General features: G+C 44.7%; 106 protein-coding genes, 1 pseudogene, 1 riboswitch and 1 other annotated feature. Of the genes and pseudogenes, 67 read left to right on the top strand and 40 right to left on the bottom strand.

The annotated features are described in order from the left end of the window. Positions 1–75 precede the first annotated feature (75 nt). The 6 genes from AB4585_RS01090 (at position 76) to AB4585_RS01065 (ending at position 6017) form a co-directional block, all read left to right on the top strand. The gene (locus tag AB4585_RS01090) at positions 76–1467 is read left to right on the top strand and encodes a COG3014 family protein (protein ID WP_017065296.1); all 1392 of its coding nucleotides are present in this window, start codon (positions 76–78) and stop codon (positions 1465–1467) included. After that, on the top strand, positions 1467–1850 hold the full coding sequence (locus tag AB4585_RS01085; protein ID WP_017060222.1) for a YcfL family protein: 384 nt from the start codon (positions 1467–1469) through the stop codon (positions 1848–1850). Before AB4585_RS01090 ends, AB4585_RS01085 begins: the two co-directional genes overlap by 1 nt. Before the next feature lie 86 nt (positions 1851–1936). Further along, positions 1937–2527: a penicillin-binding protein activator LpoB gene (gene lpoB, locus AB4585_RS01080; RefSeq protein ID WP_017060223.1), complete on the top strand. Its 591-nt coding sequence runs from the start codon at positions 1937–1939 to the stop codon at positions 2525–2527. A 185-nt stretch (positions 2528–2712) separates the two neighbouring features. Then, complete coding sequence (locus tag AB4585_RS01075) at positions 2713–3567, top strand: phosphotransferase (protein WP_017060224.1); 855 nt, start codon at positions 2713–2715, stop codon at positions 3565–3567. A gap of 108 nt (positions 3568–3675) precedes the next feature. After that, positions 3676–4215 carry an alpha/beta hydrolase YcfP gene (gene ycfP / locus AB4585_RS01070; protein ID WP_009847155.1) on the top strand — a complete coding sequence of 180 codons (540 nt, stop codon included), beginning with the start codon at positions 3676–3678 and terminating at the stop codon, positions 4213–4215. Between the two features lie 512 nt (positions 4216–4727). Beyond that, positions 4728–6017, top strand: a complete 1290-nt coding sequence (locus AB4585_RS01065) for an NAD(P)/FAD-dependent oxidoreductase (protein WP_009847154.1) — start codon at positions 4728–4730, stop codon at positions 6015–6017. 111 nt (positions 6018–6128) lie between these two features. Here the strand turns inward: AB4585_RS01065 and AB4585_RS01060 are convergent, their stop codons facing one another. The 4 genes from AB4585_RS01060 to AB4585_RS01045 form a co-directional block, all read right to left on the bottom strand. Next, the gene (locus tag AB4585_RS01060; protein WP_017060225.1) at positions 6129–6674 is read right to left on the bottom strand and encodes a GNAT family N-acetyltransferase; all 546 of its coding nucleotides are present in this window, start codon (positions 6672–6674) and stop codon (positions 6129–6131) included. 137 nt (positions 6675–6811) lie between these two features. Then, complete coding sequence (locus AB4585_RS01055) at positions 6812–7579, bottom strand: peptidoglycan binding protein CsiV (protein ID WP_017065298.1); 768 nt, start codon at positions 7577–7579, stop codon at positions 6812–6814. A 63-nt stretch (positions 7580–7642) separates the two neighbouring features. After that, entirely contained in the window at positions 7643–11104 is a 3462-nt protein-coding gene (gene mfd, locus AB4585_RS01050; RefSeq protein ID WP_372154900.1) for a transcription-repair coupling factor, read from the bottom strand. A gap of 6 nt (positions 11105–11110) precedes the next feature. Continuing rightward, complete coding sequence (locus tag AB4585_RS01045; protein ID WP_004736257.1) at positions 11111–11680, bottom strand: hypothetical protein; 570 nt, start codon at positions 11678–11680, stop codon at positions 11111–11113. 227 nt (positions 11681–11907) lie between these two features. Between AB4585_RS01045 and lolC the strand changes: the two genes are divergently transcribed. Genes lolC through lolE form a run of 3 tightly spaced genes read left to right on the top strand, consistent with a single transcriptional unit; the run spans position 11908 to position 15046 of the window. Next, positions 11908–13116, top strand: a complete 1209-nt coding sequence (gene lolC / locus AB4585_RS01040; RefSeq protein WP_102429154.1) for a lipoprotein-releasing ABC transporter permease subunit LolC — start codon at positions 11908–11910, stop codon at positions 13114–13116. Further along, positions 13109–13801: a lipoprotein-releasing ABC transporter ATP-binding protein LolD gene (gene lolD, locus AB4585_RS01035; RefSeq protein WP_017060230.1), complete on the top strand. Its 693-nt coding sequence runs from the start codon at positions 13109–13111 to the stop codon at positions 13799–13801. Before lolC ends, lolD begins: the two co-directional genes overlap by 8 nt. After that, positions 13802–15046, top strand: a complete 1245-nt coding sequence (gene lolE / locus AB4585_RS01030; protein ID WP_372154901.1) for a lipoprotein-releasing ABC transporter permease subunit LolE — start codon at positions 13802–13804, stop codon at positions 15044–15046. It abuts the gene before it with no gap. 205 nt (positions 15047–15251) lie between these two features. Here lolE and AB4585_RS01025 read toward each other — a convergent pair whose 3' ends face one another. Next, positions 15252–15764 (bottom strand): DUF2062 domain-containing protein, encoded by a 513-nt coding sequence (locus AB4585_RS01025; protein WP_017060232.1) that lies wholly within the window; start codon positions 15762–15764, stop codon positions 15252–15254. Between the two features lie 17 nt (positions 15765–15781). Between AB4585_RS01025 and AB4585_RS01020 the strand changes: the two genes are divergently transcribed. From AB4585_RS01020 to pyrF, 11 genes are all read left to right on the top strand, one after another. Continuing rightward, positions 15782–18112 carry a DNA internalization-related competence protein ComEC/Rec2 gene (locus AB4585_RS01020; RefSeq protein ID WP_017060233.1) on the top strand — a complete coding sequence of 777 codons (2331 nt, stop codon included), beginning with the start codon at positions 15782–15784 and terminating at the stop codon, positions 18110–18112. A gap of 31 nt (positions 18113–18143) precedes the next feature. Then, entirely contained in the window at positions 18144–19892 is a 1749-nt protein-coding gene (gene msbA / locus AB4585_RS01015) for a lipid A ABC transporter ATP-binding protein/permease MsbA (RefSeq protein WP_017060234.1), read from the top strand. A gap of 13 nt (positions 19893–19905) precedes the next feature. Further along, positions 19906–20913 carry a tetraacyldisaccharide 4'-kinase gene (lpxK, locus tag AB4585_RS01010; RefSeq protein ID WP_372154905.1) on the top strand — a complete coding sequence of 336 codons (1008 nt, stop codon included), beginning with the start codon at positions 19906–19908 and terminating at the stop codon, positions 20911–20913. Continuing rightward, a complete protein-coding gene (locus tag AB4585_RS01005) occupies positions 20894–21073 on the top strand; it encodes a Trm112 family protein (protein ID WP_004736429.1) in 180 nt (59 codons plus the stop codon). Before lpxK ends, AB4585_RS01005 begins: the two co-directional genes overlap by 20 nt. Further along, a complete protein-coding gene (gene kdsB, locus AB4585_RS01000; RefSeq protein WP_017060236.1) occupies positions 21073–21819 on the top strand; it encodes a 3-deoxy-manno-octulosonate cytidylyltransferase in 747 nt (248 codons plus the stop codon). Before AB4585_RS01005 ends, kdsB begins: the two co-directional genes overlap by 1 nt. Positions 21820–22096: 277 nt before the next feature. Then, entirely contained in the window at positions 22097–22777 is a 681-nt protein-coding gene (cmk, locus tag AB4585_RS00995; protein WP_372122071.1) for a (d)CMP kinase, read from the top strand. 106 nt (positions 22778–22883) lie between these two features. Further along, positions 22884–24554 carry a 30S ribosomal protein S1 gene (gene rpsA, locus AB4585_RS00990; RefSeq protein WP_010439921.1) on the top strand — a complete coding sequence of 557 codons (1671 nt, stop codon included), beginning with the start codon at positions 22884–22886 and terminating at the stop codon, positions 24552–24554. A gap of 121 nt (positions 24555–24675) precedes the next feature. After that, entirely contained in the window at positions 24676–24960 is a 285-nt protein-coding gene (ihfB, locus tag AB4585_RS00985; protein WP_017060238.1) for an integration host factor subunit beta, read from the top strand. 129 nt (positions 24961–25089) lie between these two features. Next, the gene (locus AB4585_RS00980) at positions 25090–25362 is read left to right on the top strand and encodes a LapA family protein (protein ID WP_017060239.1); all 273 of its coding nucleotides are present in this window, start codon (positions 25090–25092) and stop codon (positions 25360–25362) included. 12 nt (positions 25363–25374) lie between these two features. Next, positions 25375–26550, top strand: a complete 1176-nt coding sequence (lapB, locus tag AB4585_RS00975) for a lipopolysaccharide assembly protein LapB (protein WP_017060240.1) — start codon at positions 25375–25377, stop codon at positions 26548–26550. A gap of 124 nt (positions 26551–26674) precedes the next feature. Beyond that, positions 26675–27370 (top strand): orotidine-5'-phosphate decarboxylase, encoded by a 696-nt coding sequence (gene pyrF, locus AB4585_RS00970; RefSeq protein WP_372169242.1) that lies wholly within the window; start codon positions 26675–26677, stop codon positions 27368–27370. Positions 27371–27474: 104 nt separating this feature from the next. Here pyrF and miaE read toward each other — a convergent pair whose 3' ends face one another. Then, positions 27475–28230 (bottom strand): tRNA isopentenyl-2-thiomethyl-A-37 hydroxylase MiaE, encoded by a 756-nt coding sequence (miaE, locus tag AB4585_RS00965; protein ID WP_017060242.1) that lies wholly within the window; start codon positions 28228–28230, stop codon positions 27475–27477. 143 nt (positions 28231–28373) lie between these two features. Beyond that, a complete protein-coding gene (locus AB4585_RS00960) occupies positions 28374–29138 on the bottom strand; it encodes a hypothetical protein (RefSeq protein WP_017060243.1) in 765 nt (254 codons plus the stop codon). A gap of 322 nt (positions 29139–29460) precedes the next feature. On the opposite strand from AB4585_RS00960, the gene cysB reads away from it, so the two are divergent. Then, the gene (cysB, locus tag AB4585_RS00955) at positions 29461–30435 is read left to right on the top strand and encodes an HTH-type transcriptional regulator CysB (protein ID WP_017060244.1); all 975 of its coding nucleotides are present in this window, start codon (positions 29461–29463) and stop codon (positions 30433–30435) included. 140 nt (positions 30436–30575) lie between these two features. Next, positions 30576–31778 (top strand): methyltransferase, encoded by a 1203-nt coding sequence (locus tag AB4585_RS00950; protein ID WP_065583860.1) that lies wholly within the window; start codon positions 30576–30578, stop codon positions 31776–31778. Between the two features lie 155 nt (positions 31779–31933). On the opposite strand, the gene ald is transcribed toward AB4585_RS00950, so the two are convergent. Further along, positions 31934–33058, bottom strand: coding sequence for an alanine dehydrogenase (ald, locus tag AB4585_RS00945; RefSeq protein ID WP_017060246.1), 1125 nt, complete (start codon positions 33056–33058; stop codon positions 31934–31936). A 156-nt stretch (positions 33059–33214) separates the two neighbouring features. On the opposite strand from ald, the gene lrp reads away from it, so the two are divergent. The 6 genes from lrp to AB4585_RS00915 all read left to right on the top strand — a co-directional run bounded on the left by lrp (position 33215) and on the right by AB4585_RS00915 (position 41073). After that, positions 33215–33709, top strand: coding sequence for a leucine-responsive transcriptional regulator Lrp (gene lrp / locus AB4585_RS00940; protein ID WP_004734558.1), 495 nt, complete (start codon positions 33215–33217; stop codon positions 33707–33709). Between the two features lie 163 nt (positions 33710–33872). Then, positions 33873–37043 (top strand): DNA translocase FtsK 4TM domain-containing protein, encoded by a 3171-nt coding sequence (locus tag AB4585_RS00935; RefSeq protein WP_372169241.1) that lies wholly within the window; start codon positions 33873–33875, stop codon positions 37041–37043. Between the two features lie 75 nt (positions 37044–37118). Beyond that, positions 37119–37715, top strand: a complete 597-nt coding sequence (lolA, locus tag AB4585_RS00930; RefSeq protein ID WP_017060248.1) for an outer membrane lipoprotein chaperone LolA — start codon at positions 37119–37121, stop codon at positions 37713–37715. 64 nt (positions 37716–37779) lie between these two features. Then, positions 37780–39135 (top strand): replication-associated recombination protein A, encoded by a 1356-nt coding sequence (locus tag AB4585_RS00925; protein WP_276605534.1) that lies wholly within the window; start codon positions 37780–37782, stop codon positions 39133–39135. A 142-nt stretch (positions 39136–39277) separates the two neighbouring features. After that, positions 39278–40585: a serine--tRNA ligase gene (gene serS, locus AB4585_RS00920; RefSeq protein WP_017060250.1), complete on the top strand. Its 1308-nt coding sequence runs from the start codon at positions 39278–39280 to the stop codon at positions 40583–40585. Between the two features lie 221 nt (positions 40586–40806). Continuing rightward, positions 40807–41073, top strand: coding sequence for a DksA/TraR family C4-type zinc finger protein (locus AB4585_RS00915; protein WP_372154904.1), 267 nt, complete (start codon positions 40807–40809; stop codon positions 41071–41073). Between the two features lie 124 nt (positions 41074–41197). Here AB4585_RS00915 and bioA read toward each other — a convergent pair whose 3' ends face one another. Next, positions 41198–42475: an adenosylmethionine--8-amino-7-oxononanoate transaminase gene (bioA, locus tag AB4585_RS00910; RefSeq protein WP_372103089.1), complete on the bottom strand. Its 1278-nt coding sequence runs from the start codon at positions 42473–42475 to the stop codon at positions 41198–41200. A 159-nt stretch (positions 42476–42634) separates the two neighbouring features. Between bioA and bioB the strand changes: the two genes are divergently transcribed. The 4 genes from bioB to bioD are packed head-to-tail and all read left to right on the top strand — an operon-like array spanning position 42635 to position 46369. Further along, entirely contained in the window at positions 42635–43687 is a 1053-nt protein-coding gene (bioB, locus tag AB4585_RS00905; protein ID WP_016792500.1) for a biotin synthase BioB, read from the top strand. Beyond that, positions 43674–44885, top strand: coding sequence for an 8-amino-7-oxononanoate synthase (gene bioF / locus AB4585_RS00900; RefSeq protein ID WP_017060253.1), 1212 nt, complete (start codon positions 43674–43676; stop codon positions 44883–44885). Before bioB ends, bioF begins: the two co-directional genes overlap by 14 nt. Then, the gene (gene bioC / locus AB4585_RS00895; protein ID WP_017060254.1) at positions 44886–45689 is read left to right on the top strand and encodes a malonyl-ACP O-methyltransferase BioC; all 804 of its coding nucleotides are present in this window, start codon (positions 44886–44888) and stop codon (positions 45687–45689) included. Then, positions 45686–46369 carry a dethiobiotin synthase gene (gene bioD, locus AB4585_RS00890; RefSeq protein WP_017060255.1) on the top strand — a complete coding sequence of 228 codons (684 nt, stop codon included), beginning with the start codon at positions 45686–45688 and terminating at the stop codon, positions 46367–46369. Before bioC ends, bioD begins: the two co-directional genes overlap by 4 nt. Before the next feature lie 114 nt (positions 46370–46483). Here the strand turns inward: bioD and AB4585_RS00885 are convergent, their stop codons facing one another. Then, positions 46484–46651 carry a hypothetical protein gene (locus AB4585_RS00885; RefSeq protein WP_017060256.1) on the bottom strand — a complete coding sequence of 56 codons (168 nt, stop codon included), beginning with the start codon at positions 46649–46651 and terminating at the stop codon, positions 46484–46486. 276 nt (positions 46652–46927) lie between these two features. Between AB4585_RS00885 and htpX the strand changes: the two genes are divergently transcribed. Continuing rightward, positions 46928–47791 carry a protease HtpX gene (gene htpX / locus AB4585_RS00880; protein WP_060982833.1) on the top strand — a complete coding sequence of 288 codons (864 nt, stop codon included), beginning with the start codon at positions 46928–46930 and terminating at the stop codon, positions 47789–47791. Between the two features lie 293 nt (positions 47792–48084). Here the strand turns inward: htpX and purB are convergent, their stop codons facing one another. The 3 genes from purB to mnmA form a co-directional block, all read right to left on the bottom strand. Then, on the bottom strand, positions 48085–49455 hold the full coding sequence (purB, locus tag AB4585_RS00875) for an adenylosuccinate lyase (protein ID WP_017065316.1): 1371 nt from the start codon (positions 49453–49455) through the stop codon (positions 48085–48087). Between the two features lie 143 nt (positions 49456–49598). Further along, positions 49599–50216 (bottom strand): high frequency lysogenization protein HflD, encoded by a 618-nt coding sequence (hflD, locus tag AB4585_RS00870; RefSeq protein WP_146491851.1) that lies wholly within the window; start codon positions 50214–50216, stop codon positions 49599–49601. A gap of 43 nt (positions 50217–50259) precedes the next feature. Then, positions 50260–51396 (bottom strand): tRNA 2-thiouridine(34) synthase MnmA, encoded by a 1137-nt coding sequence (mnmA, locus tag AB4585_RS00865; RefSeq protein WP_048609389.1) that lies wholly within the window; start codon positions 51394–51396, stop codon positions 50260–50262. A 204-nt stretch (positions 51397–51600) separates the two neighbouring features. Here mnmA and AB4585_RS00860 point away from each other — a divergent pair, with 204 nt between their 5' ends. After that, positions 51601–51870 carry a hypothetical protein gene (locus AB4585_RS00860; RefSeq protein WP_010439986.1) on the top strand — a complete coding sequence of 90 codons (270 nt, stop codon included), beginning with the start codon at positions 51601–51603 and terminating at the stop codon, positions 51868–51870. A gap of 102 nt (positions 51871–51972) precedes the next feature. Continuing rightward, on the top strand, positions 51973–53277 hold the full coding sequence (locus tag AB4585_RS00855; protein ID WP_017060261.1) for an inosine/guanosine kinase: 1305 nt from the start codon (positions 51973–51975) through the stop codon (positions 53275–53277). A gap of 194 nt (positions 53278–53471) precedes the next feature. Here AB4585_RS00855 and AB4585_RS00850 read toward each other — a convergent pair whose 3' ends face one another. Then, a complete protein-coding gene (locus AB4585_RS00850) occupies positions 53472–53882 on the bottom strand; it encodes an H-NS family nucleoid-associated regulatory protein (protein WP_017060262.1) in 411 nt (136 codons plus the stop codon). A 364-nt stretch (positions 53883–54246) separates the two neighbouring features. Continuing rightward, a riboswitch (Lysine riboswitch) is annotated at positions 54247–54424 on the top strand. 112 nt (positions 54425–54536) lie between these two features. On the opposite strand from AB4585_RS00850, the gene AB4585_RS00845 reads away from it, so the two are divergent. From AB4585_RS00845 to hisIE, 9 genes are all read left to right on the top strand, one after another. Next, positions 54537–56129 carry a Na+/H+ antiporter NhaC family protein gene (locus AB4585_RS00845; RefSeq protein ID WP_372155282.1) on the top strand — a complete coding sequence of 531 codons (1593 nt, stop codon included), beginning with the start codon at positions 54537–54539 and terminating at the stop codon, positions 56127–56129. Between the two features lie 190 nt (positions 56130–56319). Beyond that, positions 56320–56455 (top strand) — a sequence feature (His leader region). A gap of 53 nt (positions 56456–56508) precedes the next feature. Beyond that, positions 56509–57405: an ATP phosphoribosyltransferase gene (hisG, locus tag AB4585_RS00840; RefSeq protein ID WP_017060264.1), complete on the top strand. Its 897-nt coding sequence runs from the start codon at positions 56509–56511 to the stop codon at positions 57403–57405. Further along, on the top strand, positions 57405–58706 hold the full coding sequence (gene hisD, locus AB4585_RS00835) for a histidinol dehydrogenase (RefSeq protein ID WP_017065318.1): 1302 nt from the start codon (positions 57405–57407) through the stop codon (positions 58704–58706). The genes hisG and hisD overlap by 1 nt, the downstream gene beginning before the upstream one ends. Before the next feature lie 9 nt (positions 58707–58715). Continuing rightward, the gene (gene hisC / locus AB4585_RS00830; RefSeq protein ID WP_017060266.1) at positions 58716–59756 is read left to right on the top strand and encodes a histidinol-phosphate transaminase; all 1041 of its coding nucleotides are present in this window, start codon (positions 58716–58718) and stop codon (positions 59754–59756) included. A 129-nt stretch (positions 59757–59885) separates the two neighbouring features. Further along, positions 59886–60974, top strand: a complete 1089-nt coding sequence (gene hisB / locus AB4585_RS00825) for a bifunctional histidinol-phosphatase/imidazoleglycerol-phosphate dehydratase HisB (RefSeq protein WP_017067390.1) — start codon at positions 59886–59888, stop codon at positions 60972–60974. Between the two features lie 9 nt (positions 60975–60983). Beyond that, on the top strand, positions 60984–61598 hold the full coding sequence (gene hisH, locus AB4585_RS00820; RefSeq protein WP_017060268.1) for an imidazole glycerol phosphate synthase subunit HisH: 615 nt from the start codon (positions 60984–60986) through the stop codon (positions 61596–61598). Positions 61599–61641: 43 nt separating this feature from the next. Continuing rightward, positions 61642–62379, top strand: coding sequence for a 1-(5-phosphoribosyl)-5-[(5-phosphoribosylamino)methylideneamino]imidazole-4-carboxamide isomerase (hisA, locus tag AB4585_RS00815; protein ID WP_372169240.1), 738 nt, complete (start codon positions 61642–61644; stop codon positions 62377–62379). Next, positions 62361–63134: an imidazole glycerol phosphate synthase subunit HisF gene (gene hisF, locus AB4585_RS00810; RefSeq protein ID WP_017060270.1), complete on the top strand. Its 774-nt coding sequence runs from the start codon at positions 62361–62363 to the stop codon at positions 63132–63134. Before hisA ends, hisF begins: the two co-directional genes overlap by 19 nt. Further along, complete coding sequence (gene hisIE / locus AB4585_RS00805; RefSeq protein WP_017060271.1) at positions 63131–63781, top strand: bifunctional phosphoribosyl-AMP cyclohydrolase/phosphoribosyl-ATP diphosphatase HisIE; 651 nt, start codon at positions 63131–63133, stop codon at positions 63779–63781. Before hisF ends, hisIE begins: the two co-directional genes overlap by 4 nt. Before the next feature lie 217 nt (positions 63782–63998). On the opposite strand, the gene AB4585_RS00800 is transcribed toward hisIE, so the two are convergent. The 4 genes from AB4585_RS00800 to AB4585_RS00785 all read right to left on the bottom strand — a co-directional run bounded on the left by AB4585_RS00800 (position 63999) and on the right by AB4585_RS00785 (position 67295). Beyond that, positions 63999–64511 (bottom strand): YchJ family protein, encoded by a 513-nt coding sequence (locus AB4585_RS00800; protein ID WP_017060272.1) that lies wholly within the window; start codon positions 64509–64511, stop codon positions 63999–64001. 136 nt (positions 64512–64647) lie between these two features. After that, a complete protein-coding gene (locus AB4585_RS00795; RefSeq protein ID WP_029235542.1) occupies positions 64648–65865 on the bottom strand; it encodes an EAL and HDOD domain-containing protein in 1218 nt (405 codons plus the stop codon). Positions 65866–65988: 123 nt separating this feature from the next. Next, positions 65989–66723 carry a UDP-2,3-diacylglucosamine diphosphatase gene (gene lpxH, locus AB4585_RS00790; RefSeq protein ID WP_017060274.1) on the bottom strand — a complete coding sequence of 245 codons (735 nt, stop codon included), beginning with the start codon at positions 66721–66723 and terminating at the stop codon, positions 65989–65991. Positions 66724–66800: 77 nt separating this feature from the next. Beyond that, positions 66801–67295: a peptidylprolyl isomerase gene (locus AB4585_RS00785; RefSeq protein ID WP_017060275.1), complete on the bottom strand. Its 495-nt coding sequence runs from the start codon at positions 67293–67295 to the stop codon at positions 66801–66803. A gap of 365 nt (positions 67296–67660) precedes the next feature. Here AB4585_RS00785 and cysS point away from each other — a divergent pair, with 365 nt between their 5' ends. Next, positions 67661–69046: a cysteine--tRNA ligase gene (cysS, locus tag AB4585_RS00780; protein WP_017060276.1), complete on the top strand. Its 1386-nt coding sequence runs from the start codon at positions 67661–67663 to the stop codon at positions 69044–69046. A 98-nt stretch (positions 69047–69144) separates the two neighbouring features. After that, positions 69145–69723 (top strand): thymidine kinase, encoded by a 579-nt coding sequence (locus AB4585_RS00775; RefSeq protein ID WP_017060277.1) that lies wholly within the window; start codon positions 69145–69147, stop codon positions 69721–69723. Positions 69724–69872: 149 nt separating this feature from the next. On the opposite strand, the gene AB4585_RS00770 is transcribed toward AB4585_RS00775, so the two are convergent. From AB4585_RS00770 to AB4585_RS00760, 3 genes are all read right to left on the bottom strand, one after another. Beyond that, positions 69873–70538 carry a YdcF family protein gene (locus tag AB4585_RS00770; RefSeq protein ID WP_372169239.1) on the bottom strand — a complete coding sequence of 222 codons (666 nt, stop codon included), beginning with the start codon at positions 70536–70538 and terminating at the stop codon, positions 69873–69875. Beyond that, complete coding sequence (locus AB4585_RS00765; RefSeq protein WP_017060279.1) at positions 70531–71385, bottom strand: NAD(P)H-binding protein; 855 nt, start codon at positions 71383–71385, stop codon at positions 70531–70533. The genes AB4585_RS00770 and AB4585_RS00765 overlap by 8 nt, the downstream gene beginning before the upstream one ends. A 114-nt stretch (positions 71386–71499) precedes the next feature. Continuing rightward, positions 71500–71730, bottom strand: a complete 231-nt coding sequence (locus AB4585_RS00760) for a TIGR02647 family protein (protein ID WP_017060280.1) — start codon at positions 71728–71730, stop codon at positions 71500–71502. A gap of 257 nt (positions 71731–71987) precedes the next feature. On the opposite strand from AB4585_RS00760, the gene AB4585_RS00755 reads away from it, so the two are divergent. Next, positions 71988–73295 (top strand): ATPase, encoded by a 1308-nt coding sequence (locus AB4585_RS00755; protein ID WP_372155271.1) that lies wholly within the window; start codon positions 71988–71990, stop codon positions 73293–73295. Between the two features lie 363 nt (positions 73296–73658). Beyond that, complete coding sequence (focA, locus tag AB4585_RS00750; protein WP_050621867.1) at positions 73659–74501, top strand: formate transporter FocA; 843 nt, start codon at positions 73659–73661, stop codon at positions 74499–74501. A 318-nt stretch (positions 74502–74819) separates the two neighbouring features. Here the strand turns inward: focA and AB4585_RS00745 are convergent, their stop codons facing one another. After that, entirely contained in the window at positions 74820–75614 is a 795-nt protein-coding gene (locus tag AB4585_RS00745; RefSeq protein WP_017067668.1) for an ABC transporter permease, read from the bottom strand. Positions 75615–76051: 437 nt separating this feature from the next. Between AB4585_RS00745 and torE the strand changes: the two genes are divergently transcribed. From torE to torA, 3 genes are read left to right on the top strand one after another with little or no spacing between them, the layout of a single operon-like run. Then, positions 76052–76234 carry a trimethylamine N-oxide reductase system protein TorE gene (gene torE / locus AB4585_RS00740; protein ID WP_010440051.1) on the top strand — a complete coding sequence of 61 codons (183 nt, stop codon included), beginning with the start codon at positions 76052–76054 and terminating at the stop codon, positions 76232–76234. 50 nt (positions 76235–76284) lie between these two features. Next, the gene (gene torC / locus AB4585_RS00735; protein WP_372155269.1) at positions 76285–77466 is read left to right on the top strand and encodes a pentaheme c-type cytochrome TorC; all 1182 of its coding nucleotides are present in this window, start codon (positions 76285–76287) and stop codon (positions 77464–77466) included. Positions 77467–77490: 24 nt separating this feature from the next. Then, positions 77491–79953: a trimethylamine-N-oxide reductase TorA gene (gene torA / locus AB4585_RS00730; protein ID WP_017067667.1), complete on the top strand. Its 2463-nt coding sequence runs from the start codon at positions 77491–77493 to the stop codon at positions 79951–79953. A gap of 294 nt (positions 79954–80247) precedes the next feature. On the opposite strand, the gene AB4585_RS00725 is transcribed toward torA, so the two are convergent. Beyond that, entirely contained in the window at positions 80248–81462 is a 1215-nt protein-coding gene (locus AB4585_RS00725) for a putative manganese transporter (RefSeq protein ID WP_102332940.1), read from the bottom strand. A 201-nt stretch (positions 81463–81663) separates the two neighbouring features. On the opposite strand from AB4585_RS00725, the gene AB4585_RS00720 reads away from it, so the two are divergent. Both AB4585_RS00720 and AB4585_RS00715 read left to right on the top strand, forming a co-directional pair. After that, entirely contained in the window at positions 81664–82569 is a 906-nt protein-coding gene (locus AB4585_RS00720; RefSeq protein WP_017065328.1) for a manganese-dependent inorganic pyrophosphatase, read from the top strand. Positions 82570–82718: 149 nt separating this feature from the next. Then, positions 82719–83108 carry a DUF2750 domain-containing protein gene (locus AB4585_RS00715; RefSeq protein WP_004734596.1) on the top strand — a complete coding sequence of 130 codons (390 nt, stop codon included), beginning with the start codon at positions 82719–82721 and terminating at the stop codon, positions 83106–83108. A gap of 98 nt (positions 83109–83206) precedes the next feature. Here AB4585_RS00715 and AB4585_RS00710 read toward each other — a convergent pair whose 3' ends face one another. The 7 genes from AB4585_RS00710 to pspF form a co-directional block, all read right to left on the bottom strand. After that, entirely contained in the window at positions 83207–83986 is a 780-nt protein-coding gene (locus AB4585_RS00710; protein ID WP_372169238.1) for a DUF2927 domain-containing protein, read from the bottom strand. A gap of 36 nt (positions 83987–84022) precedes the next feature. Then, positions 84023–84805: an ATP-binding cassette domain-containing protein gene (locus AB4585_RS00705; RefSeq protein WP_017060304.1), complete on the bottom strand. Its 783-nt coding sequence runs from the start codon at positions 84803–84805 to the stop codon at positions 84023–84025. Continuing rightward, a complete protein-coding gene (locus AB4585_RS00700; protein WP_017060305.1) occupies positions 84802–85803 on the bottom strand; it encodes an oligopeptide/dipeptide ABC transporter ATP-binding protein in 1002 nt (333 codons plus the stop codon). The genes AB4585_RS00705 and AB4585_RS00700 overlap by 4 nt, the downstream gene beginning before the upstream one ends. Further along, a complete protein-coding gene (sapC, locus tag AB4585_RS00695) occupies positions 85803–86690 on the bottom strand; it encodes a putrescine export ABC transporter permease SapC (RefSeq protein ID WP_017065331.1) in 888 nt (295 codons plus the stop codon). Before sapC ends, AB4585_RS00700 begins: the two co-directional genes overlap by 1 nt. Next, complete coding sequence (locus AB4585_RS00690; protein WP_017060307.1) at positions 86677–87639, bottom strand: ABC transporter permease subunit; 963 nt, start codon at positions 87637–87639, stop codon at positions 86677–86679. Before AB4585_RS00690 ends, sapC begins: the two co-directional genes overlap by 14 nt. Further along, a complete protein-coding gene (sapA, locus tag AB4585_RS00685; protein WP_017065332.1) occupies positions 87639–89261 on the bottom strand; it encodes an ABC transporter substrate-binding protein SapA in 1623 nt (540 codons plus the stop codon). Before sapA ends, AB4585_RS00690 begins: the two co-directional genes overlap by 1 nt. A 102-nt stretch (positions 89262–89363) precedes the next feature. Then, positions 89364–90386, bottom strand: coding sequence for a phage shock protein operon transcriptional activator (pspF, locus tag AB4585_RS00680; RefSeq protein ID WP_017060309.1), 1023 nt, complete (start codon positions 90384–90386; stop codon positions 89364–89366). Between the two features lie 272 nt (positions 90387–90658). On the opposite strand from pspF, the gene pspA reads away from it, so the two are divergent. The 7 genes from pspA (at position 90659) to AB4585_RS00645 (ending at position 97983) form a co-directional block, all read left to right on the top strand. Continuing rightward, positions 90659–91330: a phage shock protein PspA gene (gene pspA, locus AB4585_RS00675; RefSeq protein ID WP_010440091.1), complete on the top strand. Its 672-nt coding sequence runs from the start codon at positions 90659–90661 to the stop codon at positions 91328–91330. A 14-nt stretch (positions 91331–91344) separates the two neighbouring features. Then, positions 91345–91578 (top strand): envelope stress response membrane protein PspB, encoded by a 234-nt coding sequence (gene pspB / locus AB4585_RS00670; RefSeq protein WP_004734605.1) that lies wholly within the window; start codon positions 91345–91347, stop codon positions 91576–91578. After that, a complete protein-coding gene (gene pspC / locus AB4585_RS00665) occupies positions 91571–91957 on the top strand; it encodes an envelope stress response membrane protein PspC (protein ID WP_017065334.1) in 387 nt (128 codons plus the stop codon). The genes pspB and pspC overlap by 8 nt, the downstream gene beginning before the upstream one ends. A gap of 158 nt (positions 91958–92115) precedes the next feature. After that, a complete protein-coding gene (locus AB4585_RS00660) occupies positions 92116–93150 on the top strand; it encodes an efflux RND transporter periplasmic adaptor subunit (RefSeq protein ID WP_029236444.1) in 1035 nt (344 codons plus the stop codon). A gap of 1 nt (position 93151) precedes the next feature. Then, entirely contained in the window at positions 93152–94237 is a 1086-nt protein-coding gene (locus tag AB4585_RS00655) for an efflux RND transporter periplasmic adaptor subunit (RefSeq protein ID WP_372169237.1), read from the top strand. Beyond that, positions 94230–97340 (top strand): efflux RND transporter permease subunit, encoded by a 3111-nt coding sequence (locus tag AB4585_RS00650; RefSeq protein WP_372169236.1) that lies wholly within the window; start codon positions 94230–94232, stop codon positions 97338–97340. Before AB4585_RS00655 ends, AB4585_RS00650 begins: the two co-directional genes overlap by 8 nt. A gap of 76 nt (positions 97341–97416) precedes the next feature. Further along, positions 97417–97983: a DNA-3-methyladenine glycosylase I gene (locus tag AB4585_RS00645; protein ID WP_102320255.1), complete on the top strand. Its 567-nt coding sequence runs from the start codon at positions 97417–97419 to the stop codon at positions 97981–97983. A 244-nt stretch (positions 97984–98227) separates the two neighbouring features. On the opposite strand, the gene AB4585_RS00640 is transcribed toward AB4585_RS00645, so the two are convergent. Together AB4585_RS00640 and cls are read right to left on the bottom strand one after the other, a co-directional pair. Next, positions 98228–99412, bottom strand: a complete 1185-nt coding sequence (locus tag AB4585_RS00640; RefSeq protein ID WP_017065338.1) for a cystathionine beta-lyase — start codon at positions 99410–99412, stop codon at positions 98228–98230. 182 nt (positions 99413–99594) lie between these two features. Next, entirely contained in the window at positions 99595–101049 is a 1455-nt protein-coding gene (gene cls / locus AB4585_RS00635; RefSeq protein WP_017065339.1) for a cardiolipin synthase, read from the bottom strand. A 366-nt stretch (positions 101050–101415) separates the two neighbouring features. Between cls and AB4585_RS00630 the strand changes: the two genes are divergently transcribed. The 4 genes from AB4585_RS00630 to AB4585_RS00615 all read left to right on the top strand — a co-directional run bounded on the left by AB4585_RS00630 (position 101416) and on the right by AB4585_RS00615 (position 106470). Next, positions 101416–102849, top strand: coding sequence for a sodium-dependent transporter (locus AB4585_RS00630; protein WP_050543975.1), 1434 nt, complete (start codon positions 101416–101418; stop codon positions 102847–102849). Positions 102850–103015: 166 nt separating this feature from the next. After that, complete coding sequence (locus AB4585_RS00625; RefSeq protein ID WP_137002277.1) at positions 103016–104632, top strand: methyl-accepting chemotaxis protein; 1617 nt, start codon at positions 103016–103018, stop codon at positions 104630–104632. A gap of 177 nt (positions 104633–104809) precedes the next feature. After that, positions 104810–105508: a TIGR01621 family pseudouridine synthase gene (locus AB4585_RS00620; protein WP_372169235.1), complete on the top strand. Its 699-nt coding sequence runs from the start codon at positions 104810–104812 to the stop codon at positions 105506–105508. Positions 105509–105516: 8 nt separating this feature from the next. Next, positions 105517–106470: a class I SAM-dependent methyltransferase gene (locus tag AB4585_RS00615; protein ID WP_065583884.1), complete on the top strand. Its 954-nt coding sequence runs from the start codon at positions 105517–105519 to the stop codon at positions 106468–106470. 93 nt (positions 106471–106563) lie between these two features. On the opposite strand, the gene AB4585_RS00610 is transcribed toward AB4585_RS00615, so the two are convergent. The 5 genes from AB4585_RS00610 to AB4585_RS00590 form a co-directional block, all read right to left on the bottom strand. Beyond that, on the bottom strand, positions 106564–107181 hold the full coding sequence (locus AB4585_RS00610) for a CDP-alcohol phosphatidyltransferase family protein (RefSeq protein WP_372169234.1): 618 nt from the start codon (positions 107179–107181) through the stop codon (positions 106564–106566). After that, complete coding sequence (locus tag AB4585_RS00605) at positions 107171–107821, bottom strand: ATP-binding cassette domain-containing protein (RefSeq protein ID WP_102504024.1); 651 nt, start codon at positions 107819–107821, stop codon at positions 107171–107173. Before AB4585_RS00605 ends, AB4585_RS00610 begins: the two co-directional genes overlap by 11 nt. Further along, entirely contained in the window at positions 107787–109487 is a 1701-nt protein-coding gene (locus tag AB4585_RS00600) for an ABC transporter permease (protein ID WP_372123645.1), read from the bottom strand. Before AB4585_RS00600 ends, AB4585_RS00605 begins: the two co-directional genes overlap by 35 nt. A gap of 5 nt (positions 109488–109492) precedes the next feature. Next, complete coding sequence (locus AB4585_RS00595) at positions 109493–110659, bottom strand: ABC transporter substrate-binding protein (RefSeq protein WP_017068055.1); 1167 nt, start codon at positions 110657–110659, stop codon at positions 109493–109495. A 428-nt stretch (positions 110660–111087) separates the two neighbouring features. Then, positions 111088–111534, bottom strand: coding sequence for an META domain-containing protein (locus tag AB4585_RS00590; RefSeq protein WP_004734625.1), 447 nt, complete (start codon positions 111532–111534; stop codon positions 111088–111090). Positions 111535–111722: 188 nt separating this feature from the next. Here AB4585_RS00590 and AB4585_RS00585 point away from each other — a divergent pair, with 188 nt between their 5' ends. Next, positions 111723–111986 (top strand): DUF1289 domain-containing protein, encoded by a 264-nt coding sequence (locus tag AB4585_RS00585; protein WP_017060324.1) that lies wholly within the window; start codon positions 111723–111725, stop codon positions 111984–111986. 109 nt (positions 111987–112095) lie between these two features. After that, positions 112096–112263 carry a hypothetical protein gene (locus AB4585_RS00580; protein ID WP_017060325.1) on the top strand — a complete coding sequence of 56 codons (168 nt, stop codon included), beginning with the start codon at positions 112096–112098 and terminating at the stop codon, positions 112261–112263. A 57-nt stretch (positions 112264–112320) separates the two neighbouring features. Here AB4585_RS00580 and AB4585_RS00575 read toward each other — a convergent pair whose 3' ends face one another. From AB4585_RS00575 to AB4585_RS00565, 3 genes are all read right to left on the bottom strand, one after another. After that, positions 112321–112623 (bottom strand): thiamine-binding protein, encoded by a 303-nt coding sequence (locus AB4585_RS00575; RefSeq protein WP_017065764.1) that lies wholly within the window; start codon positions 112621–112623, stop codon positions 112321–112323. 127 nt (positions 112624–112750) lie between these two features. Beyond that, on the bottom strand, positions 112751–112972 hold the full coding sequence (locus AB4585_RS00570) for a hypothetical protein (protein ID WP_017057116.1): 222 nt from the start codon (positions 112970–112972) through the stop codon (positions 112751–112753). Positions 112973–113225: 253 nt separating this feature from the next. Further along, the gene (locus AB4585_RS00565) at positions 113226–114464 is read right to left on the bottom strand and encodes a DEAD/DEAH box helicase (RefSeq protein ID WP_017060327.1); all 1239 of its coding nucleotides are present in this window, start codon (positions 114462–114464) and stop codon (positions 113226–113228) included. 209 nt (positions 114465–114673) lie between these two features. Between AB4585_RS00565 and AB4585_RS00560 the strand changes: the two are divergent. Then, positions 114674–115180 (top strand): annotated as a pseudogene (locus AB4585_RS00560) (LysE family transporter); the annotation flags it as partial. Between the last annotated feature and the right edge of the window lie 163 nt (positions 115181–115343).

Raw genomic sequence — 115343 nt, 5'->3', positions numbered from 1 at the left:
GTTTTGATAATGAGACCATTAAAGGTCAGCAGACCCTAATAAAGTAGGCATTTTAAACATGCACGGAGACGATAAGTGAAGCAACAGTTTAGATTCGCTTCCATTGCCCTGTTATCGGCGTTGACCGTAGGTTGTGCGAGTATGTCTGCAGGAAGCCTGTTCAGTCATTACAGCGCACAAAACAAAGCGATCTACCAAGCCGTTAAATCTGGAGATTATTCAGAGGCTCAGCAAGAGCTACCAGATTACGCGGCAGGCGACATCCTTGATAACTTTGAAAGAGGCAGAATTAATCTGCTGGATCAAAAATACCCTGAGAGTAAGGCTTCGTTTGAAGTGGCTGATCAGGCGGTTACTGAGCAGCAACGCAAAGCCGTGATCTCAATCTCAGACAGTGCAACCAGTGTGGGTGCGTTGGCTGTGAATGACAATATTACCGAGTATGTGCCAGCCGATTACGAGTTGGGCTTTCTTCATCTGTATCTCGGTTTAAATTACCTCAAGAAAAACGATTTAGAAGGTGCGGTGATTGAAATGCGTCGCGCCAACCAAGTTCAAGAACAAGCGAAGAAGCAACGCGAGGCTGAGTTAGACAAAGCAGCCAGCGATGCGAAGAAGCAAGGCTTGTCTGCCAATGTGGGTAGCATCCTTGCCAATTACCCTGATGCGGGTAAGAAACTGCAGTCAGTACAGAATGCGTATCTGATGTTCTTGTCTGGTCTGCTTTATGAAGCGTCAAATGATTTAAACAGCGCCTACGTTGACTATCGTCGTGCTTTGGCTGTGATGCCAGATAACCAAGAAATCATCGATAGAACCATGGCAACAGCCGCTCGTTTAGGGATGCGACAAGATTTAGCAACATTAGAAAAACGCTATAAGCAATCTTCTAAACTTAGTGCAGGTGAAGGGCGAGTGATTGTTCTTCAAGAGCAGAGCGCTGTGCAAGCTATGGACAGTTGGCGACTGGATTTGCCTGTTTATGACAGTCGCGATCAGGGGGCAATATACTCTCTTGCGCTGCCATATTACCCAAGTCAAAACGTAGAGCGTTTTTCTGCCTTGCGAATCAGCGGACAGCCGCTACAAGAACATTTGATCACTGATGTAAACGCGATGGCGCAGAACGATCTATCGGAACGTATGACAAGCATTGTTATTCGCCAAGCGCTACGTGTAGTCGCGAAAGATCGCATTCGAAAAGAAGCAACCAAAGGCGATGATGTCGGTAATATTCTGTTCAACGTGTGGAACACACTGACAGAGCAACCAGACACTCGCAGTTGGCAATCATTACCTGCAGAGATTAAGAGCAGTACGTTTGTAGCAAATAGCGGTCAATATACGTTGGAAGCGGGCGCTAAAACGTACGACTTTGATATTCGAGAAGGGCAGACCACCTTGGTGTGGATTTCTCGACAAGGAAACAATGCAACAATGTGGCATAAACAGCTAGGGAGGCTGTAATGAAAAAGTGGTTAGTGAGCTTAGCAGCGGTTATGGCTCTGGCTGGTTGTGCTGATAATACAGCTGGCGTAAGGGTCGATAGTCTGACTCAGAACGTTTTCTTTGGTGACAAGGTATTGGGCAGCCGTTTACAGGTTGAAGATATTCGCACCGATCTGGTCGACGGTCATACGCGAGGAATCGTTCGTTTAAACAGTAACTATAAAGGCGATCAACATATTCTTTATCGTTTTTACTGGTACGACGATGCCGGGCTTGAGGTCAACCTTAAACAAGGTCCTTGGAAGCAAGCGATTGTTCGTGGTTTTGAAAGTATTTCGTTGTCGGAAGTGTCGGTAAACCCGAAAGCGACTCAGTTCAGAGTCCAGTTCCGAGAGCAGTAAGTTAGATTAAACGGGTCTCATGATTCGTAAATACAAGAATTTAAGAGTGTGGGTAACCCCGCTCAGTGATAAGTTGAGGAAACAAAATGAAAAAGAGTGTCATTGCGCTACTAGGTTTAGCGGTTATTTTAGGCGGTTGTTCAAACAAGGTAAGCTACGGTGATGCACAAGCAGTAGAAACCACGACAATCGATTTCGGTTCAACTGACCTTCAAACGATTGCGGGTGAAATGGTCGATAGCATGATGGCGTCTGGTTCTGTGTCTTACATTACTCGTGAACAGCGTCCAATCGTGTTTGTAGAGCGAATCAAGAACAAAACAAGTGAGCACATCGATACTGAGTCAATCACTGACACTATCAGTACTAAGATGCTGAACTCTGGTAAGTTCCGTTTCGTTGATATGGACCGTGTAGAGTCTGTTCGTGACCAATTGAACTTCCAAAACAACGATGAGCTTGTAAACCAAAGTTCAGCGATTCAATTCGGTAAAATGGTTGGTGCTCAGTACATGCTGTACGGCAACCTATCAAGCATCGTTAAGAAAGCGGGTAGCGATGAAGACGTATACTACAAAATGACGATGCGTCTAATGGATCTTGAGTCTGGCTTGATTGAATGGGCTGACGAGACTGAAATCCGTAAGCAACAATCTAAGAGCCTACTAGGCCTTTAATTTCGCTTACTTGCCAACTATGTGCAGCCGGATTTGACAATGTCTAGTATTGGCAGCGCTTAATCTTGACAGCGTATAGCTTGGTCACACGCCAATGCAGTGCATGATGTGCTGTTTATGAAGAGACACTGGCTTTTGGTCAGTGTCTTTTTTGTAGGGAATGAAGACGTTTATAGGGAGTAAATATGGCAATTTTTTCTTGGTCTGAGGCTAAGCTTCTTGATACCAGTTTGAGTTCGCTTGACGGTTACTTTTCTGAGCCTCCAGTTAGAGCACAGACATTAACAGGCGGTTTGACCAATCGATGTTGGAAGTTGGTCGATGCCGATGGTACTGCGTATGTTTGGCGGCCAACCACACCTATCACCAAAGCGTTCTTCATTTCTCGCCATGAAGAGTACCAAGTGCTGTCTGCCATTGAGCGACTCGGTATCGGGCCAAGCCCAATGGTAGTGAATGAGCAGGGGTTACTGGTTGAGTGGATTGCGGGTGAGACACTTTACGAAGATCTAGAACTCGATGACCTGTTGAAAACGCTGATCTCTGTTCATCTGGTTAATACTGCGCGATTACCACTGCAACCATTTAGTTTCACGGCGCGAGTCGACCATTACTGGCTGCAGCTTGATGCGATTCATAAGACCGAAGCCTGCACTAAGATTTATCAAGAGTGGCGCGTGGCTCCGAGTATTACCAATGTTGACCTGTCTTTGTGCCATTTTGACTTAGGTGGTTATAACCTAGTGAGAAACAGTGACTGCATTAAGATTATTGATTGGGAATACGCTGCGCTCGCAGACCCTAGGCTCGATTTAACATTAACCATTGCGGTTGCTGGCGCGCCAGTCACAGAAGCGGTTGAGAAGTACTGTCAGCTGCGAGGAATCCATGATGTTCAGCCTTGGCTTGATGGTGTAGAAGCATGGTTACCAAGAAGCCAGATGATGGCGATGCTATGGTATTTACTTGCTCATCAGCTTTGGGGCGATGAAAGTTATCTGCGTGAAGCGGAGGCTCTGAGTCACACTTTATGTAGCTAGGATCACGTTTAGGAAGTGAAAAATATAATTTCTCAGCTGTTACCTTTAAAACCTTGTTTTTCGTGTTAGATTGATCAAAACGTACCAATATTCAACGGGGGAGGTACAATGATTATCTATCTACATGGCTTCGACTCAACAAGCCCGGGCAATCACGAAAAAATACTGCAGTTGCAATTCATTGATGATGACGTTCGTTTCATCAACTACAGTACTTTGCATCCAAAACACGATATGCAGCATCTGCTAAAAGAAGTGCATAAGGTGATAGAGCAATCCGATGATCCGCATCCCATTATTTGTGGTGTAGGTTTAGGTGGTTTTTGGTCTGAGCGTATTGGTTTCTTATGTGGGATTAAGCAGGTGGTGTTCAACCCTAATCTGCACCCTGAGAACAACATGGTAGGTCGAATTGACCGTCCAGAAGAGTACGAAGACATCGCAACTAAATGTGTTGCTCAGTACCGTATGAAAAACAAAGGACGCTGTTTAGTGGTGCTTTCTCGTGAAGATGAAATTCACGACAATACCAAAACAGCTGCCGCGCTAGAAGATTACTATGATGTAATCTGGGATGAGAAAGAGAGTCATAAATTCAAAAAGATCTCTCAACATCTTCAAGCAATGAAAGCGTTCAAAAACGCTTAATCAATTCAGATGTTTTATAAAAGCAGTGCTCAATGAGTGCTGCTTTTTCACATCTGAATCTTAGAGATTGGTATTGATAAAGTAGTTGTATATGTTTTATCGGTCGGTTTGTGCATTTATAGATCAGTTTGCGCAAACGTTAACTAATTAGTCGCGAATCCTCATTGAGGGTAAGGATTTTTTTGTTGCGGTCATCTTTTTGCTATATATAATGTTCCCAAGCAAAATATTTTGACAAATATCAAAAAAAATTGAGAGCGAGTGAAAAAACTTGCCCATAATTTGTGTTCTGCCTCTCAGGTAGTCACCTTTTATATCCACGTGAGCAAAGCAACAAACCATTATTTGTTGTTTGTAACCCCTCTAACTACTCGGTGAGCTGTCGTTATTCTTTTTCGCGGTAACCCAATTTGTAACAGCCTTCGCATTCAAGGCCGAGTAGATACATAGAATTTATCGGTTGGAGTAATCGAGCCGAACCCCATTTGTTCATTTTGTAGAGGATTGTCATTGTGACAAAAATTATCGTAGTAGGCGGCGGTGCTGGTGGTTTAGAACTAGCCACTAAGCTAGGCCGCACTTTAGGTCGTAAGAAACGTGCCCAGATTACTCTGGTAGACCGTAAAGCAAGCCACCTATGGAAACCATTACTTCATGAAGTAGCAACGGGCTCACTGGATGAAGGTGTTGATGCATTAAGCTACCGTGCGCACGCAAAAAACCATTACTTCGATTTCCAAATGGGCAGCCTGAACGACATCGATCGTGAGCGTAAAGTGATTGCACTAAGCGAGCTTACAGACGAGCACGGTGAACTGCTGATGCCAAGCCGTGAACTTGAATACGATATTCTAGTGATGGCGCTAGGCTCAACGTCAAACGACTTCAACACTCCAGGCGTTCGTGACAACTGTATTTTCCTTGATAGCCCAGAGCAAGCACACCGTTTCCGTACAGAAATGAACAATCAGTTCTTAAAGCTTCACGCTAAGAACGGTCAAGGCACGGTAGACATCGCGATTGTTGGTGCTGGTGCAACTGGTGTAGAGCTTTCTGCAGAGCTACACAACGCAGTTAAAGAACTTCGTACTTACGGCTTCGGCGACCTAGATTCAAGCAAGCTGAACGTAAACCTAGTTGAAGCGGGTGAGCGTATTCTTCCAGCTCTACCTCCTCGTATTTCAAGTGCAGCACACTCTGAGCTAACCAAGCTTGGTGTGAACGTTCGTACGAATACGATGGTGACTCAGGCGGATTCTGACGGCCTAACAACCAAAGATGGTGACAAGATCCCAGCTCAAATCATGGTATGGGCAGCAGGTATCAAAGCACCAGATTTCATGAAAGATATCGGTGGTCTTGAAACCAACCGTATCAACCAGTTGGTTGTGAAGAACACGCTGCAAACAACACTGGATGACAACATCTTTGCAATCGGTGACTTGGCGCAATGTACACAAGCAGACGGTTCATTCGTTCCGCCACGTGCACAAGCGGCTCACCAAATGGCAAGCTGTGCATTCAGCAACATCATTGCTAAGTTGAACGGTCGTGACCTGAAAGACTACATCTACAAAGACAAAGGCTCGCTAGTTTCACTTAGCCGTTTCTCTACGGTAGGTAGTTTGATGGGTAACCTGACGAAAGGCTCGATGATGGTCGAAGGTCGTATTGCTCGTGTGGTTTACATCTCTTTGTACCGCATGCACCAGATGGCGCTTCACGGCTTAATCAAAACATCACTGATGATGCTGGTTGGTCGTATTAACCGTGTACTTCGTCCAAACCTAAAGCTTCACTAATCAGGTAAGCCTTCTCAGAGCATTACGCTGATAATAAAAAAGAGCTCTTCGGAGCTCTTTTTTGATCGTGTCGATTATGGATTATCGCAGGTGTTGAACTCATTTCTGCTGTTAAGACGTTGGAGGTAGCACAGAATAAACCACGCCATCTTTCGGCTTACCGTTAAACAGAAATCGATTCTGGGCAATGGTTTCTCGCTCAGCGCCACACTTCTCGATCAACTTTTGGCTGGGTAGGTTCTCGGTATCGCAGACAATTTCCAAACGCGTTAACTTGAGTTGCGCGAAACAAAATTCAAATAGGGCGAACATCGCTTCTTTGGCGATCCCTCTCCTTTGAAAGTCATCACCGACCCAATAACCTAAACTCGCCATATTAAAGGTGTGGTAAAGCTCATTAATGGCAACCATACCGACTAACTTATCGCTTTTTCGTTCAAAGATGCCAAAGCCAAACGCATCGGCTTTCACCCAGTTCAGGCGAGTTGCCAGAATAAATTTCTCGGCCTCGACGATAGAAAACTCTTTATGACACCAGTCGACCCATGGCAGCAAGCTAGGGGAGGACTTAACCAGCTGAGAAAATTCTTGAGCATCTGAGGCCTCAATGATTTTAAGGCTAAGATTTTGTGTGTTGATCTGAAATTCAGGGCTCATAGGACGTACCAAGTAACGTGTAAGTACTGAACCAAGAGAGTCAGTACAGAATAAAGATAGATAGCACTTAATAAAACGCCCTCACTAGGAGGGCGGATTGAATTATTTATATAATTATAGCCGAATCGGCAAGTAACTTACTGCGCTACACGTCGAACTTGAATCACCATTCCAAGAAGTGGGTGGTCAAGGTAGTGAGTTTCTGTACTGCGCATACGACGTTTTTGGTCCATGCGGTAGCTCTTAAGGAACTCTTGGACTTCAACCGTCGGAGAAATTTCAGTTAGATTGCCTACCTGGACGTTGCTTTCTGCGCCACTTACTGGTGAATCTAGCTCAATTTGTTGCTCTTGTAGAGTCACTTCACGAACGCTTGGCGCTTTTAAATCTAATGTCGTTTCAGCGTATAGGTAGTGCTGAACGTAGATTTGCAGCTTGCCGTCTAATTCGTAGAGTGGCTTATCAATGGTCTCTTCTTGGAACCCATCAGCGCTGCCTGCAGTGATTGCGCCTTTTTCAGAGCCATCAGCATTAAACTGTTTAGAGAAATCTTTACCTGCTTGAATATGGAAAACAGGTGCCGAGCTCTTACCTTGGTCGCCTTGACGCCAAGCGGTATGCATCAGAACTTCAAAGCCAGCGTGTTTACGTAGCTTGTCTTTCTGAGGCGTTAACTTGTATTCCGAGTAAGGTAGCATTTGAACGCCTTTCTTTGCTCGGTATTGGGTATCTTGAAATGAACCAACGCGTTCAAGTGAAATCTTAGGCTGTGTATTTGGCCAAGATTCGTTCACCTTCTCTGCATCAACAGCGCGCTTAAAAATGATCACTTCTATATCAAATTGTCTCTGCGCCAAACTTGGCAGTGAGACGAACAATAGTAGCAGTGGGATCAGTCTTTTCATTTTTACTCCGTCTTCCAGCCGAACTACCGGCTGGATAATTTATATGTGCAAGTGGATTGGGTCTTATGCTGAAGGCAGCAAGTTTTGTCTGAATTCGCCCAATAAATCACTAACAAATTGAATTCGCTTCCGTCTGTCGACCAATGGTATCGTAAACTTGAACTTTGTTGGTCCTTCCATTGAAAACTTTTGCGGTTGAGATTGCAACAGTTTAACAAGGTAGGTCGGGTTTATGTCAGCATCCGGGTAGAATTCTAAGAATCCACCCTTATCGTGGGCTTCAATTTTCTTCGCTTTGATAGACGCTGCGGCTAATTTTAGCTCAGAAACTGATAACAAGTTCTTGGTTGCATCAGGCAGAAGGCCGAAGCGATCAATCAGCTCGACTTTCAACTCTGCCAATTCGTCGGTGTCACTCACAGTCGCAATACGTTTGTATGTTGATAAACGCGTGTTGATGTCTGGAATATAGTCGTCTGGCAATAGTGCAGGCAGACGCATCTCAATTTCAGTTTGTTCACGCAATAGATCATCAAGCGAAGGCTCTCGACCTTCTTTCAACGCTTCAACCGCTTGTTCAAGCATCTCCATGTACAAGGTGAAACCAACCGACTGGATTTGACCACTCTGTTCATCACCCAACAGCTCACCCGCACCACGAATCTCTAAATCGTGAGTTGCTAGGGTAAAGCCTGCGCCCAAGTCTTCGAGCGAAGCTATCGCATCCAATCGCTTGATCGCATCTTTGGTCATTGCTTTAGGGTGTGGCGTTAACAAGTAAGCATAAGCTTGGTGGTGCGAACGACCTACACGACCACGTAATTGGTGCAGCTGTGCTAAACCAAGGTTATCGGCTCTGTCCATCAAGATGGTATTTGCCGTTGGTACGTCGATACCGGTTTCAATGATGGTTGTACACACCAGTAAGTTGAAGCGCTGGTGGTAGAAGTCATTCATGATGCGTTCCAGTTCGCGCTCTCGCATCTGGCCATGAGCTACAGTCACGCGCGCCTCTGGAATCAGCTTTTGCAATGACTCTGCTGTTTTCTCAATCGTGTCGACTTGGTTGTGTAGGAAGTAAACCTGGCCACCACGCATGATTTCACGCAGCACCGCTTCTCTGACGATGGCATCATCACTCTCGCGAACGAAGGTTTTAATTGCCAAGCGTCGTGCGGGTGGTGTAGCGATGATCGAAAGGTCACGCATGCCACTCATTGCCATGTTCAGCGTTCGCGGGATCGGTGTCGCAGTAAGCGTTAGAATATCGACATCCGCACGCATCGCTTTCACTTTCTCTTTCTGACGCACACCAAATCGGTGTTCTTCATCGACAACCAGCAAGCCAAGGTCTTTAAACTTAATATCACTCGAAAGTAGCTTGTGAGTACCCACTAAGATATCGACCTTACCGTCGGCGACATCTTGCATGATCAACTTCTGCTCTTTAGCTGATTTGAATCGGGATAGAACCTCAACACGAATCGGCAAGTTGGCGAAACGGTCACGGAAGTTCTCGAAGTGTTGCTGAGCAAGTAGGGTAGTAGGAACTAACACCGCCACTTGTTTACTGTTATCCGTACAAACGAATGCTGCGCGCATTGCGACTTCTGTTTTACCAAAACCAACATCACCACACACTAAGCGGTCCATGGCTTTTGCTTGGCACATGTCAGACATCACCGCATTGATTGCCATCGCTTGGTCATCGGTTTCTTCAAATGGGAAGCCAGATTTGAAGGTTGCGTATTGCCCGCGATCTAAAACAAATTTATAGCCAGGTTTAAGCTCACGCTTGGCGTAAACATCCAGCAGCTCTGCAGCAACGTCACGTACTTTTTCAGCGGCACGCTTACGCGCTTTTTGCCACGCCTCACCACCTAGTTTGTGTAGCGGTGCAGACTCTTCGGCGCCACCAGAGTAACGTCCAATAAGGTTCAAAGACGCAACGGGCACGTACAGCTTGGCATCGTTTTGGTACTCAAGTGTCACGTATTCGGTTTTCATGCCACCGGCTTCGAGTGTCTGCAAGCCGATGTAGCGACCAATACCGTGGTCAATGTGCACTACAGGTTGACCTGGTTTAAGTTCGGCTAAGTGACGAATGACAGTGTCGCTGTTAACACTTTTTTTGTCTTTCTTACGGCGCTGAACAACGCGATCACCCAACAGGTCGCTTTCACAGATAAGGGCGATGTTTTGCTCTTCATGGATAAAACCGTGTTCAGCAGAGCCAAGGATGAGGCTGAACTTGTCTTTGCCTTTAATTGAGGCATCGAGGTTTTCAACTTCGCTTGGTCGTACTTTAATACCACGAAGCAGTTCACTCAGCGCTTCACGACGACCTTCTGATTCAACCGAAAAGACCACTTTTCCTTCGAAGGCTTCAGTGAACTTTCTTAGGTTTGCGAGTGGTTCTTTATTCTGATGTTGAACGCTGAGATCAGGCAGAGACACAACCGGAAGGTTGGTACGTCCGGCTTTTTCTTCAATTGAATCTAAGCTCAGATTGACCTGTGGTTTTTGTTTGAAATGTGCGAACAGTTCGTCTTTTTGTAGCCAAAGTTGTTCAGGTTTCAGCAGTGGTCGTAACGGGTCAACACCGCGTTGTTCGTATCGATGAGAAACGTCTGTTAGGAATGAATCTACCGCGGTCTCGACATCACCTAGAACGAGGATTTGCGCTTCATCGGCAACATAATCAAACAAGGTTTCAGTATGGTCGAAGAATAGCGGCTGCCAGTATTCAATACCTGCGGGCCAAGTGCCTTTTGAAACCTGCATATAAACCGATTCTGGTTCACGGCGCGCATCAAACTGTTGGCGCCAGCGAATTCGGAAATCTTCAATAGCACTTTCAGAGGTTGGGAACTCGTGAGCTGGCAGCAAACGGATCTCAGAGATGTCTTCAATAGAGCGCTGATTTTCAGGATCGAAAGTACGGATGGTGTCGATCTCGTCATCGAAGAAGTCGATACGATACGGGTCTTTGCTGCCCATTGGGAACAAGTCGAGAATTGAACCTCGACTCGCATACTCACCTGGGCCAAACACTTGGTCTACATAACGATAGCCAGACTTTTCAAGTTGAAGACGCAGCTTCTCAAGCGAGTACAGATCACCCGTTTTCACCATTAAGGTGTGCTGCAACAAGAAGTCACGTGGCGACTGACGTTGTAGTAGCGTGCTGATCGGAACGATCGTGATGCCATCTTTTAACGTTGGCAATGCATAAAGGCGAGCGATACGGTCAGAAATGATCTCTTGGTGCGGTGAGAAGCTATCGTATGGCAGAGTCTCCCAATCAGGGAATAGTGCCACTTCATGTGACGTAAACTGTTCAATTTCTGATTGAAGCTTGAGTGCGATTTGAGGATCGGGCACTGCAAGTAAAGTATGGCTGTTATGCTGCTCCGCAAGTCTAGCGATAGCAAGCGCGAGAGATGAACCAACTAGGTTACCGATGTGTTTTTTATCACCGGCACCTTTGAGCTTAGGTAGTGTAAAAATGGATTGTTTTGTCATGTCTATTTACTTGTTATCTCGTTCTAGAGAGCGTTGACGTAAGAGCTTTTGTTGTTGATGAAGCGCAGCTTTGATCAACAAGTCTTGGTCAGTATCACGAAGATGAGCATATTTGAATTTGATTTCGAAACCTGAATCTTTAGGTTCACTAGCGAAGACTTCCGCGTAGCAATAAATAGCGGCGGCAGGGTGCTCGATAAAGAGCTTGGCTTTAACTAAGCGACCCGCTTCGATATCTGTTTTGGAAAAACAAGAGAACTGACTCGCGCCAAATGAATACGTGTGGGTACGAAATTGTTCATCATCTTGTTGCGATAACATAAAGCTCAACAAGAGGTTTAATTTAGAGTTCTGTGCATCCAATAAACTGATGACATTCTTCAAGTCGCTGTTTTTCAGTTCGTTGCGAGCACTGTCAGCTAATAGATCCAATTGGCTAAATTCACTTGCCACGACAAACGGGGCAGGGATCTCAGATTCGAATTGAATTTGAGAAGGTAAAGTGAAGCCGCTGTCCATTGGTTCAATATTCGCGGTGAGGCTGTGGTGAACGGTGAAAAACTCTTGTTCTGTCATGCGTTAGTTCCTTGAAGTGATCTATTGATTATCGCTATGTGGCCGCAGTAATCAAGGTCAGTTAATTGAAAGTCTCAAATAGTTGTTTGAAATCTGGCTATTTGACAAGGTTCTGTTTTTCAAGCCTAACTAATTGAGTTAATTCACTCTATATTTTCAATTAACCCCTACACAGTAACAGCAATACCCGTTACATTAACCCGCATCCCCTTTAGATGGTTCAAAGTATGTTTCATCCTATTTCGTTGTTTGTTGGCCTGCGCTATTTGAAAGGTCGTTCAGGTGATCGCTTTAGCCGTTTTGTTTCTTATATGTCGACGGCAGGTATCACCATTGGTGTGCTGTCTTTGGTTACTGTTTTATCGGTAATGAATGGATTCGAAGCGCAGTTAAAAGACCGAATTCTCGGTGTTCTTCCTCAAGCGGTGGTTTATGAGCAAGGTGGCACCACCTCTCTTTCTGCCCAAGCGCCTAATTTTGCAGAGCAAATCTCGCTTAATGGTCACGTTGAACCGATTGTCCGCAGTGAGGCGGTGATTCAGAGTCCGGCTCAATTATCTGCGGGTTTGTTAATTGGCATTGAACCCAATTCAGATGACCCTCTTCAGAACCACTTGATTGCGGGCAGATTGTCTTCACTTAAAGCGGGTCAATATCAGTTGTTCCTCGGTCATACTTTGGCGAGAAATTTGAAGGTATCTATGGGTGACAAAGTTCGCTTGATGGTGACCAGCGCTAGCCAATACACCCCATTAGGTCGTATTCCAAGCCAACGAAATTTCACCGTTGCCGGTATTTTCAATACAGGTTCTGATATCGACGCTCAACTGATGGTGACAGACATCCAAGACGCTGGGCGTTTGATGCGTTATAAATCAGACACTATTTCAGGCTGGCGACTATTTTTTGAAGACCCGTTTGAAGTCGCAGAGTTATCAACTCAGCCATTACCGGAAGGTTGGTTGTGGAGCGACTGGCGAGACCAACGAGGTGAGCTATTCCAAGCCGTTCGTATGGAAAAAAACATGATGGGTTTAATGCTTGGGCTTATCATCGGTGTTGCTGCTTTCAATATTATCTCAGCACTTATCATGGTGGTGATGGAGAAGCAGTCTGAAGTCGCGATTCTTAAGACCCAAGGCATGACTGATGGTCAAGTCATGGGGATCTTCATGGTTCAAGGCGCAAGTAGTGGCGTGATTGGTGCGCTCTCTGGTGGTGTGTTAGGCGTTGCTCTAGCGATGAACCTTAATACTATTTTAGAGGCGATGGGCGTTGCTCTATTCTCCTTTGGTGGACAGTTACCAATTTTGATTAACCCAATTCAAATCGCTGTTGTTGTGGTTCTGGCTATTGCACTTAGCCTGATTGCCACTGTATTCCCTTCTTATCGTGCATCGTCTGTGAAACCTGCTGAGGCCCTTCGTTATGAGTAATTTTCTTCAATGTAATGATATCCGTAAAACGTACCGTGAAGGCTCGTTAGATACTGAGGTGCTCAAGGGAGTCAGCTTTGACATCGAAAAGGGTGAGCTAGTAGCAATCATCGGTACCTCTGGCTCGGGCAAAAGTACCTTACTGCATATCTTAGGCGCATTAGACGATGCTTCTGCGGGCAGTGTGAGTTTTCTTGGTCAAGATTTAGCATCTTTGAGTTCGAATAAGCAGGCGAAGCTTCGCAACCAGCATCTTGGCTTTGTGTATCAGTTCCATCATCTTCTATCTGACTTTTCAGCTTTAGAAAACGTGGCGATGCCGTTATTGATTGGCGGCGAAAAGCCCGCTAAAGCAAAGCAAGAAGCACAACGTTTGTTGGACAAAGTTGGATTGAGTCACCGCGTGGACCACCGACCTTCAGAGCTTTCTGGTGGCGAGAGGCAACGTGTGGCGATTGCTCGTGCATTGGTGAATAAGCCTGCGCTAGTGTTGGCGGATGAACCAACCGGTAACCTTGACCATAACACCGCACTGTCTATTTACGACTTAATGCGTGAACTGAACCGTGAATACGATACTGCCTTTTTGGTCGTGACTCACGATGGTGAACTTGCCGGTAAGATGGATCGCCAACTTCACATGCAAGATGGTTTACTGGTCAACGTAGAAAAAGAGGAGAGCTAAGTGTTTTCCTCTTTATCTCTATTGATAGGCGGCCGATTTAGCCGTGCGAAACAACGAGACAAGATGGTGTCGTTCATCTCATTGTCTTCGACCATTGGTATTGCGGTTGGTGTCGCGGTGATCATTATCGGCTTATCTGCGATGAATGGCTTTGAGCGAGAGCTTCAATCACGAGTACTTTCTGTCATTCCTCATGGTGAATTTGAAGGCGTGAATGAGCCTGTGACTCGTTGGGAGCACGTGATTGAGGAGTCGGTTAAGCACGATAAAGTCGTTGCTGCTGCGCCTTATGTAAAAATTACAGCGCTTGCTGAAAAGGGCAAAGAACTCAAAGCAATTGAAGTTCGCGGCGTTGACCCACAACTTGAGCAACAAGTATCGAGCCTGTCGAGTTTTATCGATAAGCAAGCTTGGAGTGAGTTTAAAGCAGGGCAACAACAAATCATCTTAGGTTCTGGTGTAGCGAATGTGCTGGGTGCGAAAGTCGGTGATTATCTGACTTTGATGATTCCAGCGGTAAACGGTTCTGTGAAGGTTCAGGCGCCAAAGCGTGTTCGAGTGAAAGTGGTTGGCTTGCTGACGCTTAATGGTCAGATAGATCACAGTTTGGCGCTAATCCCGATTGGTGATGCTCAGGTCTACGCAAACTTAGGTGAGGCGGTAACTGGGGTTTCTTTGAAAGTGACCGATGTGCTGAACGCGAACTCTATTGTGCGTGAAGTGGGCAATCAGCTTGATGTGTATGTGTATCTACGAAGCTGGCAGCAGAAGTTTGGTTTCTTGTATCGAGATATCCAACTCGTTCGTACCATCATGTATCTGGTGATGGTACTGGTTATTGGTGTGGCTTGTTTCAATATTGTCTCGACGCTAATGATGGCAGTAAAAGACAGAGAATCAGAGATCGCGATTTTAAGAACCATGGGTGCATCGGACGGCCTTGTGAAGCGCATCTTTGTTTGGCAGGGCGTATTCTCAGGCGTGTTAGGCAGTTTAGTGGGCAGTGCAATAGGTGTGCTAGTCGCTCTTAATCTCACGACACTAATCAAAGGACTTGAAAAGTTGGTCGATCACCAGTTCTTGTCCGGTGATATCTATTTTGTCGACTTCTTGCCATCACAACTTGATATGACGGATGTTGTTGTGGTTTCCGGCACTGCGATTGTGCTGAGTTTACTGGCGACATGGTACCCAGCATCACGCGCGGCGAAGTTGAATCCAGCCTCAGTGCTGAGTTCTAAATAGCATTCGCCTAAATAACAGGCCGTCAGTTTTCAGTCGATACAAAAAAGGATCCCAGTGGGATCCTTTTTTATTGAATTCAATTCGTGTTCTTTACGACTTTCGTTACATGCCAATCTTGCAGAGGTAAGTAGCTCATCCGATTTTAACTTGTGTACGTTTTAAGTGAAGCGCATACAAGGTTAGATTGAATAACAAGAAATGGCGTTCAGTGCCTTGCTTGTCGCTTCTTCCAACTTCTTACTACTGAGTAGCGCCATAAACCGCGAATACCAAAGTAGCCAATCATTGCTGAAACCACGCCACAAATCAGACAACCCAATAAGAACGGAGGCCCTATAGTGCTCATTTGCGCCAAGATGAAGTCCCAAGACAATTCGAAATGGAAGGCTTGCGGTGGCACATGCATAACAAACGCCCCGACTTTATAAGCAAAGTAGAAGAGAACAGGCATGGTAACCGGGTTACTGATCCAAACAAGTGCGACAGCTAAAGGCAGGTTAACGCCACATGCGACAGCAAGGCCTGCAGACATAATCATTTGACTTGGTAGAGGGACAAACGCCATGAATAACCCAACAGCAAACGCGCCAGCCGCAGAGCGACGATTAAGGCACCATAAGTTGGGGTTGTACAAAACATTGCCAAAAACTTTCAATGCTTTCTGACGCTTGATTAGATCATGGTCAGGCATAAATCGTTTGATAAACTTTCTTGGCATAGGAGGAAGCTACTCTCTTGTTTAACACTTGGTTCTTGATTTCATTTGCTGCGACAGTTGTGTCTGCCAGCTTCTGGCCTGTGATGCCACATTGGGTTTGGGCACCATTGATGCTGTTGTTACTGCTAGCACCAACAAAGTATAGCGTTTTCCGGAGTGCAAGAGGTCCAGTAACAGCATTGATACTAGTTATCTGCCTAGGGAATGCGATTGAAATACAAACGAGTCGCTTATTCCAATCAGGGCAGAATACTACCATAAATGCGTCGGTTGTTAGCCTTTTTAGTGAAAATAGCCACGGTTTTGAAAGCGTAATAGTAGTCAGATCAATTGGCGGCGAAAAATTAATCTTTCCTCAATTGATAAAATTGCGTTTGTTTACTCCTTTCAAGCTAACGCTTGGAGATGATGTCTATTTATCGGCCTCAATAAAGCCGATATGGGGCAAACTCAACGAAGCCGGCTTTGACCGAGAAAAGTACTTGTTTAGTGCTGGCGTGGTTGCCAATGCAACTTACAGAGCAGATACCAAGTACCGAATTCATTCTAGCACCAACTTACGCGCCCAATGGTTTGAAGCCAGCCTTGAAAGGTTAAGTCTGCTGGCAAATCAAGATCTCATTATCGCTTTGAGTTTTGGATATCGAGACCTTATTCCGCCTCAGCGGTGGGATATGCTTAAAAGCAGTGGCCTGATTCACTTGATGGCTATTTCGGGGCTGCATATTGGGATTGCCTTTGGTATCGGCTATCAGATTGGCAAGATATTAAGGTTACTTTCCCCTTCATTTCTTTGGTTACCTACAATATTCGGGCTCGGCTTGGCGTATTTCTATAGTTGGTTTGCTGGATTCACGCTGCCAACTTTGAGAGCTTTGGTGATGTGCGTTATCGCGAGTTATTTCTTGTGGCGTGGGCAAAATATCAGTTTGCTTCGGTATGTTACTTTAAGTGTGTGCGTGGTTCTGCTGATTTGGCCGTTTTCAGCTTTGTCGAGCAGTTTTTGGTTGTCCTTTGGTGCATTGGGCGCTGTTTTCTATATCGCCTGTAATACTCAGCGCTCAGCTTCAAGCTTTACATTTATCGACTACGCACTCCAACTTATTAAGCTTCAACTGATGCTGACATTCCTTATCGCGCCTTCCTCGATGTTGTTTTTCAAAGGAGTCAGTTTAGTCTCTGTTTTCTACAACTTGTTCCTTTTGCCTTGGGTATCGATGGTGACGATCCCGCTGTTGTTTCTGGCAATGTTTCTAAGCTTAATATCGGAGTCAGTGTCTGGCGTGGTTGGTATAACAGCGCTAGACAATGATTTGGTCAGTCAGCTGTGGAAGTTAGTCGACTTATCGCTTGAGCCTCTCGTATTTAGTCTTCCTTTCTCTGAGCGATTTTGGATCCAAGTCGATAATCAGACGATTGCATTATCAGTATTCCTTATCTTGTTTTTGAGCTTTGTTAGTCGGTATTTCAAGCGAACATTATCGATATTGGTAACTGCAGTGTTTGTGCTGTGGTGGGAGTTCAGCAAACCCCAGCAAGACAAACTAACTATTGATATCTTGGATGTTGGGCATGGGTTGTCTTTGGTCTTGGAAAAGAACAATCAGATTGTTGTTTATGATCTTGGCAATGCGTGGCCAGGAGGCTCGGTTGTTGAGTCTTTGTTGATTCCTACTTTGAATCAGCGGGGGATTTATGAATTAGAAGGCGTGATTGTGAGTCATTTCGATTCTGACCATGCTGGTGGTTATCCGGCATTACTTGAGAACTATACGCCAAAGTGGATAAGAACCAGTCAGAACATTATTCAAGAACGCCAATCTATCACTCAAGCCCCGTCTAATATTCAAACATGTACTATTGGAGAGGTTTGGAACTGGCAAGATGTTGTTTTTGAGGTGTTGTGGCCGCCTAAGCAAGTAAAGAGGGCGTATAACCCACATTCGTGTGTGGTCAAGATCTCAGATCATAGTGCTGATTTCTCAATGTTGCTCACTGGTGATATTGAACTGGTAAGTGAGTGGTTACTTGCTCGTGAAGGAGAACAGCTAAGGAGTGATGTTATGTTGGTTCCGCATCATGGCAGCGATTCGTCATCGATTAAGTCGTTTATTGAGGCGGTGTCTCCTCAGCTGGCGATAGCTTCTCTTGCCAAAGGCAACCAGTGGGGAATGCCGAGTGAGTTTGTTATTGAACGTTATCAGGAAGCGGGGAGTACTTGGCTAGATACTGGAGAAAGCGGACAAATAACCATCACTCTTAGCAAAGAAGGTTGGCAATATCATGCGATTAGAGAACAACAAGGCGGGCAGTGGTATAGGCAGATGCTCCGTAAGGGAGTAGAATAGATAGATTATTGTGAGAAAATTAAGCGATTCTATGTCAACACAAACAGATGAAACTACCTGGGTCACATTTAAAAGACTTTGGACTTATATTCGATTATATAAGGCCGGCCTAGGTGTTGCGGTAATTGCGCTTATTATAAATGCCGTTTCTGATACCTATATGATTTCCTTACTAAAGCCGTTACTTGATGAAGGCTTTGGTAATGCTGAATCTGACTTTTTACGTACACTTCCACTTATTATCTTTGCCATGATGTTCGTTCGTGGCGTCAGTGGCTTTGTTTCAACCTATTGCTTGAGTTGGGTCTCTGGCAATGTGGTGATGGAAATTCGTCGTAAGATTTTCAGCCATTTCATGCACATGCCTGTTTCTTTCTTCGATAAAGAACAGACAGGCGCATTGCTATCTCGAATTACTTACGATTCAGAGCAAGTGTCTGCAGCAACCAGTAAAGCGTTAGTCAGTATTGTCCGTGAAGGTGCAAGTATTATAGGCTTGTTGACGCTGATGTTCTGGAATAGTTGGCAGTTATCTTTGGTGTTATTTGCTGTAGCGCCTTTGGTTGCGTGGGCGATCAGTATCGTATCGAAGCGATTCAGAAAGATCTCTAAGAACATGCAAACTAGCATGGGTCACGTTGCTTCTTCAGCTGAACAAATGCTGAAAGGGCATAAAGTGGTTCTAACTTACGGTGGTCAAGATCTAGAAAAACACCGCTTTGATAAAGTTAGTAACCAAATGCGCCAACAAAGCATGAAGTTAATCACTGCTCAAGCGGCCGCTAACCCGATTATTCAAATGATCGCATCAGTTGCGATTGTTGTTGTTCTATTCCTTGCTAGTGTCGATTCTATTAAAGCCGAGCTTACTGCTGGTACGTTTACCGTTGTGTTCTCTGCAATGTTTGGTCTATTACGTCCGCTAAAGGCGTTAACTAACGTAACGTCTGAATTCCAACGTGGTATGGCTGCGAGTACGACTCTATTTGGCTTGATGGATCTAGATACCGAGCAAAACAAAGGGACGTTGAAACCTGAAACTGTAATGGGTGAAGTGGCTGTTAAAGATGTCACGTTTACTTATGACGGTGCAGAGAAACCAGCACTTGATAAGATCAGCTTCAATATACCGAAAGGTAAAACGGTTGCGCTTGTTGGGCGATCTGGCTCGGGTAAGAGTACCATTGCTAACCTATTCACTCGTTTTTATGACGTAGACTCTGGTTCAATTGAGCTTGATGGCCACGACATTCGTGATTACGAATTGAGAAATCTGCGTGAGCACTTTGCGCTCGTTTCTCAAAATGTACATCTGTTTAACGATACGGTGGCTAACAACATCGCTTACGCAGCAGAAGAACAGTATTCACGTGAACAGATCGAATACGCGGCTAAGCTTGCTCATGCAAGTGAGTTTATCGAAGGCATGGAAAATGGCATCGATACCGTTGTTGGTGAAAATGGCGCAAGCCTTTCTGGTGGTCAAAGACAACGTATTGCGATTGCACGTGCTTTATTAAGAGATGCGCCTGTGCTGATTCTTGATGAGGCGACGTCTGCACTGGATACTGAGTCAGAGAGAGCGATTCAATCTGCACTAGAAGAACTGCAGAAAGACAAAACAGTATTAGTTATCGCACACAGACTCTCTACCATCGAGCAAGCTGATGAAATTCTAGTGGTTGATGATGGACATATTGTAGAAAGGGGCGCACATGCTGAGCTAATCGCGCATGATGGTGCTTATGCACAATTACACCGAATTCAGTTCAGCGGATAAATTAGGTCTTGTTGTGATCGAAAAGATTTGGTTTAACAGTCACCCGTTGAAATATCTTCTCTGGCCGCTTTTGTGGCCACTGAGTCTGCTGTTCAAAATGATCAGTAGTCGGCGTCGTGACGCTTATCTCTCAGGGAATAAAGAGACCTACCGCCCGCCTTTACCTGTTATTGTTGTGGGCAATATTACTGCTGGTGGAAATGGTAAAACACCGGTTGTGATTTGGTTAGTTGAGATGCTTCAGGCTCACGGCTTTAAACCCGGAGTCGTATCTCGTGGCTACGGTGCAAAAGCACCAAGCTATCCGTTGGTGTTGGATGAAAATACCCCAGCTGAGCATTCGGGTGATGAACCTCGCTTGATTCGTAAGCGAACTGGTGCGCCAGTCGCAGTCGACCCTGTGCGAGCTAACGCAGTGAAAGCATTGCTGAGCAAAGGCGTTGATGTGATTATCACTGACGATGGCCTTCAGCATTACGCGCTTGAACGCGACATTGAATTTGCAGTTATCGACGGCGCAAGACGCTTTGGTAGTGAGAGTTTGATTCCTTTAGGTCCATTACGAGAGCCGGTTTCTCGTTTAGATGAAGTCGACTTTTTGGTAAACAATGGCGGTAAAGCGCATGGTCGAGAGTTCTCGATGTCTTTGCTTCCAAGCCAAGCAGTTAACCTAAAGACTGGTCAGAAAAGGTCTGTGGCAAAATTACACAAGCTGGTGGCTTTTGCCGGTATTGGCCACCCACCGCGCTTTTTTAAAACATTGGAAGATCTTGATGGTGATGTGGTTTTCACACAGGGCTTCGCCGACCATCAAGATTTTGATAAAGATGAACTTCATGCCTTAGCTAATAAAGGTATGAATCTGATTATGACAGAAAAAGACGCTGTAAAATGCGAAGAATATGCGCAAGATAACTGGTGGTATCTTCCAGTTTCTGCGCAGTTTGATGAAGATTCGCAACAGCAAATTTTAAAAAGAATAAAAGAGGTTATGGAATACTATGGATCACCGTCTACTTGAGATCGTTGCTTGCCCTGTATGTAAAGGTAAACTAACTTTTGACAAGGATAAGCAAGAGCTTGTTTGTAAAATTGATCGCCTTGCTTACCCAATTAAAGAGGGTATTCCTGTTCTTTTAGAACCTGAAGCTCGCACCGTTTCTATGGATGAGGGTAAGTAATGTCTTATACGGTTGTTATACCTGCAAGATACCAATCGAGCCGTTTACCAGGGAAGCCACTTGCTGACATTGGTGGAAAGCCGATGATTCAATGGGTATACGAACAGTCAATGAAAGCGGGTGCCGATAACGTTATTATCGCTACCGACGACGCTCGAGTTGAAAAAGCGGCTAAAGCATTTGGCGCGACCGTTTGTATGACATCACCGAATCACGAATCGGGCACTGAACGCCTAGCTGAAGTGATTGAAGTTATGAATATTCCTGATGATCATATTATCGTGAATGTTCAAGGTGATGAGCCACTTATCCCACCTTCAATCATTAATCAGGTTGCCAACAATCTTGCTAACAGTACAGCCCCGATGGCAACGTTAGGTGTGGAAATTACTCATGCTGATGAAGTGTTTAACCCTAATGCCGTTAAAGTTGTAACCGATAAAGACGGTTACGCCTTGTATTTTAGCCGAGCAACCATCCCTTGGGATCGCGATGCTTACGCGAACAACGGTACTGCAGCGGAATCTCCTTTGCTTCGTCATATTGGTATCTATGCTTACCGAGCGGGTTTTATCAATACCTACATTAATTGGGAACCAAGCACTCTTGAACGTATTGAGTGCCTAGAGCAATTACGAGTACTTTGGTACGGTGAAAAAATCCACGTAGACGTTGCGGCGGAAGCACCGGCTGCTGGTGTTGATACGCCTGAAGACCTAGAAGCGGTTCGAGCTATTATTGGCTAAGCTTCTTTGAGCGAGTTCTTCTTTGCTCTACAAAATGAAAAATCATGAGCCTTGCCTATTGCGAGGCTTTTTTCTATCTATCGAAAAGCGCGTGCGTGTCTTATTAACCTAAGCAAACGGATATTGAGATAGTTGCATTGGTTTATGCATCATCAACACGGAATTATCTGAGATTTACCTCGCTCGAGTTCCAATTTTTCTCTATAATATGCCGCCTATAAAGTAGTGGCGAATCGCTAGTACAGAATAAAACTTACGACAAAACGTGGAGTAAAAGATGCCTTCTCAAAGCCCAGTGATTACGGTTGATGGACCAAGTGGTGCAGGTAAAGGTACCCTGTGTATGTTGCTAGCAGATAAGCTAGGCTTTCATCTTCTAGACTCAGGCGCGATCTATCGCGTATTGGCTTTAGCGGCAATTCACCATGGTGTGGATACTGAATCAGAGGATGCTTTAGTACCGCTTGCTACACACTTAGACGTGCAGTTTATTGCTGAAGGCGACTTAGTTAAGGTTATCCTAGAAGGTGAAGATGTGTCTGGTGAACTTCGTAAAGAAGAGACTGGCATGGCGGCTTCAAAAGTTGCTGCTTTACCTCGCGTTCGCGAAGCACTGCTTCGTCGTCAACGTGCATTCAGCGCTGCGCCTGGTTTGGTTGCAGATGGCCGTGACATGGGAACGGTTGTGTTTTCTGAAGCTGAAGCGAAAATATTTTTAGATGCAAGTGCTGAAGAGCGTGCGAGTCGCCGCCTTAAACAGTTGCAACAGAAGGGGTTAGATGTTAAATTTGACGACCTTTTGAGCGAGATCCAAGAGCGAGACGACCGAGATCGTAATCGCCCAGTGGCGCCACTTCGCCCTGCAGAGGATGCTCTAGTGCTTGATTCCACCTCAATGAATATTGAGCAGGTAGTAGAAAAAGCACTACACTATATTGAATCGAAACTGGCTGGGTAATTTCGCCGAGCTAGTACGAACGTTGGTCGCAAGGATGATGACCGGCGAATTTATCAACCCCATGCGGTAGGATACCCATGGACGTTTAATTATTGAAGATTAAATAATGACTGAATCTTTTGCTCAACTCTTTGAAGAGTTTCTATCTGAAACTGAATTCCAACAAGGCAGCATCGTTAAAGGTACTGTAGTAGCTATCGAGAACGGTTTCGTTCTTGTAGACGCTGGTCTTAAGTCTGAATCTGCTATCCCTGCTGAACAATTCAAGAACGCTGCTGGCGAACTTGAAGTTGAAGTTGGTGCTGAAGTAGACGTAGCTCTAGACGCTGTTGAAGATGGTTTCGGTGAAACTCAACTTTCTCGTGAGAAAGCTAAGCGTCACGAAGCTTGGATCGTACTTGAGAAAGCTTGCGAAGAAGCTGAAACTGTTGTTGGTATCATCAACGGTAAAGTTAAAGGCGGTTTCACTGTTGAACTTAACGGTATCCGTGCTTTCCTTCCTGGTTCTCTAGTAGACGTACGTCCTATCCGTGACACTGCTCACCTAGAAAACAAAGAGCTAGAGTTCAAAGTAATCAAGCTAGACCAGAAGCGTAACAACGTTGTTGTTTCTCGTCGTGCTGTTATCGAATCTGAAAACAGTGTTGAGCGTGACGAACTTCTTGAAACTCTACAAGAAGGTACTGAAGTTAAAGGTATCGTTAAGAACCTTACTGACTACGGTGCATTCGTTGACCTTGGCGGTGTTGACGGTCTTCTACATATCACAGATATGGCTTGGAAGCGCGTTAAGCACCCATCAGAGATCGTTAACGTTGGTGACGAAATCCTAGTTAAAGTTCTTAAGTTCGATCGTGAGCGCACTCGTGTTTCACTAGGTCTTAAGCAACTAGGCGAAGATCCATGGGTAGCAATCGCTAAGCGTTACCCAGAAGGTCACAAGCTTTCTGGTCGTGTTACAAACCTAACTGACTACGGCTGCTTCGTTGAAATCGAAGAAGGCGTTGAAGGTCTAGTACACGTTTCTGAAATGGATTGGACTAACAAGAACATCCACCCTTCTAAAGTTGTTAATGTTGGCGACGAAGTTGAGGTTATGGTTCTTGATATCGACGAAGAACGTCGTCGTATCTCTCTAGGTCTGAAACAGTGTAAAGCTAACCCATGGCAGTCATTTGCAGAAATGCAAGCTAAGGGCGACAAAGTTACTGGTAAGATCAAGTCTATCACTGACTTTGGTATCTTCATCGGTCTAGAAGGCGGTATCGACGGTCTTGTACACCTATCTGACATTTCTTGGAACGCTGCCGGCGAAGAAGCTGTACGTGAATACAAGAAAGGCGACGAAATCTCTGCTGTTGTTCTAGCAGTAGATGCAGAGCGTGAGCGTATTTCTCTTGGCGTTAAGCAAATGGAAAACGACCCGTTCAACGCATACGTTGCTGACAACAAGAAAGGTGTTCTTGTAAACGGTACTGTTACTGCAGTTGACGCGAAAGGCGCTACTATCGAGCTAATCGAAGGCGTTGAAGGTTACATCCGCGCTTCTGAAGTTTCTCGCGACCGTATCGAAGATGCATCTCTAATCCTAAGCGTTGGCGACAGCGTTGAAGCGAAGTTCACTGGTGTAGACCGTAAGAACCGCGTAATCAACCTATCTATCAAAGCTAAAGATGAAGCTGATGAGCAAGAAGCAATGGCTTCACTGAACAAGTCTGAAGAAGGCGCGTTCGGTAACGCAATGGCAGACGCATTCAAAGCTGCTAAAGGCGAATAATAGCTTCTCATTAAGAGAATTATAGCTATCTAGCCAAGAAAGGAGCCGTAAGGCTCCTTTTTTTTTGCTTATTTTTCCGATAGGTCTATAATTTCTAAAAAGAAAACCAACGAGGGTAACTATGACTAAGTCTGAATTGATTGAGAGACTGTGCGCTGAGCAAACGCATCTTTCTGCAAAAGAAATTGAAGACGCTGTAAAAGACATTTTAGAGCATATGGCTTCAACACTAGAAAGTGGTGATCGAATCGAAATTCGCGGTTTTGGCAGCTTTTCTCTGCATTATCGTGAGCCTCGTGTTGGACGTAACCCAAAGACTGGTGACAAGGTTGAGTTAGAAGGTAAATACGTTCCTCACTTCAAACCAGGTAAAGAGCTGCGTGAACGAGTAAACTCAGGAATGTAGCCTACTTATCGGAATTAAGAAAAGCGGCATACTATAATGTATGCCGCTTTTTTATGACCATAATATGGTGGTCTGATTAGTAATTTTCCTGCATAATCGTACAGCTAACCAACCAATGAGTGATGAACTATGAAAATTATAAAAATAGTCGCCGTTATCGCACTTTTCCTAATTGCACTGGCTTTAGGCTCTCAAAACCAAACAACTGTGAATTTCAACTATCTGCTAGCGCAAGGTGACTTCCACCTATCAAGTTTATTAGGTGTTGTATTCGTTTCAGGCTTCGCCCTTGCTTGGTTAGTCTTTGGTAATATGCACATGCGGTCTCAGCTAAAAATTCATCGCTTGAAGAAGCAACTCAATAAGCAATCAAAGCAGGTCCCTGCTGATACTAAAGCTTAAAGGCTATATTTGATGTTAGAGTTACTGTTCTTACTTTTGCCCATCGCAGCCGCTTATGGCTGGTATATGGGTAATCGTAATGCTCAGCAAGAAAAACAAAAGCAATCACACCAGATCTCCCGTCAATACGTGACGGGTTTGAACCTATTACTGTCAGACCAATCTGACAAAGCGGTTGATCACTTCATTGAGCTGCTTCAAGTAGACAATGAAACCATCGATACTCACTTGGCTTTGGGCAACTTGTTCCGCTCAAGAGGCGAAGTCGACCGCGCTATTCGTATTCACCAAAATCTCATCTCTCGTTCGGGGCTTACCCTCGATCAGAAAAATCTCGCACTGCAACAATTAGCTAAAGACTACATGGTCTCTGGCTTCCTTGATCGCGCTGAAAAAATCTTTGAACAACTTGTAGAAGAACCTGACCATAAAGAGGGCGCTTTACAGCAGTTGGTGGCTATTTATCAGCAGACCCGTGAGTGGAACAAGGCTATCCATTACGGAAATATCTTAGTTAAGCTCGGCAAGAAAAAAATGAAGATGCGTGCCACAGTCGCGCATTTCTGGTGTGAGCTTGCAATGCAAGAACAAGCCGATGGTAATCGTTCTAAAGCGCTTCAGCATTTTAAGAAGGCGCTTTCTGAAGACCCTAAATGTGTTCGCGCAAGTATCGCACTAGGGAAGTTCCACTTAGCGAACGAAGATTACCAAAAGACAATTGATTGTCTTGAATCGGTACTTGAACAAGATATCGATTTTATCAGTGAGGTGTTGCCAACCCTTGCTGAGTGTTACCACAAGCTTGGACAAGAAGCTCAATTGGTCGAGTTCCTCAAAGCGTGTATTCAGAAGAAAGCCGGTGTATCTGCCGAACTGATGCTGGCGCAATTGGTTGCTCACCATGAAGATGTAGGCTCTGCTCAAGAGTTACTGACAAAGCAGCTTGTTAAAAATCCAACCATGAAAGGTTTTTATCGATTAATCGATTACCACCTAGCGGAAGCAGAAGAAGGCCGAGCAAAAGACAGCTTAACCACACTTCAATCTATGGTTGGTGAACAGCTTAAGGTTAAGCCTCATTACCGTTGTCGTCAGTGTGGTTTCTCGACACACTCTTTGTATTGGCACTGCCCTTCATGTAAAGGGTGGGGGACGATCAAGCCTATTCGTGGGCTTGATGGTGAATAGATTTGTGGTCACTTTAAGACCAAATTATTAATTGCAGCTTTCGGGCTGCATTTTTATGACTGTTATTTATCACCTGCTTAGGTGATTAGAAATTTTTAGAAAGTTAACTGCGTTAGGAGATGAAATGAACGACCAAAAAATCATTGTAGCCTTGGATTATGATAATCAAGCGGATGCGTTAGCCTTTGTCGATCGAATTGACCCAGCATCTTGCCGCCTAAAAGTGGGCAAAGAGATGTTTACCCTGTTTGGCCCTGAATTTGTTCGTGAATTACATAAGCGTGGTTTCTCAGTATTTTTAGACCTTAAATTCCACGACATCCCGAACACATGTTCAAAAGCAGTCCGTGCTGCCGCTGAACTGGGTGTTTGGATGGTGAACGTACACGCAAGTGGCGGTGAGCGTATGATGACGGCTTCTCGCGAAATCTTAGAACCTTATGGCAAAGATCGTCCACTGTTAATCGGTGTAACGGTACTCACCAGTATGGAGCAATCTGACTTAGCGGGTATCGGTCTGGATCTTGAACCACAACAACACGTGATGCGCTTGGCTTCTCTAACGAAAAACTCTGGCTTAGACGGTGTTGTATGTTCTGCACAAGAGGCTTCTTTGCTTAAAGATGCACTTGGTCAAGAGTTCAAGCTAGTTACTCCAGGTATTCGTCCTGTCGGCGCAGATGTTGGTGACCAGAAGCGCATCATGACGCCTTCTAAAGCGATTGAATCAGGTTCAGACTACCTTGTTATTGGTCGTCCGATTACGCAAGCGATAGACCCTGCTGCTGTACTTGCAGAGATCAACGGTACGCTTGCTTAAGTCTATATTTGGATTGAGATATAAATAAAGAAGGCCAGCAAATTGCTGGCCTTAATTTTTTAGTCTGGATTAGTCTAAACTGGACTGAATGTTCTGTGTGGAGCCTAAACCGGAGCACCACTATGGAATTTGAAGTCGCTGTCTTCTGAAGTGATAAGATCAGCTTCTACTTGAGCAAAATGCGAAATACGCTCTGAAATATCTTTCCCTGCGATCTGTTCTGCTAGCTCAAGGTAATCTTGGTAGTGGCGAGCTTCTGAACGAAGTAGAGACACGTAAAACTTCTCCATGTCTTCTTCCAAGAAAGGAGCCAATTTAGCGAAGCGCTCACAAGAGCGAGCTTCAATAAACGCACCGATGATAAGCTTATCAACCAGAGCATCAGGCTCGTAAGTCTTAACTTGTTTGATCAAGCCCTTAGCGTAACGACCCGCCTCGATTGGCTGGTAAGTCACGCCTTTCTTCTCCATCAACTCCATGACTTGGTAGAAGTGATGCAGCTCTTCTTTGATCAGTAAAACCATCTTATCGATTAGGTCAGCACCGTAATTACAGCCTTCTTTCGCTGTGATTTGCTTGGATACGTTGCTTTTACCACGCAGAGACTCTAAGTCTCCGATACGACGGTAAGCAAATTGCTCGTATGGCAAAATCCATTCATTCAGTTGCTTCGCGCTTTCTTTATCGACGGCGTACTTGCGAATAAGGAATAAAGCACTCTGTGCCGCCTTAAGTTCACACAGCATGTGATCGCGTAGAATGATGTGAAGATTTTCTGGCTTTTTGGCTTCATCTATCCATGAATCTGGCGTTTCGGCTTTAAGAAAAGAGTGGATTGGAGCGAGTAATTCTTGATACATGGTCAGGGAAAGTTTGTTGATAATGCGGGGATTTTATCACAGCTCAAGAGATCTCCCTATACAGAGAAAGGAAATTCAACAGCTACAAAAAAGGCCGCCTATTTAATGTAAATAAGGCGGCCTTTAAGTGTTGAGTTAGACTGTTACCATTTCTTCTTCTGACCGAAGAGGGCATCCATATCGTCTTCTCGTTCTTTAGATTCCATCTGCTGCAAATCTTGAGCGTTTTTGTCTTGGCGTTTCTGGTCAAGCTCGTTAAGCATCTGTTGAAGCTTTTCTTTGGCTTGATTAGAGTACGAGTCGTTCTTAGTCGCCAAAGCATCAATACCTTTGCGTAATAGCTGAATCGCTGTTCCCGGTTGTCCGCGAGAAATCGAATCGTTTGCACGTTTGATAACATTTTCAATGTTAATACGGATTTGAATTGTTTCTAGGCGAGCATTTTCAACCACATAAGCTTGAGTCTCGAAACGGCCTTTATTGTGCTCGTTGCGCACCGTATCACGCAGGCGTTTAACTAACTTAAGCATCATGATCGCTTGCTTGTCACTACTTGGTACGCGGAAAGCGGTACTCTCGCCACCTTTGTAGTTCTCTTTTAGCTGAGTGATTTGTTGTTTTACGCTTTCAATGCGTTGGGCAAGCTGCTTATTTTTTGGATCGAGTTGATACATGTTTTCTAATGCATCAAGAATTCGATTGTTTAAGCATACAAGAAGATCTTGGCTAAACGGCATGTGATGAGCGTTGCCAATCAGTTCTTCTGTACCGTCAATAATGGTTAGATAACGAGAAGCTTCCTGTTTCTTCGCTGTTTCTACCTTAACTTTATATTGAAGCATGATGTTGTAGCCTAAAACTAACACCAAAAGAACGGCTACTAAGACGATTATTAAACCAATATTCATATATTTGAGTCTGCTTATTATTTTCTATAGCTAACTGGAGAGGATACACGATTCCATTGTGTATCGGCACTCGTAAATTGCAATTTCTGATTATCTCTTGTTGAGCGAAATCGGCAATCAAAACTTACCAACTAATGTATGAGAATGAGGGTTGGGTTGCAAAGCGTTAGTGATGTTTTTGTTTGTTAAGCTAGAAAAACTCAATTTTCCTGTCATTTTTGTGTTCGAAGCGTTATAACTATTAATTATATTACACGCGACTATAACGCTCTCTTTGCAAATAAGTTAGCACAGAAATGAGTAAAGGATTACGAGGTTAGATATGAAGTTACAGCAACTGAAGTACATTGTTGAGGTTGTAAACCATAACCTAAATGTTTCAGCTACAGCAGAGAGTTTGTACACATCTCAGCCTGGCATTAGTAAGCAAGTTAGATTACTTGAAGACGAACTAGGCATTCAGATTTTTGAGCGTAGCGGCAAGCATCTAACGCAGGTTACCCAAGCGGGTGAGGATATCATTCGTATCTCTCAAGAGATTTTGGCGCGCGTTGAAAGCATTAAAGCGGTAGCGGGTGAACACACACATCCAGAGATGGGTACATTGAATATTTCAACGACTCATACTCAAGCTCGTTATGCACTGCCTGATGTGATTAAAGGTTTCACGGCGCGCTATCCAAAAGTATCGCTTCACATGCACCAAGGTACGCCAAGCCAAATGTCAGAAGCCGTCGCTAAAGGTACAGCGAATTTTGCGATTGCAACGGAAGCGCTACACCTTTACCAAGATGCGATTATGCTGCCTTGTTACCACTGGAACCGTTCGATCGTCGTGACCAAAGATCATCCCCTGGCACAGAAGCGTAATATCACGATCGAAGATCTTGCGGCTTACTCTCTCGTGACTTATGTATTTGGTTTCACTGGCCGTTCTGAGCTTGATACCGCGTTTAACAAAGTAGGTTTAACACCGCGTGTTGTGTTTACTGCGACCGATGCAGACGTAATCAAAACCTACGTTCGTATGGGCATTGGTGTTGGTGTAATTGCAAGTATGGCTATTGACCACGAGCAAGATACTGATTTGGTTGCGATTGATGCGAGCCATCTATTTGGTGCGAGCACAACCAGCATTGGTTTTAGAAAAGGCACCTTCTTGCGTTCTTACATGTTTGATTTCATGGAGCGTTTTGCACCGCACTTAACTCGCCCTGTGGTTGAGCAAGCTATTTCTTTGAAATCGAACGAAGAGATCGAAGAGATGTTTAAAGATATCGAACTGCCAGTTCGTTAATCTCATCGTGTAAATTTTGATTCTTATTCGGCCTGTATTTGCAGGCCGTTTTTCTTTTGGGCTTTTAGTTTTCGTTTTCTTTATCGGGCCTTTCCATTTCGACCTCTTACCCCTACAATCCACGCATCATAGGGGGAAGCATGCATTCACGATTTAAAATACTCGATTCATTTTTGCTAGAGCACCAGATTTACTGGCGTTCAGAGCCTTTTCACCTATGTCAAACTCAACAGCAGCCGTGGAAAGAGGTCAATCGTCCACTCGTTGATTGGTTAGAAAGCTTAGATAATGAGAGTATTCAAACCTTAAAAGAGCAGCCTCAGCTTTTGGTCGAAGAACTGACTCGTTTCCTACCTGAATTAGATACTGCTACCCAAAACATCCAGTTCAATAACACAGCTTTGGTTGGTTTAGACCTCCCACGTGGTACTGCTGATGGTATTCCTGGCCGAAAGCTACATCAAATTGTCGCAATGGGCGAGGCTGCATTATGCCATCACCATGGCAAAGAGTGGCTCGAGTGGTGTTCTGGTAAAGGCTTTCTTGGTCGAATCCTATCTCAGCAATCGGATCAAAAAGTCACTAGCTTTGAATGGCAGCAATCGTTATGCGAAAGCGGACAAAAGATTGCGGATGACCAGAAGTTAGCGATGGATTTTGTTCAAGGAGATGCGTTTTCAGACAAGGCCGATGACGTGTTTAATTCGTACCAACATGCCGTGGCCCTTCATGCTTGTGGTGATCTTCATGTTGAGCTAGTTAAAAAGTCAGTGTCACATGGGCTACCAGCGGTCACTATTTCTCCTTGTTGTTATCATCTTATTCGAGACGAAAACTATCAAGCGATGTCTTCTATCGCGAAAAGCTCAGCATTAACGTTAAGTAAGAGCGACTTGAGAATCCCGCTTCAAGAAACCGTTACTGGTGGTGAAAGAGTAAAAAGACATCGTCAACTAGAGATGAGCTATCGTCTAGGCTTCAGCCAGTTGCTTAAGGCTGAACTTAACATTGACGAATACATTCCTGTACCGAGCATCAAAAAATCAGAGTTAGCTGAGGGTTTTGAATCTTTCTGCCGTTGGGCATCTGAAGTGAAAGAGCTATCGCTGGGCTCAGATATTGATTTTGACTCTTATTTGATTCAAGGCGAAGCGCTATTCTGGGAAATGGAAAAGCTGAGTTTGGTTCAACAAGTCTTTAGACGACCATTAGAGATATGGCTGGCTTTAGATCGCGCTATCTATCTGCAAGAGCAAGGTTATGAAGCTACGATTGAAGAGTTCTGTGAACGCAGTATTACGCCAAGAAATCTATTGATTCATGGGGTTAAAATCGAGCGCTAGTGGTAAACCGTACTGTTACGTGTTTTTACGAACTAAATCCATTAATGCAAAAAAGCCAGCGCGACATAATGTCGTACTGGCTTTTTGTTTAATGTGTATGAGTTAACTGAACGCTTCAACGAGAAGATTATTGCGTTCAGTTAGTCATTACATCATTAGTTAAACATTGCGATTGCTTCTGCTGGGTCTACGTATTCAAGGTCAAAGCTTTCTGCAACTTCTTTACAAGTTACTTTACCGTGAATAACGTTTAGACCTTCTAGGAAGCCTTCATCAGATAGAAGTGCTTCGCGGTAGCCTTTGTTCGCTAGCTTAACAATGTAAGGAAGTGTTGCATTGTTTAGTGCGTAAGTTGAAGTACGAGCAACAGCGCCAGGCATGTTTGCAACACAGTAGTGAACTACGTCATCAACAATGTAAGTTGGGTCTGCGTGAGTGGTTGCGTGAGAAGTCTCGAAACAACCGCCTTGGTCGATTGCAACATCAACAACTGCTGAACCTGGCTTCATCTTAGCGATGTGCTCTTTTGTAACCAATTTTGGAGCTGCTGCGCCAGGAATTAGTACTGCACCAATTACTAGGTCTGCTTCTAGAACATGCTTCTCAATGGCGTCTTCAGTAGAATAAACCACTTTTGCGCGACCTTGGAATTCTTCATCAAGTCGACGCAGTGTATCTACGTTACGGTCAAGAATTGTAACATCAGCGCGAAGGCCTACAGCCATACGTGCTGCGTTAGCACCTACAACACCGCCACCAACAACAACAACTTTTGCTGGTTCAACACCTGGAACGCCACCAAGAAGAAGACCACAACCACCGTTAGATTTCTCTAATGTTTGTGCACCTGCTTGAATAGACATACGACCAGCTACTTCAGACATTGGTGCTAATAGTGGCAAGCGACCCATATTATCTGTTACAGTCTCATAGGCTACGCAGACAGCTTTGCTCTTGATAAGCTCTTCAGTTTGTGGAAAATCTGGTGCAAGGTGTAAATAGGTAAATAATATTTGCCCTTCGCGAAGCATAGCTCGCTCGACAGCTTGAGGTTCTTTAACCTTTACAATCATCTCTGCTTTCGCGAAAACGTCAGCAGCAGTAGGAAGAATGGATGCGCCTACAGCGATGTAATCATCGTCTGAAAAACCGATACCAGTACCGGCATTGGTTTCTACAAAAACTTGGTGGCCGTGTGAGATTAGTTCTCTCACGCTAGCTGGGGTCATACCAACGCGGTATTCGTGGTTCTTGATTTCCTTAGGTACGCCAATGATCATCCTGACTCCTCATTTTATTTTGGTTGTTTTATCTATGTGTAGGGTAATTCTGTCGAATTAATATCTAGTATAGATAGGTTTAGATAAAATTTGATACTGAATATTAAAAAGTTGTAGTATATTTTTTTGCAAGGAAGTAATAAGGTGGAATAAAAAATGGCAGACAATTATAAGAAGCCGTCCAAGGAACTAGATCGTATTGACCGCAACATTCTTAATGAGTTGCAAAAAGACGGTCGTATCTCAAACGTTGAACTCTCAAAACGAGTAGGACTTTCTCCAACTCCATGTCTTGAACGTGTTCGTCGTTTAGAACGTCAAGGTTACATTACTGGGTACACAGCGTTGCTGAACCCACAGTACCTTGATGCTTCACTTTTAGTGTTTGTTGAAATTACGTTGAACCGTGGTGCGCCAGATGTGTTCGAACAATTCAACACCGCTGTGCAGAAACTGGATGACATCCAAGAGTGTCATTTAGTGTCGGGTGATTTTGACTATCTTCTAAAAACACGTGTATCTGATATGGGTGCTTACCGTAAGCTACTGGGTGATACGTTACTTCGTCTACCGGGCGTAAACGACACTCGAACTTACGTAGTAATGGAAGAAGTGAAACAAACCAATCAACTTGTGATTAAAACTCGTTAGTCACAATTGGTGAAATGAAAGAAAGCGGACATTTGTTCCGCTTTCTTGCTTTCTGGAATTGGGTTTTTCTGTTTGATATGGTTAAATCAACAGTAGTTTCATTGAAACGAGCGGCTTTGGCCGCTCGAGATGTTTTTATCCCTTTTAATTATTAAGTTGGTTTATGTTCAAGCAGAGCAGTAATAAAGTAGAAACAATCATTAAAACGAGTGAAGAGCCTCAGTCTCCTCGTTTGAGTGGTTCTCAACGTCTCAAAGAGTGCAGTCTGATTCTCGGTGTTCTCTTCTCTATTCTACTTGCCGTTGCGTTATTAACTTTTAGTCCTGCAGACCCATCATGGTCGCAAACGGCGTGGGGTGGTGACATTCAAAATGCGGGTGGCTACCTAGGTGCTTGGTTGGCGGATACGCTTTTCTTCGTATTTGGTTCTTTGGCTTACCCTCTGCCTATCTTAGTGACGGTTGCTGCGTGGGTTTTATTCCGCAAACGTAATGAAGACGAGCAGATCGACTTCATGCTGTGGGGCACTCGCTTACTTGGCCTGACTATCCTAATTCTTACGAGTTGTGGTTTAGCGGATATCAACTTTGACGACATCTGGTACTTTTCATCCGGTGGCGTGGTAGGTGACGTTTTAACAAGCCTTGCACTTCCAACGTTGAATGTTCTTGGTAGTACGCTGGTTCTTCTTTTCTTATGGGGTGCTGGTTTCACTCTATTAACCGGTATCTCTTGGCTAAGCATTGTGGAATGGTTGGGTGAATGTGCCATCAAATTTTTCACGTCTACTGTTAATAAGGCTCGTGGCCAAGACCAAGAGCTGCTTGAGCCTCAATTAAGAGAATCAGCAGACCGCGATTTAATCGAAGAACGTCATCACCAGCATCAAGCGCCAACTTACCGCGATGTTCCTGCTATAGAAGGCAACAAAGAATCAACAGAGCATGATCCGCTAGATCCTGCGATGAGTTTTTCTGCGACCAATGAGTCGTCAGACGTGGCGACAAATGCGCGAGACAATGCTGCATCGCCGAAGCGTCATTACAATATTCATATGCCTGTCGATGCTCCTGCGAAACAAGAAGCTCCTGTTCATGAACAACCTCAGGTTCAGCCTCAAGCGGTAATTGAGTCAGAGCAAACGATCCCTGCAGCAGCTGTTTACCAAGCGCCAGAAGAACCGCTAGAAGAAGGTATTGAGCGCTCTAAACAGTTGAATGCAACGATAGAGCAGCTAGAAAATGCGGCCATGTATGAAGATGACCTAGCAGAACAAGATCAGGTTGACGCGCGTGATTCTCAGGTTGCTTACCAACAATACATGCAGAACGAACAACCAGAAGTTGGCCCTGCTCATGCTGACCTTAGAAGTGCTGAACCAGAATTAGATAGCTCACCACAAGTAAATGGCGAATTTGGTTCTGAAGATGTTCAACCTGAATCTTTATACGCTTCACCTATGGGCGAGCCAGAAGCAACCGTGGAAGACGATTTCTCTGCACAACCTTCACCGTTTGATGTGACGGAAGAGCAAAGCTACCAACAGGGCTCAGAGCTTGAATCAGAACAGGCTGAAGCTGAATTAGCTGACGCAGCATTAATCGAAGAACAGTTTGAACCTTTCCCTTATCAAGAAGAACATTCAGAACCTGAACAGCCAACAGCACAAAACCTAGAGCCAACTGTTGATCTTCCTTGGGAAGAAGTAACGGAAGAAGAACCTGCGCATCAAGATCAAGATGTCGCCGCATTCCAAAGCATTGTTTCTGAAGCCCAAGCGAATATGGCAGCGGCGCAGAATCCGTTCTTGGTTCAACAAGATGTTAATTTACCTAAGCCTGCTGAGCCATTACCCACGCTTGAATTGTTATTCCACCCTGAAAAGCGTGAAACCTTTATTGACCGTGATGCGCTAGAGGCAATTGCTCGTCTTGTTGAATCTAAGCTAGCGGACTACAAGATCAAAGCAGACGTTGTCGACATTTTCCCAGGTCCAGTAATCACTCGATTCGAACTTGATCTGGCTCCAGGTGTGAAAGTAAGCCGTATTTCTGGCCTTTCTATGGACTTAGCGCGTTCGCTCTCTGCATTGGCAGTACGTGTCGTAGAAGTGATTCCGGGTAAACCTTATGTTGGCTTAGAACTGCCGAATATGAGTCGCCAAACGGTATTCTTCTCAGACGTGGTTGCTAGCCCTCAGTTCCAAGAAGCGAAATCGCCAACGACAGTGGTTCTAGGACAAGACATCGCTGGTGAAGCCGTTATTGCTGATCTATCGAAAATGCCTCACGTTCTGGTTGCAGGTACAACCGGTTCTGGTAAGTCGGTAGGTGTGAACGTAATGATTCTGAGTATGCTTTACAAAGCATCACCGGAAGATGTTCGCTTCATCATGATCGACCCGAAAATGCTTGAGCTATCGGTTTATGAGGGTATTCCTCATCTATTGTCTGAAGTGGTAACCGACATGAAAGATGCGTCGAACGCCCTTCGTTGGTGTGTTGGCGAGATGGAACGACGTTATAAGCTGATGTCAGCATTAGGCGTTCGTAACATTAAAGGTTACAACGATAAGCTTAAGATGGCAGCGGAAGCGGGTCACCCAATTCACGATCCACTGTGGAAGCCGGGCGACAGCATGGACCCAGAAGCGCCATTGCTTGAGAAGCTGCCTTACATTGTGGTTATCGTTGATGAATTTGCCGACCTAATCATGGTGGTTGGTAAGAAGGTTGAAGAACTGATTGCACGTTTGGCACAAAAAGCACGTGCGGCGGGTGTTCACTTGATCCTAGCGACGCAACGTCCATCAGTGGATGTTATTACTGGTCTTATCAAAGCGAACATTCCAACCCGTGTTGCCTTTACGGTATCAACCAAAACGGATTCACGAACTATCCTTGATCAAGGTGGTGCGGAATCACTATTGGGTATGGGTGATATGCTTTACTTGCCACCGGGTTCTAGCCATACAACTCGTGTTCACGGTGCCTTTGCATCTGATGACGATGTACACGCAGTTGTGAATAACTGGAAAGCGCGTGGTAAGCCAAACTATATTGATGAAATCACCAACGGCGAACAAACCCCAGAAACCTTGCTTCCGGGTGAGAAGATGGAAGGTGATGAAGAGGTCGATCCTCTGTTTGATCAAGTGGTAGAACACGTTGTTCATTCACGTCGTGGCTCAGTTTCAGGCGTACAGCGTCGATTCAAGATTGGCTACAACCGTGCTGCACGTATTGTCGAGCAACTTGAAGCTCAAGGTATCGTAAGTGCTCCAGGTCATAACGGTAACCGAGAAGTCTTAGCACCAGCGCCACCAAAAGATTAGTTCCGGTAGGAACTCATAACTATTCAGTCGGTCAAATCGAAAATATGACCGACTTATGTTCTAACAGGATTATTGATGAAAAAAGTATTCGCACTTTTATTTATGAGCTTCTCAGTGTTTGCTTCTCCGAAAGAAGAGTTGAGTAGCCGCTTGGCATTAAACGCAGGCTTCAGCGCTGACTTTAAACAAGTTGTGACCAGCCCTGATGGTGATGTTGTTATGGAAGGTGAGGGCACGGTAGAGATTGCACGCCCAAGCCTGTTCCGCTGGGAGACCACGTTCCCTGATGAAAACTTGTTGGTATCTGATGGCCAAAGCTTGTGGTACTACAGCCCGTTCATTGAGCAAGTGAGCATTTATTGGCAAGAGCAAGCGACATCACAGACACCTTTTGTCCTGCTTACACGTAACCAAGAAAGTGATTGGGATAATTATAATGTGGCGCAAACGGGTAACCAATTCACGCTAACGCCAACTGCTGTCGATTCTAATCAGGGTGACTTCCAGATTAATATCACCGAAAAGGGCATTGTTCAGGGCTTTAATGTGATTGAACAAGACGGTCAAAAAGGTGAGTTTACCTTTAGCAATGTTGATTTGGGTAAACCTGCAGCAGACCGTTTTACTTTTGTGGCGCCGGAAGGTGTCGAGGTCGACGACCAAAGAAACTGATCTAAAGAAGCAGATCGTTTGGTAGTACGTCGATAGGCATTAATGCCATCAACGAATCAAGAGATTGCAATTGAGTAATTACAGCTTAGATTTTGCGGGGGACGAAGATTTTCGTCCCCTTGCTGCTCGTATGAGACCGGAAACTGTCGAACAGTATATCGGTCAGCAACATATATTAGGCCCAGGTAAACCACTTCGCAGAGCATTGGAAGCGGGTCATATCCACTCGATGATTTTGTGGGGGCCTCCGGGCACCGGTAAAACGACGTTAGCCGAAGTAGCGGCAAACTATGCGAATGCAGAAGTTGAACGCGTATCGGCGGTAACTTCGGGCGTAAAAGACATTCGTATTGCGATTGAAAAAGCGCGTGAGAACAAGCAAGCAGGGCGCAGAACCATCCTGTTTGTGGACGAAGTCCATCGCTTTAACAAAAGTCAGCAGGATGCTTTTCTGCCTCATATCGAAGATGGTACCGTGACCTTTATTGGTGCGACGACAGAAAACCCTTCTTTTGAGTTGAACAACGCTTTGTTGTCACGTGCGCGTGTCTACAAACTGACTTCTCTCAATACCGAGGATATTTCCCTCGTCATCCGCCAAGCGATTGAAGATAAGCAACGTGGGTTAGGTGATGTGCCTGCTGATTTTGCTGATAATGTTTTAGATCGCCTTGCAGAACTGGTTAACGGCGACGCGCGTATGTCGCTTAATTATCTTGAACTGCTGTATGACATGGCAGAAGACAACGATAAAGGTGAGAAATCGATAACCTTGCAGCTGTTGGCTGAAGTGGCCGGTGAGAAAGTCGCTCGTTTTGATAATAAAGGCGATATTTGGTATGACCTAATATCTGCAGTTCATAAGTCAATTCGTGGTTCAAACCCGGATGCGGCTTTATATTGGTCGGCACGCATGATTGCGGCAGGTTGCGATCCTCTGTATATCGTTAGACGCTTGCTGGCGATTGCTTCTGAAGATATTGGCAATGCTGACCCTCGCGCAATGCAAGTCGCGATGTCGGCTTGGGATTGTTTTACACGTATTGGCCCTGCTGAAGGGGAGCGTGCGATTGCACAGGCGGTTGTTTATCTCGCGTGTGCACCAAAGAGTAACGCCGTTTATACAGCTTGGAAGCAAGCGTTAACAGACGCGCACAATCTGCCTGAATATGAAGTCCCTCATCATTTACGGAATGCACCCACAACTTTGATGAAGGACATGGGCTACGGGCAAGAATACCGTTATGCTCATGACGAACCTGGAGCTTACGCGGCTGGGGAAAAGTATCTGCCTCCTGAAATGGGAGAGAAGCAATACTATTTCCCAACAAAACGAGGCTTAGAGACCAAAATTGGCGAGAAGCTAGATTATCTGGCGGATTTGGACGCAAAAAGCCCACAAAAACGCTATGAAAAGTAGTCTTTTTTGGATATCGTTACCTAGTCATAAAAATTCAATTAAATCGTTAGAAATTGGTCGAAATAGCACCAGTTTTAGGGGTTTAGCAGTGATTCAGTAGCAAACTACTGAATATTCAAATAACTAAAGCATAGGATTAGCAATGCTGGATTCTAAATTACTTCGAGCTGAGCTGGATGAAACAGCGGCAAAATTAGCACGTCGAGGCTTCACCCTTGATGTAGAGACAATTCGTGAACTTGAAGAAAAACGTAAGTCCCTTCAGATGAAAACTGAAGAGCTACAAGCGTTACGTAACTCTCGATCGAAGTCCATTGGTCAAGCGAAAGCAAAAGGCGACCATGAAGAAGCTGAGCGTATCCTTGCAGAAGTAGGCAACTTAGGCGCAGAACTAGACCAAGCTAAAGTAGCATTGGCTGATCTTCAATCTGAGCTAGAAACGATCACAATGTCTATTCCTAACCTACCTGATGCAGAAGTGCCAGATGGTAAAGATGAAGACGATAACGTAGAAGTTTCTCGTTGGGGTCAACCTAAGACTTACGACTTTGAAGTGAAAGATCACGTCGATCTTGGCGAAATGTCTGGCGGTCTTGATTTTGCTAGCGCAGTTAAAATCTCGGGTTCTCGTTTCATCGTGATGAAAGGCAAATTTGCACGTCTACACCGTGCTATTGCTCAGTTCATGCTGGACCTTCACACTGATGAGCACGGCTACACAGAAATGTACGTACCGTATCTAGTGAACCACGATAGCCTTTACGGTACTGGTCAACTTCCTAAGTTCGGCGAAGACTTGTTCCACACAAGCCCGCTAACTGAGCAAGTAAGTGACGTACCTCTTAAGACTTTATCGCTTATCCCTACTGCGGAAGTACCGGTAACGAACATGGTTCGTGACACGATCACTGATGAAGCTGAACTGCCACTTAAGATGACAGCTCACACGCCGTGTTTCCGTTCTGAAGCGGGTTCTTACGGTCGTGACACTCGTGGTCTTATCCGTATGCACCAATTCGATAAAGTTGAATTAGTACAAATCACTAAGCCAGAAGACTCAATGGCAGCGCTTGAAGAGCTAACTGGCCACGCTGAGAAAGTACTTCAACTTCTAGAGCTTCCTTACCGTAAAGTGATTCTATGTACAGGTGACATGGGCTTCGGTTCTGCGAAAACTTACGACTTAGAAGTATGGGTTCCAGCACAAGAGACTTACCGTGAGATTTCTTCTTGTTCAAACATGTGGGATTTCCAAGCGCGTCGTATGCAAGCTCGTTTCCGTCGTAAAGGCGAGAAAAAACCTGAACTTGTACACACACTAAACGGTTCTGGTCTTGCTGTTGGTCGTACTATGGTTGCTATCCTTGAGAACAACCAAGAAGCAGATGGCCGTATTGCTATCCCAGAAGTACTTCAACCATACATGGGCGGCGTAACGCACATTGGTTAATTAGATTGATTAAGCATTAGGTTACTTATAAAACCCAGCCAACAGGCTGGGTTTTTTATTGCCTATAGAATAGTGCAGTGGCGAGAAATAAATAATTTTTGTTACCTATGTGTAATAGTGTTTTATTGATTTTGATAATTATTACAATCCTTAAATGTGGCTATAATATGCTCTTACCGCGGTAGGTATAGATTTTCTCGTTCAAATACTGAGGAGGGCTTATGGCCGTAGGATGGGCTGGTGACGATAGTGTCAGCCAGCAAATACAAAATACCATTGATGATGAGATCTCTCGTGTAAGAGGAAACCTTCGAGGTGGTGAGGGTTTGCGTTATTGTGATGAGTGTGGTGATGAGATTCCGGAACAAAGACGACTCGCGATCAAAGGCGTTCGTTTGTGTATAGAATGTCAGTCAATATTAGAGCATGACGCACATCGACATTCATTGTTTAACCGTCGAGCAAGTAAAGATAGCCAATTACGTTAAACTGACGGTTACCTTCAAGCAGTTAAGGCCTTACTTTTATGTAAGGCCTTTTAGTTTAATTAAATGATTTATTAATGAAGATATATAGAAATAATCGTCGCTCTTGTTTAGAGCAATAAACGCCTTATTTAAAGCAATGAGTATTTTGTAATGCAGTGTCGATAGCAGCGACCAATTGCTCAATATGTTGTGGTTTGATAATAAACGGAGGCATCATATAAATTAGCTTACCAAACGGACGGATCCAAACGCCTTGCTCTACAAAGTGAGCTTGAATGGCTTCCATATCGACGGGTGTGTGAGTTTCAACGACGCCAATAGCGCCTAACCAACGCACGTCTTTAACCAGTTCATGTTCTCGCAACGGTGGTAACAACTCAGAAAAGAGCTGTTCAATCTGTTGAGTCTGATTTTTCCAATGGCCTTGCTCGATGATGGATAAACTTGCCGCACCGACTGCGCAAGCCAATGGGTTGCCCATAAAGGTTGGCCCATGCATAAAGCAGCCCGCTTCACCGCCACATACCGTGTCAGCAACTTCTTTACTCGCCAGCGTCGCTGACAATGTCATATAACCACCAGTTAAAGCCTTGCCTACGCATAAGATGTCCGGTTGAACATCGGCATGCTCACAAGCGAATAGTTTCCCTGTACGGCCAAACCCGGTCGCAATCTCATCCAAGATCAGCAATACGTTGAATTCATCACACAGTAAGCGAACTTGTTTTAGGAACTCAGGGTGGTAGATGCGCATGCCACCAGCCCCTTGAACGATTGGCTCTAAGATCACCGCTGCGACTTCTTGATGGTGTGCTGCCAGCTTTTCTTTAAAACTATCGATGTCACTTGAGTTCCACTCATCCCAAAAGCCTGTTTTTGGCGAATCAGCGAAAATATGTTCCGGCAAAAAGCCTTTGTAGAGGCTGTGCATCGAATTGTCAGGGTCGGTCACTGACATCGCCGCAAAGGTATCACCGTGGTAGCCATCTCTTAGTGTGAGGAACTTTGAACGAGGTTGTCCTTTAGCGTGCCAATATTGCAATGCCATCTTGAGGCTAACCTCTACGGCAACTGAACCTGAATCGGCCAAAAATACATGCTCAAGATTACTTGGCGCGAGATTCAAAAGCTTCTTACATAGATCGATAGCGGGCTGGTGGGTGATGCCACCAAACATAACGTGTGAAACCTTATCGATTTGACTATGAGCTGCAGCGTTTAGCTCTGGATGATTGTAGCCGTGGATGGTTGACCACCAAGATGACATACCATCAATAATTCGTTTTCCGCCTTCTAATTCTAGGTAAACACCGTCTGCGTTGGTGACTGGGTAGCAGGTCAGAGGTGTTAACGTTGATGTGTAGGGATGCCAGATATGCTGGCGATCAAAGGCGAGATCCATAGTAACTTCCATTCTTGGTGCGGTTAAAAAATAACCAGATGTAAACTTTTGATATTATCAATGTGTTGACAGTCTAAAGCTTGTCGGTAGACTAGCCAAGCATAAATGCAATCTCTATTGATAGAGATGAAACATCAAATAATAAAAAAGGATCGACACGTGGAAGTTCGTCATGACTGGACAGTTGCTGAAGTAACAGCACTGCTTGAAAAACCGTTTATGGATTTAATGTTTGAAGCTCAAGTGGTTCATAGACAGTACCAAGAGCACAACCACGTGCAGGTGAGTACGCTTCTATCGATTAAGACTGGTGCTTGTCCTGAAGACTGTAAGTATTGTCCTCAAAGTGCTCACTACCGAACGGATGTCGACAAAGAACGCCTAATGGAAGTAGAGCGTGTTTTGGATGCGGCGCAAAAAGCCAAGAACGCGGGCTCGACTCGTTTCTGTATGGGCGCGGCGTGGAAAAACCCGAAAGAACGCGATATGCCTCACTTGACTGATATGATCAAAGGTGTGAAAGGTATGGGTCTAGAAACCTGTATGACACTAGGCATGTTAACCCCTGATCAAGCTGGCGAGTTAGCGGATGCAGGCTTGGATTACTACAACCATAACCTTGATACGTCTCCCGAGTTTTACGGCAGCATCATCACCACTCGTACTTACCAAGATCGTTTAGATACGCTATCTCACGTACGTGATGCCGGTATGAAGATCTGTTCTGGTGGCATTATTGGTATGGGCGAAAGTACCAATGACCGTGCAGGCCTGCTGGTAGAGCTAGCGAACCTTCCGGTACACCCTGAGAGTGTGCCAATCAACATGCTCGTGAAAGTGAAAGGCACACCGATGGAAAACGTCGATGATGTTGAATCTTTTGACTTCATTAAGTTGATTGCGATTGCTCGTATCATGATGCCAATGTCAGCGGTTCGTCTATCTGCAGGTCGCGAGAATATGAATGAACAGATGCAGGCGATGTGCTTCATGGCTGGCGCGAACTCTATCTTCTACGGTTGTAAGCTACTGACTACGCCAAACCCAGATGAAGACACGGACATGCAGCTGTTTAAGAAGTTAGGCATCAACAGCCAACAAGTGGCTCAGAAGCCTGATGAAATTCAAGAAAACGAACTGTTAGATCAAGTAGTGGAGCGCGTTGCTGCTCGTCCAACGAAAGATGACATGTTCTACGATGCCACTGTTTAAATCCCGTATCAAAGATGCCCTTGTTCAACGCCGTGAGCAGGGGCTAACTCGTCAACTTAAAGTGCTCGAAAACAGTAATGGTCCTTTGCTTAATTGCGAAGGTTCTCGCTTTATTAATTTTTCGAGTAATGATTACCTAGGCTTGGCGAACGACCCTGAATTGGTAGAGGCGTGGCAAGCGGGGCTTTCCCTTTATGGTGCTGGCAGTGCGGCATCGCCATTGGTCACGGGTTTTAGTCCTGCTCATAGAAATTTAGAAGCTCAGCTGTGTGAATGGTTGGGCTTTGAACGTGCGATTCTCTTTAGTTCTGGTTTCAGTGCGAACCAAGCCTTGTTGTTTTCTCTGCTCGAAAAAGACGACTCTCTGCTGCAAGACAAGCTTAATCACGCCTCTTTGATGGAAGCGGGGATGCTTTCTCATGCAACCATGAAACGCTTTAAACACAACGACACGCAGCATCTAGAGTCTCTATTAAGCCGATCTCTACAATCCTTGGTCGTCACTGAGGGCGTATTCAGCATGGACGGCGATCAAGCGCCTCTCAGCCAGATATCTAACCTGACTCATCAATACGACAGTTGGTTGGCGGTTGATGATGCCCACGGTATCGGCGTATTAGGTGATAAAGGAGCTGGGAGTTGCAGTGCAGCACAAATCTCCCCCGATATTTTGGTGGTGACCTTTGGCAAAGCATTTGGCGTTTCTGGTGCTGCGATTCTTTGTTCGTCAGAAGTGGGTGATTACTTAACTCAGTTTGCTCGTCATCATGTGTACTCGACGGCGATGCCACCTTCACAAGCGGTGGCTTTATCTCATGCCTGTAAGATGACTCAAACTCAAGAGTGGCGCCGAGAAAAGCTGACTGAGTTAGGGTCTCTCTATGCAGAGCAGGTGAGCGGCTTGAAAGGCTTTGTGGATACTCAGACTCCGATTAAGCCATTTGTGATAGGTGAAGCACAAGCGGCATTATCAATAGCTGAAGAGTTAAAGCAAAACCAAGTTTGGGTGACCGCAATAAGGCCGCCAGCCATACCTGCTGGAACTGCTCGATTACGAATCACGTTAACAGCTAACCATAGCCCAAAACAGATTCTCCAGTTAACCAGGTCGTTGCATCAAGCCATTGAACGAAACATCGACTTAAGCACTGAACCGGGTATCCATCCAAGCTTTGAATCAAATAAAGAGGCTCAGTAAATGTCACAAGAAGCAGTAGTGCATAATTACGTTGGCCAAGATAAGAGTGCGATTGCCGAAGCCTTTGGTAAAGCGGCAACAACCTATGACAAACACGCTGAATTTCAACGCGATGTTGGCCACCGATTACTGGATAAATTACCCAGCGATCTGTCAGGCTTTAAGGTGCTGGATCTAGGTTGTGGTACTGGCTATTTCTCCGAGCAACTTGTAAAACGAGGCGCCGAAGTGGTTTGCGCTGATCTTTCTGTTGGAATGCTAGCAACAGCAGAGAAGCGGTGTGGTGCATCTGTATCTTTATATCAACAAGCCGATGCCGAACAATTGCCGTTTGAAGATGGGTGCTTTGACATCGTTTTCTCTAGCCTTGCGTTGCAATGGTGTGACGATTTGTCGTCGCCTTTGAGAGAGATGAAGCGTGTTACAGCGGCTGGTGGGCGTGTTATTTTCTCAACTTTGCTTGATGGGTCGCTGTTTGAACTGAAAAAGTCGTGGTCCAAAATTGACGCACATCAACACGTTAACCATTTTATTACAATCAATAAGGTAAAAATTGCGTTAGCGCAATCTAGCTGTACCGTTCATCAACTAGACTTGCCCACCATCACCGTTTGGTACGACACTGCGTTTGAACTGATGCGCGACCTTAAAGGTATCGGCGCTAATCACGTAAGTGGTCGCTCACAAGGTTTAACAAGTCGTCGCATGTTGCAGCTTGTTGATCGGGAATATCGAGAGTTTAAGAACCATCAAGGTTTCTTACCAGCAACATATCAAGTTTGTTTAGGGGTTATTCAATTATGATTGATGCATTATTCATTGCAGGTACGGATACCGAAGTGGGAAAAACTGTGGTTTCAAAAGCGATTCTTCAAGCTTTGGCCGCACAAGATTTATCAACAATTGGTTACAAGCCAGTTGCTGCAGGGAGTGAAAAATCCCCTGAAGGACTACGTAATAGTGATGCACTGCATCTTCAAGAAGCGGCGACGCAAGATATTGCTTACGAAGACGTCAATCCATACGCGTTGTTGCTACCATCATCGCCTCACATCGCTGCTAAGCATGATGGTGTTGTAATTGATGAGGCGGTATTATCAGCGAAGCTAGAAGAGCATAAGAAAAACTCTGACATCGTGTTAGTTGAAGGTGCTGGTGGTTGGCGAGTCCCGGTTTCAGACGATGAATATCTTTCTAGCTGGGTTAAAAAAGAGCAACTGCCAGTGGTACTGACTGTGGGTATTAAACTTGGTTGTTTGAGCCACGCTCTATTAACGGCAGAAGCGATTCGTGCTGATGGCCTAAACCTAGTAGGTTGGGTCGCAAACCGTATCAATCCAGGTACTGAGCACTACGCAGATATTATTGCGATGCTTGAAGATAAGTTAGGTGCACCTAAGTTAGGTGAAATCCCTTACGTCCCAAAAGCGAAGTCTAAAAACATTGGTAAGTACATTGATGTGCAGCCTTTGCTTGCGCTTTAATTACCACGTTATGTACTAAATAAGAAAAGGGCTGCGATTGCAGCCCTTTTGCTATTTTAAGCCTTTAGACCTTGAGTTGATAAACAACCGGTCTTTTAATAAACAAGCTTAGAACTAATGTTCTTTAGTCAGTCCCATTAAAGCTTGCTGAGTTTCTGTGATTTTTGTCTGTGCCGTTTGCGGTGTTAGGATTCCAACCTGCTTTTTCGCTTCTTCTTCAGTAATCCCTAGGTGACAGCACAGTAAATCGATAGCCATTTGAGTGTTAGTACCTTCAACCATGATCCTTTCCTTTTTGTACATGGACTAGCCAATAAATCATCTGAAGTCACTGTAAACGGATTGTTATATCGACACCATACGACTTAGGTCTAATAGAGTGGATTTAATTCGGATATGGTCTCGTAATCAAATGTTGCAATTTAATGCTTAACCTTGTTTTCTTAATCTAAGACTATATGTATAAGTAAGTATAAGTCTTCAAGGTTGAAACTATTGCTGTCTGCCTTGTCTATAACAATAAGTTTTATAAAAACAGCTTTCATGCGGAGATAAGTAATGAAGCGAGTAATGTTGTTCCTTGCAACTAACCTAGCGGTTGTATTGGTACTAAGTGTTGTTCTTAATATTGTATACGCAGTCACAGGTATGCAACCCGGTAGCCTATCAGGCTTATTGGTGATGGCTGCGGTATTTGGTTTTGGCGGCTCATTCATTTCATTAATGATGTCGAAGAAAATGGCGCTACGCTCTGTAGGCGGCATGGTCATTGAAAGCCCACGTAACGAAACAGAACATTGGTTGATGGAGACGGTAAGCCGTCAATCTCAACAAGTTGGTATTGGTATGCCAACAGTGGCGATCTACGACTCGCCAGACATCAACGCATTCGCGACAGGTGCTAAGCGTGACGATTCATTGGTAGCAGTATCAACAGGCCTGCTGCACAACATGACGCGTGATGAAGCTGAAGCAGTATTAGCGCATGAAGTGAGCCACATCGCGAACGGTGATATGGTGACCATGACGTTAATGCAAGGTGTAGTGAACACGTTCGTTATCTTCCTATCTCGTTTCATCGCCAACATTGTTGCGTCGAATGACAACGAAGAAGAGGGTGGCAGCAACATGATGGTGTACTTCGGTGTGTCTATGGTGCTGGAACTGGTATTTGGTTTCCTAGCGAGCTTCATTACCATGTGGTACAGCCGCCACCGTGAGTTCCATGCTGATGCAGGTGCTGCGCACTTGGTTGGTAAAGAGAAGATGATTGCAGCGCTAGAGCGTCTAAAGGTGAGCCATGAGCCACAACTAGAAGGTTCTATGATGGCGTTTGGTATCAACGGTAAGAAGTCTCTAACTGAGCTTCTAATGAGCCACCCGCCGCTAGACAAGCGTATTGCTTCTCTACGTAACATGTAATCGCTACGTATTCTTCAGTCGCTAATCGACAAGATACATTTGAAAGGCTTCCTTCGGGAGGTCTTTTTTGATCTTGGCGTTTAAGATAACAAGTGTTGAGACATGAAGTATGAGATATGAGGTGCAGTTGTCGCTAGGTGATTAAATTGAATCAGTAGGAGACGAGTCGATCAATTGGAGAAGGCTTGGTGTTCTTATGTTGACGATTCTTGTGGCGATAGATTTAGTTCCACGCAATAAAAAGGCTTCCACATGGGAAGCCTTAGTCTATTCTGCGATTCGAAATTCGAATATTACAGCTTGTCAGTTAGCTCGATTGCTTGACCGATGTAGTTTGCTGGAGTCATCTCTTTCAGACGAACTTTCTCGTCTGCAGGAATCTCAAGACCATCGATGAATGCACGCATGCCTTCGCCATCTACACGTTTACCACGAGTTAGCTCTTTTAGCTTCTCGTATGGTTTTTCAATGCCGTAACGACGCATTACTGTTTGTACTGGTTCAGCCAATACTTCCCAGTTCTTGTCTAGTTCAGCAAGTAGCGCAGCGCGGTTAACTTCAAGCTTGCTAATACCTTTCAGAGTCGAAGTGTATGCAATGATTGCGTAGCCAACACCCACACCTAGGTTACGAAGAACCGTAGAGTCAGTAAGGTCACGCTGCCAGCGAGAAACTGGAAGTTTTTGTGCAAGGTGGCTGAATACTGCGTTCGCTAGACCAAGGTTGCCTTCAGAGTTTTCGAAGTCAATTGGGTTAACTTTATGCGGCATTGTCGAAGAACCGATTTCGCCAGCAATAGTCTTCTGCTTGAAGTGACCAAGAGCGATGTAACCCCAAACGTCACGGTCGAAGTCTAGAAGGATAGTGTTGAAACGAGCAATTGCATCGAATAGCTCAGCGATGTAATCGTGAGGTTCGATTTGAGTTGTGTACGGGTTCCAAGTTACGCCAAGAGATTCAGTGATGAACTCTTCGCTAAACTGGTGCCATTCAACTTCTGGGTATGCAGAAAGGTGTGCGTTGTAGTTACCTACAGCACCGTTGATTTTCGCTAGGATCTCAACGTTTTCGATTTGCTTGTATTGACGTTCCATACGGTACGCAACGTTAGCCATCTCTTTACCCATAGTAGAAGGAGAAGCTGGCTGACCGTGTGTACGAGACAGTAATGGAATATCACGGTACTCGTTCGCAAGTGCTTTGATAGCATCAATTACGTTACGGATTTCTGGAAGAATCACTGTGTCACGAGCTTCTTTAAGCATAAGCGCGTGAGAGGTGTTGTTGATGTCTTCAGAAGTACATGCAAAGTGAATAAATTCGTTTACAGCGTGAAGTTCAGGAACGCCAGCAACTTTCTCTTTCAAGAAGTACTCAACCGCTTTAACGTCGTGGTTAGTCGTGCGCTCGATCTCTTTGATACGTAGAGCATCTTCTTCGCTGAAGTTAGCGGCTAGTTCATCAAGAAACTGGTTAGCTTCTGCACTGAACGCTGGTACTTCTTTGATTGCATCAGTTGCTGCAAGCTTTTGTAACCAACGAATTTCAACGATAGAGCGGTACTTTAGTAGTCCAAACTCACTAAAGATGCTGCGTAATGCAATAGTCTTACTTCCGTAACGGCCGTCTACTGGTGAAACAGCAGTCAATGCTGACAGTTCCATGGTGTTCTCCTGAATTGAGTTTTCTAAATTTTGAGAGGTTTATACCAGTAACAATCTCAATTGTCACGCACATTGCGCAATCGTTTGCGTGAGAGTTGTGTTGATACAAAAAACAAGCTCGCGACGAGGCGCGAGCTAATAAACTACATTCGAGCTAGTAGGATTTGAGCCTGCTCGATCATCTTCTTACGACCGAAGATAAGGTGGCGACGTTTACCGCCAACTTGACGCCATAACACAGCGCTTCGAATCCCTGATAGAAGCAGTGCGCGAACCTTATGTTGGCTCGATGTCTGCTGAAGTACAGACGGAGTACCAGAAACCTGAATGCGAGGGCCGATAGGGCTGACGACATCAAGGTAGATACTCGCAAGGTTGCTGATCATTTGCTCGTCAAACAGATCAAAGTGTTCAGTTTGGCGCTCTGCAGTTTGAATGCGGTCACCAAGCTGAGACATAGAGTCGTTGCGAGAAGACAGCTTACGCTCAAGCGCCATCAAGCTGATGATGTAACGAGTGATATCGCTACCTGCTGGAGTACTATCGATACCTTTTACTAAGCACTCCAGGCCAAGCTTTAGGTTCGCTTCACGTCCAAACACGCCCACGGTATTCGCTGGGTTGGTATTTAAAATGGCACTGAGTGAAGCTTCGAAGGCATCTTTATCACAATGGCCGTCTTTCGCTACTTGTTGAACCAAAGCCACAGCTTGGCAAATTCCGGCGAAAGCAATAGTACGGTCATAAAGTGTATTAGCCACGTAGTAACTCCTAGTTGTCTTCTATCGTTTATCGTTTGATTGATTAGATGCGCTTTTCGATGATACCACCACCAAGACAAACGTCGTCTAGGTAGAACACTGCCGATTGACCAGGGGTCACAGCAATCTGTGGCTCATCAAAAATAACCTTAATGTTCTCATCATCAATTGGGATGATTGTACAAGGAATATCGGTTTGACGGTAACGTGTTTTTACCGTGCATGTCATAACTTCAGTAATTGGTGTGCGATTTACCCAGTGAAGCTGAGAAGCGATCAAACCTTCTGATTTTAGAAGAGGGTGATCTTTACCTTGTACTGCGATCAGAACATTACGCTTCAGATCTTTTTCACCAACAAACCATGGTTCTTCGTTACCGCCACCACCTTTAGTGCCGCCAATATGAAGGCCTTTACGCTGACCTAGCGTGTGGTACATCAAACCTTGGTGTTGACCAATCACTTGGCCTTCAGGTGTTTCGATGTTACCCGGTTGTGCTGGTAGGTATTTGCCTAGGAACTCAGTGAACTTGCGCTCACCGATAAAGCAGATGCCTGTTGAATCTTTCTTCTTAGCTGTGATCAAGTCTTGCTCTTCAGCAATACGTCGCACTTCTGGCTTCTCTAATTCACCGACAGGGAATAGGCTGCGTGCCACTTGATCTGAGCTTAGCGTGTATAGGAAATAACTTTGGTCTTTGTTGCTGTCTAGACCGCGTAGCATTTCTGGTTTTACGCCAGCATCAAGCTCTTCTTGAGTTGGGAAAGTACGACGAACGTAGTGACCCATCGCAATGTAGTCTGCGTCTAGCACTTCATCCGCAAACTCTAAGAATGCTTTAAATTTGATTTCTTTGTTACAAAGAATATCTGGGTTAGGTGTACGACCTGCTTTGTACTCTTCAAGGAAGTATTCGAATACGTTGTCCCAGTATTCTGCAGCAAAGTTGATAGTGTGAAGGTGGATACCTAGTTTGTCACATACCGCTTGAGCATCAGCAAGATCTTCAGCTGCCGTGCAGTATTCTTCGTTATCGTCTTCTTCCCAGTTTTTCATGAAAAGGCCTTCTACCTGATAGCCTTGTTGCTGAAGAAGATACGCCGATACTGACGAATCTACACCGCCGGACATACCGACAATTACTTTCTTTTCGCTGTTTCCAGAGCTGATATCTGACATGTCTAAACACCGTTACTATTACTTGGTCGCAGATTCTAACAGAAAGAGAAACGCCGTGACAGATCCGAGACCGGAATCACAGTTTCATTTGCACAAATAGTGCGCTGACTTTGTTAGAGAATCGCATGAGAGCGAGGTGAGTCGCTAGGATGTCAGAAGTATATGTGGCATAGTCGCTCGAAATCCAAGACCTGAGATAAAAAAATGTCTGAACAAAATGAATTTATGCAAGAAGAAGAGCTGATTGAGATCATCGAGAACCAGCTTGAAGATGGCGAACCAGTGAAAGTGAAAGAGACGTTGATGCGTTTAATGATGACAGGCACTCCACGTGAAGAAGCAATTGCGGCTATGGCATGTGCACTGGCAATTGAAGTATTTGACGTTATGAAAAACGGCGCGGAGTTTAATCAAAAACGTTACGCAGAGCATTTGGGCATGCTGCCTGATTTAAGCTTTATGGAAGGGGAATAAAAAAAACCTTCAGCAAACGTTTGCTATAGTTTGAAAGATTGCCGCGTTAAATATAGCGCGGTAGAATCCGCCACCTATTTCCCCTTGACTTAGACTAGCCCTATGAAATTCCCTGGACAACGTAAATCAAAGCACTACTTTCCGGTTCACGCTCGTGATCCTCTAGTGAGCCAAGCTCAAAGCAGTAAAAGAATGTCACGCACTCATATTATCGGTATTGACCAAACATTGGTGGATATTGAAGCAAAGGTGAGTTCTGAACTTATTGAGAAGTATGGTTTGAGCAAGGGACATTCACTGGTTATTGGCGACGCAGCCGCTGAATCTTTGTATCAAGAATTAAAAGAGCAGTGCCTGATTACCAATGAATACGCTGGTGGCACAATTGGTAACACATTACACAATTACTCAGTATTGGCGGATGACCGTTCAACACTGCTTGGTGTAATGAGCCAAGATATTAAGATTGGTAGTTACGGTTACCGCTATTTATGTAATACATCAAGCAGAATGGATCTGAACCATTTACAAGGGGTAGATGGCGCAATTGGTCGCTGCTTTGCATTAATTACAGAAGACGGTGAACGTACTTTCGCAATTAGCGAAGGACAAATGAACCAATTAAAACCAGAAAGCATTCCTGAAAAAATCTTCAAAAGTGCTTCTGCTTTAGTTTTAACGGCTTATTTAGTTCGCTGTAAGCCAGGCGACCCGATGCCTGAAGCAACAATGAAAGCGATCGAATACGCGAAGAAATACGATGTGCCAGTCGTTCTTACACTAGGTACTAAGTTCGTTATTCAAGATGATCCAGAATTCTGGAAAGATTTCCTTGAGCAACACGTAACGGTTGTTGCAATGAATGAAGACGAAGCTGAAGCGTTAACGGGTGAAAGCGATCCACTGGCTGCATCAGATAAAGCGCTAGACTGGGTAGACCTTGTTCTATGTACTGCGGGACCTGTTGGCCTATTTATGGCTGGTTATACAGAAGATGCAGCTAAGCGTGAAACGTCACTGCCTTTACTTCCAGGTTCAATTGCGGAATTCAACCGTTTTGAATTTAGCCGTCCTGCGCATAAAGATTTATGTGAAAACCCAACTAAAGTGTATTCGCACATTGCGCCATACATGGGTGGACCAGAAAAGATCAAAAATACCAATGGTGCAGGTGATGCTGCGTTATCAGCTTTATTACATGATATGGCTGCTAATAAGTACCACAAAGAAAACGTGCCAAACTCAAGTAAACACCAACATTCATTCTTGACGTACTCTTCGTTCTCACAAGTTTGTAAATATTCTAACCGTGCTAGCTATGAAGTGTTGGTTCAACACTCTCCACGTTTATCTCGTGGCCTTCCTGAAAGAGAAGATAGCCTAGAAGAAGCGTACTGGGAAAGATAAGTTACTTTCTTTAATCAGTAGTACTATCAGTATCAGTTGGTTTCTAATACTGATAGTACAAATATAAAAAAGGCTCCGAAAGGAGCCTTTTTTGTTTCTGAATATATTGAAGTCGTAAATAATACTTTGGTCGACTTAAATATTAATTCTATCGCTTAGCGTGTAATTGATTACTCACTAAGTAAACTAAATGTTTAGATAGCAAACTCTTCTAGAGATTTACCAGCATCTAGCTGTTCTTGGATAGCTGAAGGCGTACGGCCTTGACCTGTCCAAGTCTTCTCGTCGCCGTTTGCGTCTACGTATTTGTATTTCGCTGGGCGAGGAGCGCGTTTAGCTTTTGTTGTTTTAGATTTTGCTTCACCAGAAAGTGCAGCAATAAGATCGGCAACATCAATTCCGTCTTTTGCAATTTGTTCAGCAATAGCAGAAAGCTTAGCTTCTTGCTCTGCTTTAGCAGCACGCTCTTCAGCTTCAGACTCTTGACGCTCTTGTACAACAATAGTCAGCTTGTCTAGCGCTTCTTCAAGTTGCTCAAGAGTTAATTCACGTGAGAACGCACGAAGGCTGCGGATATTTAATAGAGTTTTTGTTAATTCAGACATGATATTTTCCATCAAGGTAAACTAAATAATCTTCCTAATAATAAACAGAGCCTAGGAATAAAACAAATAGTATTTCTTCTATTACATATTTAAATATAAAAGTGAGATGAATAGTTGAAAATTCAGAGCAGTATTTCTATTGAATTTATAATAATTATTAAGAATATCTTAAAAAATGATATGTGACAGGTGGAGTAGTCAACTTATGTAGACTATTCTTCTATTGATTAGTTCATTAACAAAAAGCTATTTTTCTCGGAATGATATGTTGCATTGTTGCTCTTGGTGAGTACAATTGCGGCTACCTGATGCGAGGTGTTGGTTAATTTGTTGTTAAACTCTGGTTTACACGGTTAATAATGTTATCGCACGTAGAGGTGCAATTATAAAAAGTAACTTCCGTTGGGGTGATGCCAATGAACGGGAATGAAAGGTGTAATTGCCGAAGTAAATTGTATATCTAAGCAATTTGCTGGGGTTGTGCTCAATAGGTACAACACTGCCATAGTCTTAATTTTAAACTATGGAGCGCTACTGTAGGGTTGGGTGAAGTGTTCACTTCCCTTTCGCTTAGTTCAACATGAGCTTGGTCAGCCGTATCAAGTTTGTCTGCAGTAGATCTCTAGCCAAATAAAAAACTGGTTTTTGAAGATCATGAATTTAATAGATTTTGCAACATCACCTTTATCTTTGCTTCCGCCCCTTGTGGCTTTGAGCCTTGCTATTGTTACCCGCCGTGTATTGGTTTCTTTGGGTGTCGGTATCATCATGGGTGCGATTCTACTTGCTGATTACTCAGTAGGTAACGCAGCTAGCTACGTATTTACTAAAGCATCTGGTGTTTTCATCGAAGATGGTGGCATCAACACTTGGAACATGAGCATCATTGCATTCCTAATTATTCTTGGAATGACAACGGCATTATTAACACTGTCTGGCGGTACTCGCGCATTCGCGGAGTGGGCACAGTCTCGCGTTAAGAGCAAACGTGGTTCAAAACTACTTGCTGCTTTCTTAGGTGTATTCATCTTTGTTGATGACTACTTTAACAGCCTAGCGGTTGGTGCTATCTCTCGTCCTGTAACAGACCGCTTCTATGTATCTCGCGCTAAGCTTGCTTATATCCTAGATTCAACTGCTGCTCCTATGTGTGTGATCATGCCTGCTTCTAGCTGGGGTGCTTACATCATCACGATCATTGGTGGCATCTTAGTGACACACGGTGTGACAGAGTATTCTGCACTGGGTGCTTACGTTCGTCTTATCCCAATGAACTTCTACGCTGTATTCGCACTACTAATGGTGTTCGCAGTAGCATGGTTCGGTCTAGACGTTGGTAAGATGCGTGAGCATGAGATCGAAGCATCTCAAGGCCGTGGCTTTGAAGGTGACAACGATCAAAAGCAAGCTCACGATCTAAACGAAGAGTTAGATATCGAAGAGAGCGAAAACGGTTCTGTTTCTGACCTAATCATGCCGATCGTTTCATTGATCGTAGCGACTGTAGCTGCGATGCTTTACACAGGCGGTCAAGCGTTAGCTGCTGATGGTCAAGCGTTTAACCTACTTGGTGCATTCGAAAATACAGATGTTGGTAAATCTCTTGTTTACGGTGGTGTTATCGGCTTACTAGTAGCACTAGCGACAGTATTCAAGCAAAAGCTATCTATGGCCGATATCGCAAGAACAATGTGGATTGGTGCAAGCTCTATGTTTGGCGCAATCCTAATCCTTGTATTCGCATGGACTATCGGTTCTGTAATCGGCGACATGAAAACAGGTTCGTACCTATCATCTCTAGTAACGGGCAGCATTGATTACCACTGGTTACCGGTTATGTTGTTCCTTCTAGCGGGCGTTATGGCGTTCTCTACAGGTACATCTTGGGGTACGTTCGGTATCATGCTACCAATCGCGGGTGATATGGCTGCAGCATCGGATATCGCACTGATTCTTCCAATGCTAAGTGCGGTTCTAGCGGGTGCAGTATTTGGTGACCACTGTTCTCCAATCTCAGATACGACGATTCTGTCTTCTACTGGTGCTCGTTGTAACCACATCGACCACGTCTCGACTCAGCTTCCATACGCGTTGTCTGTAGCGTTCGTATCGTGCATTGGTTTCATCACTCTAGGTATGACATCTTCAATTGGCATCGCATTTGGCGCAGCGTCTCTAACGTTTGTTGCTGTATGTTTTGCATTGGCTTACTTCTCTCGCTGCAAAATGGCGACGTGCAAAAGCTAAAATTGAAAGTTAATCAGTAAACTATCAGGGAGGCGTTTGCCTCCCTTTTTTGTGCCTGTTAATTTAATTTTAAGTTTCGTGAAAAAAGTTCGAATAAATGGTTGAAAAAGGATGTCAGCTTAGTTAGTGTGGAGACAAGACAGCAAACAACCTAAGAGCTGATAAGTATGCGTAAATTAGTAATGAAAATTCATCACCATCATCACCCTATCTAGTCTTTCGGGGAGATTTACGTATACCCGGGAGCAAGATTACTCCCGGAGGTTAAGTCAAAAGAATTTAGATTTAAACCCTCGGGATGACAAAGTCCCCGAGGGTTTTTTAGTTTTATCGCTTTTAAATAATCAATAAATTCAAATATTTGCACAGGGATACAGCAATGCAGACACAACGCCTAAGAATCGCAATTCAAAAGAAAGGTCGCTTAAGTAAAGAGTGCCAAGACCTACTTAAAAAATGTGGTGTTAAATTTAATATCATGGGTGAGCGCCTAGTGGTTCACTCACTAAATATGCCAATCGACTTGTTACTCGTTCGTGATGACGACATCCCAGGTCTTATCATGGATGGTGTAGTTGACCTTGGTTTCATCGGTGAAAATGAACTAGAAGAAGTTCGTCTAGATCGTGTTGCTCTTAAAGAGCCTTCAGAGTTCCGCACACTACGTCGTTTAGACTTCGGTGGTTGCCGCCTTTCAATCGCTATTAATAAAGACGAAGAATACAACGGCCCACAAGACTTAGCGGGCAAACGTATTGCGACAACCTACCCACAACTACTTAAAGCCTACATGGACGAGCAGGGTGTTGAGTTCAGCACTTGTATGCTAACAGGTTCGGTTGAAGTCGCGCCTCGCGCTGGCCTTGCAGACGCTATCGCTGATTTAGTTTCTACAGGTGCAACGCTTGAAGCGAACGGCCTAAAAGAAGCAGAAGCTATCTTCCAATCGAAAGCAACACTGATTCAACGTGTTGGCGACTTCGACGCAGACAAGACCGCACTGATTGAAAAACTACTGACTCGTATGCAGGGTGTTCAACAAGCGAAAGAGTCGAAGTACATCATGCTTCACGCGCCAACCTCTCAACTAGAGCAAATCAAAGCACTACTGCCTGGTGCTGAAGATCCAACGGTTCTTCCTCTATCTACAGACAAAGACAAAGTTGCCGTGCACCTAGTAAGTACAGAGAACTTGTTCTGGGAAACAATGGAACAGCTGAAAGAGTTGGGTGCAAGCTCGATTCTAGTATTACCAATCGAAAAAATGATGGGGTAGTGACGATGAGAACCGTTGTTTGGCAATCTTTAAGTGAATCACAGCAAGACTCGGTATTAGAGCGTCCAGCTATTACTGAAGGTGCAAACATCACAGCGACTGTTTCTGATGTTATTGCAAAAGTACGAAATGAAGGCGATGCCGCGCTTAAAAAGCTGACTGCAAAGTTTGATGGTGTAACTCCAGAATCTATCCGAGTCAGTTCGGGTGAGATTGAAGAGGCGTGTGCTCGTCTAACACCAGAGATGAAGCAAGCGTTAGAGCAAGCTTATAGCAACATTGCTAAGTTTCACGAAGCTCAAAAGCCGCAGCCAATTAAGGTTGAGACACAGCCTGGTGTTGTGTGTGAGCAAGTGACGCGCGCGATTAATACTGTTGGCCTTTATATTCCCGGTGGCAGTGCGCCACTACCGTCAACGGTTCTTATGTTAGGTGTTCCTGCTCAAATCGCAGGTTGTCGTAAGGTTGTGCTTTGTTCACCTCCGCCAATCGCTGATGAAATCTTGTATGTCGCTAAGCTTTGTAAGATCGACGAAGTTTACAACGTTGGTGGTGGTCAAGCGGTTGCAGCAATGGCTTACGGTACCGAGAGTGTGGCTAAAGTCGATAAGATCTTCGGCCCAGGTAATGCCTACGTTACGGAAGCAAAGCGCCAAGTGAGTAATGACTTCCGCGGAGCAGCTATTGATATGCCAGCTGGCCCATCTGAAGTGTTAGTGATTGCTGATGAAACGGCTGATGCAGACTTCATTGCAGCGGATTTGTTGAGCCAAGCGGAACACGGGCCTGACTCTCAAGTAGTATTGGTAACTCCATCTCCAGTGGTTGCAGACCAAGTAACAGAAGCGGTTCAAAAGCAACTGAAAGAACTGTCTCGTGCGAACATCGCTCAGCAAGCATTGGCTTCAAGCTTAATCATCATTGCTGAATCGATCACTCAAGCGATTGCGATTTCGAATTTCTACGGTCCTGAGCACTTGATCGTTCAAACCAAGAATCCACGTGAATTGCTGCCATTGCTAGATAATGCAGGCTCAATTTTCCTTGGTGACTGGTCTCCAGAATCTGCAGGTGACTACGCATCCGGCACAAACCACGTTCTTCCGACTTACGGTTATACCAAGACGTATTCAAGCCTAGGTTTGGCTGATTTCTCTAAGCGAATGACGGTGCAGGAGCTAACAGCCGATGGGTTGAAAGGCCTAGCGCCAACAGTAGTAACAATGGCGGAAGCCGAAGGTTTGGATGCACACAAACGCGCTGTGACTATCCGAGTTGAAAAGTTAAATAAAGCGAAATAAGGGTAGGGCATGGAAAAGTTAGCAAGAAAACAAGTTCAGGCTCTAACACCTTACTTGTCTGCAAGACGCATAGGCGGTACTGGTGATGTATGGCTAAACGCCAACGAATCTCCGTTTGATAACGAGTACAACCTGAACTTGTCTCGTCTTAACCGTTACAGCGAATGTCAGCCAAAAGAGCTGATTGATGCTTACGCTCAATACGCAGGCGTGAAATCAGAGCAAACACTGACGACTCGTGGTGCTGACGAAGGCATTGAGTTATTGATTCGTGCTTTCTGTGAGCCGAACGAAGACGCTATTCTTTACTGCCCACCTACTTACGGTATGTACGCAATCAGTGCAGAGACGATTGGTGTTGAGCGTAAAGTTGTGCCTCTTACTTCTGAATGGCAATTGGATCTTCCAGCTATCGAAGCTCAGCTCGACAACGTAAAAGTGGTGTTTGTTTGTAGCCCAAATAACCCAACCGGTAATTTGGTTGATCGTAAAGACATCATCAAGCTGCTTGAAATGACACAAGACAAAGCGATTGTGGTGATGGATGAAGCGTATATCGATTTTTGTCCAGAAGCGTCAACCGTTGATTTGCTTGAGCAATATCCAAACCTAGCGATTCTGCGCACCTTGTCGAAGGCCTTTGCTTTGGCGGGCTTACGTTGTGGCTTTACGCTAGCGAATAAAGAGCTTATCGATGTACTGTTGAAAGTGATCGCTCCTTATCCTGTGCCAATCCCTGTTGCTGACATTGCCGTTCAAGCTCTCTCAGAGCAAGGACTAGCGCGAGCTAAGTTCCAAGTTCTAGATTTAAGTGCTAACCGAGCGTATTTGCAGGCGGGTCTATTAGGTATGCCTCAAGTGACGGTTTTTGATGGCTGGGGTAACTACTTACTGGTGAAATTCCCGAACGGCGATGAGTTATTTAAAGCGGCTTGGGATACGGGCATTATTTTGCGTAATTCACCTATTGAAGACTGTGTTCGTATTAGTATTGGTAACCGCGAAGAGTGCGAAAAGACACTTGGATTCATTCGTAACTTTTATCAGTAATGAAAGGCTTACCAGTAATAACATTTGCCAGTTTGAGTTGATTAATTGGGCTGGCAAGTGAAACCAATATTTTGGGTTAGCGTTTGATTTTAGCTAGGCCACCAGATTTAAAATTAAAAGGAAGTTCAAGTGAGTAAACAACAGAAAATACTTTTTATAGACCGTGACGGCACCTTAATTGTTGAGCCGCCAGTTGACTTTCAAGTAGACCGTTTAGACAAGCTAAAATTCGAACCGCGAGTAATTCCTAGCCTGCTTGCTTTGCAAGATGCTGGTTACCGCTTAGTAATGGTCACTAACCAAGATGGTTTAGGTACCGATAGCTACCCACAAGAAGATTTCGATGCACCACACAATATGATGATGGAGTTCTTCGAATCTCAAGGCGTTAAGTTTGACGACGTGCTTATTTGCCCTCACTTTGACGAAGACAACTGCTCTTGCCGTAAGCCTAAACTGGGTATGGTTAAAGAGTACCTACAAGGCGGTAAAGTCGATTTCCAACACTCTGTTGTGATTGGCGACCGAATGACGGATCTTCAACTGGCAGAGAACATGGCAATCCGCGGTATTCAATATAGCCCGGATGCGGAAACTGAAGGCACGCTTAACTGGCCACAAATCGTTAAAGATCTGACGGTTAATGCGCGTATTGCTGAAGTAGTTCGTACCACTAAAGAAACAGATATCAAGGTTGCAGTAAACCTTGATGAAACCGGTGGCAACAAGATCGATACCGGCATGGGTTTCTTCGACCACATGCTTGATCAAATCGCGACACACGGTGGTTTCCAAATGAACCTGACTGTGAAGGGCGACCTGCACATTGATGATCACCACACAGTCGAAGATACCGCTCTGGCTTTAGGCCAAGCATTGAAAGATGCACTAGGCGACAAACGTGGTATTGGCCGTTTTGGTTTCAGCCTACCAATGGATGAGTGTTTGGCTCAGTGTGCGTTAGACCTTTCTGGTCGTCCATACCTGAAGTTCGATGCTAAATTCAGCCGTGAGCAAGTGGGTGATCTTTCAACCGAGATGGTGGTTCACTTCTTCCGTTCTCTAACTGATACATTGGCTTGTACGCTACACCTTTCTTCTGATGGCAATAATGATCACCACATCATTGAGAGCCTGTTCAAAGCGTTTGGCCGTACTCTTCGCCAAGCAATCAAAGTTGAAGGTAACGAGTTACCAAGCAGCAAAGGCGTTCTGTAAGGGTTCGGTATGAAAGAGCAAAAAGTCGTTATTATTGATACTGGTTGTGCCAACGTTTCATCGGTGAAGTTTGCGATTGAACGTTTGGGCTACGCAGTTGAAATTTCAAAAGAACCAGAAGTGGTTCTTGCTGCCGACAAGCTATTCCTACCCGGTGTAGGTACAGCAAGTGAGGCAATGAAGAACCTGCAAGAGCGTGACCTTGTTACCCTTGTCAAGCAAGTTGAGAAGCCTCTGCTGGGTATCTGTTTAGGTATGCAGCTGTTAGGCAAACTGTCTCAAGAGAAAGGTCAAAAGGCTGATGAGTTAGTTGAATGCCTAGGTTTGTGTGATGGCGAAGTTCGTTTACTTGAAACGGGCGACTTACCATTACCACACATGGGTTGGAACACAGTAACAGCAACGCCTAATCACCCGCTATTTAAAGACATTGAAGAAGGCGAATACTTCTACTTTGTTCATAGCTTCGCAATGCCAGTGGGCGACTACACAATCGCACAATGTGATTACGGTAATCCGTTCACTGCGGCGGTTCAAAGTGGCAATTATTATGGTGTTCAGTTCCACCCAGAGCGATCTTCGAAAGCTGGCTCTAAGCTGATTCAGAACTTCTTGGAATTGTAATAAGGATTAGGCAGCGGCTAACGTTGCCATATAAGGAATGTAAATGATTATTCCCGCGTTAGATTTAATTGAAGGCCAAGTAGTTCGCTTATTCCAAGGAGACTACGGGCAAGTAACAGAATACAAAGTAGACCCAGCAGAGCAGTTTAATCTGTACCACCAAGCTGGCGCTGGCTGGCTGCACCTTGTTGACTTAACGGGCGCAAAAGACACAACGGCTCGTCAGTTAGACTTGATTGCTAAGCTCCTTGCTAGCACGCCTGCGAACATCCAGATTGGTGGTGGCGTGCGTAACGAACAAGATGTCGTTGATCTGCTAGAAGCTGGCGCACAGCGCGTTGTGGTTGGTTCTACAGCCGTTAAGCAACCTGAGTTGGTGAAAGGTTGGATGGAGAAGTATGGCGCGGAAAAAATCGTGCTGGCTCTAGACATCAACATTGATGAAAGCGGCAAACGTAAAGTGGCGATTTCAGGTTGGCAAGAAGATTCAGGTGTGACTATTGAAGCGCTGATTGAAGACTACCTCACGGTTGGCCTTAAACACGTGCTGTGTACCGATATTTCACGTGACGGCACGCTAGAAGGATCAAACGTAGAGCTCTATGTTGATCTTTGTAAGCAGTACCCACAAGTGCAATTCCAATCATCGGGCGGCATTGGCAGCCTAGCTGATATCGAAGCGCTTAAAGGCAGCGGTGTTGCGGGTGTGATTGTGGGTCGTGCGCTACTTGATGGCAAGTTTACCGCAGAGGAGGCATTTGCATGTTGGCAAAGCGAATAATCCCTTGTTTGGATGTCCGTGACGGACAAGTGGTTAAGGGCGTTCAGTTCCGTAACCACGAAATTATTGGTGACATCGTTCCGCTAGCACAACGCTATGCAGAAGAGGGCGCCGATGAATTGGTATTTTATGACATCACCGCATCAAGTGATGGCCGTGTGGTCGATAAAAGCTGGGTGAAACGCGTAGCTGAAGTGATCGATATCCCTTTCTGTGTCGCTGGTGGTATTAAATCAGCAGAAGATGCAGCGCGCATCCTTGAGTTTGGTGCGGATAAAGTGTCAATCAACTCACCGGCATTGGCTAATCCACAGCTGATTACTGACCTTGCTGATAAGTTTGGCGTTCAGTGTATCGTTGTCGGTATCGATTCATACTTCGACAAAGAAACCGGTAAATATCAGGTTTACCAATTTACAGGCGATGAAGCGCGTACTAAAGCAACCAAATGGGAAACCAAAGATTGGGTGCAGGAAGTACAGAAGCGTGGCGCAGGTGAGATTGTGTTAAACATGATGAACCAAGATGGCGTTCGTAACGGCTATGATATCGATCAGTTAAACATGGTGCGTGAAGTGTGTAATGTGCCATTGATTGCCTCTGGTGGCGCTGGTGCAATGGAGCACTTTGCTGAAGCTTATAAAAAGACCAACGTGGATGGAGCACTTGCGGCTTCGGTATTCCACAAACAAGTCATCAATATTGGTGAACTTAAACAGTATTTAAAACAACAAGATGTAGAGGTGCGACTATGAGTTTTGAACCCGTAAGCTTATCAAAAACAGAAGTAGGCGCATTGTCAGAGCGTATTAACTGGGAAAAAGTAGATGGCTTAGTGCCAGCGATTGTTCAAGATTACCAGTCAAGCCAAGTGCTAATGATGGGATACATGAACCCAGCCGCACTTGAGAAAACGGGTGAAACTGGCAATGTGACGTTTTTCTCTCGCACAAAAGAGCGTCTTTGGACGAAAGGTGAAACGTCGGGCAATGTATTGCAACTGCAAAACATCGCCTTGGACTGTGACAGCGACACCTTACTGGTTAAAGTTAATCCCATTGGTCCAACGTGCCACACAGGTACAACAACGTGTTGGGATGGAGACAAGCAAGAAGAGTCTCAGATGGTGTGGCTTCATCAGCTTGAGCAGCTATTGGCTGCCCGCAAGGACGCCGATCCTGAATCTTCTTATACTGCCAGTCTATATGCCCGTGGCACCAAGCGTATTTCGCAAAAAGTGGGCGAAGAAGGCGTTGAAGTCGCGCTTGCGGCGACGTCGGGCGATAAGGCGGAGTTAGTGTGTGAATCAGCAGATTTGATTTACCACCTAATGGTTCTTCTTCAAGACCAAGGCTTATCGATGGATGATGTGGTAAACAAGCTGAAAGAGCGTCATAAGTAAGCTCTCTTTAGATTAATAGAACCGCGTAAAAGACAGACAAAAGCCCCGCAAACAAACATGTTTACGGGGCTTTTTAGTTTTTTAATTTTCAAGATTTCAAGATTTCAAGATTTCTAAGCCCTACGTCACTTTTCTAACCTCTGACTTTGCGTCATTCCGAGGAGCCTAAGCGACATCAGGAATCTCTTCTCTTAATCTGACTTCTTAGTCGAACGAGTTACCCGCAGCACTTCTTGTATTTCTTACCACTGCCACAAATACACGGATCATTACGGCCGATTTTAAAGCTCTCAACGGTTTGATTTAAGCGTGGGTCAATTTCTGGTTGTGTAGTTTGTTCCTGCTCTGGGAAGGTACCATCAATGTAGTACCAAAGACCGTCTTCACGTATAAAGCGAGAGCGTTCTTGCATGCAGTATTGTGCGCCTTCTTCATTGAAGTAAGCTTTAAACTCAACAAAGCCTTCGTCTTGGTGCGAGCCTACCGCAGTATCGATGACTTCTAGTCCTGCCCAATCACTGTTGATAGATTCGGCAATACCTTCTCTTTGCGCTTCTGCGTTGCAGCTAGGGTGGTAAGTCGCAACAACATAGTCAACTAAACCCAACACGTGCGCTGAATAACGAGAGCGCATCAACTGTTCAGGCGTTTCAACAGCACTGTGGTGAAGGTGCGCTGATTCACAGCACTGTTGGTAAGTATTTTTGCTACCGCATGGGCATAAAGACATAGTCAGATCCTGTAAAAATGGCCTCTATTAAGAGGCCATAAGTGAATGCGTGGGAGTTTACCAAGAAACGATCGCTCACCAAAGTTTAGTTTCTGTTGAAGTTATTGAAATTATCAAAGTGTTAGCGCGAAGTTTACTATTTCAAGGCTGGAGACAATAGCTCTTGAGCCCAAGTCGTCGCTTCGTCATAAGCTTGACCAAGTTGAGCTTCACTCAGTTTGAGAAGCTGGCGAATACGAGTCGCTTCTTCCCAACGAGCTTGCTCATACGCAACCACCATCGCCAATACAGCACCTAACACGCCTTTACGTTGAATCAAGGCTTGTTTGATCTCGATGTCGATCGGCACTGAATCGAGTACTTGTTTCAATGGTTGGTCAAAGAGTGAGTCCAACAGAGAGAACATACCGGTCAAAAAGGCTTGTCCAGGCTCAACCTTAACATTCATCTTCTCAACCAAGAGTTCACACTGACGTGCGCGTATTACCGCTAAGCCATAAAGTGAGTCCGGCTTATCTTCTTTCGCGGATGCGATAGCCACCAGTGAAACGAACTTACGCAGTTTCTGTTCACCAAGGTAAATAAGCGCTTGGCGGAATGAACGAATCGTTGTTGGTGAACCGCCAGCGGAGTTTACGTAGGTAAGTAGCTTATACGACATGGTCACATCGAGCGTAATCAAACGCTCTACTTCACCAAAGTCGATAGGGTCGTGCGCAATCTCTTTTAACAGCTGAACGGTCGTCAGGAATGCCGGGTTGAGCGCACGCGTTTGGATCATCTCTGGCTTGCTAAAGAAATAACCTTGAAAGTAGGTGAAGCCTGCTTTTTTCGCTTCTTGGTATTCTTCGTACGTTTCTACTTTCTCAGCAAGGAACTTGATATCTAGCCCTTTGAGAGAGTTCATAAACATCGCTGCTTTGGCAATTGGCGTCAAACGGATATCGAACTTGATAATTGAAACGTAGGGTAAGAAGCGCTTCCAAGCTTTACTTGGCACAAAGTCGTCTAGCGCAATGGTATAACCCGCGTCAAAGATGGTTTTGATTGCTTCAAGTAATTCGTCTGTTGGTTCGCAGTCTTCAAGAACCTCAACAACGAGGCTTTCTTTGGGGAACAGAGTAGGGACTAAGTTGATTAGGCTTGCATATGGGAAGTTCACGAACCCAAGCTTATCACCCAACGTATTATAGTGGGTCGATAAGAAGTGATCGGAAAGCAAACGGCTAGTAGCGAGCTCCGGCTCTACTTCAGGGAAAGTGTTCTTAGGACCATCCCTGAATAGCAACTCGTAACCTATGGTTTTCTTGCCTGTGTCGAGTATTGGTTGACGCGCTACGTATGAATATTTCAACTTGGTACTGTGTTCGGTTTATTTCTGGTAGAGAGATAATAGCTAATTCACTAGAAATTACCATACACTTTCTAAGAAAGTCTGACCGACAATAATAATCAAAGTGAAAGTTTAAGCGTGATGTTAAAAGCTATTGCTAAACGCTCGATTCTGTAGTTCAAAACTTTGCGGCGTGAACACCAGCACTGAGCCTTGCGTATACCAATCGCCAAGTACGATACGGGTTTTAGTGCAATTGTTAGCATTGAATGTATGGATGTCTGGGCGGTGAGTATGGCCGTGGATCATCAGATCGACATTGTTTCGTTCCATCACATCTTCGACTTCTTGCTGTGTCACATCCATGATGTCGAGAGACTTGGTCTGCTTGTCATCTTTGATATCTGATTGAACCTTTGAAACAATTTTCTTCTTGATGAAAAATGGAATTCGGTTGAAGACCCATTGTAACCATGGCTGATGCACTTTTTCGCGAAAGGCGAGGTACTTTACATCTTCAGTACATAGGGTATCTCCATGCAATACTACCGCTTTTTGCCCGTAGATATCGATCGTAGAAACTTCGTCGAGAAGTTGTACGCCCGTTTGCTTAGCAAATTTTTTGCCGACTAAGAAGTCGCGGTTCCCTTGAGTAAAGTAACAAGGCACGCCTGTTTTCACTAAGTCGATAAACGCTTGGCGGATAGAAGTCGCGAATTCACTCTTATCATCGTCACCAATCCAGAATTCGAAAAGGTCACCTAATACGTAAAGTGCATCCGCTTCTACGGCTTCTTTCTTCATAAAGGTTAAGAAGCAGTCTGTGATGTCTTCTCGTGACGGAGAAAGGTGCAGATCTGATATAAAATATGTTTTCATAGGTCTAAAAAAAGGGAGCGATTCGCTCCCTATATCCTGATTTTATCGGCTCATCAATACTAACCGAAAGCGATGAATTAAGCTTCGATTGTAGTACCAGTGATGATCACTTCTTCTAGAGGTACATCTTGGTGCATACCCATAGAACCAGTGCTAACACCTTTAATCTTGTTTACGATGTCCATGCCTTCAACAACTTCTGCGAATACACAGTAGCCCCAACCGTCTAGGCTTTCGCTACGGAAGTTTAGGAAAGAGTTGTCGTTAACGTTGATGAAGAACTGAGAGCTCGCTGAATGCGGTTCCATAGTACGAGCCATTGCTAGCGTACCAACTTTGTTCGCTAGACCGTTGTTTGCTTCGTTCTTGATCGTTGCACGAGTTGCCTTTTCTTTAAGGCCAGAAGTCATGCCGCCGCCTTGAATCATGAAACCATCGATAACACGGTGGAATAGTGTGTTGTCGTAGAAACCGTCACGGCAATACTGTAGAAAGTTTGCGCTTGTTTCTGGTGCTTTTTCTTCGTTAAGTTGAACTTTGATATCACCAAAATTTGTGTGAAGGATGATCATGATTGTTACCTTACTGTCTTTTTAATATGAAGTTCGAATTCTAGCGCATGTTGGCAGACTTTCAAATCACCAAATCATTAACTTAACTCGGATGTTTGAGGTAATACCAATCGTAGTAAATAACTGGCCATCCTAGCTTGTTAAAACACTTGATAACGTCGTTAGAAATTTTGAATGTAGAATAACTACTTATCGAAACTTTTTGTCGAAAAGAGCTTCCTTGTTCTCAAGCATTTTTTCTGCGCTATTTATGACCATCTACTTACCGTGATTGGTATAATTCCTGCTTTTAGGGATTACCTATTAAGGTATGACTTGTTATACTGCGAGCTTATTTTCATTAATCCATAAAATAGATAGAGATCATGCTGAAGATATATAACACGCTCACAAGACAGAAAGAGGAATTCAAACCAATTACAGCTGGCAAAGTCGGCATGTATGTCTGTGGGGTAACCATATACGATCTCTGTCATATTGGTCATGGTCGTACGTTCGTTTCTTTCGACGTAGTAACTCGTTACCTTCGTTACCTTGGTTACGATTTGAATTTCGTTCGTAACATCACAGATATCGATGACAAAATCATCAAACGCGCTAACGAAAACGGTGAGTCTTGTGACTCTCTGACTGAGCGTTTAATCGGTGAGATGCACGCTGACTTTGATGCATTGAACATGAAGCGTCCAGATGTTGAGCCTCGTGCGACAGAATACATCACTGAAATCATCGAGCTTGTTGAAAAGCTGATTGAACGTGGTTTCGCATACGTTGCAAGCAACGGCGACGTGATGTTTGAAGTAAAGAAATTCGACGAATACGGTAAGCTTTCAAAGCAAGACCTTGATCAGCTTCAAGCGGGTGCTCGCGTTGATGTTGAATCTGCAAAACGCAGCCCACTAGACTTCGTTCTTTGGAAGATGTCTAAGCCAGGTGAACCTACATGGGAATCGCCATGGGGCCCGGGTCGTCCAGGTTGGCACATCGAATGTTCAGCAATGAACTCGTCTATTCTTGGTAACCACTTCGATATCCACGGTGGTGGTTCAGATCTGCAGTTCCCTCACCACGAAAACGAAATCGCACAGTCTTGCTGCGCGCACGGCACTCAGTATGTAAATACTTGGATGCACAGTGGTATGGTGATGGTAGACAAAGAGAAGATGTCTAAGTCACTAGGTAACTTCTTCACTATCCGTGACGTGCTAGCACATTACGATGCTGAAACGGTACGTTACTTCCTAATGTCTGGTCACTACCGTAGCCAGCTAAACTACAGCGAAGATAACCTAAACCAAGCTCGCGCATCACTAGAGCGTCTATACACGTCACTTCGTGGCCTAGACCTTACAGCCGCTCCTGCCGGTGGCGAAGAGTACGTGACTCGATTCTCTACAGCGATGAACGATGATTTCAACACACCTGAAGCTTATTCAGTACTGTTTGAAATGGCTCGTGAAATCAACCGTATCAAGCCTGAAAGCATTGAAAAAGCAAGCGGACTGGGTGCATTGATGCGTGAACTAGCAGACATCATCGGTATTCTTCACCAAGAGCCAGAAGCCTTCCTACAAGGTGATGCGGCAGGTAACGACGACGAAGTGGCTGAAATCGAAGCGTTGATCAAACTGCGTAACGACTCTCGTGCTTCAAAGGATTGGGCAAATGCCGACCTTGCACGTGATAAGCTAAACGAGTTGGGTATTGTTCTGGAAGATGGCCCAGAAGGTACGACTTGGCGTCGTAAGTAAATCTTATAAAAAGGGCTGATTTTCAGCCCTTTTTTCTAGCACGAATTCTCTATTTTCACCTTTTCTATCTTCAACTTTTAATTAACAGGAATATTTCTGTGGCTCAGATGTATTTTTATTACTCGGCAATGAATGCGGGTAAATCAACAACGCTTCTTCAATCTTCATTCAACTACCAAGAACGTGGCATGACGCCAGTGATCTTTACGGCAGCTTTGGACGATCGCTATGGTATCGGTAAAGTGAGCTCACGAATTGGTCTGCAATCTGAAGCTCAGCTGTTTAAAAATGACACCAACATGTTTGATGCGATCAAAAAGCTCAATGAGGAAGAAAAGCGTCATTGTGTTTTGATCGATGAGTGCCAATTTTTATCGAAGGAGCAGGTGTACCAATTAACAGAAGTGGTTGATAAGCTGCACATCCCTGTACTTTGTTACGGCCTACGTACCGATTTCCTGGGTGAACTGTTTGAAGGTAGCCGTTACTTACTGTCTTGGGCAGATAAACTTGTTGAGCTTAAAACAATTTGTCACTGTGGCCGTAAAGCGAACATGGTAATTCGTACCGACGAGCACGGTGTGGCGATTGCTGAGGGCGACCAAGTGGCTATTGGCGGTAACGACAAATACGTTTCTGTTTGCCGTCTGCACTACAAAGAAGCGTTAGGTAAATAAGCAGCTCTATTTGCTAACGCGAAAGAACGAAAAACGGTGACCAAGTGTCACCGTTTTTGTTTATTGGGCCTGTGTTTTGCTTTCTTCCAAGCCGAGCTTTTGTTTTATTTCCTGCCGAGCTTTTACTTTGTTCAAAGTCTAACTTTTGCTTATTCGAAACCGAGCTTCTTCAATGCTTGATAGGCGTGGTCAACGTCGTCGGGGATCGGCATCTCAATCTGAAAGCCTTTCTCTGGGTAGGATTTGATTCGCTCGTAATCAGCAATTAATGCGCCTAACACCATATCTAACGGCAACTCTTCGTTAAAGTAATCATCCCAAGTTTGCCATCGCGACGTCACGGTAATCTCGGAAGTTTCGTCAGGCCATTGTTTACTGAAGGTTGCGTAGGTACGTTTCTCCATGAAGGGCTTCTGAACTAAGGTTAGCCTCTTCGGCGATAACCCTTTTTCTGTCAGCAACTCATGAGTGAATCGTACATTTTCCCCAGTATTTGTTGCGTGTTTCTCTATGATAATGTCAGAGTCAGGCACGCCACAATCTCGTGCGATAGAAGCGAATGTTTCTGCTTCTGAGCGTTCAAAGCTTCTTTCGGTAAAGCGCCCCACACCGCCAGAAAAAACGATGTAAGGCGCGATCTGTTGGTGATAAAGCTCGGCTGCATATTCAGCTACGCGAGTATCGTTGCTACACAATACAAAGATACAGTCGGAAGGCGTAACCTTGTGACCCATCGACATAAAGTTCCAAAGGCTGTCGACTGAGCGATGCAGTTTTATGTTGGGATTTTTGTTAGCAATAGATTGTTCAGTCATGAAGTGCGTCCAGTGTGGATTCGAATTTAAATGAATAACCTAAGTCGAGAATCTTCTTCGAAGAGATTAACTTGTCTGGGGTATCAACAACAGCGGGCAGAGGCTCACTGCTGTTGGCGCTTTTCAGTGCCGCGGCATAAAACTCCGCCTTACTGACTGTATTTGGTGTGGTCACGTTAACTATTTCATTATGCAGTTGACTGATAGCGAAATCGACAGCACCAATTGCATCATCAAGGTGCAGCATGTTGGCTGGAGCTTGAGTGCTGACTTGTTTTAACTTGCTTGCGAAGCGTGATGGGTGACGGCTTGGGCCGATTAAGCCACTAAAGCGAAGAATGGTGTAGTCGATACCGGAATCAATCACTGACTGTTCAGCTTGCAGCATGATTCGTGCGTTATCGGAAAATAAAGACGCGTGCTCGTTATCTGAGGTCGAAAGGGGGAGTGATGCATCCAGCTCGTTCAGCACACCCGGCTTAGTTGGGTATACCGTAGTTGAACTAACCATAATGAGCTTTTTAATGTTGGCCTTTTGGCATGCATTGGTGAGTTGCTGCCAGTAGTCGGCATACTCTTGTCCTGCTCCTTTTCTAAAGCCAGGAGGGAAGCTGCCAATCACAATTTCAGTGTTGTTTTCGAGTAACAATGAATATAGTCGCCCGATAGTCTGTTGTGGATCGGATGAATCAAAGCTAAACACTTCACATGGAATTTGTTCGCTACCAATGGCATCTGCTCCCGCTTGGGTCGTTTTCGTGACCACTACTCGGTTACCATGTTTTTCTAAATGTTCAGATAAAGGTGCACCTACCCATCCTGCACCGACAATAAATATAGAAGCCATGTGTTCCTCACAACTGCAAATGACGAATTTACAATAAGCCTAACAAAGCTTTGCCCAAAAATGAAAAAACTCCACGGCCGAAGCAAGTGGAGTTTTTACTAGAACAATGGAGCTTTAGTTTAGTACGCGAAGAAGCTTGTCTGCGCGCTCTGCCATCTCGATACCTTCATCTGTTAGGTAACCGCCGTCTGGCTGAGTACAAAGGTTTTTTTCGAATAGGCGCTTAACAGCGTCTTGAGTTTCTTGAGCAGCCTCTTGATGAACTTTAATTCCAGTAGCTGCACTACTTACATCAAATTGAAGAAGGAGGTTTAAATCAGCAATATGTTCAGCGTTGTACTTCATAATTAACCTATATATTCATAACGTTCTCTACCTTCACCTTAGTGCGCATTCTCGGCTCAGGCAATAGCAAATAAAGAGAATTGATAAGTGATACCAAATTGATTGATTAATCATCGAGTGATGAGTTTATTTTGGTTATATTGGGTGATTTGCACCCACTTAAATCATCAGTGATGTTTATTGCTAAGTAGTTGTAATATATTGTGACTAGAAATAATTTGCATTGAGCGAATATTGTATAAAAAGGATATGCATAAGTGAGAGCGAACAAAGTAGCATTAACGATCAGTATGCTATTTGCTATCTCAGGTTGTCAAAGCACACCCTCAGAGCAGACAGACGCGAACCAAACCACAAACAACAATAATGAATCGACAATAGAGGTCCGTTCATTTCAGTCTGTCCAAAGCGTTTACTCCGAATGGGAAGTTAAGCTTGAAGACCATGCTCAATTGTCTCTCTATGCACCAGAGAATTACAATGAACTATTAGACGCATGGGATGATGCTGAAAGCATTTATGCGGACTTACTTAAAGACGAAACTCGGATAACCAAGAGTTACTCCATTTTTTCGAGCCTAACTTACGCTGAAGCCTTCGATGAAAAAATCGCTTTGATCAAATCAAACTATGACTCGATCTTAGTGTTAAAGAAGAAGGCTGATCGAGTACTCGCGGATTCGATTGTCCAAATGGATTACCTGAAGTTTCTTGGCGCAGATACCATGTTTACCTCGAGCTACAAACGTTTGTATTCAGAATACAGCGAGTTGTTCGAGTATGTGCTGGTCGATGAGCTTGAAGACGCTCAAGAAGCGCAGGTGGAATTTCTTAACAATGCTCGCTTACTAGAAGTTAAAGTGGCGCATAAGAAATACATCGAACCTTTGAAGAACGAATTAGAGTTCTTGGAAGATGAAGATTTCGATGACGTTGTTCCACTGACGTTTGCTAAAGCGGCATCTCAAATTGCTTTGGCAGAAAGCCAAGTGAAAGCCAGTCCCCGTGAAAAGTCTATCATTGAAGACGCAGTTCACGCTGCGGAGTTCGAATTAAACCACGTACGCAGTGTTGCTCACGAAGTCAAAGTGCTGGCGAGCGTAAAAGGCGACCAGTTCGAACAGTCGGTTTTGAATGCAGAGAACCAGTTATTGAGCATTTCACGAGTGGTTAATGATGAAGATCACCGTGATGTTGTATTGCGTCTTCAGTCTCAAAAAATTGTAGCGAGTGTTAAAGCGCTGAAAGGCTCAGACATGACGGCGTCATTAAAGTCAGAGATTAAAACTTTGACTGAGCAATTAGCTAAGCTGGAGTCTGAAAACCAGAAGCAAGCGCAGCAACTGTCTGAAGCAACCAAGCACAGTGAGTTGCTCGGTGAGCAGATTACCAAGAGTGATGCTCACATTAAAAGCTTAGAAGAGTTAGTGGATAGTTTGAAAAGCTTAGGTGGCAAAGTGGCCAACGAAAGTGACTCTGATGTGATGTCCCCAGCTGTTGAATCTACTCTAGAGGATTCAACCCTAGAACAATCATCAGAAGAAGTGATTGCACCTTCGGTTTAGCATCACTAATTTCTTTATTTGTGATTGAGTTAAAAGCGCCTTAGGGCGTTTTTTTTACGTTCTGTTGATCTATGTCAAAATCTAGAAATAAAAGCGCTCTGTGAGCCATTTTAGTGTACGTTATTCTTTGATTTTTAACGTAACTTGTTGATATTTATAGATGTGTTATTTTCTATGCTGATAACTAATCATTCAGCAGAGTTTTCTTTTTACTACTAAAGTCGTATGAATTTGGAATAACTCGGACTATTTGCTTTCAACAAGGCTGTGAGAGCTATTTTGTGCCTAAAATAGCTCTTGAATTCAGAAATGAAAGAGAGGATTATCGCGCTCCCGACGACATGTTTCAAAATGTAAATCATCATGAATCTAAACCAATTTGACTCATTATTACCGCCACAAATGGCTGAGCGCGCTGCAGATATTGGCGTAGGTAAAGCAACCAAAGATCCAATCAAATCTTTTCTCCTAGCGATTTCCGCTGGCATACATATCGGTATTGCGTTTGTGTTTTACACCATCGTAACGACTGGTGCTGGTGATTTGCCGTGGGGTATTACTCGCTTATTAGGTGGCCTTGCATTTAGCTTGGGCTTAATTCTCGTTGTTGTTACCGGTGGTGAGCTATTTACCAGTTCGGTGCTGACTCTGGTTGCTCGTGCAAGTGGCAAGATTAGTTGGCGCACGCTCGTTAAGAACTGGGCTACGGTTTATGTAGGTAACTTGATTGGCGCATTGCTGCTGGTGGCTTGTATGTTACTGACCAAACAGTACATGTTCGACCACGGCCAAGTGGGTTTGAATGCAATGGCGATCTCTCAACATAAGATGCACCATGATTTTATCCAAGCTATCGCGCTCGGCATCATGTGTAATGTATTAGTTTGTATCGCGGTATGGATGACGTTTAGTGGACGTACTCTGACTGACAAAATTGCGGTAATGATTTTACCTGTAGCGATGTTCGTATCGGCTGGTTTTGAGCACTGTATTGCAAATATGTTCCAAGTGCCTTTAGCTATCGGCATCAAAACATTTGCTCCAGCTGAATTTTGGACAATGACGGGCGCTAATCCTGCGGACTATGTTGATCTGAACATGATGGACTTTCTGATGAACAACTTGCTGCCCGTTACCATCGGTAACATCATTGGCGGCGGTATCTTTGTTGGTATGTGGTACTGGTTGATCTACCTACGTGACTAACTCAGTTGACGAAATGAGTTAACGCTCTGTGGAAACACTGAACTGACTTATGACATTTACAAGACGGCCTGCATTGCAGGCCGTTTTTTATTTGTGGAAAACCTACTTCTTCATCTCTCTAATGATCATCTGAAAATTCAACAGCGCTGATTACCATGTGTGTATATGTCTTTGAAATCACCCAAAGATCGAAGGCGATGATCTTTCCTTGGGTCGAAATGGACAAAAAAGGATCTATATTGATTTGGTTATCCACAGTTTCTGTGGATAACCTGTCTCAAATTCAGTGAGTAACCAGATCTAAGTGGAGTAAGGAGGTTATTTCGAAGGCTGTATTTGAGCGAGAACTCGCCCTTCTTTGGTCAGAGATGTCTTCAATGAGAGGTGAAGTACAAGGGCTAGAGAGCAGCTCATCATCACGAAAATCGCCAGCATGATCATCAGTTGATACTTAATCGCGATCATCGGTGAAGCACCACCTAAGATCTGTCCAGTCATCATTCCCGGCAGCGTTACTAAGCCTGTGGTTGCCATAGAGGCCATGATAGGGGACATCGCTTTCTGTATTGCATTACGTACAAAAGGCGCAGCAGCATAAGTAGGAGACGCGCCTAACGCGATTGCTGCTTCATATTCTGATTTCTGTGTTTCAAAGGCACCAAACAGGTTCTGCAATGCCACGATATTACTGCTTAAGCTATTACCCAATAACATCCCTGCGATTGGGATAAGGTACTGCGCGTTAAAAACCGGTGTCGGCTTAATGATGAAAAAGCAGATGAACAAGACAATAGGTACACAAGTTACCGCAAGGCTAACGGCGACAGGAGCCAAAAGTAGGTTTCTTGGCAGTCTAGATTTTTCAACAATCGAGCTTGCACCGACGATAATCATAGTAAATAACCACAGCAAATTGACCCACAAACTATTCAAAGTGAACAAGTATTCTAGGTAAAGTCCCACCAGAAATAGCTGAATAACCATACGAATGATGCTGATAGAAGCCTCTTTGCCAAGGCCGAGTTTTAACTTGTGGTTGATGGTAATGGGTAGCAAGAGAAGTGAGCTGAAGAACAATAACTGCCACCAAGATATATCAATAACGTCTTGCATAATGTTTCCTTTTAAGTAGGTCCCCATCATATCTGAAAGTGCCAAATGATGCATTTTAGCTTCATTCCAGCTTACTCAAAAAACACCCAATGATTTAACAAACAAAACACAAAATATTGGTGATTTTAGGCTTTTTTAGCTACTACTTAGTAGGTGAAAGGTTAAAATTGGTTGCTAAATAGTTGCGCAAATGTTTGTTTTTAACATTTGTGAAATATACTTAATTCTTCACATTTGTTAATAGTTTTTAATAACTTTGTTTAACTGAAAACAAGTTTGGATGAGCTCAAAAAAGTATTGATTAGCAAGGGTTATAACGGGGGATTTGATTGAACCTTACTTTGTGTATGGTCTAAAATTTGTTGTTAGATACTCAAGAACTTTAGCTCCTTAGAATGAGCTACTCAGAATTACTAAATACAAAATAGGCAAAATGTATGAGTGATGTTAAAAAAATTGAAACTGGCGAAAAACGCTCGTTGGAGTGGAAGTCATTCCTCTTCATTGCGGTTGTTCTCTTTCCAATATTAAGTGTGGCTTTTGTAGGCGGTTACGGCTTCATAGTTTGGGCACTGCAAGTGTTTGTATTCGGACCTCCTGGTGCTCATGGCGGCATGTAATGCCCTCTAGTAACAACATTTTTTAAAATCAATATTTAAGAGAGCTAAACATGAAATCATTTTTAGTTAAATTATGGCGCACAATGACTCGCCCAGCAGTACACATCAGTCTTGGTGTACTAACTATGGGTGGCTTTATCGCCGGTGTTATTTTCTGGGGCGGTTTCAATACAGCGCTAGAACACACAAATACAGAAGAATTCTGTGTAAGCTGTCACACCATGCGTGACAACGTATACGTAGAACTACAAGAAACGGTTCACTGGAAAAACACTTCTGGTGTACGTGCTACTTGTCCTGACTGTCACGTTCCACATGAATGGACAGCAAAAATCGCTCGTAAGATGCAAGCTTCTAAAGAAGTATTCGCTCAAGTATTTGGTGACCTAGATACGCCTGAGAAATTCGAAGCTCGTCGTATCGAACTGGCTAAACACGAATGGGATCGCTTCTCTTCGAACAAATCTCTAGAGTGTAAAAACTGCCACAACTACGATTCAATGGATTTCGAAAACATGCGCCCAACAGCGCGCATTCAGATGAAGAACGCGGCAGAGCGTGATCAAAGCTGTGTTGACTGTCACAAAGGTATTGCTCACAACCTTCCATTAGATATGGCATCAGCGAGCGGTATTGTTGGCGAGCTAGAAAACGTAGCAAGCAGCACATCTTACGCAAATGGTTCAGACGTGATCTCTATTCGTCACCTACCAATGTACACAGATGAAACAGCTGAAGTTGAAGCGGGTCTATTAAGCCCTGCAAGTAAAGTTGCTGTGATCGACGAAAAAGGCGACATGATCAAGATTCAAATCGACGGTTGGCGTAAAGCGAAAGGCTTCGGACGTGTAATCCAAGAAGACTTCGGTATGAACATCTCGACTGCAATCTTGACGAAAGAAGTATCTCAAAGTGACGTAATCACTGTTGGTGAGAAGAAAGAAGATGAGCTAACTGGCCTTCCTTGGGAAGAAGTTAACCTAGCACTTTGGATGAAGAAAGAGTCTATGGTTGATAACTTCGATCCAATCTGGAACGCAGCTAGTCAAGCGTACCAATCTAACTGTTCAACGTGTCACTCACAGCCAGATGAAGCTCACTTCAGCGCTAACGGTTGGGTAGGCATGCTAGATGGTATGATTGCATTCGTTAACTTCGATACAGATACAGAAGCATTGGTTCTTAAGTATCTACAGAAGCACTCATCAGATTTTTCTGAAGGCCATCACTAATAAGACGTCAATTGGAGTAACACAATGGCAATTACAAGAAGAAGTTTTCTGAAAGGTGTCGCGACGACAAGTGCGGCATCGGTTATCGGTCCAAGCTTATTGGCGTCGGCTTCAGCATCTGCTGCAGAAACAGACGGCGCGTGGAAAGTCTCTGGTTCTCACTGGGGTGCATTCCGAGCTCGCGTTTACGCGGGTAAAGTACAAGAAATTAAACCTCTAGAAATCGATCAGCACCCAACAGAGATGCTGAAAGGTATTAAAGGTATTATCTACAGCCCATCACGTGTGCGTTACCCAATGGTTCGCCTAGATTGGTTGAAGAAGCATAAGTACAGCGCAGACACGCGTGGTAACAACCGCTTTATTCGTGTGACTTGGGATGAGGCACTAGACCTTGTTTACCGCGAGCTAGAGCGCGTACAGAAAGATTACGGTCCATGGGCGCTTCACACCGGTCAAACTGGTTGGAGACAAACAGGTCAGTTCCACAGCTGTACTAACCACATGCAACGTGCAATGGCACTTCACGGTTACTCTGTGAAGAAAATCGGTGACTACTCAACAGGTGCTGGTCAAACGATCATGCCTTACGTGCTAGGTTCTACTGAAGTTTACGCACAAGGTACATCTTGGGAACTTATCCTAGAAAACAGTGACAACATTGTTCTTTGGGGTAACGATCCAGTTAAAAACCTTCAAGTAGGTTGGACATGTGAGACTCACGAGTCGTTCGCATACCTAGAACAGCTGAAAGAAAAAGTTGCTAAGAAAGAGATCAACGTTGTTTCTGTTGACCCTGTTAAAAACAAAACAGGTCGTTACCTAGAAAACGAGCAAATGTACATCAACCCACAAACTGATGTGGCGTTCATGCTTGGTGTTGCTCACGTTCTTTACAACGAAGGCCTATACGACAAGAAGTTCATCGAAACTTACTGTCTAGGTTTTGAAGATTTCATCAAGTACGTTCAAGGTGAAACGAAAGACAGAGTTGAGAAGACGCCAGAATGGGCTTCTGCTATCTGTGGCGCAAGCGCGGACTCTATTCGTGACTTCGCTAAGATGCTGGTTAACGGTCGTACACAGATTCTTGTTGGTTGGAGTATCCAACGTCAAGAGCACGGTGAACAGCCTTACTGGATGTGTGCAGTTATCGCAGCAATGGTTGGCCAAATTGGTCTTCCGGGCGGTGGTATCTCTTACGGTCACCACTACTCTGGTATCGGTGTATCTTCAACTGGCTTCGCTGCTCCGGGTTCATTCCCGCTGAACATCGACAAAGGTCAATCGCCTAAGCACACTAACACTGATTACAACGGTTACAGCCGCGTAATCCCTGTTGCTCGTTGGGTAGATAGCCTGTTAGAGCCAGGTAAGAAGATCAAAGCAAACGGCGCAACAGTGACACTGCCTGACATCAAGATGATGGTATTCAGTGGTAACAACCCGTGGCACCACCACCAAGATCGCAACAAGATGCGTAAAGCATTCAAGAGCCTACAAACTGTAGTGGCTGTTGATTTCGCTTGGACTGCAACTTGTCGTCACTCTGATATTGTTCTTCCAGCTTGTACTCAGTGGGAACGTAACGATATCGATGGTTACGGCGCGTACTCTGGCCGTGGTTTGATCGCAATGCACAAGCTAGTGGATCCTCTGTTCCAGTCTAAGACTGACTTCGAGATCATGTCTAGCCTAACTAAGCGTTGGGGTCGTTACGACGATTACACGCGTGGTATGGACGAAATGCAGTGGGTTAAATCTCTGTACGACGAATGTCGCGCATCAAACGAAGGTAGCTTCGAAATGCCTGAGTTTGCTGAGTTCTGGGAGAAAGGTTTCCTAGACTTCGGCAAAGGTAAGCCATGGACTCGTCACGCTTCATTCCGTGAAGATCCAGAGATCAACGCACTAGGCACGCCTTCTGGTTTCATCGAAATCACAAGCCGTACTGTTGGCAACATGGGTTACGAGCACTGTCAAGAACACCCAATGTGGTTCGAGAAATCTGAACGTTCACACGGTGGTCCAGGCTCTGACAAGCACCCGTACTGGCTACAATCTTGTCACCCAGACAAGCGTCTTCACTCTCAGATGTGTGAATCTGAAGAGTGGCGTGCGACTTACGCGGTACAAGGCCGTGAGCCAATCTACATCAACCCAGTAGATGCTAAGAAGAAAGGCATCAAAGATGGCGATGTAGTACGTGTGTTTAACGACCGTGGTCAACTACTAGCAGGTGCTGTTCTAATGGATAGCTACGCTCCTGGTGTTGTTCGTATCGAAGAAGGTGCTTGGTACGGTCCGATCAACGAGAAAGTGGGCGCGCTAGATACATACGGCGATCCAAACACACTGACTCAAGATATCGGTACGTCTGAACTTGCTCAAGCAACGTCAGCAAACACATGTTTGGTTGATTTCGAGAAGTTCCAAGGCAAACTGCCTCCAGTAACTTCATTCGGTGGTCCAATCGAAGTTTCTTAAGTCTTGTCTTAAGAACCAAGATTAAAGCTTGAATTAAAGCCCCTGTAAGCACTCTTACAGGGGCTTTTTGTATTTTTGATATCAGTGTTGGTGTTTCTAAATAAGCATTATACAGGGCTAATAGAGGGCGTTTTTGAGACAGGCTGTAACGCGCTGTTTGAGAGAGGTGGTAGAAGCAGTGAAGCAGGAAGGGAATGTAAAAAGAACCTGTGGAAAGACTTAAGCAGGCGGAAACAAAAAGGCCGATACAAAGTACCGACCTTACAGAAGCCTATGGAGTTAACTCTACTCAAGTTAGATCTCAAATATAAACCAGTAGCTATAAGCACAGATTAGTGCGGGCACACTAGAGTATAAGGTCGCGACCAGTGCCGCTTTGGGAGCCATCGCAATCGCAGGGAATAGCGCATCTCCATCATTTGAAATTGCGTTACCTACCTGAGCCGAAAGTGGCAGGGCGCCTGAAAGGTATAAGCTAGTGACCAATAATTGCGGTCCACAGCCCGGTAGCAAACCCATCAACACGCCAGCCAGGGGGAGCATGATGCCCCAGCTTGAGAATAGCGTCGCAAAATCAACATTTGCTATCACAGAGCCAAATTCAAAGAAAAGAAAGGCAACCACCACCCAAGCGGTGACAAAGTTTGTATCTTGAGCGGTCTTTTGCAATGGGTGAGAGCCTATACACTTTTCGTCCTCACTCACGGCTGATTTGTAATCCTCAATTTCACGGGTTAGCCCCCACAGAAACATCGAGCTGATCAGCAAAACTGTCCCCGCCCATTCCATCGACATTTCAGGCAAAGCGAGCAGCTCGTTCACATCGACTTGAAAAGAGCCAAGTAGGGCAACGGCAGCACCCGGAATAATCAGTACAGACCACAGGTAACCTTGCAGGTTTATCGCTTTTTTAGAGACCGATTCTTTGTCTTGAGATTGAGAAGCACAGCTGCTCACCACTTCATTTTTCTCTGCTTTTTTTGGGCGTAAGAAGTCGTCTGCGTGAAACAAGTTAATGATTCGGCCTGACGCAGTACCCACGATCACGCCCATCGCCATCATGGCTAAACCTGTCTTAGGCTCGCTCGCTATGAGCAGGAACGCCGCGTCACCCATGGTTGAGACGAGCACCGCAACAACTGCGCCGAATCCGAGTTTTCCCGAGATAAATTGTGTGGTTACCACTATCGCACCGCCACAGCCGGGCAACGCGCCCATGAGAGCCGCGAATACCACTTGGTTTGAACGAGATTGATGGACGAGCTTATTGAAGACGTTATCTTTGTTTATGTACAGACTTAACCAGTGGTAAATAGCCAAGGTTAAAGCAACATAACAAGACACTGCCCAAAACGCGTCTGACAAAGTAGTCACCGTCAGCTCTCGTGTAGCTGGGGCTGCAACCAAAGCTGCAAGTGAGACAGGCAAAAGCAGGCGCTTAAATGACAGTGAAAACTGAGTTGTTTTCGCAGCACTACTGCTTGGCAAAAAAGAGATTAGTCGATCCATAGGTGTTACTCAAAATTAGTGGCTTAAGATAAATATATACGAATGATAATAATTATCAATTGCATTTGTTGTTTTTTTATCTATTGTTACTATTGGCTAAACCCACGAAACATGACCAATCTAAAAAAATGAGGTAAAGTATGGCTAATAAAGAGAGGCTCTAAAGGTAGAGTCATAATTGTTAGTGTAATAGGAAGAAACATGATTTTAGTTGTTGGTCACAAAAACCCTGATAGTGACAGTATTTGTAGTGCGTTAGTTGCAACTGAGCTTCTTAAGGCTCGTGGCGAGGAAGCGACACCAATTCGCCAAGGCGAGATCAACCGCGAAACTCAACACATTCTAGAAGTCGCTGGTGCTGAAAAGCCAGAGCTTCGTACTTCTGTTGCTGGTGAGAAAATCTGGCTAGTAGACTACTCAGATCTAGCACAAGCACCAGATGATGTTGCTGATGCAGAGATCGTAGGTATTGTTGATCACCACCGTCTAGGCGACGTGATGACAGTAAACCCAATGGAAGCTTGGATCTGGCCTGTTGGTTGTACAAACACTGTACTTTTCAACATGTTCAAGATTGAAGGTCACGCAATCTCTCAACAAATCGCTAAACTAATGATGTCTGCAATTCTTTCAGACACAGTTGGTTTCGCTTCTCCAACATGTACTCAAAAAGACAAAGACGCGGTTGCTGAGCTTGCTGAAATTGCTGGCGTAACTGACGTTGATGCATTCATCAAAGCGCTTCTAATCGCAAAAACAAACATCGAAGGCCTATCTGCTGCACAGCTAGTAGAAAAAGACCTTAAAGGCTACCCATTCAACGGTCGTGATGTTGTTGTTGGTCAAGTTGAACTTGCGACTCTTGAGCAAGTAGACGGCATGATCGAAGCGCTAGAAGCTGATCTTGAAGAGCGTTGTGAGAAAGACGGTCTAGCGTTCGCTGCGGTAATGCTAACAGATATCACTACTGCTCAAACTCGTCTTCTATACAAAGGTGAGTGGGCTGAGAAATTGGTTAAGCACGAGAAAGGCGGCGTATTAATGATGGAAAATACACTAAGCCGTAAGAAGCAAGGCTGGCCTTGGCTACAAGGTGAGCTTGTTTAATCAAGTCGCTTAATATTAAACGCCTGCTTATTTAGCAGGCGTTTTTCTTTGAAGTAGACTTTCTTCTTCATCGATAATGTTTGAAGTTAACAACACTCGGCATAAAATAGCTTTAAGAGCAAAGTTACTGACTAAAGTAGGAAATTAAGATGACTACACAGCTAGACGATAAAAAAATCGCTGAAATCAACAAGTACACGGGCGAGCAACGCCTGAAATACTGTGTGAAAGAAATCGTAGCAAACCGTGAAGTATGGATCTTAACCGATGAACACGGTTGTGTAATGCTGAACACAGAAGATGAAGATTGTGTTCCAGTATGGCCAAACCAAGAGTTCGCAGAATCATGGGCAACGGGTGATTGGTCTGAGTGTAAAGCTGAGTCTATTTCGTTGAACAAATGGCACAGTCGCTGGACGAACGGTCTAGAAGACGACGAACTTGCTGTTGTAGTATTCCCGAACGAGCAAGAAGAAGGCGTTATCTTGTTCCCGGATGAGTTCGACTTCGAATTGAAAAAGCAGGCAGCTAAGCGCTAGTTCTTTCGTAATACAGTAACATCGTAAGTCAGCGTTGCCTTTCTTAGGCAGCGCTATCATTCAATTATCCCATCTAAGCTGCTTCCAACGTATATTCGTCAATACCCAATCAACTGATACAAAGGCGCTTGCTGTGCGGCTTTAGAAGCTTGCTGAAGCACACCTGTTTTGCTGTATCTCTTGAGTATCTTTCGAACGATAGGTTTTACTTCAGATTTTGTCATTCCAGCTTTCAATTCTGGTTCATACAGCAATTGCAGTAGCACTACGTCTAACGGCGATAATAAGTCTTCTGGCGTGTGGTCGTTGAAAATAGAAGGGTAGGCTTTATCTGAATCATTCGGCAGGCCTAGAACTTGTGTGATCTCTTCCACGATACAGGCGACCAGCTTACCTCGCGATCTTGCCTGATCAACTGGGATTACAATCCCAGCGTATACAATCTCGCCTTTAGAATTGGTTCTATAGCCCGCCGTGCAGATGGCGCTATTTAAATGTTGAGTTGATTTGAGCTTGAGCACCGATTTCGCCTCAGTTACCCACTGGCTCTGCCTTGTGTATATCCATTTAACGTTCGCTTCGGACTCTTTACTGACGATTGTTATTGGATGTTGGGTGACTTCAGATAAGTGTTTGATATGAAGCTCTGTGAGCTCTTGATGCAGTTCCTCATCGCCCACTCGATGATTGATCCAAATCTTGATCGGTTGTTTCCACTTGGCGAGCGGTTTGTTGCCTTGGGAGTATTCGTGTTGAAGCGCGACGTTATAAAAGGCAGTTTCGACGAAGCTTCTATCTAGCCATGTGAGCGGTGTGCTTGTCGCGTTAAAGGACAACAGCACCAACAAGAGGGGAAGCATTGAAGCTGTTCGATACATACTTTTCCCCTCTGCTAAATGTAGCGTGATTCCAGGTTAGTGGTTCGGCGCTTTGGAGAAATGGCTCTCAACCAATCTTTGGGTGATTTGGTGAGTTGGATTGGTTAGCACTTGATCTGTTTCCCCACTCTCAACCACATTGCCTTCATGCATGACAATAATCTTGTCGGTAATGTGCTTAACAATACCGAGGTGTTGAGATACATAAACGAACGATACGCCCATCTCTTCTTGTAACTCTAAGAACAGATTGATGATTTGCGAGCGCATTGCCATGTCCAAACCATTTAAAGCTTCATCAGCAACAATGATGGATGGCTGAAGTATTAAGGCACGAGCCAAACAAACCCTTTGTTTCTGGCCTGCAGCAAGCATCTGAGGGTAGAAATACGCATGTTCCGGTAGAAGGCCTACGCGCAGTAGTGTGTCTTTCACACGACGCATACGAGCTTCTGGAGGCATGTTGGTGTTTCGCTTTAATGGACCTTCAAGAATTCGACCGATCTGAATGCGCGGGTTAAGTGACGTATTCGGATCTTGGAAGATCATTCGAATCAGCTTACAACGAGTCGAGTAGTCTTTGTGCTCTAGCTTTTCGCCATTCACGCGGATCTCGCCTGCGGTTGGCTCCACCATGCCTGCGAGCATTCTGGCTAATGTTGATTTGCCAGAACCATTCTGGCCGATAAAACCAATTGTCTGGCCTGCTTCAAGAGAAAAGCTAACTGGCTTCACCGCCTGATGAATCTTTTTACGGAAAAGACCAGAGCGAGTCGTAAAGTCTTTAGACAAATCACTGACTTCTAATAATGCACTCATGATTTCTTTTTCTTCTCCATATTCAGAGGGAAGTGACAGTTGAACTTATGGTTCTTGATACGTTTCGTATGTGGGATCTCGACACACTGCCTTTGTGCGTATGGGCAGCGAGGCCCTAATCGACAACCAATAGGAAGATGTTGCAGCGGTGGAATTGACCCCGGCAAAGACTGGAGCTTCTCCTTGTGGGGAATCCAGTCGTTAAAGTCTGGCATCGCTTTTAACAAAGCAACGGTGTACGGGTGCTTTGGTGCATCCAACAGCTTCGGTGTATCAGCGGATTCTACCGATTGACCACAGTACATCACGGTAATGCGAGTCGCCCATTGGGTAATGGTGGTTAAGTCATGGCCGATCAACACGATGGTGGTGTTATTGATCTGGTTCATACGACTCAAAAGACGCAATATTTGAGACTGTGTAATTGGGTCTAAATCGTTGGTTGGCTCGTCAGCAATCAAGACTTTTGGCTTGGCAGCGATCGCCATTGCGATCATGACTTTTTGACACTCACCATCTGTCAGCTCATAAGAGTAACTGTCCATTAGGCGAGAGTGGTCTTTGATGCCGACTTTGTGCAGTAACGCGATCGCTTGCTTCTTACGCCACTTAAATCGTTGCCACCAACGACCTTCAAACGAATGGGAAGGGATCGCTTCAACGAGCTGGTTACCTACTTTTTCAGAAGGGTCAAGACACGTCGATGGCTCTTGGAAGATCATCGCGATATCGCGGGCGATCACTCGGCGTCTTTCTTTAGGCGTCAATTGCAGTAGGTCGATATTACCTAAGCGCATTCGGTCTGCAGAAACCTTCCAGTTTTCTTTACATACTCCGACGATCGCTTTTGCAACCAAACTCTTACCTGAGCCTGATTCACCTACTAAGCCACGAATTTCCCCTTCATTGAGGGTAATACTCATTCGATCTACGGCTTTAACCATCCCTTGAGGGGTCTCAATCTCGATGGTTAGATGTCGAATATCAAGTAACGGCATTATTCGATTCCTGCATTTAGCGCTTGGCGAACACCTTCACCGACGAGGTTAATCACGATAACTGTAAACATAATAGCTAAGCCGGGTAGGGTAACTGTCCATGGCGCAAGGTAAATCAACTCGACCGAATCACCCAAGATGGAGCCCCATTCGGTACTCGGTGCTTGAGCGCCAAGCCCTAGGAAACCTAAAGCCGTGATATCAAGAATTGCGACTGACAGTGCCAGCGTAACTTCAAGAGCGATCACGGTAAGGATGTTCGGAAGGATTGAGTTCCATAGCAGGTAAAAATCGTTCGCACCATCAAGGCGAGAAGCCAGAATATAGTCTTTTTCTACTTCAGCATGCACGGCAATGTACACCGAGCGTATAAAGCGCGGGATCAGTGCCAAGCACAAGGCGAGCAAGATATTAAACTCCCCAAAGCCAAGGAATGCCACGAAGATAATCGCCAGCAGAAGAGATGGAATCGACATAACAGTATCAAGCAGGTGGTTTAGCGTGCTTGATAGTAAACCGCGCGTCATACCAGCAAGTACGCCAATCAGACAACCAATGACGGCTGCGATAAAGGTAATCACCACCGCGGCGCCGAAGGTTAACTGAGAGCCAATTATTAGGCGAGAGAGAATATCTCTGCCTAAGTCATCCGTACCCAAAAAGTATTCTACCGTTCCCGCAGGATCCCAAGAGGGCGGTGTTAATAGGTGACCGGTTTGTTCTTGTGCATCATGCGGGGCTAGCCACGGTGAAGTGACGGTGACCAGAATGATAAGCACCAAACACCACAAGCCAAACATAGCTAGATTATTGCTGCGGAAGCTGCGCCAGAAACGTTCGAACTGGGTTGGAATCTGTTCTTCTTGGTAGACGTTATTTGTTAGCATACCATTCCTTCCTTACCAGTGGATTGATCATCGCGCCCAGTAGATCGGACAGAATATTAGCGGTCAAAACTAAGGTAGCCACCACAATTACACCAGCTTGAATTGAAACGTAATCTTGATTCGATAAGGCATCCAATAACCAGCGGCCAATGCCCGGCCAGTTAAAGATAGACTCGGTAACAATAGCAAGCGTTAACATACTCGATAGCTGAACACCGACCTTAGGAATAATCGGAGGTATCGCGTTTCTTAGCACGTGCTGCGTGATGATCTCTCTAGTGGAAAGACCTTTAATTCGCGCAGCGCGGATGTAGTTTTGCGTCATTACTTCAGCCACTGACGCTCTCATCAATCGGATGACCTGAGTCGTTGGCGCCAGTGCTAAAACAAGACAAGGCAACGCCATGTGCTCGATAACACTTTGTAGTGCGTGCGCACGGTAGCGACCCTCGGCAAAAAAGGCGTCAATCATCGCGAATCCAGTCACGTGTTCAATCTCGTAAAGTAGGTCGTATCGGCCACCAACTGGGAACATTTCAAAGTGCAGTGAAAACACCATGATCATCAGCAACGCGACCCAAAATATAGGCGCAGAGTAACCGGCCATTGAGGTGAACGATATGGTGGTATCAACAAATTTACCTTGTCTCATACCAGCAATGGTGCCGAAAGGGATACCGATGATGAGTGCCAACACAAAGGCAAAGAAGCACAGCTCTAGCGTTGCAGGGAACACCAGGACCAACTCATCGATGATAGGCACACCGTGTTTGCTTAGGCCAAAGTTTAGCGTCGATAATTCAGTGATATAGCTAATCCAACCGGGCCAAAAATCTTGAATTGCCCAAGGTGAGGTTTGGTCTAATCGAAGCAGGGAAAAACCTACCAAGGTCAGAATTCCTAGCGTAATAACGAATAAGTTTACACGTCTTAATGTATACCAAAACATTACTGCACCTCTCTTCTGACTTGATCAAAAGGTTGGGCATTGAAAGGACTTGCTTTAAAGCCTGTTAGCGAACGATCGTGCACGCGAAATTGCACGCCATGAGCTAAAGGAATCACAGGAACTTCTTCATTGAGAATGTTTTGGGCTTGTCGGTACAAGTTCACACGGTGCCTTTGTTGATTGATCTCTAATGCTAAGTCGAGAAGGAAATCAAAGTCTGAATTACACCACATCGAGACGTTTAACCCTGCACGCTCAGAGCTGCATGAGAGCAGCGGACGTAAGAAGTTGTCCGGGTCACCGGTATTGCCTATCCAGCCTGTAAGCAACAAGTCTGTTGAGGAAATAGAGGACAACTGTGTGCGGTCAAATCGGTCGTCGGTATAGAGTTTCAATTCAATACCAATATCGGCTAAGTTTGCTTGGATAAGTTCTGCCGTTTTTCTTGGACTTGGATTGTATGCGCGTGGCTCTAGTGGTACCCACATTGAAAGCTCTAACCCAGGTTCAACGCCAGCTTCTTTGAGAAGCGCAACCGCATAGTTTCGGTCGTAGCGAACTTGAACGCTGTCTTTTTGGTGAGCCCAAGAAGTCGGAGGAAGCAAGGTGTAGGCTTTGGTTCCTGTACCGTAATACACAGAATCAAGAATGTTCTGACGATTGATGGCTAAGTTGAGCGCTTTACGAACTCGAGAGTCACGCAGTGCAGGGTGCTCAGTATTCAGCGCGATGAAAGAGACATTAACCGCCGGAGTAGCAGAAATCTTCAACTCTTCATGAGCCTGAATAATAGGGATTTGGCTAGAAATTGGTGAGTTGAGCACGTCACACTCACTACGCAGAAGCTTGGCAAGTGTGCCTGTTCCACGTTGCGAAGTATCGAACACAACTTGGTCCATTTGTACTTCACCTTTCCAGTAGTGCTTGTTCTTTTTCAAGCGCACTAGGTCGTTGATTTGGTATTCATCTAAGTAGAAAGGGCCAGTGCCGACTGGATTGGAATCGATTCGATTTTTCTCATCCGCTGCAATGAGCTGATTGGCATACTCCTTAGAGTGAATGACTGCATAGCTGGTGGCGATGTTATTGAGAAACGAATTGTCTGGGCGACTTAATTGGAATTTCACCGTTAGGTCATCAACTGCGGTGATATCGACAATCAGGTTTTTGAAGTCGATTCCGGCAAACCATGGGTATAGGCCGCCACCCACATAATGAAATGGGTTTGAACTATCAATGACACGTTCAAAGCTAAACACCACATCTTGTGCATTCATGCTACGAGTTGGGGTGAACCAGTCTGTGGTTTGGAACGCAACATTTGGGCGCAGTTTGAACGTGTATTCTGTACCTGATTTATCAACAGACCAACTTGTCGCTAAGTTCTGTTTTGGTCGGTACGTCATCGGATCAAGAGTGAGCAGTGTATCGAAGATTTGAGGACTCAGCGATTCTGCGGTAATGCCACTATCAACTAGCTGTGGATTGAAGGTACTAGGATTACCTTGGCCGCAATAAATGAAGCCTTTTTCACGGATTTGCTCGTGATTCACACTCTCACCACATCCAGCGAGAAAGCTCAACGTGCAGATGCTCAGTGATAGTCTTATTAGTGCTTTCATAAAAAGAAATACTTTTCGAAACGAGGCGTTAGAGGAGCCTCAAGATCCGGACAATTTAACATTTTATTTATTCGGCTCCAAATAATAATCAAGCGTGGACAGCTATTTATCGTTAGCTTGTCCGACAATCGCGTACTTCCTCACCATTCCACGTAATTGGTTGTAGGTTAACCCAAGTAATTCTGCGGCTTGTTTCTGGTTATATTTGCTCTGTTTGAGGGCTTGGTTGAGTAGCTTGATGTCTTGTTGTTCTTGCCATGCTTTGTAATCAAGCGGCAAAGAAAACAAGCTCTCTGATGAAGTATGGCTGTTAGACGGCTCATTGCCAGTTTCCGGAGAGGAATCTTGCTCTGTTTTCCATGCGGGTTTAAATGGGTTAAACACCAAATATTCAATAGGATATGGATCTTTTCCGTGCTGATAGATAGCTCGCTCAATGACGTTTTTGAGTTCTCGTACATTCCCTGGCCAAGAATAATCCAAAAGCGATTCAACGGCAGAGGGGGCAAAGCCAACAAACAACTCCAATTCCAATTCACGACACATCTTAATGGCGTAATATTCTGCCAGTAGCATGATGTCTTCTTTTCGCTCACGCAAAGGAGGGATAGTAATGACGTCAAACGCCAGTCTATCTAATAGGTCTGCTCGGAATTCGCCCTTTAATGCCATGTCTGGTAAGTCGGCATTGGTTGCACACACCAGTCTGACATTGGCACTTAGCGCCTTTTGCCCACCGACACGTTCATATTGCCCGTATTCAATAACGCGCAGTAGTTTCTCTTGAACCGCAAGGGGAGTGGTCGCCAGCTCATCCAGAAACAGCGTTCCGCCTTCTGCTCTTTCAAAACGACCTTGATGACGCCCTTTCGAACCCGTAAAGGATCCCGATTCATGACCAAACAGTTCTGAATCAATCAAACCTTCACTTAAGGTTGAGCAGTTCAATGAGATCAAAGGTTGATCCCAACGTCTTGAAAGGTAATGCAGTCTTTGTGCGATCAACTCTTTACCTGTGCCACGTTCGCCAATGATCAGAATGGGTCTTTCTATTGGTGCGAGTTGGGAAACTTTATCTAACACAGAGAGAAAGCTAGGTGATTCACCAATGAGGTTCTGCTGCATAGCGGGTCCTTGTATGAATTAATCGCTGGAGAGGTCATGTAAGAGCCATAGTGGTGAAAAATACCAATACTTGGCTAAATTCATCATAGCATGGTTCGAGTTAATCACCATTTATTGTAAGTAACTGATAATAAATGGCTTAAAAGTTGGCACGCTACTTGGATTATTTATGGTAGGTTTAACAACAAACGTAAATTTTTGAGCAAGTGGATTGATAAAGTCGCACAACGATTTGAAACGCATTTGCCATCATTGTAATTAAGGAGTTCCTCATGGGTATTTTTTCTCGCTTTGCAGACATTGTAAATTCAAACATCAGTGCACTATTAGATAAGGCTGAAGATCCAGAAAAGATGATTCGTCTTATTATCCAAGAAATGGAAGACACCTTAGTTGAAGTTCGTACCAACTCAGCAAAAGCAATTGCTGACAAGAAAGAGCTAGCGCGTAAAGTAGAAGCTATCGAAACACAGATTCTAGATTGGCAAAATAAAGCGACACTTGCCCTGACCAAACAACGCGAAGATTTGGCGAGAGCGGCGCTAATCGAAAAGCAAAAACTGGAAGACATCATCAAGAGCCTTCACACCGAACAAACCTTGGTTCATGAAACCATCGAAAAATTGACGAGTGAAATTGGTAAACTTGAAACAAAGATCGCAGAAACTCGTGCAAAGCAACAAGCATTAATGATTCGTAACAATGCGGCAAGCAACCGTCGTGATGTTCAAAAACACCTGCACTCAAGCAAAACCAACGAAGCAATGGCGAAGTTTGAGCAATTCTCGCGTAAAGTGGATGAATTAGAAGCTGAAGCGGACGTTTACGCTAAGACTGGCAACGCAAAATCTTTAGACCAAGAGTTTGCCGAGCTACAAGCTCAAGATGAAATCGAAAAAGAGCTAGCGAAACTGAAGCAACAAGTTGAAAACCGCGATAAATAATCTAGGAGTTGTCTATGTCAACATTTCTAATTGCAGGTCCACTGATTGTCTTTTTAATCTTCGTGGCACCGCTATGGTTATTCTTACATTACCGCAGCAAGAAGAAATCCAGCAATGGTCTTTCTGAAACGGATCTTCAACGTCTGCATAAGCTTTCTGCGCAAGCCGAATCCATGCAAGACCGAGTGAAAACGCTAGAAAAAATACTGGATGCGGAGTCGCCTAACTGGAGACGAAACTATGAGTAGAGAACTGTATCGCGACACGATTAACGGCAAATTGTCTGGTGTGTGTGCAGGGTTAGCGAACTATTTTGGCCTTGAAGTGTGGTTGGTTCGCATCTTAGTTATTTCAGCAGCACTGCTTGGTGGTAGTTTTCTGGTGTTATTAGCGTATTTAGCTTTGACATTTATGCTTGAAAAACAACCACCTCAGTATGTCGACCAAATGAAGGCGAAACAAGAGCATACGCTGAAGCAAAAGCCTTGGGAAAAAGGGCAAACTGCAGAGTCGCTATTGAACACTTTAGAGGGTGATTTCCAGAAGTTAGAGACCAGTGTCCGCAACATGGAAGCTTATGTCACCTCAGATACGTTTAAAGTGAATCGTGAATTTAAGAACATGTAGTGGTAAAACCTAAAAAGGATTAGATAACGGTTTAGGAAAATTTATTCCAAGCCGTTATTTTTTTTAATAATTTTCTCTAAATAAATCTTACGCTGACTGGTAAGTTACATGTGATTAATCTATGTTATAAAAATATTTATAGATATGGATGATCACCAATGTATAGAGCCTCCCTTGTCCTATTGACTGCCTTAGCTGGGTTGTCTGGGTGTGGTAAGGAGCTTCCTCCCGTGCCTGAACCTGAGTCCAGACCCGCCAAACTCTTCACTGTCTCCGTCGGTAATAATGCCTTTGAGCGTAATTTCCCTGCTACCACAGAAGCTGGTGACAGAGCGGTACTCGCATTCCGTGTTCCTGGGTTATTGCAGAGCATCGATGTGACCGCTGGGCAGCACGTGTCTAAAGGCGACGAGCTTGCTAAGTTAAATCCCGATGAATATCAACTACTCGAGAAGCAAGCAAAAGCGAATTTTCAGCTAGCCGATGTTCAATATCAACGTGCGATCAAACTTCGTAAAGATCGTGTGGTATCAGAGCAAGATTTCGACCAAGCGAAAGCGAACCACAATTCAGCTCGCGCGGTGCTTAATCAAGCTAACGCGAATCTTCGCTACACCACTTTGGTTGCGCCGTATGACGGAACCATTTCCATCATTCCTGCTGAAAACCATGAATACATTGCGGCTAAACAAGGCGTGATGAATATTCAAACCAATCAAATTCTTAAAGTCGTCTTCTTATTACCCGACCAACTTATTACGCGCTTTTCATCAGGGTTCGAGATGGATGCAACCATGGTTTTTGATGCGTTTCCTGAAAACTCTTACGTTTTAACCTTCCAAGAAGTGGATACCGAAGCTGACCCGAAAACAGGTTCGTACAAAGTCACCATGGTAATGGAAAGACCAACCGATGTGGGTATTTTGCCCGGTATGTCTGGCTCGGTAAATCTCGTTTCATCGTTAGCGGCGGCCACCAAAATACCAACGTCAGCAATGATGACCGATGGGGATGATGTCTCTGTATGGCGTGTGAATAGCGACGGCATTGTTGAAAATGTTGCCATTGTCATCGATGAAAAACGCCATATCGTCTCTGGATTGAACGATGGCGATCGCATTGTGACTTCTGGCGTCAATGGTCTTGAGTCGGGCATTAAAGTTCGAGAGTGGATCAAGGAAAGGGGGCTATAACATGAAAACACTTAAAGTGGCTGCTGGCCTGTCGTGTTTAGCCTTACTGACGGCTTGTGAAGATAAGCAAGCTGTAGAAGTGAATAACACGCCCTTGGTTAAAGCTATCGAGATTTCAGTCATCGATATTAGCGACAAACTCTATTTCCCTGCGGTAGCAAACGCTGCTGAGAAGGCTCACCTCAGTTTCCGAGTTGCGGGTGAAATCTTCAAGCTAGATGTGAAGGAAGGTGAACGAGTTGCCAAAGGGGACATCATTGCCGAGCTTGACCCAACCGATTATCAATTGGATGTGGACAATGCTCAAGCTCGTTACACGGTAATCAATAGTCAATACCGACGTTCGAGTCCGCTAGTGAAGAAAGGCTTATTGGCTAAGTCGCAATTCGATGAAATTGCCGCTCAACGCCAGATTGCTTATGCCGAGTTGGAACTGGCGAAACTGCGCTTATCGTTCACTATGCTTCGTGCGCCTGTTGATGGGATTATTTCTCGAGTCAGTGTCGACCAATATGAAAATATTCAGGTAGGCCAACAGATTGTGAACATTCACAGTGTTGAGGATGTCGAAGTTGTGATTCAGCTCCCTGACCAAATTTATGTGAATCAACCCAATGAAACGCTCCTCTCGAACGTGGAAGCTGTGGTGAGAGTGCCAAGCGGTAATGAATACACCGCAGGTATTAAAGAGTTCACCACTGAACCCGATCCAAGTACGGGTACCTTCACGGTTACATTAGCTTTGCCGATGCCAGAAGACGATTTGATTCTTGATGGTATGGCCGTTGATGTGACTTCAAACGGGCGGGATATCGGTTTGGAGCTAAAAGCTGGTGTACTTATTCCGATCGAAGCGGTATTCAATGCAGACGGTGATGAACTGGATCGTAAAAACTCTTATGTGTGGGTTCTTAACGACGACAAGACAGTCTCGAAACAACAAGTCGTGTTAGGAAAAGCAAACCAGGAAACATTGCAGGTAGTGAAAGGATTGGAAATGGGGCAGCATGTCGTTGTTGCAGGCGTATCGCGATTGCGAGATGGGATGACAGTGGAAGTATTGTCTCAGGAGACGAACAATGAGTGAAGTAAATAACAAGCCCCAAAATGACGATCAACAGGGTGATGATCAGATCACAGGTGTTGCTTCTTACTTTATACGTAACAAAGTCATTAGCTGGATGCTATCTCTGATCTTTCTTATTGGTGGTGTTTCAGCATTCTTCGGTTTGGGGCGTTTAGAAGATCCTGCCTTTACCATCAAAGATGCAATGGTCGTGACTTCATACCCGGGGGCAACGCCTCAGCAGGTGGAAGAAGAAGTTACCTACCCACTAGAGAAAGCGATTCAACAGCTTACCTATGTCGACGAAGTGAACTCTATTTCAAGCCGTGGCCTGTCTCAGGTAACGGTAACGATGAAGAATAACTATGGTCCGGACGATCTTCCGCAAATTTGGGATGAACTTCGCCGAAAAGTGAATGATCTTAAGGTTGGACTGCCACCTGGGGTCAATGATCCTCAAGTCATTGATGACTTCGGTGACGTTTACGGGATCTTGCTTGCGGTGACGGGTGATGGTTATAGCTACAAAGAGCTGCTGGATTACATTGATTATCTAAGGCGAGAGCTGGAGTTGGTTGATGGGGTCAGTAAGGTCTCTGTTTCTGGTCAACAACAAGAGCAAGTATTCATTGAGATATCGATGAAGCGGATAAGCTCCTTAGGTCTGTCTCCAAGCACGGTATTTAATCTTTTATCGACTCAAAATATTGTATCAAGTGCGGGTGCGGTAAGAATTGGCGACGAATACATTCGAATTCATCCAACGGGTGAGTTCCAGAATGTTGAGCAGCTTGGCGATTTAATTCTGACAGAAGGTGGTGCTCAAGGTCTCATCTATTTAAAAGATGTGGCGAATGTAACTCGTGGTTATGTTGAAGTGCCAAGTAACATCATTGGCTATAACGGCAAGCTCGCACTTAACCTTGGTGTCTCTTTTGCGCAAGGCGTGAACGTAGTAGCGGTTGGTGAAGCGTTTGATCGAAGATTGGCCGAGCTAAAGTATCAACAACCCGTCGGCATCGACATCTCCGAGGTTTATAACCAACCTAAAGAGGTAGACAAGTCGGTAAGCGGATTTGTGGTGAGTTTAGGGCAGGCGGTTGCGATCGTAATCGTGGTGTTACTGTTCTTCATGGGACTAAGATCGGGCCTATTGATTGGTTTGATACTGCTATTGACCGTATTCGGTACATTCATTTTCATGCAGTACTTCAAGATCGACCTACAACGTATTTCACTGGGCGCGTTGGTTATCGCCTTGGGGATGCTGGTGGATAATGCCATTGTGGTGGTGGAAGGGATATTGATCGGCACGCAGAAGGGGCGAACCCGGATGCAGGCCGCCACCGATATCGTAACCCAAACCAAATGGCCGCTGCTTGGTGCGACGGTTATTGCGGTGACTGCGTTTGCTCCAATTGGTTTATCTGAAGACTCAACAGGCGAATACTGTGGCACCTTGTTCACGGTGCTACTGATCTCCTTGATGCTGAGTTGGTTTACTGCCATCTCGCTCACGCCGTTCTTTGCCGACATGTTCTTTAAAGGTCAGAAGGTCGATCCAGATAACGAAGGTAAGGACCCATACAACGGGATGGTTTTTGTTATCTACAAAAACTTCCTTGAGTTCTGTATGAAGCGTGCTTGGTTAACCATGTTTGTTCTGATTATTGGTTTAGGCGCGAGTGTGTACGGTTTTGGTTTCGTTAAGCAAGCCTTCTTCCCGTCTTCAACCACACCTATGTTCCAAGTGGATGTGTGGATGCCAGAAGGTACCGATATTCGAGCGACCAATACCAAGCTTAAAGTGCTTGAGAGTTGGCTAGCTGAGCAGGACGAAGTTGAACATATCACGACAACCGCGGGTAAAGGCCTGCAACGTTTCATGCTGACTTATGCGCCAGAGAAAAGTTATAGCGCTTACGGTGAGATAACGGTTCGTGTGAAAAGTTATGAAGTACTTGAAGGGCTAATGAAACGCTTCCGTGAACATGTAAATGGTCAGTTCCCAGAGATTGACTACAAGCTTAAACAGATCGAATTAGGTCCTGGTGGCGGTGCGAAAATTGAAGCGCGAATTGTGGGTTCTGATCCAACGGTTTTACGTTCAATCGCTGCACAAGTGATGGACATCATGCGTGCTGATGAAGGCGCATTTAACGTTCGTCACGATTGGCGTGAAAGAACTAAGGTATTAGAGCCTCAGTTCAATGAAAGCCAAGCGCGTCGTTATGGTATTACTAAATCTGACGTTGATGATTTCCTAGCAATGTCTTTCTCTGGTAAGTCGATTGGTGTGTATCGTGATGGTACAACGTTAATGCCGATTGTGGCTCGTTTGCCTGAAGACGAGCGTGTCGATATTCGTAACATCGAAGGCATGAAGATCTGGAGCCCAGCATTAAGTGAGTACATCCCACTTCAACAAGTAACGTTAGGTTACGAGCTAGAATGGGAAGATCCACTGATCATCCGTAAGAACCGTAAGCGTATGCTAACGGTAATGGCGGATCCTGATCTATTGGGTGAAGAGACGGCCTCAACTCTACAGAAACGCTTACAACCACAGATTGAAGCGATTGAGATGCCTCCGGGTTACTCATTGGAATGGGGGGGTGAATATGAGTCGTCAGCAGATGCACAGGCGTCACTGTTCACAACCATGCCTCTGGGTTACTTGTTCATGTTCTTAATCACTGTGTTCTTGTTTAACTCGGTGAAAGAGCCTCTGATCGTTTGGTTAACGGTTCCATTGGCGTTGATAGGGGTGACGACAGGCTTGCTAGCCTTGAATACACCATTCGGCTTTATGGCGCTGTTGGGCTTCTTGAGTCTATCTGGGATGCTTCTGAAGAACGGTATCGTACTACTTGATCAAATTGAGATTGAGATGAAATCTGGTAAAGATCCGTATGTAGCGGTTGTTGATGCGGCTCTGAGTCGTGTTCGCCCGGTATGTATGGCGGCGATTACCACCATTCTAGGTATGATCCCTCTACTACCGGATATCTTCTTCAAACCAATGGCAGTAACCATCATGTTTGGTTTAGGCTTTGCGACTGTACTCACGCTAATCGTAGTGCCTGTGCTGTATCGTTTGTTCCATAAAATTGAAGTGGCTTAACGTCAACTGACCTTTGAAATAATGCCCCTAATTGGGGCATTATTTTTATGTATGATTACTAAAAGAGACCATCGAAATGGAAGCTAATACAGTGGATAGAACGTGTGCATGGGCGCTTAAACATGAGCTTGAAAGGGAGTACCACGATGCAGAGTGGGGCGTGCCTGTTTATGATGACCAAGTTCTGTTTGAGTTCATTACTTTAGAAGGTGCTCAAGCCGGTCTGAGTTGGATTACGATCCTGAAAAAGCGAGAAGGGTATCGTGCCGCGTTCGATGATTACGATCTAAACAAGCTAGCTGAGCTGAATGAAGACAACGTGCCGCACATCATTGAAAACTTCGATGTGGTTAAACACAGGGGTAAGATTGCTTCGGTATACAACAATGCACGAGCAACGCTTGAATTACAGAAAGAGTTCGGCTCTCTTTCTAATGCCTTATGGCAATTTGTTGATAATGAAGTGATCGTGAATCAATGGACTGAGATGTCTCAAGTTCCCGCTTCTACCGAGCAATCTAAAGCGATGAGTAAGTTTTTGAAGAAGAGAGGCTTTAAGTTTGTAGGAGAAACAATCTGTTACGCATTTATGCAAGCAACAGGTATGGTCAATGATCATTTAGTCGGTTGCCCACACAAATAAAGTGTTATTTATTTCAGCGGAACAATCACTTAGAAATTGAAAAATTCATAGCCATTTTTTCATCGCTCTGAGATCTTTAAGTGGATGTGCTTTAAGGTTCAATATTGGCTTTGAAAGCTTCTGGACTATGAGCGGTTTGTATTATGAGCTGAAGTATCTGAATATGAGTATTTTGAGTTATGCTTTAAACAGAAAAAGGCAGGAATATCCTGCCTTTTTTGCATATTAGACCTATCGTCTCAGATTAAATCAGAGCGCTATAACGTTCTAATCCCGCCTCTAGATCAGCAATCAGGTCATCAACATCTTCTAACCCAATATGAACACGTATCAAGGTACCTTCGAAATTAGGATTGGCAACAGTTCTCAAGCTGTCAAAACTGCTTGGTTCGTTAGCTAGAATCAAACTTTCAAATCCACCCCAAGAGTAACCCATACTAAAATGTGTCATTCCATCAAGTAACGCTGTCGTCGCTTTGATATTAGAGTTGTTTAGTACAAAAGAGAACAAGCCATTACCGCCAGTAAAATCTCGTTTGAAGAATTCATGGCCTGGGCAAGACTCAAGAGCAGGGTGACGAACGTGGTTAACTTCAGGACGAGTCTCTAACCATTTTGCGACCTTCAAGCTGCTTTCTGCGTGTTGGCGTAGACGCACATCAAGAGTACGAATGCCGCGAAGCCCTAAATAAGCATCATCAGGTGAGACACATTGCCCCATCAAGTAACTTTGCTCTCTTAGTTGATCCCAGCATTTCTCATTGGCGACTGCCGTACCTAGCATCACATCAGAGTGACCCACGATGTATTTGGTCGCTGCTTGAATCGAGATATCAACACCAAAATCAAACGGTGAGAAGTTCACGCCAGCCGCCCAAGTATTGTCTAGCATAACGATGATGTCATGTTCATGAGCGATACGCGCTAGTGTTGGAATATCCTGCACTTCCATGGTGACAGAGCCTGGAGACTCAGTAAACAGCACCTTAGTGTTTGGCTTGATAAGGTCTTGGATACCTTCACCAATCGTTGGCTCGTAGTAAGTTGTCTCTACCCCCATCTTTTTCATGATGGTGTCACAGAAATCACGAGTAGGTTCGTAGCAGGTGTCAACCATTAAAATATGATCACCTGTTTCTACAAAAGAGAGAATGGCATTCGAAATTGCTGCTGTACCACACGGGTACAGTGCACAACCCGCGCCGCCTTCTACTTCAACCATCGCATCTTGGAAGGCAAAATGAGTGTTGGTTCCACGACGTCCGTAAAAAAGGGTCTTGTTAGCGCGGTTAATCGTAGCTTTACGCTTCTCTTCTACTGAGTTAAATACGACAGTTGAAGCGCGTTGTACTGGTGGGTTAACAACACCATTGGTCCACTTCTTATCACGACCGGCAGTGATAAGTTTAGTGGTTTTGTTCTCGGACATGCTGTGAATTCCTTATCAATCGGTTATGTCCTATTTAAAACATGCCAAGAGTGTTCAAAGCAAGAGCGGAGCGGGGATTTTTGCGCTTTTCTTACGATTTTTAACCTTTCACTCAGTTAACAGTGAAAGGTTAAAAATGATCGATGGGGAAACAACGAGCCATAATCGACTCATTGCTGGAATTATAGGAGTGGGTTGAACAAGTAGAACAGCCTCTCAAAGAAGCGATTACTAAGGTTTCTTTGCTCCCACTGTTCTAACTCTACAGAGTGGGATGAAGCGATATAAGATTTCTGCAGCTCAGACAGTTTTTGCGTGAAATGCACATCATCCACAGCCAGAGTCACTTCAAAGTTGAGCCACAAACTGCGCATGTCGATATTGACGGTTCCGATCAAGCAAAACTCTTCATCGATCACTACCGATTTGGTATGAAGAAGGCCACCGTAAAATTCATAGATCTTCACGCCAGCTTCAAGCAACTCGGTATAAAACGCACGAGAAGCCCATTTAACCATTAGTGAATCGTTATTGTGTGGAATGATCAGTTCTACAGTTACGCCGCGTTGAGCTGTCATCTTAAGTGTTTCGAGTAAGTCAGCACTTGGCACAAAATAAGGTGTAGTAATACGTACAGAATGATTCGCTTGATTGATGGCGATGGTCAGTACTTGTAAGATCAAATATTCCGGCATGCCAGGGCCAGACGGCACTACTTGAACCGGATGATGTGTCATGATTTCTTCAACTGGGCATTCAGGTATATCAGGGAGAATGCGTTCACCAGTCTCAACTTCCCAATCCCAGCCATGAATAGCGGATAACACATTAACGGTTGGCCCAGTCACTCTGACCATTACATCAATCCACTGACCAACGCCGGAACTTTGTTTGAAGTGAGCAGGATCGACCATGTTCATTGAACCCGTATAGGCGATAGTCTCGTCAATCACAATGATTTTGCGGTGTTGTCTTAAATCTAGGCGACGTAAAAAAATACGCCATGGGCTCACTTCTAGTGCTTGTACGACTTGAACGCCTGCGTCCTTCATCATTGACTGCCAGTGGCTTTTGAAAAAGCGAGGGCTACCGGCTGAATCGAGCAAAACTTTAACATCTACGCCACGTTTTGCAGCGCGAATCAGCGCAGAGGCAACCGAATCGGTCAGGCCACCTGGATGCCAAATATAGAAAACCATCTTGATACTGGTTTGTGCATTTTCTATATCTTCGATAATTGCGTGTAGGATCTCGTTTGGTGAAGATTGCAGCGATAGAGTGTTTCCACTGAGTGCAGGGATGCCCATTCGATTGTTACAAAGCTCGTCAATCTTATGGATAGGGGAGCCGACTTTCCCTGGTTGGTGAAGTTGGCAATCATTCAATTGACGGAACCAGTCGCCGAAAGGGGTAAACATACGATGAGCGCGTTCAGCCCTTTTTCTGCCTAGGTTTAGCTCACCAAAAAGGAAGTAACAAGCTACACCAACAATCGGGATAATGTAGATAACCATTAGCCAAGCAAGAGAAACGCTGACAGAGCGTCGTTTTAGTACAACACGAAACGTCACACCGGCTACGAGAACCCAGTACAAAACAACAGAGGCCAAAGTTAAAAAATGATAAAGCTTATCCACATTGAATACTCGAAAAAAGAGACACTTAGATAGTAATGCTATTTAACGGATATGGGAATTTAAGGATTCAACTATTTACAAAATAGAGCAAAAGATGTAAATAGGTTAAAGTTGTTAAGTTTTGGTCAACTTAAGAAGAAAACGATTGTTTTGTATGAAAAGTCGGCATTTAACCATAAAAATTTACATCTTTAACGAAATTTGTACGGTATGCTCTTCCAATTTTATTCTTAAACTGGTTTACTTGCTAGACAACGAGCGTCAATCAAATCTTTTAGGTGTGTAAATTTATTTATACACCTTCCTTTTAAAGACGCCACCCAAAGCAAAACACAACATCACATAACACAAAAGTTTGGAGTACACGTGGCTACTAGTAATACAACCACAACACCCCGCGATACCTGGGGTTCGAAGTTAGGATTCGTAATGGCTGCAGCAGGTTCTGCTGTTGGCTTAGGTAACATTTGGAAATTCCCATACACAGCAGGCGAAAGTGGCGGTGGTGCATTCGTTGCCATTTACCTGTTTTTTGTAATTTTTATTGGTTTCAGTGTCATGCTGACTGAATTTGCGATTGGCCGTCATACGCAAAAATCAGCAGTAGGTGCATTTAAAACAACTGACCGTCGTTGGACGTTCGCTGGCGTTATCGGCGTATTCAGTGGTCTACTTATCATGGGTTTCTACCCAGTAGTAGGCGGTTGGTCAATCGCATACATCGGTAAAATTGCAGGTGGTCTTCTAGACGCACCAGAAGCAATTGGTGATAGCTTTGGTGGCTTTATCTCAAACCCAGTTCAACCACTAATGTGGATGGGCTTATACCTACTACTTAACGTTGTTATCGTTATGAAAGGTATCTCTGGTGGTATTGAGAAAGCAGGTAAGATCCTGATGCCGCTTCTTTTCATTATCCTTATTGTAGTATCAATCAAAGGCATTATGCTTCCGGGCGCGATGGCTGGTCTTGAGTTCCTATTCAGTCCTGACTTCTCTAAAGTAGACAGCAATGTAATCCTAGCCGCTCTAGGTCAAGCATTCTTCTCTCTAAGTCTTGGTATGGGTTGTATGATGACATACGGTTCTTACCTTAAGAAGAAAGAGAACCTAGTTCAGACAACAGCAATGGTAACCGCAATGGATACTGGTGTTGCTATTCTAGCTGGTGTTGCAATGTTCCCTGCAATGTTCGCGTTCGGTATGGAACCTGCAGCGGGCCCTGGTTTAGTATTCGTTGTTGTTCCTCAGCTATTCGCTGAAATGGGCGGCGTAATCGGTCTTCTATTTGCTCTTATGTTCTTCGTTGGTTTGAGTGTTGCGGCACTAACATCTTCAGTATCTCTACTTGAAGTTGTGGTTTCTTACCTAATCGATGAGAAAGGCATGAAGCGTGTAACAGCGGTACTGTCTGCAAGTGTTGTAATGGCGATTCTATGTATCTTCGCTTCTCTATCACTTGGCGGCTTCGGTCCAACACTGTTTGATACTGGCGCGTTCGACATTTTCGACCTACTAACGGATAAGATTTTCCTAGCGGTTGGCGGTATGTTGGTATGTATCTTCGCTGGTTGGAGACTAAACCGTGCAGACCTAGAGAAAGAAATCACTAACGACGGTGAAGTCTCTTTCCCACTATTTGGTCTATGGTACACACTAGTTAAGTACATCATCCCTGTAGCTATCGCAATCGTTGCGTTCATGGGTATCTCTTCTGGCTTCGATAGCGGTAAAGGTGCAATCATGCTACTAGGTATTGGTATCATTGCTGGTTTTGCGCTGATTTCTAAGAAGTTCTAATCGCAAGATAAAGTAATTTGATAAACGGGAGCTCATTAGCTCCCGTTTTTTTATGTCTGGAACTTAATTATCTAAGAAAAATAACCATTAAAGGTATCCGTCTGATAGCCGATATAAATGGAACGAATAGCTGTTAGAGCTATATTTTGATTTAGGTAGGTGTTGTTTGAAATTGTCAGTGAGAAAGAAACTGTATGCCGGTTTTGGCTCTATATTGGCGGTGCTTGTCACGTTAGTCGGTATTGTATGGATGGAAGTTATTGGCGCTCATAAGAGCGCCGATGAGATTAGATTAGATGATGTACCGGGTACCGTTACCTACCTTGTTTTGATCGATGAAGCTGGAGATGTCTATCGAGATGCTCTGGGTGCAATCACTCTGGTCGATAATGCACTCAATGATTATCGAACCAACAAGAACGAATTTGCTCAAGCTATCGAGCAGGCTAAGCGTTTGGAGAGTAGAGGTTCGGAAGACCACCGCCGTATTCAGCGAATTGAAGACCTGATGGGGCGTTTCACTCAAGAGTTTGAATCAAAGCTTGTGCCGAAGATCAATGATGAAGCTGCGCTACTAGCCAATATTCAACAGCTACGATCTTTGTATGAGAGCAATCTTATCCCTATTGAGAACTTACTGGATCAAGCGTCAGCAAGTGAGCGCGCAGATACAGAACAGTCACTACTGACACTAACCGACACGTTTACTACCATCGAGCGCACCATCATGGTGTTGTCTGCTATTGCGATTGTCTTTGGTTGTGTGATTGCGTATCTATTGTCTAGCTCTATTACCAATCGTCTTACTCGTGTAGAACAAGTAGCACGACGTGTAGCAAATGGTGACCTAACGGCAGGCGACATTATTGATGATTCTGGTGATGAATTGGCTGAACTGGCTAAGTCGATTAACCAGATGCAGAAATCACTAGTAGACCTATTAGGTTCAATCTCGTCTGTGACTCACCAAGTCCAATCGGTGACAGGGGAGCTCTCTTCTATTAGCCAAGACATCGTTACTGGTGCATCAGCTCAAGCAGACAAAGCTAACTTGATTGCAACGGCTGCTGAAGAGCTAAGCTTGACCATTTCTGAAGTGGCGCAGCAAGGTACTTCAACTTATGAAGAAGCACGTCGCTCAGAAACCTCTGCAGAAGATGGCCGCAACGTGATTGTTGAGATGGTGGCGAGTATTCAACAAGTGTCGACTCAAATGAGCGATATGTCGTTGCAAATGAATACTCTAGGTTCTCACGGTGAGCAGATTGGTAGCGTTATCAAGGTAATCGAAGACATTGCTGAGCAAACTAACCTGTTAGCTCTTAACGCTGCGATTGAGGCTGCGCGTGCTGGCGAGTTTGGTCGTGGTTTTGCTGTGGTAGCCGATGAAGTGCGAGCGCTAGCAGAAAGAACAACCAAAGCGACACGAGAAGTCTCGGGCATCATTCAATCGATTCAATCGGGCACTCAAGAAGCGGTGACTTACACTCAAGATAACTGTCGTTTAGTTGAGATTGGTGTTGAGCAAAGCTCAGGTGCTGTTTCGGCTCTAGAAGCGATTGTGAGCGGTGCGGGCAATGTACAAAGCATGGTTAACTCTATTGCGACTGCGGCAGAAGAACAGACGGCTGTGACCAAAGAAATTGCAGCGGACATTACCGCGATTAGCGATATCTCTGAGCAATCTCTGCAGCTAGCAACTCGTAGCTCCGAAAATACATCAGGCTTGAACGCTAAGGTTGCTGAGCTAGAAGCATTAGTTGGTAAGTTTAAACTGGCGTAAAGCGGTAGCTTGGTTCTATTTACCTATTGGTAATCGAGTAAAGACCACGCACTGATCGCTAGTTGCTGAAAAGAAGCCCAACGATTCAATATTTATTGAGTGAGTTGGGCTTTTTCGTAGCTGGAATCTGGGTTCAGACGAGGTATACTCTACGTTCTACAATGGAGCTAGCCTTTAATGTTCGATATTCTTCTGAACCACTCTGATTTTTTACTTATCAATAAGCACCCTGGAGTCAGCGTCCACAAAGACGATGACGATACCATGTTGCTTCAAGAAGTTGCTAAGGCAATTAATGAGCCTAAGCTGTATCTCGTTCATCGACTAGATAAAATGACTTCGGGCATTCTGCTGCTGGCAAAAAATGCGTCGGCGGCGAGCGAGCTTTCACAGCTATTTGCAAAGCGTGAAGTAGAGAAATACTACCTTGCGATCGGTTCTAAGAAGCCAAAGAAAAAGCAGGGTTTGATTTCTGGGGATATGGAGCGCTCACGACGCTCAAGTTGGAAACTTCTGACATCCAAAGAGAACCCTGCGATTACTCAGTTTTTATCAGCAACGGCTGAACCCGGTGAGCGTCTGCTGTTATGCAAACCCTATACGGGGCGAACTCACCAGATCCGTGTCGCGATGAAGTCGATCGGCTCAGCCATTGTTGGTGACCCTATTTATAATCCATCGAGTGAGGCTGACAGAGGTTATCTGCATGCCTTCGCGATTCGATTTGCCTATCAATCACAAGCCTACGAATATGTCTGCGATCCAAGAAGCCTAAACTCCTTGGGTGAGAAGTGGCATCAAGAAACCGTGTCGAACGGTTTGGACAGTTGGCTTGAACCTTGGTCATTAACTTGGCCAAAGCTAAACACTAAGTGAGTGAAATAATGGAAGCATCAGCTTTACCTCTGTTTTTTAGTCATATTGAACAGCAACTTAATGAAGTACCAAACGAACTACGCCGTATTTTCCACGGGCGCGGTAAGTTTTGGCCTGGTCTAGAGCAACTGACATGTGACTGGGTTGATGGACAGCTACTGGTTAACGTGTTTAAAGAAGTCGACGATGAATTCTTGTCATCTCTTAAAGCTGGATTGGTTGAACTCACCAACAAAGATATCTGGCAATCAAAGCAGGGCACAAGCATTGTTCTGCAACACCGTTATGCCGATGGTGCGCCTTCAGAGGTTCTATGGGGTGAGTTGAATGACTCTCCGGTTGTGGTTGAGCATGGCCTTAAGTACCAATTAGACATTGGCCGTAATCAGAACTTCGGTTTGTTCCTAGACATGCGTAATGGTCGTCAGTGGGTACAAGATAATGCCAAGGATAAGAACGTTCTTAACCTGTTTGCATACACTTGTGGTTTCTCTGTCGCGGCTATCGCTGGTGGCGCTCGTCAGTGCATGAATGTGGATATGTCACGTGGCTCGTTGAATAAAGGCCGCGATAACCACCGTCTGAATGATCACGATATGCGCTCGGTTAACTTCCTTGGCTACGATATCTTTAAGTCGTGGGGCAAAATCAAGAAGGGCGGTCCTTATGAGCTAGTGATCATCGATCCGCCTTCGTTCCAAAAAGGCAGCTTTGCTTTAACTAAAGATTACAAAAAGATCTTACGTCGTTTGCCTGAACTTCTAACTGAAGGCGGTGAAGTGATTGCGTGTGTGAACTCACCAGCAGTCTCACCAAACTTCCTGATTGAGACGATGGCAGAAGAAGCGCCAAGCGTTGAGTTCATTGAGCGTCTGGACAACCCGCCTGAGTTTGTCGATGTCGACCTTGATTCAAGCCTAAAGGTATTGAGGTTTAAAATCACGGCTTCAGCTGAAGCTTGATGTCATGATTTAGCGGGCATTATCCATACTAATATAGAAAACGCCGCTCACAATGAGCGGCGTTTTTATAGGTGCAAGAAACTAACTCATTTATTAACTAGCTTGGTTTTTTAGTGTCTGAAACCCAAAATAAATACGCATGAACGTGGTTAGCCAACAAGCTGCACCAAAGGTGTAAGCGATAGCCGCAAAGTGTTGAGGCCAAATACAGAAAGCAATGAAACAAGCGATGGTTTCAGTGCCTTCGGTTAGCCCTGACATGTAGTACAGAGACTTATGCTTATAGACTGGGTTTTCGATGCCTCGCTTGCCTGCCATAACCGCAAACGCTAAAAAGCTGCTGCCAGTGCCGATAAAAGAGAAAATCAAAAATGCACCGGCAATGGCGTTGTGTTCTGGGTTGGCGATAACAAAGCCAAAGGGGATTAATGAGTAGAAAAGAAAATCGAGGCTGATGTCGAGGAAACCGCCCGCATCACTAATACCTTGGATTCGAGCCAAGGCTCCATCAAGCCCGTCGCAAACCCTGTTAAATACAATAAACCCTAACGCCCATTCGTATTGTTGAAATGCCAATGCTGGAAACGCTAAACATCCAACCAGAAACCCAAACAGGGTGGTTTGGTTGGCTGTGATGCCGAATCTATTAAGTAGTTTGGCTGATTGATTTAATGGCCACTTAATGATCTTAATAGAGTACTTATCCAGCATGGTTACTTCTCCATGGCCAAGACAGAACTTTTGCCCCTTGAGGCACATCGGTTTGGTCGTGCGTCACCATTAATGTCGGAATATTCGCTTTAGTGAGTTGCTCAAATACCCAGTCGCGAAACTGGGCTCTGAGTTCTTGGTCGAGCTTACTAAACGGCTCATCAAGCAACGCCAATTTCGGTTTCGCCAATAGCATACGAGTTAAGCTAATTCTCGCTCGCTGGCCGCCAGATATTTGGTCGGGAAATGACTCAGCCAAGCGGGTCAGTTCAATGTCTTTTAACGCTTCCATTGCTTGTTGTTGACGATCTGAACCCTTAACCGAGTTTGGTAAGGAAAAGGCCAAGTTCTCCCATACTTTTAGGTGTGGAAATAACAAGTCGTCTTGAAACAGAATACCAACTTCACGCCGATGTGATGGGAGATCGTCTAGTTGAATATCGTTCAAAATAACGGTGCCAGAGTATGAGAACTCGTCATTCAGGTGACCCGCGATGGCATCTAACAAAGTCGATTTTCCGCAGCCGCTTGGCCCCATCAGCGCCAATATTTGGCCTGATTCTAATGTTACGTTTAGCGCTGAAAACAGCGATTCGCCACCGTTTTTATGGATGGCGAGGTCGTTGAGGTGCAGACTCATTAGTAAGAAAACCTTTAAAAGTAAGACGGCGATATCTAAGTTGAAGTCGGCTGACTAATATCGCTAAAGAGAAAAAGAACAGAGGCAACAAGGCCTGCCAAATGGCATAAATTGCGGTTACCCTGCGGTCGAAACCACTGGTTAGGGCAACGGCTTCTGTGGTGATGGTGCTAATACGGCCCGCGCCGAGCATTAATGTTGGAAGGTATTGGGCCAAACTCACGCTGATCCCGACCGCCCAAGCAAAGGCAATCGCAGGAAGCAAGATTGGTAGTTTGATCGAATACCAACTCTGAAATGGCGATTTACCTAGGCTCAGCGAGGCTTTAATCAACCCATCATTGAAGCTTTTCCACGGGCCATCCAAAGACAGGTACACAAACGGGAAAGCAAAGAAAACATGCGCCCAAATCACCCAGAACTCATAGGCACTACTGCCGATGTAGAGGGTCGTGACTTGCATACCAAACAACACTGAAAGCTGTGGTATTAGCATTGGAATAGCGATAATGAAGCCCGGAACTTGCCACTTGTATTTGATTCTGTATTCGTGAGCAACCAGCGCAAGCAACAAAGCGATTGAAGCAGCAATCAGACCAATCCATAAGCTTTGACCAACGGTGCTCATGATGCCTTCCCACTCGAACTCCCAGAAGCGCGTGCTGTAGCGGCTCGGCAGTAAATCAGGGAAGCGCCAACGCTGAGCAACGCTCCAAATTACCATTAAAGGAATGATCAGCAGTGAAAGGCTAGCAAGGACAGTGAATACCGTTTTCCCCGGAAGGTTTGCCCCTGTTCTTCCGGAATACTGCCAAGTTCGAAAGTACTTAAGAACCGCCCATTCAACTAAACGCGCCAAGGCGATGATCAACGAAGCTAAACCAAACAAAACGATGGCACCAGCAGCAGCTCGCGGAAGTAGGTTAAGATCCGGATCGTTGAACCATTGCCATACCAAAACGGCAAAGGTCGGCGGGTTGGTTGGGCCTATGATCAAAGCAATATCGACAACCGAGACACTGTAAGCGAGTACCGCCAGCATTGGGAAACGAAGCTTAGTAAACCATTGTGGGAAAATACATTTCCACCAGATCTGAGCGCGGCTGTAACCGAGCGATGCACTGACCTTGGTGATACGCTCTACATCAATTTGCTGAAGTATCGAAATGCTCATCAGCAATAAGAAGGGGACTTCTTTGAGTGCGAGCATAATAATTAAGCCGAACGCGTATGGGTCTTTCACCAATAACGCCAATTCAGAGCTGGTAGCCGATTCGCCGAGCAAGTGATGTACCGCTCTTGCGCCAAGCCCCGTTGGACTAAACAGAAAAGCAAAGCCGATAGCGAAAGCTACATGTGGAATGGCAAGCATTGGCGATAGCGTAAACTCAATCCTTCTCCAAAACTTGTTTCCCCAAGAGGCTTGAAGAATACAAAAGGTCAGGAAGCAGGCTATATAGCTGCTTGCAATTGCTGAACCTAGGCTTAAGCCAATAGAGTGCCAAGCCCCTTCCCATTGAAAGACTTGGCTAAAACCGTTGAGTGTCGGCTCCTCTAAACCAAGGGGCGGGATGAAACTCAGTGACGAAGCCACGACTCCCGCTACCCCAGGAATGGTCGGGATAATGCATACAGCTATAACAACAAAATATAGAGCGCGTAGCATGAAGACTAGTTACCGTATCGCTTAAGCCACTCTTTCTCGAGCGCGTTTTGCCAGCTAGGGTGTGGTTCATCAACCGATTTAAATTGCTGGGTGTTTTTAGCGCTGCCAGTGAGGTACTTGCTGCTCAGAACCGAAGGATCGCCCCAAACATTGAGGTCCCCCTTGCGAGACTGTGCTTCAGGGCTCAGTAAGAAGTTAATGGTCACTTGAGCACCCGCGGTTGCATTGGCGTTCCAAGGAATCGCAAGGAAGTGAATGTTAGATAGAGCGCCGCTTTCTAGAGCATAAGCCTTAGTGGTTTCGGCTAAGCGACCACTGGCTTGTGCTGAATAAACAGAGTTTGGATTAAACGTAATCGCGAGATCGATCTGTCCGTCATCCAGAAGTTGGATGCTTTCCGATGTGCCTGCTGGGAACTGCTTTCCACCGCGCCACGCCACTTTATGGAATTTATCTAAGTAAGCCCACAGTGGTGCCGTTACTTCTTGGAAGTTGTCTTCTGAAACCGGCTGAGCCAGCGCAGGGTTATTGTTTGTTAGTTCAATCAGTAGTGACTTAATGAAGCTCGTGCCATGAAACTCTGGTGGGCGAGGGTAGCTTAAGCGGTTCGGGAAAGCCTGAGCGTAGCTTAACATCTCAGAGAATGATTGTGGCGGGTTGTGAAGTGTTTCTTGGTCATGAATGAACACCAGTTGTCCCACGCCCCACGGTGCTTCTAAGCCTTCTGTCGGCTCTGAGAAATCGACATCAATTGGCAGAGACTTATCGACATACTGCCAATTTGGAAGTGATTCCGTAAATGGCCCAAACAATAGCGCGTTGTCTTTCATCGAACGGAAGTTCTCGCCATTAATCCAGACGATATCGACGCTGCCTTCACTGTTCTTTCCTGCCGCTTTTTCAGCAAGCAGTCGAGTGGTGGTTTCCGCAATATCGGTCACTTTCACATGCTTTAACGTGACACCGTAGTCACTTTGTAATTTCTTGCCTGCCCACTGTAGGTAACGATTGATCTCTTGGCTTCCGCCCCAAGCGTGAAAGTAGACAGTTTCTCCCTCTGCCTGCTGTTCTATTTGGTTCCAGCTGTCGATGGATGTTGCTTCATCAGCATAAATGGTTGCGCTGTATGCAACGGTTGCCATGATTCCTAACGTACTTACTATATTGTTCATAAACTTTTCCATTTGGTAGTGAACGGGCAAGAGCATTGTATTTTCAAACTCCCTAGGGCGTGTTGACCCTTCGTGGTTAACGAAAGATCAACATGCCCTAATAGTTATTCTATCTGTTTCTGAAATAAATTCTAATTCAACAGTAAATTCAATCAATTACTTGAGAACAAGCAGGGAGTTCTCGGTTGAGTTTTGTTCGATCTGTAATCACCTCGAAAACTCGACAGACTCTAGGCTTTTGCCATCCTAGCAACAGACCGCTGAACCGTTGAATTTATTGCATCTAAATGAGAGATTTTTGAGGTTTATTGGAGGCTGGTACGAAAAGTCGGCGATGAGTGTCAATTTTGAAGAAGTAGTGAGGGCAAGCTGACAATAAAAAAGGAGCCATCAGGCTCCTTTAATCAGTATTTGGTTTCGATGACGGATTAGTTTACCCAGTCACGAATTGTGTACGTTAGCGTGTGTACATCGTTTTTCAGTACTAGCGTATCGTTTGTTAGCGTTACGTCGCTCCACTCGCTTAGAGTAGCAGAAACCGATTGTTCGATTTCCATCGCAGAGCCGTGACACATTTTCATTGTCATGCCCATTTGCTTGATACGGAATTGACCGTCTTTCAGCTCGCCTTGACCGAAGAAGTTGTTACAACCAGCCATGCCGTTTGCAGTCATCTTTTCGCCGATCTCTAGACGAGGAGCTGCTTGGTCTTCGCTTTTCACAATGTCCTTGCCATCAATTTGCGCAAGTTCCCAATTATGGTGCTGTAGATCGGTTGGTGTTACTTGCATCGCGTTGTCACCTGTTGTTGTGCATGCTGCTAGCATCATAGGTAAAGCGGCTACTGCTAGTAATTTTTTTGAACTAAACTTCATATTATAAGGCTCCAAAGGAAAGAACGAAGTTACCGGATAAGTGTAACTTGATGGGTTCAAAGTATAGTTTACAAAACACTATATGTGTCAGTATAAGGTCATAGTTTAGTATGGATTTCATGAGCCAGGCGACAAATTAATCGCTTATTTTTGAGAGAGTAAGCGTAATTTTGAATGTGTAAGGAGGCATGGTGGAGCAGTTAGAGTTTTTCCAAGTTCCAAGCCCTTGCGTTGGGGTTTGTTCAAGCGATGACAAAGGCTATTGCAACGGTTGTATGCGCAAGAGAGAAGAGCGCTTTAATTGGATGTCGATGACACCGTCAGAACAATTGCACGTGATAAAGCTGTGTCGTCAGCGCTATAGAAGAAAAATAATGAATCAAAAAAACTTGATTGGTAAGCAGGTCGATGAAGAGGGAAATACCAGTCCCCAAAGAGATCTTTTTGGCTAAAGAGGAAGTATTTAGATTTTATTTAACTCCGAAGTAACTATTACTTTACATAATGGTTGGGGTGTAATATTAAAGTAGGTACCTTTGTACCAGAAGGAGTGGTGTCGGTATGAATAAAAAGAACGTAAAAATCAAAAAAGAGCCAGTCAAAGCACTTGACCGAAAACCGATCGGGGCAAAAGATGACCCTGAAGAGACTCCGCGTGATTGGCATTCGATGTCAGAAGAAGAACGAATGGAAATCCTTTCTCACCTCTCAGACATGCCTTTCCAATAACACCACTGGTTCTTCAGAGCCTTTCTTAAAGCTCAGTTTTCAGAAACAAAAATGTGATTAAACAAACATGTGATTCGCTTTCGTTACACCACGATGGTAAGTGCAAAATGTATCATCGGCCTCGGTGGTTTTACTGTGAATCTTAATGTTTGTGATCACTTCTACCGCCCCTGCATCGTAGCAAGCTTGTTCTGCTTTTTTAACGATATCGAGTAATTGGTTGAGTTCACCTTTCATCGTAGTTTCCATCGCACCGACTTGGAAAGGCACATCGGCAGCTTTCACAACTTCAATGGCTTTATCAACCACTTCGAAGTTGTTGCCTTCTTTAACGCGAGGTATCACTTGGAAGGCAACCATCACTTCTTTTTCTCTTTTTAACTCAGACACTTTCTGCTTACTCTAGGATAGGGAATTGTTGCAGATGATAGGTTAATTCGGAGACGAATTCTACAGCGATTATGCTGGTTGGATTACTCTCTTTGTCCTACTTGTTACCCCAGTGGTCACTTACCCAACCACCTATGTGCTCATCAAAATGACTGCCACTGAACCTCTGGTTGCGTTCAACCGAAGTATCACAATCATCTTTATTATCTATTAGGGTTTGTATGTAGTTTGCCATCGGGTCATTGGAACGTTGACGATCTCGGCGAGTTGCCACTTCCTTAATCAGTTGTAATCGATATGTAGAGCTAGCACGTTTCATTTCAATGACCTCCTGTTGTAGACACTAATAGAAAAATCTAGTTGCTAGATATAGGGGCGTCAACGTGATTTAAGAGTATTTTTTTTGAGCAACCAAGAATCAATACGTTGGCATCATAATTCACAAAAGTGTCATTTAAGTTGGCAACTTTAGGGAAGTTTTTGGGTGTGAATTTGTATTTTGTTGCATATAAAAAAGCCCAGTACAAACTGAGCTGACCATTCTATTTCTGGTTACTTAGAGTTATTTCTGGTTACTTAGAGCTATTTGGTTTGCTTTTAAATTGCTTAATGCTTTTCTTTTTAGCTGTTCTTCGATTGGCCATTTTATCTTTAGGTGGACGCTTGCGAGCGGTCGTTTCAGATGCAGGTTTGTCGGTAACCGGGAAACCCTCTAATGGTTGCAGCACTAACGGCTTATTGGTCAAGGTGCGAATCGCATTGAGGTAGTCAGTTTCGCTGTGGCTAACCAGAGAGACCGCGCAGCCAGTACTTCCTGCTCTTGCTGTACGACCAACGCGGTGTACGTAAGTTGCTGAGTGAGAAGGTAATTCGAAGTTAATTACAATAGGTAGTTGATCAATATGGATGCCTCGAGCCATCACATCAGTCGCGATAAGCACACGAGTCTCGCCATTTTTGAAACTTTCTAATGCTTGCTCTCGTTCTTCTTGGCTCTTATTTCCATGTAACGCACTCACACTGATTTTGGCTTTATTCAATCGTTTGGTTAATGCGTCGGCATTGTCTTTTGCGCCAATAAATACCAATACTTGCGGCCATGTGTGTTGATTGAGTAGTGCGATGAGCGCTTGAGCTTTACTGCCTTTGTTTACTAAATACAGGGTTTCTTCAATAGTCGCGACCACGCTGTTTTCTTGATGTGTCGTGACTTTAACTGGATTTAAAAGAAGCTCTTCAGCTTGCCCTACTAATTCGGGCGGAAGTGTCGCAGAGAACAACAGTGACTGACGTTTACTTGGTAGTGCTGCAGTAATCGCTTGAATATCTGGCCAAAATCCCATGTCGATCAGGCGGTCGGCTTCATCAAGAACCAATGATGAACACCGAGCTATATCCAGTTCATCACTTTTGATTAAAGCAAGTAGGCGGCCCGGTGTGGCGATGGCTAATTGTGGTTTAGTCGATAATTGTTGCTGTTGATCATCAGTATTTACGCCGCCCGTTAGCGTTACCAATTTGATATTGAGCGTTGTCGCGATCGGTTCTAAAGATTTGGTCACTTGAGATGCAAGTTCACGGGTTGGAACAATGATCAGTGCTTGCAGTTCATTCACATCTTGGTTGATGTTATTCAGTAAAGGTAAGCCGAACGCCAATGTTTTACCGCTGCCCGTTTGAGCCAATGCGAGTACGTCTTTCCCCGCAATAATGGTAGGAATTACCGCTTGCTGTATCTCTGTCGGCTTATTGAATTGAGATGAGAGCGCGGAGACGGTTTTTGCGTTAAGGGTTAGGCTATCAAATGACATAAATGAACCAAGTATCAAAAAGGAGGTGGAGTCTATCAGGGCTACAAATGTTAGAGAATCAGTTTTGTATGTTAGACGATAAACACATTCATTATACGCGCGAATTATGTCTGTTAGCTATACGCGATAATTAAGCGTTTATCATATTGTAATGGCACTGAATGGACGTACAATGTCCGCCCTAAAAATGTTCATGAAATGAGATCGAAATGAGTTGGGACAGTATCTGGCTGTTTATCGTTATCGTGTTTTTTATTGCCATTATCCCGGGCCCAAATGCGCTGTTGGTATTAAGCACAGCCTTAACTCAAAGGAAGCTGTTCGCATTTGTGAACGTGTTGGGCGTGTCATGTGGTTTCTTTTTTCATGCCTTTATCTCGGCTAACGGCATAAGCTTATTACTGTCGAACACTCCCATGGCCTTTGAAGGGCTAAAGTGGGCTGGGGTTTTGTATCTTGTCTGGCTTGGGTATAACCATTTTCGTGCGGCGCTGCGCGCTCAAGAGGGCGTGCTCTCTGTGGTGAGCGCATCGGGAAGTAAGCTTTATAAGCAATTTTTCAAAGGGCTTCTCACTAATCTACTGAATCCTAAAATTGTCCTGTTTTATCTTTCTATATTCCCTCAATTTGTTTCAACAGATGCGATTGTGACAGACAGTTTGATACTTGGTGCAATTCAAGCGTCAGTGGTGTCGATGTGGTTCTTAGTTGTGATCTAAATGGCGGATACCTTAAAGCGCTTGTTGAACGAAGCCGCTACGCGGCAGAGTAAAACGAGTGCAAACCATACTCTTGTAACACCATCACCCTGATGGTCGTTCACAGGAGTAACCCCATGAAACCCGATGACTTAAAACGCTACAACACCCTTTATGAACA

This window comes from Vibrio sp. 10N.222.49.C9, assembly GCF_041474985.1.
Lineage (GTDB): Bacteria > Pseudomonadota > Gammaproteobacteria > Enterobacterales > Vibrionaceae > Vibrio > Vibrio crassostreae_C.
Note: the sequence above shows the minus strand (reverse complement) of the source record. Positions and strands in the feature narration are given on the sequence as shown.

Bases quoted from the DNA above. Each gene is read 5' to 3' on its own strand.
- AB4585_RS00710 (WP_372169238.1), bottom strand. From the start codon at position 83,986: ATGTATCGAACAGCTTCAATGCTTCCCCTCTTGTTGGTGCTGTTGTCC.
- purB (WP_017065316.1), bottom strand. From the start codon at position 49,455: ATGGAACTGTCAGCATTGACTGCTGTTTCACCAGTAGACGGCCGTTAC.
- AB4585_RS00850 (WP_017060262.1), bottom strand. From the start codon at position 53,882: ATGTCTGAATTAACAAAAACTCTATTAAATATCCGCAGCCTTCGTGCG.
- AB4585_RS00650 (WP_372169236.1), top strand. From the start codon at position 94,230: ATGAGTGAAGTAAATAACAAGCCCCAAAATGACGATCAACAGGGTGAT.
- AB4585_RS00595 (WP_017068055.1), bottom strand. From the start codon at position 110,659: ATGAACAATATAGTAAGTACGTTAGGAATCATGGCAACCGTTGCATAC.
- AB4585_RS01005 (WP_004736429.1), top strand. From the start codon at position 20,894: ATGGATCACCGTCTACTTGAGATCGTTGCTTGCCCTGTATGTAAAGGT.
- bioD (WP_017060255.1), top strand. From the start codon at position 45,686: ATGATTGATGCATTATTCATTGCAGGTACGGATACCGAAGTGGGAAAA.
- hisF (WP_017060270.1), top strand. From the start codon at position 62,361: ATGTTGGCAAAGCGAATAATCCCTTGTTTGGATGTCCGTGACGGACAA.
- AB4585_RS00700 (WP_017060305.1), bottom strand. From the start codon at position 85,803: ATGCCGTTACTTGATATTCGACATCTAACCATCGAGATTGAGACCCCT.
- pspA (WP_010440091.1), top strand. From the start codon at position 90,659: ATGGGTATTTTTTCTCGCTTTGCAGACATTGTAAATTCAAACATCAGT.
- torA (WP_017067667.1), top strand. From the start codon at position 77,491: ATGGCAATTACAAGAAGAAGTTTTCTGAAAGGTGTCGCGACGACAAGT.
- AB4585_RS01060 (WP_017060225.1), bottom strand. From the start codon at position 6,674: ATGAGCCCTGAATTTCAGATCAACACACAAAATCTTAGCCTTAAAATC.
- hisG (WP_017060264.1), top strand. From the start codon at position 56,509: ATGCAGACACAACGCCTAAGAATCGCAATTCAAAAGAAAGGTCGCTTA.
- pspC (WP_017065334.1), top strand. From the start codon at position 91,571: ATGAGTAGAGAACTGTATCGCGACACGATTAACGGCAAATTGTCTGGT.
- AB4585_RS00935 (WP_372169241.1), top strand. From the start codon at position 33,873: ATGTTCAAGCAGAGCAGTAATAAAGTAGAAACAATCATTAAAACGAGT.
- AB4585_RS00715 (WP_004734596.1), top strand. From the start codon at position 82,719: ATGACTACACAGCTAGACGATAAAAAAATCGCTGAAATCAACAAGTAC.
- AB4585_RS00785 (WP_017060275.1), bottom strand. From the start codon at position 67,295: ATGATCATCCTTCACACAAATTTTGGTGATATCAAAGTTCAACTTAAC.
- AB4585_RS00760 (WP_017060280.1), bottom strand. From the start codon at position 71,730: ATGAAGTACAACGCTGAACATATTGCTGATTTAAACCTCCTTCTTCAA.
- AB4585_RS00655 (WP_372169237.1), top strand. From the start codon at position 93,152: ATGAAAACACTTAAAGTGGCTGCTGGCCTGTCGTGTTTAGCCTTACTG.
- AB4585_RS00720 (WP_017065328.1), top strand. From the start codon at position 81,664: ATGATTTTAGTTGTTGGTCACAAAAACCCTGATAGTGACAGTATTTGT.
- pyrF (WP_372169242.1), top strand. From the start codon at position 26,675: ATGAACGACCAAAAAATCATTGTAGCCTTGGATTATGATAATCAAGCG.
- AB4585_RS01075 (WP_017060224.1), top strand. From the start codon at position 2,713: ATGGCAATTTTTTCTTGGTCTGAGGCTAAGCTTCTTGATACCAGTTTG.
- AB4585_RS00950 (WP_065583860.1), top strand. From the start codon at position 30,576: ATGCATTCACGATTTAAAATACTCGATTCATTTTTGCTAGAGCACCAG.
- torE (WP_010440051.1), top strand. From the start codon at position 76,052: ATGAGTGATGTTAAAAAAATTGAAACTGGCGAAAAACGCTCGTTGGAG.
- AB4585_RS00600 (WP_372123645.1), bottom strand. From the start codon at position 109,487: ATGCTACGCGCTCTATATTTTGTTGTTATAGCTGTATGCATTATCCCG.
- cmk (WP_372122071.1), top strand. From the start codon at position 22,097: ATGCCTTCTCAAAGCCCAGTGATTACGGTTGATGGACCAAGTGGTGCA.
- lpoB (WP_017060223.1), top strand. From the start codon at position 1,937: ATGAAAAAGAGTGTCATTGCGCTACTAGGTTTAGCGGTTATTTTAGGC.
- miaE (WP_017060242.1), bottom strand. From the start codon at position 28,230: ATGTATCAAGAATTACTCGCTCCAATCCACTCTTTTCTTAAAGCCGAA.
- sapA (WP_017065332.1), bottom strand. From the start codon at position 89,261: ATGAAAGCACTAATAAGACTATCACTGAGCATCTGCACGTTGAGCTTT.
- rpsA (WP_010439921.1), top strand. From the start codon at position 22,884: ATGACTGAATCTTTTGCTCAACTCTTTGAAGAGTTTCTATCTGAAACT.
- AB4585_RS00575 (WP_017065764.1), bottom strand. From the start codon at position 112,623: ATGGTTGCCTTCCAAGTGATACCTCGCGTTAAAGAAGGCAACAACTTC.
- AB4585_RS00640 (WP_017065338.1), bottom strand. From the start codon at position 99,412: ATGTCCGAGAACAAAACCACTAAACTTATCACTGCCGGTCGTGATAAG.
- AB4585_RS00580 (WP_017060325.1), top strand. From the start codon at position 112,096: ATGAATAAAAAGAACGTAAAAATCAAAAAAGAGCCAGTCAAAGCACTT.
- hisA (WP_372169240.1), top strand. From the start codon at position 61,642: ATGATTATTCCCGCGTTAGATTTAATTGAAGGCCAAGTAGTTCGCTTA.
- lrp (WP_004734558.1), top strand. From the start codon at position 33,215: ATGGCAGACAATTATAAGAAGCCGTCCAAGGAACTAGATCGTATTGAC.
- AB4585_RS00885 (WP_017060256.1), bottom strand. From the start codon at position 46,651: ATGGTTGAAGGTACTAACACTCAAATGGCTATCGATTTACTGTGCTGT.
- ihfB (WP_017060238.1), top strand. From the start codon at position 24,676: ATGACTAAGTCTGAATTGATTGAGAGACTGTGCGCTGAGCAAACGCAT.
- hisIE (WP_017060271.1), top strand. From the start codon at position 63,131: ATGAGTTTTGAACCCGTAAGCTTATCAAAAACAGAAGTAGGCGCATTG.
- AB4585_RS00615 (WP_065583884.1), top strand. From the start codon at position 105,517: ATGGAAGCATCAGCTTTACCTCTGTTTTTTAGTCATATTGAACAGCAA.
- AB4585_RS01085 (WP_017060222.1), top strand. From the start codon at position 1,467: ATGAAAAAGTGGTTAGTGAGCTTAGCAGCGGTTATGGCTCTGGCTGGT.
- hisC (WP_017060266.1), top strand. From the start codon at position 58,716: ATGGAAAAGTTAGCAAGAAAACAAGTTCAGGCTCTAACACCTTACTTG.
- AB4585_RS00845 (WP_372155282.1), top strand. From the start codon at position 54,537: ATGAATTTAATAGATTTTGCAACATCACCTTTATCTTTGCTTCCGCCC.
- hisH (WP_017060268.1), top strand. From the start codon at position 60,984: ATGAAAGAGCAAAAAGTCGTTATTATTGATACTGGTTGTGCCAACGTT.
- AB4585_RS00690 (WP_017060307.1), bottom strand. From the start codon at position 87,639: ATGTTTTGGTATACATTAAGACGTGTAAACTTATTCGTTATTACGCTA.
- AB4585_RS00725 (WP_102332940.1), bottom strand. From the start codon at position 81,462: ATGGATCGACTAATCTCTTTTTTGCCAAGCAGTAGTGCTGCGAAAACA.
- AB4585_RS00570 (WP_017057116.1), bottom strand. From the start codon at position 112,972: ATGAAACGTGCTAGCTCTACATATCGATTACAACTGATTAAGGAAGTG.
- AB4585_RS00585 (WP_017060324.1), top strand. From the start codon at position 111,723: ATGGTGGAGCAGTTAGAGTTTTTCCAAGTTCCAAGCCCTTGCGTTGGG.
- AB4585_RS00605 (WP_102504024.1), bottom strand. From the start codon at position 107,821: ATGAGTCTGCACCTCAACGACCTCGCCATCCATAAAAACGGTGGCGAA.
- lapB (WP_017060240.1), top strand. From the start codon at position 25,375: ATGTTAGAGTTACTGTTCTTACTTTTGCCCATCGCAGCCGCTTATGGC.
- AB4585_RS00705 (WP_017060304.1), bottom strand. From the start codon at position 84,805: ATGAGTGCATTATTAGAAGTCAGTGATTTGTCTAAAGACTTTACGACT.
- AB4585_RS00915 (WP_372154904.1), top strand. From the start codon at position 40,807: ATGGCCGTAGGATGGGCTGGTGACGATAGTGTCAGCCAGCAAATACAA.
- htpX (WP_060982833.1), top strand. From the start codon at position 46,928: ATGAAGCGAGTAATGTTGTTCCTTGCAACTAACCTAGCGGTTGTATTG.
- bioC (WP_017060254.1), top strand. From the start codon at position 44,886: ATGTCACAAGAAGCAGTAGTGCATAATTACGTTGGCCAAGATAAGAGT.
- lpxH (WP_017060274.1), bottom strand. From the start codon at position 66,723: ATGAAAACATATTTTATATCAGATCTGCACCTTTCTCCGTCACGAGAA.
- serS (WP_017060250.1), top strand. From the start codon at position 39,278: ATGCTGGATTCTAAATTACTTCGAGCTGAGCTGGATGAAACAGCGGCA.
- AB4585_RS00855 (WP_017060261.1), top strand. From the start codon at position 51,973: ATGAAATTCCCTGGACAACGTAAATCAAAGCACTACTTTCCGGTTCAC.
- msbA (WP_017060234.1), top strand. From the start codon at position 18,144: ATGTCAACACAAACAGATGAAACTACCTGGGTCACATTTAAAAGACTT.
- mfd (WP_372154900.1), bottom strand. From the start codon at position 11,104: ATGACAAAACAATCCATTTTTACACTACCTAAGCTCAAAGGTGCCGGT.
- cysS (WP_017060276.1), top strand. From the start codon at position 67,661: ATGCTGAAGATATATAACACGCTCACAAGACAGAAAGAGGAATTCAAA.
- focA (WP_050621867.1), top strand. From the start codon at position 73,659: ATGAATCTAAACCAATTTGACTCATTATTACCGCCACAAATGGCTGAG.
- AB4585_RS00590 (WP_004734625.1), bottom strand. From the start codon at position 111,534: ATGAAGTTTAGTTCAAAAAAATTACTAGCAGTAGCCGCTTTACCTATG.
- AB4585_RS01055 (WP_017065298.1), bottom strand. From the start codon at position 7,579: ATGAAAAGACTGATCCCACTGCTACTATTGTTCGTCTCACTGCCAAGT.
- pspF (WP_017060309.1), bottom strand. From the start codon at position 90,386: ATGCAGCAGAACCTCATTGGTGAATCACCTAGCTTTCTCTCTGTGTTA.
- AB4585_RS00770 (WP_372169239.1), bottom strand. From the start codon at position 70,538: ATGACTGAACAATCTATTGCTAACAAAAATCCCAACATAAAACTGCAT.
- torC (WP_372155269.1), top strand. From the start codon at position 76,285: ATGAAATCATTTTTAGTTAAATTATGGCGCACAATGACTCGCCCAGCA.
- sapC (WP_017065331.1), bottom strand. From the start codon at position 86,690: ATGCTAACAAATAACGTCTACCAAGAAGAACAGATTCCAACCCAGTTC.
- kdsB (WP_017060236.1), top strand. From the start codon at position 21,073: ATGTCTTATACGGTTGTTATACCTGCAAGATACCAATCGAGCCGTTTA.
- AB4585_RS00620 (WP_372169235.1), top strand. From the start codon at position 104,810: ATGTTCGATATTCTTCTGAACCACTCTGATTTTTTACTTATCAATAAG.
- lolD (WP_017060230.1), top strand. From the start codon at position 13,109: ATGAGTAATTTTCTTCAATGTAATGATATCCGTAAAACGTACCGTGAA.
- mnmA (WP_048609389.1), bottom strand. From the start codon at position 51,396: ATGTCAGATATCAGCTCTGGAAACAGCGAAAAGAAAGTAATTGTCGGT.
- AB4585_RS01045 (WP_004736257.1), bottom strand. From the start codon at position 11,680: ATGACAGAACAAGAGTTTTTCACCGTTCACCACAGCCTCACCGCGAAT.
- AB4585_RS00745 (WP_017067668.1), bottom strand. From the start codon at position 75,614: ATGCAAGACGTTATTGATATATCTTGGTGGCAGTTATTGTTCTTCAGC.
- ycfP (WP_009847155.1), top strand. From the start codon at position 3,676: ATGATTATCTATCTACATGGCTTCGACTCAACAAGCCCGGGCAATCAC.
- AB4585_RS00660 (WP_029236444.1), top strand. From the start codon at position 92,116: ATGTATAGAGCCTCCCTTGTCCTATTGACTGCCTTAGCTGGGTTGTCT.
- AB4585_RS00860 (WP_010439986.1), top strand. From the start codon at position 51,601: ATGTCTGAACAAAATGAATTTATGCAAGAAGAAGAGCTGATTGAGATC.
- AB4585_RS00765 (WP_017060279.1), bottom strand. From the start codon at position 71,385: ATGGCTTCTATATTTATTGTCGGTGCAGGATGGGTAGGTGCACCTTTA.
- cysB (WP_017060244.1), top strand. From the start codon at position 29,461: ATGAAGTTACAGCAACTGAAGTACATTGTTGAGGTTGTAAACCATAAC.
- AB4585_RS01025 (WP_017060232.1), bottom strand. From the start codon at position 15,764: ATGCCAAGAAAGTTTATCAAACGATTTATGCCTGACCATGATCTAATC.
- bioA (WP_372103089.1), bottom strand. From the start codon at position 42,475: ATGGATCTCGCCTTTGATCGCCAGCATATCTGGCATCCCTACACATCA.
- lolA (WP_017060248.1), top strand. From the start codon at position 37,119: ATGAAAAAAGTATTCGCACTTTTATTTATGAGCTTCTCAGTGTTTGCT.
- bioF (WP_017060253.1), top strand. From the start codon at position 43,674: ATGCCACTGTTTAAATCCCGTATCAAAGATGCCCTTGTTCAACGCCGT.
- AB4585_RS00645 (WP_102320255.1), top strand. From the start codon at position 97,417: ATGGAAGCTAATACAGTGGATAGAACGTGTGCATGGGCGCTTAAACAT.
- AB4585_RS00565 (WP_017060327.1), bottom strand. From the start codon at position 114,464: ATGTCATTTGATAGCCTAACCCTTAACGCAAAAACCGTCTCCGCGCTC.
- AB4585_RS00800 (WP_017060272.1), bottom strand. From the start codon at position 64,511: ATGTCTTTATGCCCATGCGGTAGCAAAAATACTTACCAACAGTGCTGT.
- ald (WP_017060246.1), bottom strand. From the start codon at position 33,058: ATGATCATTGGCGTACCTAAGGAAATCAAGAACCACGAATACCGCGTT.
- lolC (WP_102429154.1), top strand. From the start codon at position 11,908: ATGTTTCATCCTATTTCGTTGTTTGTTGGCCTGCGCTATTTGAAAGGT.
- AB4585_RS00980 (WP_017060239.1), top strand. From the start codon at position 25,090: ATGAAAATTATAAAAATAGTCGCCGTTATCGCACTTTTCCTAATTGCA.
- AB4585_RS00960 (WP_017060243.1), bottom strand. From the start codon at position 29,138: ATGAATATTGGTTTAATAATCGTCTTAGTAGCCGTTCTTTTGGTGTTA.
- AB4585_RS00610 (WP_372169234.1), bottom strand. From the start codon at position 107,181: ATGCTGGATAAGTACTCTATTAAGATCATTAAGTGGCCATTAAATCAA.
- pspB (WP_004734605.1), top strand. From the start codon at position 91,345: ATGTCAACATTTCTAATTGCAGGTCCACTGATTGTCTTTTTAATCTTC.